This window comes from Stakelama sediminis (assembly GCF_014199335.1).
Classification (GTDB): domain Bacteria; phylum Pseudomonadota; class Alphaproteobacteria; order Sphingomonadales; family Sphingomonadaceae; genus Sphingomonas; species Sphingomonas sediminis.
Genome location: NZ_JACIJI010000007.1, coordinates 1 through 107834 on the forward strand (window position 1 = coordinate 1; position 107834 = coordinate 107834).

The 107834-nt window shown below is 61.3% G+C and carries 93 protein-coding genes, 1 tRNA gene and 3 pseudogenes; 54 read left to right on the forward strand and 43 right to left on the reverse strand.

Annotated elements, in window-relative coordinates; genetic code table 11:
- Positions 1-95 precede the first annotated feature (95 nt).
- The 6 genes from FHR23_RS14145 to FHR23_RS14170 all read left to right on the forward strand — a co-directional run bounded on the left by FHR23_RS14145 (position 96) and on the right by FHR23_RS14170 (position 4899).
- On the forward strand, positions 96-713 hold the full coding sequence (locus tag FHR23_RS14145) for an acyl-homoserine-lactone synthase (RefSeq protein ID WP_184005300.1): 618 nt from the start codon (positions 96-98) through the stop codon (positions 711-713).
- A gap of 11 nt (positions 714-724) precedes the next feature.
- Positions 725-1597 carry a phytanoyl-CoA dioxygenase family protein gene (locus tag FHR23_RS14150; protein WP_184005302.1) on the forward strand — a complete coding sequence of 291 codons (873 nt, stop codon included), beginning with the start codon at positions 725-727 and terminating at the stop codon, positions 1595-1597.
- Entirely contained in the window at positions 1594-2190 is a 597-nt protein-coding gene (locus FHR23_RS14155) for a GntR family transcriptional regulator (RefSeq protein ID WP_184005303.1), read from the forward strand. Before FHR23_RS14150 ends, FHR23_RS14155 begins: the two co-directional genes overlap by 4 nt.
- Positions 2191-2311: 121 nt before the next feature.
- A complete protein-coding gene (locus FHR23_RS14160; RefSeq protein WP_184005305.1) occupies positions 2312-2431 on the forward strand; it encodes a benenodin family lasso peptide in 120 nt (39 codons plus the stop codon).
- A gap of 42 nt (positions 2432-2473) precedes the next feature.
- Entirely contained in the window at positions 2474-3139 is a 666-nt protein-coding gene (locus tag FHR23_RS14165; protein WP_184005307.1) for a lasso peptide biosynthesis B2 protein, read from the forward strand.
- Positions 3140-3162: 23 nt separating this feature from the next.
- Positions 3163-4899: an asparagine synthase-related protein gene (locus tag FHR23_RS14170; RefSeq protein ID WP_184005309.1), complete on the forward strand. Its 1737-nt coding sequence runs from the start codon at positions 3163-3165 to the stop codon at positions 4897-4899.
- On the opposite strand, the gene FHR23_RS14175 is transcribed toward FHR23_RS14170, so the two are convergent.
- From FHR23_RS14175 to FHR23_RS14190, 4 genes are all read right to left on the reverse strand, one after another.
- Positions 4882-6945: an Atxe2 family lasso peptide isopeptidase gene (locus FHR23_RS14175; protein WP_184005311.1), complete on the reverse strand. Its 2064-nt coding sequence runs from the start codon at positions 6943-6945 to the stop codon at positions 4882-4884. The two genes, FHR23_RS14170 and FHR23_RS14175, sit on opposite strands and share 18 nt — an antisense overlap.
- Positions 6946-7019: 74 nt before the next feature.
- Positions 7020-9596, reverse strand: coding sequence for a TonB-dependent receptor (locus FHR23_RS14180; RefSeq protein ID WP_184005313.1), 2577 nt, complete (start codon positions 9594-9596; stop codon positions 7020-7022).
- 98 nt (positions 9597-9694) lie between these two features.
- Positions 9695-10708 (reverse strand): FecR family protein, encoded by a 1014-nt coding sequence (locus FHR23_RS14185; RefSeq protein ID WP_184005315.1) that lies wholly within the window; start codon positions 10706-10708, stop codon positions 9695-9697.
- Positions 10705-11292 (reverse strand): RNA polymerase sigma factor, encoded by a 588-nt coding sequence (locus FHR23_RS14190; RefSeq protein WP_184005317.1) that lies wholly within the window; start codon positions 11290-11292, stop codon positions 10705-10707. The genes FHR23_RS14185 and FHR23_RS14190 overlap by 4 nt, the downstream gene beginning before the upstream one ends.
- 594 nt (positions 11293-11886) lie before the next feature.
- On the opposite strand from FHR23_RS14190, the gene FHR23_RS14195 reads away from it, so the two are divergent.
- The 12 genes from FHR23_RS14195 to FHR23_RS14250 all read left to right on the forward strand — a co-directional run bounded on the left by FHR23_RS14195 (position 11887) and on the right by FHR23_RS14250 (position 22517).
- On the forward strand, positions 11887-12639 hold the full coding sequence (locus FHR23_RS14195; RefSeq protein WP_184005319.1) for an ImuA family protein: 753 nt from the start codon (positions 11887-11889) through the stop codon (positions 12637-12639).
- Positions 12545-14053, forward strand: coding sequence for a DUF6504 family protein (locus FHR23_RS14200; RefSeq protein WP_184005321.1), 1509 nt, complete (start codon positions 12545-12547; stop codon positions 14051-14053). Before FHR23_RS14195 ends, FHR23_RS14200 begins: the two co-directional genes overlap by 95 nt.
- A complete protein-coding gene (locus FHR23_RS14205; protein WP_184005324.1) occupies positions 14050-17265 on the forward strand; it encodes an error-prone DNA polymerase in 3216 nt (1071 codons plus the stop codon). Before FHR23_RS14200 ends, FHR23_RS14205 begins: the two co-directional genes overlap by 4 nt.
- Before the next feature lie 465 nt (positions 17266-17730).
- Positions 17731-18213: a hypothetical protein gene (locus FHR23_RS14210; RefSeq protein ID WP_246359914.1), complete on the forward strand. Its 483-nt coding sequence runs from the start codon at positions 17731-17733 to the stop codon at positions 18211-18213.
- 54 nt (positions 18214-18267) lie between these two features.
- A complete protein-coding gene (locus tag FHR23_RS14215) occupies positions 18268-18459 on the forward strand; it encodes a DUF6771 family protein (protein ID WP_184005326.1) in 192 nt (63 codons plus the stop codon).
- 957 nt (positions 18460-19416) lie between these two features.
- Positions 19417-19620 (forward strand): DUF6961 family protein, encoded by a 204-nt coding sequence (locus FHR23_RS14220; protein WP_184005328.1) that lies wholly within the window; start codon positions 19417-19419, stop codon positions 19618-19620.
- A gap of 42 nt (positions 19621-19662) precedes the next feature.
- Positions 19663-20175: a helix-turn-helix domain-containing protein gene (locus tag FHR23_RS14225; protein WP_221227554.1), complete on the forward strand. Its 513-nt coding sequence runs from the start codon at positions 19663-19665 to the stop codon at positions 20173-20175.
- Between the two features lie 62 nt (positions 20176-20237).
- Positions 20238-20612 (forward strand): hypothetical protein, encoded by a 375-nt coding sequence (locus tag FHR23_RS14230; protein WP_184005332.1) that lies wholly within the window; start codon positions 20238-20240, stop codon positions 20610-20612.
- A gap of 43 nt (positions 20613-20655) precedes the next feature.
- A complete protein-coding gene (locus FHR23_RS14235; RefSeq protein WP_184005334.1) occupies positions 20656-21111 on the forward strand; it encodes a hypothetical protein in 456 nt (151 codons plus the stop codon).
- 35 nt (positions 21112-21146) lie between these two features.
- Positions 21147-21668, forward strand: coding sequence for a JAB domain-containing protein (locus FHR23_RS14240; protein ID WP_184005336.1), 522 nt, complete (start codon positions 21147-21149; stop codon positions 21666-21668).
- Positions 21669-21704: 36 nt separating this feature from the next.
- Positions 21705-22115, forward strand: coding sequence for a hypothetical protein (locus FHR23_RS14245; protein ID WP_184005338.1), 411 nt, complete (start codon positions 21705-21707; stop codon positions 22113-22115).
- A 135-nt stretch (positions 22116-22250) separates the two neighbouring features.
- Positions 22251-22517: a hypothetical protein gene (locus tag FHR23_RS14250; protein ID WP_184005340.1), complete on the forward strand. Its 267-nt coding sequence runs from the start codon at positions 22251-22253 to the stop codon at positions 22515-22517.
- Positions 22518-22787: 270 nt separating this feature from the next.
- Here the strand turns inward: FHR23_RS14250 and FHR23_RS14255 are convergent, their stop codons facing one another.
- Complete coding sequence (locus FHR23_RS14255) at positions 22788-23513, reverse strand: RES domain-containing protein (protein WP_184005342.1); 726 nt, start codon at positions 23511-23513, stop codon at positions 22788-22790.
- Positions 23510-23923: an MbcA/ParS/Xre antitoxin family protein gene (locus FHR23_RS14260; RefSeq protein ID WP_184005344.1), complete on the reverse strand. Its 414-nt coding sequence runs from the start codon at positions 23921-23923 to the stop codon at positions 23510-23512. The genes FHR23_RS14255 and FHR23_RS14260 overlap by 4 nt, the downstream gene beginning before the upstream one ends.
- Before the next feature lie 297 nt (positions 23924-24220).
- Here FHR23_RS14260 and FHR23_RS14265 point away from each other — a divergent pair, with 297 nt between their 5' ends.
- From FHR23_RS14265 to FHR23_RS14280, 4 genes are read left to right on the forward strand one after another with little or no spacing between them, the layout of a single operon-like run.
- Positions 24221-24469 carry a hypothetical protein gene (locus FHR23_RS14265; protein WP_184005346.1) on the forward strand — a complete coding sequence of 83 codons (249 nt, stop codon included), beginning with the start codon at positions 24221-24223 and terminating at the stop codon, positions 24467-24469.
- On the forward strand, positions 24466-25878 hold the full coding sequence (gene hxsB / locus FHR23_RS14270; RefSeq protein WP_184005348.1) for a His-Xaa-Ser system radical SAM maturase HxsB: 1413 nt from the start codon (positions 24466-24468) through the stop codon (positions 25876-25878). Before FHR23_RS14265 ends, hxsB begins: the two co-directional genes overlap by 4 nt.
- Positions 25875-26954, forward strand: a complete 1080-nt coding sequence (gene hxsC / locus FHR23_RS14275; protein ID WP_184005350.1) for a His-Xaa-Ser system radical SAM maturase HxsC — start codon at positions 25875-25877, stop codon at positions 26952-26954. Before hxsB ends, hxsC begins: the two co-directional genes overlap by 4 nt.
- On the forward strand, positions 26951-27547 hold the full coding sequence (locus FHR23_RS14280; RefSeq protein ID WP_184005352.1) for a peptidoglycan-binding domain-containing protein: 597 nt from the start codon (positions 26951-26953) through the stop codon (positions 27545-27547). Before hxsC ends, FHR23_RS14280 begins: the two co-directional genes overlap by 4 nt.
- A gap of 361 nt (positions 27548-27908) precedes the next feature.
- Here the strand turns inward: FHR23_RS14280 and FHR23_RS14285 are convergent.
- Positions 27909-28796: pseudogene (locus FHR23_RS14285) on the reverse strand (IS3 family transposase); the annotation flags it as partial.
- Positions 28797-28866: 70 nt separating this feature from the next.
- On the opposite strand from FHR23_RS14285, the gene FHR23_RS14290 reads away from it, so the two are divergent.
- Positions 28867-29898 carry an IS110 family RNA-guided transposase gene (locus FHR23_RS14290; RefSeq protein ID WP_184005354.1) on the forward strand — a complete coding sequence of 344 codons (1032 nt, stop codon included), beginning with the start codon at positions 28867-28869 and terminating at the stop codon, positions 29896-29898.
- A 297-nt stretch (positions 29899-30195) separates the two neighbouring features.
- Here FHR23_RS14290 and FHR23_RS14295 read toward each other — a convergent pair.
- Positions 30196-30399 (reverse strand): annotated as a pseudogene (locus FHR23_RS14295) (transposase); the annotation flags it as partial.
- 65 nt (positions 30400-30464) lie between these two features.
- On the opposite strand from FHR23_RS14295, the gene FHR23_RS14300 reads away from it, so the two are divergent.
- From FHR23_RS14300 to FHR23_RS14325, 6 genes are all read left to right on the forward strand, one after another.
- Positions 30465-30773: a hypothetical protein gene (locus tag FHR23_RS14300; RefSeq protein WP_184005356.1), complete on the forward strand. Its 309-nt coding sequence runs from the start codon at positions 30465-30467 to the stop codon at positions 30771-30773.
- A 204-nt stretch (positions 30774-30977) separates the two neighbouring features.
- Positions 30978-32231 carry a hypothetical protein gene (locus FHR23_RS14305; protein ID WP_184005358.1) on the forward strand — a complete coding sequence of 418 codons (1254 nt, stop codon included), beginning with the start codon at positions 30978-30980 and terminating at the stop codon, positions 32229-32231.
- Positions 32232-32424: 193 nt separating this feature from the next.
- Positions 32425-33156: a PD-(D/E)XK nuclease family protein gene (locus tag FHR23_RS14310; RefSeq protein ID WP_184005360.1), complete on the forward strand. Its 732-nt coding sequence runs from the start codon at positions 32425-32427 to the stop codon at positions 33154-33156.
- Positions 33157-33168: 12 nt separating this feature from the next.
- Entirely contained in the window at positions 33169-33792 is a 624-nt protein-coding gene (locus FHR23_RS14315) for a hypothetical protein (protein ID WP_184005362.1), read from the forward strand.
- A gap of 71 nt (positions 33793-33863) precedes the next feature.
- Positions 33864-34613 (forward strand): hypothetical protein, encoded by a 750-nt coding sequence (locus FHR23_RS14320; RefSeq protein WP_184005364.1) that lies wholly within the window; start codon positions 33864-33866, stop codon positions 34611-34613.
- A 39-nt stretch (positions 34614-34652) separates the two neighbouring features.
- A complete protein-coding gene (locus tag FHR23_RS14325; RefSeq protein ID WP_184005366.1) occupies positions 34653-35705 on the forward strand; it encodes a hypothetical protein in 1053 nt (350 codons plus the stop codon).
- A gap of 98 nt (positions 35706-35803) precedes the next feature.
- Here the strand turns inward: FHR23_RS14325 and FHR23_RS14330 are convergent, their stop codons facing one another.
- Together FHR23_RS14330 and FHR23_RS14335 are read right to left on the reverse strand one after the other, a co-directional pair.
- Positions 35804-36919, reverse strand: a complete 1116-nt coding sequence (locus FHR23_RS14330) for a DUF3800 domain-containing protein (RefSeq protein WP_184005368.1) — start codon at positions 36917-36919, stop codon at positions 35804-35806.
- 484 nt (positions 36920-37403) lie between these two features.
- Positions 37404-37493 (reverse strand) — tRNA-Ser (locus FHR23_RS14335).
- Between the two features lie 150 nt (positions 37494-37643).
- Here FHR23_RS14335 and hspQ point away from each other — a divergent pair.
- From hspQ to FHR23_RS14355, 4 genes are all read left to right on the forward strand, one after another.
- Positions 37644-38024, forward strand: coding sequence for a heat shock protein HspQ (hspQ, locus tag FHR23_RS14340; RefSeq protein WP_246359915.1), 381 nt, complete (start codon positions 37644-37646; stop codon positions 38022-38024).
- 123 nt (positions 38025-38147) lie between these two features.
- The gene (rplU, locus tag FHR23_RS14345; protein WP_184005370.1) at positions 38148-38528 is read left to right on the forward strand and encodes a 50S ribosomal protein L21; all 381 of its coding nucleotides are present in this window, start codon (positions 38148-38150) and stop codon (positions 38526-38528) included.
- 26 nt (positions 38529-38554) lie between these two features.
- Entirely contained in the window at positions 38555-38824 is a 270-nt protein-coding gene (gene rpmA, locus FHR23_RS14350; protein ID WP_184005372.1) for a 50S ribosomal protein L27, read from the forward strand.
- Positions 38825-38997: 173 nt separating this feature from the next.
- Positions 38998-39540 carry a GNAT family N-acetyltransferase gene (locus FHR23_RS14355; RefSeq protein ID WP_246359916.1) on the forward strand — a complete coding sequence of 181 codons (543 nt, stop codon included), beginning with the start codon at positions 38998-39000 and terminating at the stop codon, positions 39538-39540.
- 52 nt (positions 39541-39592) lie between these two features.
- Here FHR23_RS14355 and gmk read toward each other — a convergent pair whose 3' ends face one another.
- From gmk to FHR23_RS14380, 5 genes are all read right to left on the reverse strand, one after another.
- Entirely contained in the window at positions 39593-40243 is a 651-nt protein-coding gene (gmk, locus tag FHR23_RS14360) for a guanylate kinase (protein ID WP_184005374.1), read from the reverse strand.
- Between the two features lie 89 nt (positions 40244-40332).
- Positions 40333-40551 carry a hypothetical protein gene (locus tag FHR23_RS14365; RefSeq protein ID WP_184005376.1) on the reverse strand — a complete coding sequence of 73 codons (219 nt, stop codon included), beginning with the start codon at positions 40549-40551 and terminating at the stop codon, positions 40333-40335.
- A 90-nt stretch (positions 40552-40641) separates the two neighbouring features.
- Positions 40642-42381, reverse strand: coding sequence for a glycosyl hydrolase (locus tag FHR23_RS14370; protein ID WP_184005378.1), 1740 nt, complete (start codon positions 42379-42381; stop codon positions 40642-40644).
- Between the two features lie 236 nt (positions 42382-42617).
- On the reverse strand, positions 42618-43298 hold the full coding sequence (locus tag FHR23_RS16790; RefSeq protein WP_184005380.1) for a LuxR C-terminal-related transcriptional regulator: 681 nt from the start codon (positions 43296-43298) through the stop codon (positions 42618-42620).
- 258 nt (positions 43299-43556) lie between these two features.
- Positions 43557-44096: a polysaccharide biosynthesis/export family protein gene (locus FHR23_RS14380; protein WP_184005471.1), complete on the reverse strand. Its 540-nt coding sequence runs from the start codon at positions 44094-44096 to the stop codon at positions 43557-43559.
- A gap of 444 nt (positions 44097-44540) precedes the next feature.
- Between FHR23_RS14380 and FHR23_RS14385 the strand changes: the two genes are divergently transcribed.
- The gene (locus tag FHR23_RS14385) at positions 44541-45233 is read left to right on the forward strand and encodes a sugar transferase (protein ID WP_184005382.1); all 693 of its coding nucleotides are present in this window, start codon (positions 44541-44543) and stop codon (positions 45231-45233) included.
- 106 nt (positions 45234-45339) lie between these two features.
- Here FHR23_RS14385 and FHR23_RS14390 read toward each other — a convergent pair whose 3' ends face one another.
- Positions 45340-45510 carry a hypothetical protein gene (locus FHR23_RS14390; protein ID WP_184005384.1) on the reverse strand — a complete coding sequence of 57 codons (171 nt, stop codon included), beginning with the start codon at positions 45508-45510 and terminating at the stop codon, positions 45340-45342.
- A 222-nt stretch (positions 45511-45732) separates the two neighbouring features.
- Between FHR23_RS14390 and FHR23_RS14395 the strand changes: the two genes are divergently transcribed.
- From FHR23_RS14395 to FHR23_RS14415, 5 genes are all read left to right on the forward strand, one after another.
- Complete coding sequence (locus FHR23_RS14395) at positions 45733-46959, forward strand: outer membrane beta-barrel protein (protein WP_184005386.1); 1227 nt, start codon at positions 45733-45735, stop codon at positions 46957-46959.
- A gap of 27 nt (positions 46960-46986) precedes the next feature.
- Positions 46987-49134: a GumC family protein gene (locus tag FHR23_RS14400; protein ID WP_184005388.1), complete on the forward strand. Its 2148-nt coding sequence runs from the start codon at positions 46987-46989 to the stop codon at positions 49132-49134.
- A 104-nt stretch (positions 49135-49238) separates the two neighbouring features.
- Positions 49239-50279 carry a glycosyltransferase gene (locus FHR23_RS14405; RefSeq protein WP_246359919.1) on the forward strand — a complete coding sequence of 347 codons (1041 nt, stop codon included), beginning with the start codon at positions 49239-49241 and terminating at the stop codon, positions 50277-50279.
- Positions 50276-51709 carry a glycoside hydrolase gene (locus FHR23_RS14410; protein ID WP_184005390.1) on the forward strand — a complete coding sequence of 478 codons (1434 nt, stop codon included), beginning with the start codon at positions 50276-50278 and terminating at the stop codon, positions 51707-51709. The genes FHR23_RS14405 and FHR23_RS14410 overlap by 4 nt, the downstream gene beginning before the upstream one ends.
- A 21-nt stretch (positions 51710-51730) precedes the next feature.
- On the forward strand, positions 51731-52708 hold the full coding sequence (locus tag FHR23_RS14415) for a phosphoribosyltransferase family protein (protein WP_184005392.1): 978 nt from the start codon (positions 51731-51733) through the stop codon (positions 52706-52708).
- A gap of 135 nt (positions 52709-52843) precedes the next feature.
- Here the strand turns inward: FHR23_RS14415 and FHR23_RS14420 are convergent, their stop codons facing one another.
- From FHR23_RS14420 to FHR23_RS14440, 5 genes are all read right to left on the reverse strand, one after another.
- Positions 52844-53731 carry a glycosyltransferase family 2 protein gene (locus FHR23_RS14420; protein ID WP_184005394.1) on the reverse strand — a complete coding sequence of 296 codons (888 nt, stop codon included), beginning with the start codon at positions 53729-53731 and terminating at the stop codon, positions 52844-52846.
- Between the two features lie 54 nt (positions 53732-53785).
- A complete protein-coding gene (locus FHR23_RS14425; protein ID WP_184005396.1) occupies positions 53786-54655 on the reverse strand; it encodes a glycosyltransferase family 2 protein in 870 nt (289 codons plus the stop codon).
- 111 nt (positions 54656-54766) lie between these two features.
- Positions 54767-56026 (reverse strand): glycosyltransferase family 4 protein, encoded by a 1260-nt coding sequence (locus FHR23_RS14430; RefSeq protein ID WP_184005398.1) that lies wholly within the window; start codon positions 56024-56026, stop codon positions 54767-54769.
- Positions 56023-57387, reverse strand: coding sequence for a polysaccharide pyruvyl transferase family protein (locus FHR23_RS14435; RefSeq protein WP_184005400.1), 1365 nt, complete (start codon positions 57385-57387; stop codon positions 56023-56025). Before FHR23_RS14435 ends, FHR23_RS14430 begins: the two co-directional genes overlap by 4 nt.
- Positions 57388-57524: 137 nt before the next feature.
- Positions 57525-57824, reverse strand: coding sequence for a hypothetical protein (locus FHR23_RS14440; RefSeq protein WP_184005402.1), 300 nt, complete (start codon positions 57822-57824; stop codon positions 57525-57527).
- A 357-nt stretch (positions 57825-58181) separates the two neighbouring features.
- On the opposite strand from FHR23_RS14440, the gene FHR23_RS14445 reads away from it, so the two are divergent.
- Positions 58182-58868 (forward strand): response regulator transcription factor, encoded by a 687-nt coding sequence (locus FHR23_RS14445; protein WP_184005404.1) that lies wholly within the window; start codon positions 58182-58184, stop codon positions 58866-58868.
- Positions 58869-59061: 193 nt separating this feature from the next.
- A complete protein-coding gene (locus tag FHR23_RS14450; protein ID WP_343043174.1) occupies positions 59062-59634 on the forward strand; it encodes a CC0125/CC1285 family lipoprotein in 573 nt (190 codons plus the stop codon).
- A 102-nt stretch (positions 59635-59736) separates the two neighbouring features.
- Here FHR23_RS14450 and secA read toward each other — a convergent pair whose 3' ends face one another.
- The 3 genes from secA to FHR23_RS14465 all read right to left on the reverse strand — a co-directional run bounded on the left by secA (position 59737) and on the right by FHR23_RS14465 (position 63703).
- A complete protein-coding gene (gene secA, locus FHR23_RS14455; RefSeq protein ID WP_184005408.1) occupies positions 59737-62475 on the reverse strand; it encodes a preprotein translocase subunit SecA in 2739 nt (912 codons plus the stop codon).
- Between the two features lie 129 nt (positions 62476-62604).
- Positions 62605-62877 carry a hypothetical protein gene (locus tag FHR23_RS14460; RefSeq protein WP_221227555.1) on the reverse strand — a complete coding sequence of 91 codons (273 nt, stop codon included), beginning with the start codon at positions 62875-62877 and terminating at the stop codon, positions 62605-62607.
- Between the two features lie 121 nt (positions 62878-62998).
- Positions 62999-63703: an energy transducer TonB gene (locus FHR23_RS14465; RefSeq protein ID WP_184005412.1), complete on the reverse strand. Its 705-nt coding sequence runs from the start codon at positions 63701-63703 to the stop codon at positions 62999-63001.
- 140 nt (positions 63704-63843) lie between these two features.
- On the opposite strand from FHR23_RS14465, the gene argJ reads away from it, so the two are divergent.
- On the forward strand, positions 63844-65073 hold the full coding sequence (argJ, locus tag FHR23_RS14470) for a bifunctional glutamate N-acetyltransferase/amino-acid acetyltransferase ArgJ (protein WP_184005414.1): 1230 nt from the start codon (positions 63844-63846) through the stop codon (positions 65071-65073).
- Between the two features lie 187 nt (positions 65074-65260).
- Here argJ and trxA read toward each other — a convergent pair whose 3' ends face one another.
- The 10 genes from trxA to FHR23_RS14520 all read right to left on the reverse strand — a co-directional run bounded on the left by trxA (position 65261) and on the right by FHR23_RS14520 (position 79013).
- Positions 65261-65581, reverse strand: coding sequence for a thioredoxin TrxA (trxA, locus tag FHR23_RS14475; protein WP_184005416.1), 321 nt, complete (start codon positions 65579-65581; stop codon positions 65261-65263).
- A 72-nt stretch (positions 65582-65653) separates the two neighbouring features.
- Positions 65654-69064, reverse strand: coding sequence for a double-strand break repair helicase AddA (addA, locus tag FHR23_RS14480; protein ID WP_184005475.1), 3411 nt, complete (start codon positions 69062-69064; stop codon positions 65654-65656).
- Positions 69045-72008, reverse strand: coding sequence for a double-strand break repair protein AddB (gene addB / locus FHR23_RS14485; protein ID WP_184005477.1), 2964 nt, complete (start codon positions 72006-72008; stop codon positions 69045-69047). The genes addA and addB overlap by 20 nt, the downstream gene beginning before the upstream one ends.
- Positions 72001-72762, reverse strand: coding sequence for a nucleotidyltransferase family protein (locus tag FHR23_RS14490; protein ID WP_184005418.1), 762 nt, complete (start codon positions 72760-72762; stop codon positions 72001-72003). The genes addB and FHR23_RS14490 overlap by 8 nt, the downstream gene beginning before the upstream one ends.
- Positions 72759-73736 (reverse strand): aminoglycoside phosphotransferase family protein, encoded by a 978-nt coding sequence (locus FHR23_RS14495; protein WP_184005479.1) that lies wholly within the window; start codon positions 73734-73736, stop codon positions 72759-72761. The genes FHR23_RS14490 and FHR23_RS14495 overlap by 4 nt, the downstream gene beginning before the upstream one ends.
- On the reverse strand, positions 73733-74176 hold the full coding sequence (gene tsaE, locus FHR23_RS14500; RefSeq protein ID WP_184005420.1) for a tRNA (adenosine(37)-N6)-threonylcarbamoyltransferase complex ATPase subunit type 1 TsaE: 444 nt from the start codon (positions 74174-74176) through the stop codon (positions 73733-73735). The genes FHR23_RS14495 and tsaE overlap by 4 nt, the downstream gene beginning before the upstream one ends.
- Positions 74173-76515, reverse strand: coding sequence for a sensor histidine kinase (locus FHR23_RS14505; RefSeq protein WP_184005422.1), 2343 nt, complete (start codon positions 76513-76515; stop codon positions 74173-74175). Before FHR23_RS14505 ends, tsaE begins: the two co-directional genes overlap by 4 nt.
- Before the next feature lie 141 nt (positions 76516-76656).
- The gene (gene fghA / locus FHR23_RS14510) at positions 76657-77496 is read right to left on the reverse strand and encodes an S-formylglutathione hydrolase (RefSeq protein WP_184005424.1); all 840 of its coding nucleotides are present in this window, start codon (positions 77494-77496) and stop codon (positions 76657-76659) included.
- A 12-nt stretch (positions 77497-77508) separates the two neighbouring features.
- Complete coding sequence (locus FHR23_RS14515) at positions 77509-77889, reverse strand: VOC family protein (RefSeq protein WP_184005426.1); 381 nt, start codon at positions 77887-77889, stop codon at positions 77509-77511.
- Positions 77890-77900: 11 nt separating this feature from the next.
- Positions 77901-79013: an S-(hydroxymethyl)glutathione dehydrogenase/class III alcohol dehydrogenase gene (locus FHR23_RS14520; RefSeq protein ID WP_184005429.1), complete on the reverse strand. Its 1113-nt coding sequence runs from the start codon at positions 79011-79013 to the stop codon at positions 77901-77903.
- A 204-nt stretch (positions 79014-79217) separates the two neighbouring features.
- Here FHR23_RS14520 and FHR23_RS14525 point away from each other — a divergent pair, with 204 nt between their 5' ends.
- Positions 79218-80684 carry a mannitol dehydrogenase family protein gene (locus FHR23_RS14525; protein WP_184005431.1) on the forward strand — a complete coding sequence of 489 codons (1467 nt, stop codon included), beginning with the start codon at positions 79218-79220 and terminating at the stop codon, positions 80682-80684.
- A 12-nt stretch (positions 80685-80696) separates the two neighbouring features.
- Here the strand turns inward: FHR23_RS14525 and FHR23_RS14530 are convergent, their stop codons facing one another.
- From FHR23_RS14530 to FHR23_RS14540, 3 genes are all read right to left on the reverse strand, one after another.
- Complete coding sequence (locus tag FHR23_RS14530; protein ID WP_184005433.1) at positions 80697-81632, reverse strand: PEP-CTERM sorting domain-containing protein; 936 nt, start codon at positions 81630-81632, stop codon at positions 80697-80699.
- A 119-nt stretch (positions 81633-81751) separates the two neighbouring features.
- Positions 81752-83761: a TonB-dependent receptor gene (locus tag FHR23_RS14535; protein WP_184005435.1), complete on the reverse strand. Its 2010-nt coding sequence runs from the start codon at positions 83759-83761 to the stop codon at positions 81752-81754.
- Between the two features lie 95 nt (positions 83762-83856).
- The gene (locus FHR23_RS14540; protein WP_184005437.1) at positions 83857-84246 is read right to left on the reverse strand and encodes a hypothetical protein; all 390 of its coding nucleotides are present in this window, start codon (positions 84244-84246) and stop codon (positions 83857-83859) included.
- A gap of 266 nt (positions 84247-84512) precedes the next feature.
- Here FHR23_RS14540 and FHR23_RS14545 point away from each other — a divergent pair, with 266 nt between their 5' ends.
- From FHR23_RS14545 to FHR23_RS14555, 3 genes are all read left to right on the forward strand, one after another.
- Entirely contained in the window at positions 84513-86099 is a 1587-nt protein-coding gene (locus tag FHR23_RS14545) for a tryptophan halogenase family protein (protein ID WP_184005439.1), read from the forward strand.
- 178 nt (positions 86100-86277) lie between these two features.
- Positions 86278-89355 (forward strand): outer membrane beta-barrel protein, encoded by a 3078-nt coding sequence (locus tag FHR23_RS14550; protein ID WP_184005441.1) that lies wholly within the window; start codon positions 86278-86280, stop codon positions 89353-89355.
- On the forward strand, positions 89312-90061 hold the full coding sequence (locus FHR23_RS14555; protein ID WP_281377251.1) for a DUF6445 family protein: 750 nt from the start codon (positions 89312-89314) through the stop codon (positions 90059-90061). Before FHR23_RS14550 ends, FHR23_RS14555 begins: the two co-directional genes overlap by 44 nt.
- Before the next feature lie 6 nt (positions 90062-90067).
- On the opposite strand, the gene FHR23_RS14560 is transcribed toward FHR23_RS14555, so the two are convergent.
- Together FHR23_RS14560 and FHR23_RS14565 are read right to left on the reverse strand one after the other, a co-directional pair.
- Positions 90068-91534, reverse strand: a complete 1467-nt coding sequence (locus tag FHR23_RS14560; RefSeq protein WP_184005445.1) for a glucoamylase family protein — start codon at positions 91532-91534, stop codon at positions 90068-90070.
- A gap of 39 nt (positions 91535-91573) precedes the next feature.
- Entirely contained in the window at positions 91574-92572 is a 999-nt protein-coding gene (locus FHR23_RS14565; RefSeq protein WP_343043175.1) for a LacI family DNA-binding transcriptional regulator, read from the reverse strand.
- Between the two features lie 158 nt (positions 92573-92730).
- On the opposite strand from FHR23_RS14565, the gene FHR23_RS14570 reads away from it, so the two are divergent.
- On the forward strand, positions 92731-95013 hold the full coding sequence (locus FHR23_RS14570) for a glycoside hydrolase family 3 N-terminal domain-containing protein (RefSeq protein WP_184005447.1): 2283 nt from the start codon (positions 92731-92733) through the stop codon (positions 95011-95013).
- On the opposite strand, the gene FHR23_RS14575 is transcribed toward FHR23_RS14570, so the two are convergent.
- Positions 94994-96415: an MFS transporter gene (locus FHR23_RS14575; protein ID WP_425506376.1), complete on the reverse strand. Its 1422-nt coding sequence runs from the start codon at positions 96413-96415 to the stop codon at positions 94994-94996. The two genes, FHR23_RS14570 and FHR23_RS14575, sit on opposite strands and share 20 nt — an antisense overlap.
- Positions 96416-96634: 219 nt before the next feature.
- On the opposite strand from FHR23_RS14575, the gene FHR23_RS14580 reads away from it, so the two are divergent.
- The 6 genes from FHR23_RS14580 to FHR23_RS14605 all read left to right on the forward strand — a co-directional run bounded on the left by FHR23_RS14580 (position 96635) and on the right by FHR23_RS14605 (position 102884).
- Positions 96635-96904, forward strand: a complete 270-nt coding sequence (locus tag FHR23_RS14580; RefSeq protein WP_184005451.1) for a hypothetical protein — start codon at positions 96635-96637, stop codon at positions 96902-96904.
- A gap of 119 nt (positions 96905-97023) precedes the next feature.
- Complete coding sequence (locus FHR23_RS14585; RefSeq protein WP_184005453.1) at positions 97024-97737, forward strand: response regulator transcription factor; 714 nt, start codon at positions 97024-97026, stop codon at positions 97735-97737.
- The gene (locus FHR23_RS14590) at positions 97734-99047 is read left to right on the forward strand and encodes an ATP-binding protein (protein WP_184005455.1); all 1314 of its coding nucleotides are present in this window, start codon (positions 97734-97736) and stop codon (positions 99045-99047) included. Before FHR23_RS14585 ends, FHR23_RS14590 begins: the two co-directional genes overlap by 4 nt.
- 132 nt (positions 99048-99179) lie before the next feature.
- Positions 99180-99887, forward strand: coding sequence for a carbonic anhydrase (locus FHR23_RS14595; RefSeq protein ID WP_184005457.1), 708 nt, complete (start codon positions 99180-99182; stop codon positions 99885-99887).
- Positions 99884-101425, forward strand: a complete 1542-nt coding sequence (locus FHR23_RS14600) for a SulP family inorganic anion transporter (RefSeq protein ID WP_425506375.1) — start codon at positions 99884-99886, stop codon at positions 101423-101425. Before FHR23_RS14595 ends, FHR23_RS14600 begins: the two co-directional genes overlap by 4 nt.
- A gap of 136 nt (positions 101426-101561) precedes the next feature.
- Positions 101562-102884: a M1 family metallopeptidase gene (locus FHR23_RS14605; protein WP_184005459.1), complete on the forward strand. Its 1323-nt coding sequence runs from the start codon at positions 101562-101564 to the stop codon at positions 102882-102884.
- A 30-nt stretch (positions 102885-102914) separates the two neighbouring features.
- On the opposite strand, the gene FHR23_RS14610 is transcribed toward FHR23_RS14605, so the two are convergent.
- Both FHR23_RS14610 and FHR23_RS14615 read right to left on the reverse strand, forming a co-directional pair.
- Entirely contained in the window at positions 102915-103199 is a 285-nt protein-coding gene (locus FHR23_RS14610) for a hypothetical protein (protein WP_184005461.1), read from the reverse strand.
- An 11-nt stretch (positions 103200-103210) separates the two neighbouring features.
- A complete protein-coding gene (locus FHR23_RS14615; protein WP_246359917.1) occupies positions 103211-105646 on the reverse strand; it encodes a ribonuclease R family protein in 2436 nt (811 codons plus the stop codon).
- Positions 105647-105872: 226 nt separating this feature from the next.
- On the opposite strand from FHR23_RS14615, the gene glpD reads away from it, so the two are divergent.
- Positions 105873-107327 carry a glycerol-3-phosphate dehydrogenase gene (glpD, locus tag FHR23_RS14620; protein ID WP_184005463.1) on the forward strand — a complete coding sequence of 485 codons (1455 nt, stop codon included), beginning with the start codon at positions 105873-105875 and terminating at the stop codon, positions 107325-107327.
- 301 nt (positions 107328-107628) lie between these two features.
- On the opposite strand, the pseudogene FHR23_RS14625 reads toward glpD, so the two are convergent.
- Positions 107629-107834, reverse strand: a pseudogene (locus FHR23_RS14625) (DNA-binding protein); the annotation flags it as partial.

Consider the following 107834-nt stretch of genomic DNA (forward strand, 5'->3'; position numbering starts at 1 on the left):
GGGGAGATTTTCGAGCGCCGCCATACCCCTTTTCCGGTATAGCGCTAAGAGCAAGCCACCGCCGATCCTGATCCTCCATAATCAGGGAGGTTCGCATGCTGCACGAGCTCCGGTTCGGCACCGAAACCATGCCCCAAGGGGCGCTTGCCGCAATGTTTGCCGCGCGCAAACGCGTTTTTGTCGATCTGCTCGGCTGGAATCTGCCGATCCGTGCCGGCCGGTTCGAAATCGATCAGTTTGATGGCGCGCTGGCGCGCTATCTGATTCTCACCGACCCGGACGGGAGCCATCTCGGCTCCGCACGCCTGCTCCCGACAACGCATGGGCATCTGCTCGATACGCTGTATCCCGATCTGTGCGATGCCCCTCCGCCGCGCGGACCGCAATGCTGGGAGATATCGCGCTTCTGCCTCGATCGCAGGCTTCGTGCCGGCCAGCGTCGTATCGTCCGCGATACGCTGGTCCTGTCGCTCGTCAACTATGCGCTGGCGCACGCCATCACCCGGTACACCGCACTCGCCGACCTGGGATGGTACCGCAAAATTGCCGACTTCGGGTGGCGATGCACGGCCCTTGGCGCGCCCTGCACTCGCGATGGCGTCCCGCTGGTCGCCTTCTCCATCCGGATCGACGCAGAGACGCCCGCATTGCTGGCACGCCGTGGCATCCGTCCGGGCCTGCCGCTGCGCGGTGCCGACAGCGCAGCGGCCTGAGAGGAACAAACATGCCGATACCACCCGTCACGCAGGGCACCTCGATGGATCATTTGCGCACCCATGGCTGGTGTCTCCTTGGCAACGCGCTGGCCGCCGACACGCTGGCAACGCTGGACGCCGATCTTGCCGATGCATTTGCGACCACACCCTTTTGCCGGGGCAATTTCTACGGCGAAACCACCAGACGGTTCGGCCGACTGCTGATGCGATCGCGTCATGTCGAGAAGCTCGTCCTGCATCCTGACATCCTTGCAATCGCTGAGAGAGTGCTGCTTCCTGCGTGCGATTCCATCCAGCTCAACACCACCCAGGCGATTGCGCTGCATCCCGGTGCGCCGGCGCAAATGCCGCATCGCGATCAGGATATGTGGCAAACAATCAAGGGCGAGCGCGAATATCTCGTCAATGTTATGTGGCCGCTGACCCCGTTTTGCAGGGCCAACGGCGCTACGATGATCTGGCCCGACAGCCATGGTCGTCAGGCGTTGCAGGACCACCCCGGTGGTGCTCCGGTTGCAATCGAAATGAAACCCGGTTCAGCGCTGATCTGGCTGGGTTCGACGCTCCATGGCGCTGGCGGCAATCGCAGCGATACGGTCCGGCGCGGTATCGTGATCGGCTATTCCCTGGGCTGGCTCAAGCCCTATGAAAATCCCTGGCTTGCCTATCCACCGGCTGTTGCCCGGCAATTTCCGCCGGCGCTGGCGGCACTGGCGGGATATCGCCAGCATCGTCCCAATCTCGGCAACTTCGAAGGCAATTGCCCATCAGTGCTGCTTGACGACAGCTCTCCCGACCGGCTCGGTGCAGTCGATGCGCTTCGCCCGGACCAGCAGCAGCTGGTCGATGCACATTGCAACGAACAACGCGGCAGACGATGAATGCCGGTGCCACCACCGAGCGCATCTATGGCGCGATCCGGGACCGGCTGATGTCAGGGCAGTATCGTCCCGGCGCGCGGATCGATCTGCCGGCACTCGCCGACGAGCTCATGAGCAGCGTGACTCCGGTTCGCGATGCACTGCATCTTATGGTGGGCGAACAATTACTCGAAAATCCCAGCGGCGAGGGATTTCATATTCCTGGCGTCAGTGTGCCTGCACTTAGCGACCTGTATAGCTGGAACTGCGACATTCTTATGCTCGCGCTGCGCAATCGAGCCCCCGCAGAAACCGATACCCCATCTGTCGCCGGAACGGATCGCGCCTGCGCGGACCGGACCGCACAATGTTTCAGCCGCATCGCCCGTCGCTCGGTCAATAGCGAACTGCATCGCGCCATTGCTTCCGTGAACGACCGGCTTCATTGCGTCCGCATGGTTGAACCCCGACAATTTCCGGGCTGGGAAAACGAACTGGCAGGAATAAACCAGGCGCTCGAGGATCAGGATCTCACCGCTGCACGCGGTCGCCTGCGCAGCTATCACCGTCGTCGCCTGACAGCGCTGCCCGCAATGGTGCGAATTCTTCGCTGACCGGAAAAGCCAGACACTTTTCCTAATATTCCCAATATATTCAATCTATAAGCTTCGTATATTGAAACACTACTCCTAGCATTTTCGTGCTGCAATTCCGCAGCGATCAAGGAGAGTATTCATGGAACATGAAGCCGAAACCATCGACCTTGGCGCGGCAAGTGTCGCGACCCAAGGCTCCGGCGTTCTGCCCGGTGACGAATTCATCGGCCTGAATCCGGCCGGTCTTTCCGACGAATGACCGCAGCGGCGTGCGCGCAGTAGCGCGCACGCCTTTCGTCTCATGGGCTACAGACTGGCACCCACCTTCTCCTTCTGCCGATGCGAAGGGCGGTTTTTCTTTCTCGATCTCGAGGGCGATCGCTATTTCTGCCTCGCACCCGCCATCGAAAGCGCTTTTGGCCGTCTGATCGCCGGGCGCGCACCTGCAAAGCCGGATGTGCCATTGCTTGACCGGTTGATACTGCGCGGCATCCTCATCCCGACTTCAGATCCGGTCCGTCCCGCGCCATGCGACACCGGCCTGCCGACATACCAGATCCGGCCCGATGCGCTGCAGAGCACCCGACGACGGGACATGGCCAGTGCGGTCGCGGAGCTGATGCGGGCGCGGTACAACCTCCGGCACCGTCGGCTGATCCGAATTCTTGCGGACCTCGAACGGCGCAAAGCTGCACTCGAATATCCGGCATCCCCGCAGCGCGAGGCGCTGGAAACTCTCGCCCACGGCTTTGCCCGCGCACTGCGGATGACAGGCTCGCTCAATCAGTGTCTTGCCCTGTCGATTGCGATGACCCGCAAGGCGCTCGCCAGCAACCTGCGCGTTGATCTGGTGATGGGGGTGCGCGCACGCCCCTTTCAGGCGCATGCATGGGTTCAGGCCGGTTCGTTCCTGGTCAGCGACACGCTCGACCGGGTGGGCATGTTCACGCCGATTTTTACGCTATGACCGGGCCGCGCTACGCGATTATTTTGCCCCGAAGCTCCCCCGTATCGGGAACTTCGCAGACGCGGATTGCCCGGATCGGATTGCAGGAGCCTTTTCTCGCCTGTCTCTTCCAGAACCCGGCCGCCCTCATTCTGGGCAATGTGCAGGCCATATCCATCGGCGACCCGCCGAAAGGCACGGTGCTGGGCAGATTGTTCCGAAAGGAAGAAGACAGGCCGTGTACTGCGCTACCGCCCGGCGAAGCTGCGGCAATCCTACGTTCGAAAGGGCAATGGCTGATCGATCGATATTGGGGCGATTATGTCGCGCTTTTGCCCGGCACGACGGGAGAAATGCTGATCCTTCGTGCGCCGATGGGATATTTGCCGGCCTATTGTCAGCAGACGGACGAGGTGTGTCTGGTCGCATCCGATATTGCCTTGCTCGAGCAGCTGAGCGGCCGGCGCGCAACGATCAACCGGGAGGCGCTCGCCGAGCATCTGGCTGCGCCCGAGCTGGGCACCGCGCGAACCTGCCTGAGCGGAATTCGCGAACTTGCAGGCGGGCAATGCGGACGCTGGGCTGCCAGTCACTGGCAGGAACATTCCCTCTGGTCGCCATGGACCCATGTGTCGTCAACATCGCGATCCGTGGTGCCGAAAGATGCTGCAGTGCGACTGCGCTCGACGGTCAACCGTACGATTGCCGCAAGAACCTCGGCGGGCGAACATGCGATCCTCCTGCTGTCGGGCGGGCTCGATTCCTCGATCGTCGCAGCCGGCCTTTCTGAAGCGGGGCGCCCCTTTACCGCGCTGACAATGGTGACGCGCGACCGCGGCGGGGATGAGCGCCGCTATGCCGCCATGGTCGCAGCGCGTCTCGGGATCGAACTCACCGATTGTCCCCGGCGGGTCGAGGATGTTGCATTTGACCGCTCCGACGCCGGGCGCCTGCCCCGCCCTGGCGAGCACGCCTTTCATCAGGCCACGCGCCGCGCAGCCGAAACTCTGGCGTACCGAAAGGGGGCAGGAATGATTGTCCATGGCGGCGGCGGCGATAACCTCTTCTGTTCGGTCCGGTCGGTAGCGCCGCTGCTCGACTATCTGCGCGTGCACGGCCTCGACAAGGGATTCCGCAACCTCGCCGACAGCATGGTACACCTCACCCAGGCAGGACTTCCGCTTCTTGTATGGCATATCGCAAAACGTGCGCTGTTCCGGCGCAGCCGGTATCGTCTGGCATCGAACTGTCATTTTCTCGCATCCAAGGTGCAGCAGGACCTCGGAGCCCGGATCGACCATCCCTGGTTTCGTTTTCCGCCCCGCGCGCTGGAGGGATCGGGCGCGCATATCGGCTCAATTGCCCTTGCCGAAAGCCTGATACAAAATCTGGACATCCTTCGCCCCATCCCGTCCTGGCCGCTTCTCCTGTCGCAACCGGTCGTCGAATGCTGTGTCGGGATCCCGAGCTGGCTCTGGTACGACCGCGGTCATGATCGGGCGCTGGTACGCCATGCCTTTGCCGACCGGTTACCCGAACCGGTCCTCTGGCGATCGACCAAGGGCGCGATGGACAGCTTTCTGGTCGAACTGTTCGAAGCCAGTCACGCACATCTTCGCACCATGCTGCTCGATGGTCTGCTTGCCGGACTTGACCTGCTTGACCGTGATGCACTGCACGCCGCTCTCGCCACCAACCAACCGATCGATGGTGCAACCTGCAACGACCTGTTGCGGCTGGCCGATGCCGAGGCCTGGGCCCGGTCATGGAGCATGCGGTGAAGGCGTGGACGAATCCGGGCGTTCCCGGCGCAACGCCCGCCAGCGTTCATATTGCTTCTTTTGCGTCGGATCCGGATCGATCCGGTTGCGCAGCCAGAAGTCGAACCAGTCGATATTGGTGCGGTAAATGGCGGCACGGTGAGCGGGCTGCCATTTGATATGATATTCGTCGGGGAATATCCGCATGGCCACCGGCTGATGATATTGGCGCAACGCCGTAAAGCTGGGCAGCGCATACAGGGCTTCGCGATCAGCGAGCTGCATCAGCAGCGGCGTATGGAGCCGGGAGGCGTTCAGCACGAAGGACAATGGTTGCCAGAAACGCCGGTTCACGGGATAGGCTGGCGGAAATCCGGAATGCTGTGAAAAAGCCGACCAGGCTGGCCCGGCAAGGACATCACTGCTTTCATCGACACAGCAACTGCTGAGCGCGGCGGCAGCGAACAGATGCGAATTGATGAGCGCATAGCGTACGGCCGTCGCACCGTCGCTCAGCCCGGTAATGCCGATTCGGGCCGGATCGGCGATCCCGCGCGCAATCACCAGCCGCACACCGCGCGCAATCGCTGACTGAATGCTGCGCCGGTCGGACCAGTTTTTGATATTGGCGGCATAGACCTGGTCAGGTGTTTTCAACCCGGCAACGCGCGACGCATAGAGCGGTGGACGCTCAATGCTGAGCACAGCATAGCCATGCCGGGCAAACAGATAGATCGGATATTCATTTCCCGTAGCGCCCCGCAGAAATCCCCTGGAATGATACAGCGTGACGATCATCGGCACCCGGTGCCTGGCCCTTTTCCCGGGCGGCAGCACCAGATCGCCATAGACGGGCAGACCAAAAGCATTGCTCCAGGTCAGTCGCTCGACATGCCCCAGGCGCAGATGCGCAAATCCCGCATTGGGATCAAACACGACCCGCAATCGCCCGGTGATACCGTCTATCGCGACCAGTTGCGGCGGTGTGGTGGCGGTTTCGCGGATACAGTACAGCGAGGTTCGGACACGGGTACAGCGCTCGATCAGCGCATCCCCGCCCATAAGCCGCACCGGTTTACCGTGGCCCGGCGTCCAGCGATAGAGCGCCGTAAAGCGGTTATCCCAGCCCTCACGCCTGAGGAAGAGCAGAAACCGGGCATGCACTCCGCCCCAGATACCGAGCATATCGCCGCTACATGTCTGCCAGGAACAGCGCGCCATCCCTTCGTCGGGCCTCTCCGACGCGATCCGGCGCGGCGCGAGGAGAGAGCCGTTTACGGGTGTGAGGCGCAGCTGCGCCGGTCCGAGCGAAGTGGAGGAAGGGATATCGGCAGTGTCGAAATGCGTTTTGAGCCAGACGCGTTCGCTAGCCGTTGCCGGACGCACCTGATCGCTGCCGAGATCGAGAATGCGATAATCAGGCCGCAGCGGCGCAGCGAGATGCGGTCGAAAGCCGGTATTGGGGGTGACCCGGTCGTCATATACCCATCCCGACCGCCCTTCCCGACGCATGGCCCGGTTGGCCGCCGGCAACCCGGCGTCCTCGGTAAAAGCGATCCGCTTGCCGTCGGGCATCCATGCCCAGTCGAGAATATCGACCGGTTCATGGGTGAGCTGCCGTGCGCCGACGTGCTTCGGATCGACCAGCCACAATTGGGTCGATCCGTGATCGCGCCGCAGATAGGCGATGCTGTTCCCCTCGGGCGACCATGCCGGCTCGGTCTGCATCGGATAGCCGTTGGCAATCATGATTCCGCGCATCGCGATGCGCGTAACCCGAAAGTCACCACCGCGATCGAGAATTTGCGGACGCGCAGCCCCGCGCAGATGCACGAGCACCAGCGCCTGGCAATACCGATTGGCCTTCACATCCGCGCGGCTGAGGATGAACGCCGCCTCGCGATGATCGGGCGACACCGCCAGCGGACTGGCGCCTCCGATCGGTTCAGCGTCGGCGCGACCGATGCCGGTGACCCCCAGCAGATCGTCCGGGCGGATCGGGCGAAAGCCTGTGGCGGACGGGTGCAGCGGCTGCCAGGCCGTGCAGCGCGCTTGAACGAGCGGCATATGCAAAACCGTCAGCGCCGCCAGCGACACCCATAACCCGCGGCTCCGACAGACCGCCGTCAGAACTGGCCGGCTCACCATTTTTTTGCAATCCCGATGCTGAGAACCCGTCCGAGCGGGGAATAATTCGTCGAATCATAGGGCGTGTCGCTGACTGTCGACACGCTGATCGGCGGCGGCGTGACGTTAAAGGCATTATCGAGTGCCAGGGTCAGATCGAGACCATCAAGCCAGCCCTTGCCGCGCGTTCCCAGCTGGTATCGCGCCACGAAATCGAAACGCATCTGGGCCGGTAGCGAGACGATAGGCGTAAACCGCGTATCCGCCAGTCGCCCGCTATAGCTGGCCACCGCGGTGAGGGTCAGCCCCTGATGCTTCCAGCTGACATGCCCTCTACCGCGCCAGTGCGGGGGATTGAACAGGATCCCGGCAAGCTGCAGGTCGGGCTGATCAGTGCTGATCTGGCGGTGGCTGGTGAGATAACTGACGTCGAGACCAAGCGCGATGCGGTCGCCACGCGTTCCGAGCGCACCGTCATAGGACAGCAGGACATCTATCCCATGCGCCCATTGGTGCCCCGCATTGACGTTGCTGTTGTCGATCACCGCGATCACGCTCGACGGGTCATAGGCCTCACCGGTACCGTTATAGAAGCTGGCTCCGCTGGCGATCAGTTGCTGCAGCAGCGCAGGGCTGGGCGACCGGATCACCGATGATGCGTAGATCGGATCCTGCAGGGACTGGCTGATAAAACCGATCGGATTGACGATCCGGTCGAAATAGCGAACGTTGAAATAACTGAGTTCGGCACGAAAGCCGGTCATGGACGGCGGATGCAGCGCGGCGGTGACCGACCAGTTGGTGGCGCGTTCCGGCGCAAGGTCCGGATTGCCGCCCATCACATACAGGGCTGTGGCACCCGCCGGCGGATTGACGGCACCAAAGGCCCGTGCATCGAGCAGTTCGATCAGCGGGGGCTGGTAGCGTTGCAACAGCGTGGCGGCCCGGAAGGAGCGTCCCCAGCTTGCCTTGAGATCAAGCGCGGCGATCGGCGCATAGACCAGCCCCAGCTTGGGAGTCGTCACCGAGCCGGTGTTCTCATAGTCCTCATAGCGTGCCGCCGCGCTCAGATTGAGCCGGTAGATGCCGGGAACGTGCAGGACTGGTGCCACGAGCGGCACATCCAGCTCGCCATAGGCATAGCGATCCCATTGCGACCGGCTGAAATTGAGCGGACTCCCTGCGCCCCGGTCGTTTTTGAGGCTGACCGTGCGATAGCCGATGCCCGTCGCGACCTTGACCATGCCGGCGGGCATGCGGAACAACGGGCCATCTCCGGAAAGCTCGAAGCCTTTGGCGTGATTACAATAACAGCCGGCCGCGAGCGGCACACGGGTCGTGCCGGCATAGCGGACAATGTCATAGCCCACCCGGTCCCCGGCAATACTGCCGGACAAGGCCAGCCGCCATCCCGATCCGAGCGCGAGTTGGAACGAGGGCGCCAGGGCATAGGCACGATCCTGGGTGACCTGATTCTGGCGTCCGAGCGTAAGGTCGCCGGCCGGATTAGTGGCATAGCCCGTCACGCTGCGCCGGGTGTTGAATAGGGCATCGACCCTGAATGAAAGGCTGGGGGACAGATCCTGATGCAGGCTGATCAGCGCATTATGCGCACGCATGGCGGGATATAGCGTAAGGCCGGGTGAGCGATTGGCAGCATAGCTACGCTGCGACGCCGAAATCGCGCTGTTGCTGCTATACTGATAGGCGGCGATAAATCCGCCGCCGGTCCACCGTTTGCCACCGGTCACAGCATAGAGCTGGCTGAAGTTTCCGCCATCGGTGGAACCGCCGATGCGCGCCCGCGTCTCGACCCCGTTCATGTCGCGTTTGAGCAGGATATTGGCGACACCGCCGACCGCATCCGATCCATAAAGTGCAGACGCTCCGTCGGGCACGATTTCGATCCGGTCGACCGCCCCCAGCGGGATCGTTGAGACATCGACGCTCTGGCGCGACCCGCTATAGGCGATCCGGTGGCCGTTGAGCAGCGTCAGGGTAGCATCGCTGCCCAGACCGCGCAGATTGATGGACGAACCGCCGCCGACATCGACGCCGTTGATCGCGGGAACGTTGAGACCGATCCCGGGATTCTGACCGCCGCCGAAGCTTTGCGGAATAGACCGGACGACCTCGCCCAGCGTGGCCTGACCTGCATCGCGCATTTGCTGCTGGTCAAGCCGGATGACCGGCGATGCCACCGGCGCACCGCGGATCCGGCTGCCGGTGACAAGGATATCTCGTGTCGCTGCTGTCTCCCCGGCACCGTTTGAGCGTTGAACGCGCTCGATGATCAGCGCCGTCCCGGCACGCCGTGCGCGCAGCCCCGACCCGGCGAGGAGAATGGCAATCGCCTGTTCAGCAGTATAGCGTCCGGAAAGCGCCGGCGCGCGTTTACCCGCGACGAGCCCGGCAGGAATGATCAGGTTCGTACCTGAAAGCAGCGCGACCTGTCGCAGCGAGCTTCCGAGCGGACCGGCTGCTATCGCATAGGTCCGTTGCGCCTGCTGACCTGCCGTCGCGCAGGATATACCCGCCAGCACGGTCACTGCCGCGCTCGTACCAAGCATCATCGCCTGTTGAATTCTCATCGCTCCCTCCCCCATGTGCGGGCAGCACGCACGGTTGCGTGCCGTTCAGGAGCGATTGACGCCGGGCGAGCAAAACCTGCCCCCCCCCAACGCTCAAATTATGTCGCAGGCGTCCCGGCCGAGGTGAGAAGCAGTTCTCCCCTATTCATTGTGACAAGGTGAAGATGGAAGGATGCAGCTACGGCTTCAGCAAAGCCGTTCAGGTCACCGGCACGATAGGCGCCGCTGACCTTGAGCCTTCCCAGTTCAGGATCGGCGAGACGCAGCCTATAGGTCGAATAACGATTGGCTTCGGCCACCGCCTCGGCAAGTGGGGTGTCGTCAAATCCGAGCATGCCGCTCGGCCATTGGGTCGCGAGCGGCTGTATCGGCCTGGGCGCGGGTAACGGCATGGAAGGACGGAATGCGAGTGTCTGAGCGGCGCGCAGGCGTTCGACCGACAACGGCTCAGCGTTTCCGGTTTCGTCGTTGCGGACATCGACAGCCCCGCGCAGTAGCGTCACCCGGACCTGATGCCGGATCAGCGCAACATCGAATATCGTTCCTCTGGCGGTGACCGAGGCACCGGCTGCCGTGACCGTAAAAGGTCGGTTGACATCATGGGTTACTGTAAACCGTGCCCGGCCGCGCACGAGCCGGACGCGCCGGCTATGAGGATCGAAAGCGACCTCGACCCGGCTGTTGGTATCGAGCGTTACCTGCGATCCGTCGGCGAGACGAATCTGCCGGATCTGACCGATTTTCGACGCATAGACCGGTTTCTGACCGGCTGGTTCCGGCGCACGAAAGGATATCAGGGTGACGCCAAGCACCGCGATCAGCAGCACCGCCGCCGCAGCCAGAACATAGGGTCGAAGCCGTTCACCACGCATCTGCCTGCGGTCCGGCAAGCCACGGGACTGACCGACGCGGGTTTGCGCCAGCAGGCCCGCCTGATTCCAGCCCGCTTCCATTCTAGCATAGATATCGGCGTGACGCGGATCGGCATCGCGCCATTGGTCAAAGGCGGCCGGATCGAAACCACCGTCCGGATCGTGCGCACGCGCCGCCCAGTCCGCAGCTTCGCGACGGATCGTCTCGTCAGATCGATGTCCGGCACCTGGGCGGGTCATGCATCGTCACTCATGGCACGGTCGATTTCGGCAATGGCACGCCCCATATGTTTGCGCACCGCGCGAACACTGATCCCGACGTGCTCTGCAACTTCCGCATAGCTATATCCGTCGAGCCGACATGCCATGAAGATCTCCCGGGTAGTTGGCCGAAGCCGCATCATAGCCGTTTCCAGACGCTGGACCATGTCTCTTGCCTCAAGCTGCCGAAAGGGATCGGCCCCGGCAAGCGGAACGTCATGTGCGGGAACATGCGCGTCCGCCGAACGGCGGTCTTCACGCCGCGCGCGATCCCGTACGAGATTGGTGGCGATACGGGTGAGATAAGCTTCGGGACAGTCGAGCGACCGCAGAAAGCCTTTGCCCTTGCGCGCAAGGCGTTCAAAGCTCTCATGGACGAGATCCTGTGCTTCGTCCGCGCCGGCTTGCTGAACAAAATAGCGGTGCAGCCGGGATGCCTGGGACTGATACAGCCTTTCCAGCTCGGGGTCGTCGCCCGTTGCCCCGCCGGCAGAGGGTAAGGGATCACCGACCCCTGCAGCAACTGCCCGCCCGCCGAGTCCGCGCAACAGTTTCAAGCGCATCGAACCGTGGCGCTGCAATGCGTCTCTGACTGTATCCCCTTGTGGATGTGCACCATATTCGGCCCCGCTCCTGCTCGCGAGGCCGCACCGGGCTAAGCCGGGTGTTGAGAACATGCTCAAGAACATGCGCCAGCGCTTTTAGTCGAAAACGACCTGGACAGATGCGATGGCCACCCGGCCGCGAAAGACGCGGCGGTGCTGATTTTCCCGAGCGAGGTTCTCAAGCCTCGGCGCCGCTCCTGCGACGCACCTTTCAGCGTGCGGCCGCCTCCGTAAAAATGCAAGGCCGACAGGACCTGCCTGTCAGATATATTCATATCCGATTGAATTTGGATTGTGATCGCGCTTGCGGATTTCCTAATAACGGCAGGTTCGGCGGTTTCGGATGGCCGACCTGCCGGGATGAACCTATCCGGCAGTTGTGGCGCACGTTCTCAAGCGTGTTTCTCAACATTTGAGATCGTCGAACACCGGAACATGTCGACGATCTTCCCCTTCCGGGCGCAGCGGTGAAACCGCTATCTCAGCTATTATGCGATCGCCGTTTCAAATGGCTTGCATAACGCAATCCGATGGGAACATAATGGGAACATAATGGTTGATTCGGCACCAATCCCGTCTGCACAAAGACTGGCATCACCCGCCCTTCAAGAAGCCAAGCTTCTGTTCGGGCTGCCTGTGATCGACCAATGGCTGAACGGTGGATTGCGGCGGGACGGAGTGCATGAATTTTTCACCGTAATGGATGCGGATAAAAGCGCGGCAACCGCCTTTGCCTTCTTACTTTCGGCTCGCGCCTGCCCGGATACGCCGCTGTTCTGGCAGCGTATCGCCGACAGCAAGCGCGAAGAAAGGGTGTCTGCTCCCGGCCTGATCGACCTTGGGTTGAACCCTGATCGCATTATCCTGATCGAACTCAATACTCTCGAAGCGCTGCTGAAAGCGGCGGTCGATAGTGTTCGACATGGTGGGCTGGGTGCTGCGATTCTGGAAATCGACGGACGCGCGCCAGGCTATGACCTGACCGCATCCCGGCGGCTGGCATTGGCGGCAGAGCGCAGCGGAACGATGGTGATGATCGTACGTAGTCGCGCGCGCCCCTCTTCCAGCGCCGCGCACAGCCGATGGCAGGTGGCAAGCGCACCGTCGGTGCCGCTTGCCGCCAACGCGCCGGGGCAGACGGCTTTCGACCTGACCTTGTTACGTCAGCGCGGCGGGCGCGAAGGATTGCATCTGCAACTGGAATGGGACCGTGAACATACTCGTTTCCGGACGCCGCTATCTGGCGGCATATCTACCGTTTCTGCCGGCCGAGCGGCGGATCGCAGCGCATCTCGCGCCGCCTGACACGCCCTTTGCCGTTACCGAGAAACTGCGTGGGGCGCTGCGGATTGCGGCACTGTCGCCGGTCGCGGCAGGGCTGGGCCTGACCCGTGGCATGGCGTTGGCGGATGCGCGGGCCCGCGTTCCTGGCCTGCCCGCCTTTGTTCACGCCCCTGAGGAAGACCAGGCCCTGCTCAACGGGCTGGCGGAAAGCTGCGAGCGCTATACGCCGATGGTCGCCCTTGCCGGAGACGCAGCACTGCTACTCGACCTTACCGGATGTTTCGATGCGCTCGGACTGACGGAAAGAGGCATTATGCAGGATCTGGAGAAACGCCTTGCCCGCAAGGGGTTTCAGGCAAGCCTGCGTCTGGCTGCCACCCCTGATGCAGCCCTGGCGTTGGCAAAGTTCGCCACCGCCTCTGTCGAAGCATTGCCGGTCGCCGCCCTCTGTCTGGACAAGGACGTTCATGATGCGCTGAACCGTGCGGGCCTGCGCACCATCGGCGACCTGACGGACCGGCCCCGCGCACCGTTGGCGGCACGCTTCGGCACAGCCCTGCCGGTGCAGCTGGCGCGCCTGCTTGAAGAAGATGCGCGGATCACCCCGCGTCGCGCTCCACCGCCGATATGGGTCGAACAACGCTTCGCCGAACCCATGGCCACCGTCGCGCCGGCACTCGATATGATCGAAAAACTGGCCGAACGTGCAGGCGCGATACTGGACGAGCGCGGCATGGGGGGACGCCGCTTCGATATCGCGCTGTTCCGAACCGATGGGCATGTCGCGCGACTGGGTGTAAACGCCGGCAAGCCATTACGCGCCCCGGAAGCGATCCGACGCCTGTTCGCCGAACGGCTGGACTCGCTTGCCGATCCGCTCGATCCCGGCTTCGGCTATGACATGATCCGTCTGTCGGTGCCTTTGATTGAATCGCTGGAGGCGAAACAACAAGCGCTCGATCAGGCGGAAGCAGCACGCGACCTGACCCCGCTCCTCGATCGGTTGATGGTTCGCTTCGGCACGCAAAGCGTACGACGCTTTCGCGCCATGGATGCGCATCTTCCCGAATATAGCGCAACGCTTGTCCCGCCTGATGCGCCACGGCAGCCATGGCCCTCGCCGGTGCCGGGTGAACCGCCGCTACGCCCGTTGTTTCTCTATGATCCGCCACAGCGTGTCAGCGTGATTGCCGAAGTCCCCGACGGCCCGCCGCGCCGTTTCGTCTGGCGTGGAAATCCCTATCGCGTTGTGCGCCATGAAGGACCGGAACGCATTGCCTATCCCTGGTGGAAACATCCCGAAGGCAGGGGCCGGACGCGTGATTATTATCGGGTAGAGGCGGAAAGCGGCCATCGTTTCTGGCTGTTTCGCCACGGCCTGTATGGGCGAGAAAAGGCCGATCCGGCCTGGTATCTTCACGGGCTGTTCGCATGATCGGCTATGCGGAACTGGCCGCGGCAACCAATTTTTCCTTCCTGCGTGGCGCAAGCCCGGCGGAGGATATGGTCGCGAGCGCGCTTGCACTGGGCCATTGCGGCATCGGCATTGCCGATCGCAACAGCGTAGCAGGCGTCGTGCGCGCACATGCCGTACTTCGCCATGTACGGGAGGAAGCCGCAGAGGCGGGAAAGGAAATCCCCGACTTCAAGCTGCTGGTCGGGGCGCGGCTTGTGTTTGCCGATGCAACACCGGACATCCTTGCCTATCCGATGACGCGTCATGGCTGGGGACGGCTGACGCGATTGCTGACGACCGGCAATCTGCGTGCTGAAAAGGGCAACTGCACGCTGTATCCCGATGACTTGCTGGCGTTCCGAGAAGACCTTCTCGTTATCGTCATCCCTCCCGTGACGAACGATCTGCTGATCCGGTTACGTGCGGCATTTTCCGACCGGTTATGGCTCGCGGCAAGCATGTTGCGACGCGGACGCGATGCCCGGATGCTGATGGCGCTGCGCGATCAGGCAAAAGTGACGGGGGTACCGCTGGTTGCGATCAACGATGCGTTGTACGCGACCCCCGGCGCCCGCCCGCTCCACGATATTATGACTGCGATCCGGAAAAAAACGACGGTGCAGGCGGCAGGGAAAAGGCTTGCAGTCAACGCCGAGCGACACCTCAAATCACCGCAGGAAATGGCCCGTCTGTTCGCTGCAGCGCCAGAGGCCATCGACGCGATTCAGGACGTGCTGGCACGCATTTCCTTCACGCTGAATGATCTGCGCTACGAATATCCGCATGAACCGGTGCCGCCCGGCTATACGCCGCAGGGCTGGCTGAGCGAACTCGTCTGGATGTGCGCGCATGAACGCTGGCCCGACGGCGTGCCGGCCAGGCTGGCAGTGCTACTGCAGGAAGAACTGACGATCATCGAGGCGGCAGAATATGCGCCCTATTTTCTGACTGTCCACGACATTGTCCGCTTCGCGCAACGTCAAGGCATCCTGTGTCAAGGGCGCGGGAGCGCGGCCAATTCCGCCGTCTGTTTCGTGCTGGGCATTACCGCGGTCGATCCGGCCGAGCATAATCTGCTCTTCTCCCGCTTCATCTCCCCCGAGCGCAAGGAGCCGCCCGATATCGACGTCGATTTCGAGCATGAGCGGCGCGAGGAGGTGATGCAATATGTCTATAAACGCTATGGTCGCCATCGCGCGGGAATTGCCGCCACCGTCATCCATTATCGCCCGCGCAGTGCAGTGCGCGAGGTCGGCAAGGCGCTGGGACTGAGCGAGGATGTAACCGCGCGGCTGGCCGGTACTGTATGGGGCAGTTATGCTTCCAGCCAGAATCGCGAACGCTGGGCGGAAAGCGGCCTCGACCCCGGCAATCCCGAAATCGCGCGTGTCCATCATTTCACGCAAGCGATCCTGAACTTTCCTCGCCATCTGTCGCAGCATGTCGGTGGATTCGTGCTGACGCAGGACCGGCTCGACGAAACCGTACCGATCCATAATGCCGCGATGGCGGATCGCACCTTCATCGAATGGGACAAGGATGACATCGACGAACTGGGGCTGATGAAGGTCGATATACTGGCACTCGGGATGCTGAGCTGTATCCGCAAGGCGTTTGCGCTGATCGCAACGCATATCGGCAGGCAATATACGCTCGACAACGTGCCCGGCGATGCCCCGGACGTGTTCGCCATGCTTCAGCGCGGCGACAGCATTGGAGTGTTTCAGGTCGAAAGCCGGGCGCAGATGAACATGCTGCCGCGCCTCAAACCCCGTACATTCTATGATCTGGTCATTCAGGTGGCGATCGTGCGCCCCGGCCCGATTCAGGGCGATATGGTCCATCCCTATCTGCGGCGTCGGCAGGGGATTGAGAAAGTAGACTATCCTTCCCCCAGGCCGCCTCACGACCCGGACGAACTGCGCGGGCTGCTCGGCAAAACCGAAGGCGTGCCGCTGTTTCAGGAACAGGCGATGAAACTCGCCATCGTCGCAGCAGACTTTTCACCCGCCCAAGCCAACAAACTGCGGCGTGCCATGGCGACATTCCGCAATGTCGGCACCATCGACCAGTTTCGCGACAAGATGGTCGAGGGCATGGCGGCGCGCGGCTATGACCGCACCTTTGCCGAACGCTGTTTCAAACAGATTGAAGGGTTTGGCAGCTACGGCTTTCCCGAAAGCCATGCGCTGGCCTTTGCAAGGCTGGTCTGGGTGTCGTCCTATATCAAATGCCGCTACCCCGCTGTGTTCGCCACGGCACTGCTCAATGCACAACCGATGGGGTTTTACGCGCCCGCCCAGATCGTCCGCGATGCTCGCGACCATGGCGTGGAGGTGCGTGCGATCGACATCAACCACAGCCATTGGGACAATCGGCTGGAAGCAGCGGGAAGCGATTTCGCGCTGCGTCTCGGGATGCGACAGATCAGCGGATTCCGCGAAGAATGGGCCCATCGCATCGTGGCGACCGTACCCCATACCGATATTGAGGATCTGGCCCGAAAAGCACATCTTCCGCAACGCGCACTCAACCTGCTCGCCGATTCCGATGCGTTGCGCTCGATCGCTCTCAACCGGCGAGAAGGATTGTGGGAAGCACGCCGGACACCGTCTGATGCATTGCCGCTGTTTGCAGCCGCGAACGCCCGCGAACTGGGCGAGGAGCCGGCGGCGATGCTGCCCGCCATGGCATTATCGGAAGAGGTCGCCGCCGACTATCAGACGATCCGCCTGTCGCTGAAGGCACATCCCATGCACTTCCTGCGCCCGCTCTTCGATACCGAAAGCATAATACCCTGTGTCTCCCTTGCCGACGCGAAAAACGGCGATCGGGTAAGAGTCGCAGGCGTTGTGCTGGTGCGTCAGCGGCCCGGCAACGGCAATGCCATCTTTGTAACGCTTGAGGATGAAGGCGGTATCGCCAATATCGTTGTGTGGGCACGATTGTTTGAACGCTATCGCCGCGAAGTGATGGCCGCACGCCTGATGCTGGTCGAGGGCACGGTACAGAAAAGCCCCGAAGGCGTCATTCACCTGATGGCCAGCCGCATCCTTGACCGCACTACGGAGCTATCACGCCTGTCCGAAGCGCATACCGGAAAAACGCCCCGTTCCCGCGCCGATGAATTCGCACACGCCCAGCACCCGCGTAATGTCCGCATTCTGCCGGGGTCGAGAGATTTTCACTGAGTGCGGGTGCTATGAAGACTCTATGTCGCGATTGGGTGATCTGGTATTTTTTGCCGCCTGTTCGCTTTGGGTCCGGCGGCAACCACGACGATTGCGCTGGGCTTCACGCTCCGAAATTGACCTTGAGTTTCGCGCCGGCGAAGCCAGGAATGGAGAGACGACCTTCGATCGACCAGCTGGTCGGGGTGCTGAGATTTTTGATGATTGGCCAGAGCCAGGATCCGATAGCCTGATCGCCTGAACGGCCCGCCGAAAAGCAGCGGGGAGCAGGGCCATCATCCCAAGCATGTCTGCGGCCACCGTCCGGGAGATTTGGTTGATCGCCGCGCTGCCGTCAGCTTCAGCTCAACAGCGTCAGCGCCGATCAAAAGAATATAGTCCAAAATGGATATAATAGGGCAGGAATCGCTCATTGCCTGCTGTCGTTTCCACCCTTAAGGGGGCGCCAGCGTGCAAGGGGGCAATATGAAACGCATGATCACGGCAGCGATGCTGCTGATGACCTGGGGCATTCCGACCGCATCAGCGCAGATTGTGGCAGAAGCCAATGGTGCGCGGGTCGAACACCAATGGGGCGGCGAGCTTGGTGTCGGATACCGAGTCGGCACCCATGGCTTCAGCATCACGCCAACGGTAGGCGCGTTTATCTATCATCGCGATAATGGCCGTTATTATATGGAAGATAATGGCGGAAATCCTGCTTGCCGGGACCAGGAAACCGGACAATATGCCGATAAAAGCCGGTGCACCAATCTGGCGGTACGCGCCTATGGCAGGGTTGAGGCGAGCTATCATATTCCGCGATCGCTGACGCTGGGCGGCGGCGTCCGGATCGGAGAGGAAATACGTCCCTATGGCATATTGGCCTTTCCGCTTGCTCCGAAACTCGATCTGAAAGCCAATGCCGGACCGCATTATTATGCTGCCGGGGTACGGTTCAATTTCTGACCGGCATCATTACGCGCCCTTGCTCCTTCGTGATGGCAGGTACACGATAAAAAGATGACCGATTCTCTGTCCCGGACCGTGACTGAGGCCATATCCAGAGCACCGGCATGGATCCGATCCGATCTGCAGGCGAAGGATATTCTGGTGCGGATTCGCGCCGAAGAGTCGCTGGCAGCGCGCATTGTCGATGCGATCCTTAAAGCCAGAGGCGCTGAAGCTACGATAGCGGATGATGACCAGAACTGACGCCCCGGGTCCGCTTTCTATTATCCCTGGTCGCTATGCAACTGCTTCGTCAGCCGCTTGTGTCTCGACAAAGCATGCTTTCCCTTGAACAGCGCACAAAGGGATCTGCCAGCAGAAATCGCTATTTTCCGCACTCACACGCTCAAGGCCGTAAACGCGCAAAGACAAGGTCCGGAAAAATCTGCACAGGGTGGCGGGCTGATTAAAAGAGCAGCAGTGGGCCGCGCCTTGCTCTGGTACGTCCGATAGTCAAGCCGGCACCGCTTGCACAGCCATCCGCGCTTGCACCATCATCGGCAAAAATCCGAATGTGAAGGCATTGCAACCTAATCCATGGCTGTACGAGGCATTTTTCTGTAACGACGAATCCGCTATGCGGCGATCTGCCCACGGTGCACGGCGTTTGTACATTGAGGGAAGATACACCACCGAATTCAAGAATATGCTGCCCACCCGTGGGGCTGGATACGGCTGCTGACTATCCGACCCGGGTTGCGCTTCACTTGGTATTGCGCTGCGAGTCTGATCGCACGACTATAGCGCACAGCGTCGCAAAAGGGGTGGCCGCACCGAAGGACAGACCGTCGATGAACTTGCTCAGAGCACTGCTCAGATACTTGGCAAGCGCCGAGGCAATTCTCCTCATCGCGCTGATTGCGGCGGGAATGATCCTGCAGTTTTATGCTTTGGTCATCCCTGTCTTCGGGCATACATGCGTGCCGGCCGTCTCCACTGCAACGCCCCTATCCGCTATGCCGGTCGTCCCGATCGATAGCACGACGAACAGGAGCAGCAATTCCAGTCCTGCCCTTCCCGAACAATCGGTCGCCGTCAGGCCAGCGAACGCCTCGGAACGCCCGAAATCCGGTGGACCTGGTGCTCAAAATATGCAGCCATGGTAGGGCGGAAAACGACAGCGGACGGACTGCGCGCGAGGCGCCCACAAAGGCACAAAGCATGAACCGCAAACCCAATAGTCAAGAACTCTGGAGCGCAGCCTCCATGGTGCAGCGCCGGCACGGAGCGGGAGCTCCGCTGTTTGTTGCTGAACGCATTGGCGCGCTTGCGCTGGCCGGCGACCAGGAGGGCGTCAATACCTGGCGCGCCATAGCGCGGTGCCTCGATCAGTTACGTGCAGATGGCAAAATATCGTATCAATAGACCGGCAACATCGTTGTGCCCTGTGGAACGATATGGTTAAGAATGGATATGTCTGCGCCGGACCTATCCGCCCTATCTCCCCGACAGCGGCAATGCCTGCGGCTCGTTGCCGGCTTGAAAAGTTCAAAGCAGATCGCGCACGAACTCAGCATCGCTCCCAGCACCGTCGACGGTTATATCGCCGAAGCCGTTTCGATCCTCGGCGCGACCGATCGCAAACAGGCTGCCCTGATGCTGGTTGAAGCTGAAACACTGCCCCCTGATGCATTGGGGGGGCAATCTTCCCGGGTTGAGGAAACCACACCCGATAGCCCAATTCCTTCATTGCAGCCGGGGGGCAAAGACAGTCATGTCCACGACAGTCATCAACCCACCTACCAGGTGGAACGGTCCGCGTTTCCCCGGTTGTTTCGAGCAAAGGGGACGGGAAATGATCTCAGCGTTACACAACGCCTTGTCTATATCGCAGGTGCCGCAATCTTCATTGTGGTCATTATAATCCTTGCGGTCACGCTGAGCGATACCCTGACCCATTTCGGTCGCGCCGGCGGCTGATCCGTCAACAACCGTTGGAAGGTACCGCGCGCGTCCAGGCACGTGCGCGTGGGGAGATTTATATGTCCGATATTCGTTATAATGCTGCGAAGACAGTCGCTGAGCAGATTCAGCTTGCCGAGCAGTCGATTGATCGTGCGCTTTCCGATATTTACACGCTGATGGCCCGGATGGCAGACGCCCGCGTGATGGCGAAACTTCCGGTCCGCGCCGGTATCGAAGTGCTTTCCGAGGTGCATGCGGCCAGTGCGAACGCCTATGAAATGCGTAACCGCATCGTTGCCGCCCATCGGCGTTTTGCGGTTTTGAAGGGACGGATCGGTCTGGGCGAGGTATCCTTTGGCGAGACGGGCGACACGCCGGCCTATGGCGAGATGTCGGATGATGCGGTCGTTGCTGCAGCGCGCATCGAAAAGATAGTACCCATCGCAGCGTGACCATCGTGTTGACCGGATCGCCTAACTGTGATCCGGTCACCCCATGCCTCTCGGTGTTCTCAGCTTTCTCGGATTCCTGATCCTATGTCTGGCCTACAGCTATTTGCGAGGCGGCACAGCGGAAAAGGCCGGTGCCACAATCGCCTGGGTGGCGACGGCGGCGACCTTTGCGGTGCAGTCGGGCGTGGCGACGCTGTACCTCCGGATAGAGTGGGGCGTCGTCACCGTCGACTTGTTGACGCTGCTCGCCTTTATCTGGCTCGCGCTCTCCACCGACCGGTACTGGACTATGTGGGTCGCCGCACTTCAGCTTCTGATCGTGGCATTTCATGCGGGACGAGTGGTCAAACCCGAAATGATGCCATGGGCGTATGCGATCCTGCTGTTCCTGTGGTCCTGGCTGGTTCTGGTTCTGATCCTTATCGGAACGTGGCGTCACCAGGCGAGAATACGAAAATGGGGTGCCGATCCGTCCTGGAACGACTCCTTGCACCAATAGCAGGTGAAGCGGCCGCCACGATTGCGCAGCGGCTATTGTCGGAAATCGGCAATCTGTCGGAAATACTCCATGCAGATCCGGCTATTTTGCAGCTCGTTACCGCGCGCGCCGATATTGCCAATCATCTTGCCACAGTTCGCGACACGCTGACACTGGCCCTGCAGCCTGCCAGAGCAAGCGTGCATGTCTTGAAACAATGGTCGGCTGTGGAGGTCTATCTGCAGTTTGTCATGGCGCGACATCGGATCGAGCAAGTGCGCGTCTTGTTCCTTAACTCGCGTAATATCCTGCTGCGTGATGAGGTCATGTCGCAAGGCGATGTTGAACAGTCTGCCATCTATGTCCGGGAGATCATGAAGCGCTCGATCGATATCGGCGCTTGCGCAATTATACTTGTCCACAACCACCCCTCGGGCGACCCCTCCCCCAGCGAAGCCGACCTTCGGATTACCCGCACGATCGCCGCCACCGGAAAAACGCTGGGCGTAAGGCTGCTCGATCATGTGATCGTGGCGCGCGACGGGATCGTGAGCCTGCGCTCGCTGGGTTATTTGTAAGCCTTGCGATCAGGATCAGGGCGAACATTCTCGCTAATGGGACGTACCCTTGCGCCCGGCCTGGCCATCGCGCTGCTCCTCCAGCCTGCCAAGCGCGCATTCGACGCACTCGCCGACGCGTGGCAGCTCTGCAAGCGCGGTCTGAAGAAGCGCCAGATCCAGCGTTTTCTTGAGGAGGGCGAGTATGTCGATCTCGGCATCAGCTTTTCTAGGCATGCGCGCCTATTGGCAATTTTGTACCGGAAAGCCAGCGCATATCGGACATATTTCGTGCTTTTTAGTCGGTTTCGGACTCGATTAAAAACCAGGAGCATGGCGCGTCCGATATCACGGCAGAACTGGCCGGAAACCGGTATTCAGGGCGGCATCCTGCCGCTTCAAGGGAACCCTGCCGCTATTCTTACCCTTACCAAGGACACGGACTATATTTCCTGCTCGGCTGATTGAAATCGAACGCACTCGGTTGTCGGGTCTTCCCCCGCAATCGGCACCGCAGGTTCCAACGGCATCCGGCGCGGCTTTGTCTCCATTTTCGAGGCAATGTCGCTGGCCAGACCGCGCGAAATCTGATCACCGTCCCGGATGACACAGCAGCCTTCTCCACGCACCGATCTGATCGGGTCCTTACGGCGCACCGGCGCGGGTGCAGATCTGCTGGCAACGCGGCATGCGGGTCTCGGGCGGATAGAACCGTTGACCAGTCGCAGTCGAAAGTGGCTCAAGGCCATATCGGCAGACGATGCGGGCTGGGACGGCGATGCACTGGTCGTCGAGCTTCGATATTTTCCTGCCATTGCGGACGCCGCCATCGCGAACGGTCTGACCTTTGAGAGCGCTGCACCGGTTTAGCATCGGGCCAGGATAAAGAAGATAGGAGGCATTGAACGCTATCCGAAGCGAGGCATTCCCCATCCGGTATCGGATGTACCGATACGCGCGTCTTCCATGCATCAATGCTCAGATGCAAGAAGGCTGTCCGTGAACGCACCATCGACAGAAATCCGGTGGACTGTTCAAAAGAGGATGGGTTCCGGCACTGGAACCGACTGCCGCAGCGCGCTCCGCGCCCTGCCGTCGGACGATGGTGCTCGGGGAAACTCAGCTTTCGGCTCACCGAATTCAACAGGTCAGATCCACCACCCGAAATACTGCCCCCGCACCAGTATCGCGCACGAGATCGACACGTTGCCCGTCCCAGTGATAATCGAGATGACGTCCCTGAACAGGTCTGGAAGCGCCGTCGGGATAAAATAGCCCCACGCATTCACCGCCGGGATGACGGATGCTTGGATAGACAAGGCCATCGGAGCGGTCAGCCCTGAGCGCAAGCGCAAGATCCTGGGAGGCTCTGTAGCTGTCGGGATCGAGAGCAGGATGCGCTTTGGTATTTTCGTCTCTGAGATCGTGAAGCCGGGCATCTACCGAAAAAATAATTTCGCGAAATTGTGCCGTCCATCCGGGTGCTTCCGCTGTTCTGGCCATGAATTGAGCATGGTGATGAATGGTTTCGAACAGGGCGGTTTCGAAACAGTTACCGATATAAAGAACGCCGTATCCGCCATTGGTAAAACGGCTCGGCCGGTCGGCACTGACATGCGTGAACGGTGCCATCAGATAGGACGCGCCGTTTCCAGCAACCCGCCGGTCGGTCGGTACAAGGTCCAGCTTCCCGACCGTCTCCATGATCCGTGGATTGGTTTTCTGTTCGGCCGAAATCAGCAGCGGCCAGTCAGCGGGATCGGCGATATCCTCGAACAGGTCGATGGGCGGAAAAACGCTGCGAATAATCCGGACAGCGCCGTGCCATGCAACTCGTCTGACCGGAAGAACCTCAGGACTGGTCACCAGACGCCGCGCTCTGAATCAAGATACCGGCGAACGCGCATGATGTCAGTGAGTTCACCGCCGAGCATAATGTCAAGCGCACTCACGTCTGCAAAGGCGGCGTTGTCCGCCTTGATCCAGGCATAGCCGCGCCTGGCTTCGGAAAAGAGAATCCGCAATGCCTTGTGAATCCCCATCAGATTGGAAAGCCGCGCAGCACCATCGCGCGAAATACGCCCCGGCCCTTCGGACTTCCAGCGCCGATAGGTACGCAGCGGCATGTCGAGCAGAGTGGCCGCCTGATCATCGGTCAGTTCCCACTTGCCGAACAGGTTTAGCACCGCGCGGAACATGGCGGCTGCCTCTTCCTGCGTAACCGGGTCGGGTCGAAACACCGGAGGAGTCGTATCAACAGGTTGTAAAGCTGGCATGGTAATTCTCCATATGGCCTTATATACTCAATAAAATGCCATATGGCAATATTTTAGGACTCGTTCTGAGTTCCCACCAGAGCAGCCGGCAGTGCGTCGGACACTGAGAGTAAGGGGCACTCCTATAGTCTCCGTTGAAAGGCCCCCATCTACCGGAACATCTGTTTTGGATGCCGCACCGGGTTGCTGGCGACGCGCTGGAACCGCATCAACCCACAAGCAGCACCAAAACGGTCAGGCTTCCACCTTGAGCAACGATGTTCCACGGATTAGGCCTGGCCAATAAACGGGGGCTCGATGATCTACCAATTCGAACAAAAGATTTCGGAATGCGACCGTGTGTTGGCCCGGAAGGCCGCTCATCGGGCTTCCGATTTCTATGATGGAGTCGAACTGAACCTTGAAGATGATTATCTTATTATTACCAGTGATCGCCATTCCCGGATGCAGCTTCAAACGATCTGGAAAAGCCTGCTAGTCAACGAGCGTTTGACTGTAAGTATGGCAGCCCATCGGACCGAAATATTGCACGAACTGCTCCAATGAGCCTCTACCCCCTACGTCTGCGTGCCTTGCCCAATGGAGAGGCGCTGGCAGTCAACGACAGCGGTTCGTTTTTCACTCTGTCACCGGCAGCGCTTGAGCGCTTTGAGCGCGATACACTCAATCCGCAGGACGAGGGCTATCTGACCCAGCACGGTCATAGCCTGGACGAGAACTCTTCCTTCGACCGGATGAGCCATGCCTATTGCGTTGCCGAAAGGCTGGATCAGGTTGGCACGCTCGATTATCTGATATTGGTGCCAACGCTGCGCTGCAATCTGCGTTGTAGCTATTGCCAGGTTTCTCGTGCCGATATCGATCAGCACAAATATGACTGGTCACCTGATACCCTGGCTGCAGTGCTCGATTGTATTGACGCAATCCAGGGCGATCATATCAAGATCGAATTCCAGGGAGGCGAACCGAGCCTGCGCCCCGATCTTATCCAGGCCGTCATCGAGCGATGCGAACGCTTCGCCCATCGGCAGTTTGTTGTCTGCACCAATTTGCAGTGCATTGATGACGGGATTCTTACCCTGTTCGACCGGCCGGATTGTTTCATCAGCACCTCGCTGGACGGAGATACGACACGCCACGCGATCCATCGTACACAGAGCGAAGGCAAGACCAGGCAGTTCTTCGACAATTTGCGCTATGTCGTCGAGCGCTACGGCCCGGGAAAGGTGTCGGCGCTGCCGACCATCGACGCCAGCGATCCACCGCCGCCTGAGAGCCTTATCGATGCCTATCGGGAATTCGGGCTCGACAGCATCTTTTTACGTCCGATCAACTATCAGGGCTTTGCGCGCAAACGCCACAAGCATTCGCGCGAGCAAAGCCACGCTTGGCGGCGCTACTATCGCCGGTTCGTGGAGACACTGATCGAACGAAACTGGTCGGATCGCGATCAGGTTCTCGAGGAGAGCTATCTGAGCATTTGCCTGCGTCGGATCTTCTGGCCCGGAAATGAGCGTCATGTCGATCTGCGCAATCCGAACCCGATGGGCATGGATTATATCGTGGTTGATCATGACGGAACGGTTTATCCAACCGACGAGGCGCGAATGCTCGCACGCTCCGGCATCATCGATCTTGCGATCGGCGACATTGTATCCGGCTGGGATAGCGAACGCAGAGAGACGCTCAACCGCCATGCAACCAATCAGTTCGACCCCACATGTCAGCATTGCGCCTATCAGCCCTTTTGCGGGCGCGATCTCATCGACGATCTTGCCCGCTACGGACGAATTGACGTCCCGCGAACCGAGACCGAATTCTGTCGCCGGCATTTGCATCTCTTCGATTTCATCTTCGAATTGATTTACAGCGACGATCCGGCGGTACGCTATTCGCTCACCCGCTGGCTGCGGTTACCGGAAACGCCGGTCAGCTTCGGAACCATGCTGGAATGATCCCCTTACGGCTATCCGCATTCGCCGAAGCGGACCGTCCCTTTGTTGTCCGGCTTGGCAGCCCTTCAGGGCAGCGCTGCGGCGACGCGGTGCTCGTCGAAGCAGAGGGAAACAGTGCGACTTATGCCAGCAAGGCAGGCCTCTTTACGATCGATGGAGTTGCCGCATCCGGGCTTGCAGGCGACGTCCTCCTGATTCAGCCGAGGGAGCAACGTGCGGAACGGCTGATACGAGCAACATCGCCGCACAACACCCTGCTGGTAACGGAACGCTGTGATCAGCTTTGCGTCATGTGTTCGCAACCGCCCAAAAAGACCCATGTCGACCGTTTCGCCCTGTTCGAAGAGGCATGCATGCTTGCGCCGGAAAACATGCTTATCGGCATTACCGGCGGGGAACCGACGCTGTACAGGCATCAGCTGTTCGATCTGATCGAACGGATCTATCGGACGCGTCCGGACCTGAGTTTTCACGTACTCACCAATGCGCAGCATTTCGAGAATGATGATATCGACCGTATGCTCGGCCCGGCCTATGCGCGCGTCAGCTGGGGCATTCCACTCTATGCTTCTCAAAGCGCACTGCACGACGAAATTGTAGGGAAACGAGGTGCCTTTTCCCAACTGCTTGAAAATTTCGCCATCCTTATGCGCGCTGGTGCAAGGATTGAACTGCGCACGGTATTATTGCGGGGAAATTATCCCGCACTACCCGAACTTGCGCATTTCGTTGCCAGCCGGCTGCGTTGCATTGAAGCCTGGTCAATCATGCAACTCGAGCATAGCGGGTTCGCACGGCGACGCTGGGCAAGCCTTGCGGTAAATCCTCGCCTGGATTTCGCACCGCTCAGAGAAGCAATGGACTGGAGCTTTTTGCATCAGATGCCGGTGCAGCTGTTCAACATTCCGCGATGCGCGCTACCGGAGGACTATCGTCGCTTTGCGGTAGCGTCGATTTCGGACTGGAAACAGAAATTCCTGTCGGCTTGCGATGGATGCCGCGAGCGGGATTTGTGTTGCGGTTTTTTCGAATGGCATCCCGATCAGGATGAATGCGCAAAGGTGACACCTCTATGACCGCCAGCAAATTCCTTATTGCCAGTCTAAGTGCGGCGGGGTTTGGCGTGACACATCCGCTGCAGACATTGCTCACCCAGTCCAGCGCTGCAAGCGACACTGATCCCGGAAAACGCAATCTGCTTCAACGCTTCACGCAGGATCACTTTGTTACGCTGGCGAGCCATGCAAGCCATTCAAGTCACTCCAGCCATGCCAGCCACCGGTCAAGCTATGGCGGCGGGCATGCGAGCCATACCAGCCACCGCTCCAGCACCGCAGGCTATGGCGGAAGCTCATCGTACGAACCATTGTATCAGACGCCCGCCCCCAGTCCGCCTCCCTCAACTTCTCCCAGATCGACCCGAAGCCCCAGGCCGCCTGCTGAAAATCGCTTGCGTCCGCTAAGCGGGCGATCACAGCGCTTTGCGGCAATCGTACGCAAGGTTGAAATCGCTTTACTCGGACGTGGTTTCTATAACGGAGCAATTGATGGCATGGTCGGCCCCAAACTGCGTGCGGCCCTGAGCGCATTTCAGAAAGAGCAGGGGCTGAGCATAACAGGGGCAATCACCCCTGAAACCCTTGATGCGCTGATGATCTCAACCAGGTAGCTGCTGCGGATTGGCCCGGTTGCTATTGCCGACCCTGTGAATCGCGAAACAAGTCCGTCAATACCACCTGCCATGTCAGTTTTGGCTATTCGTATTGAAAACTGGTAACATTAGAGTTTTCCGGACTGTCAGGACATCGGCCTCGGTGTTGCCGAAGTTCGAAAGTAAGCAGAAAACGCTGCTTATACAAAGGATTATCCTGATATGCCGGTGGGTGGGGTCTGCGTCCAGAGACTGCATCAGCCAGTCTGCTTCTCAGTTGCTATCCACCGACCGTCACATGTCACCAGCTTGAGGCCTTGATGTCCCCTCGGAGCGGTTTGGCCTGCTGCCGGTTTGATGGACACCGAGATAGGCTAAATCAGGCTACCCCAGCTTGGCGTTCGAAGTCGATAGGGCTGAGGTAACCCAGGGTCGAGTGGCGGCGGGTCGGGTTGTAGAAGCATTCGATGTAATCGAACACGTCAGCCCTGGCCTGCGCTCTCGAACGGTAGACCTTCTTCCCGATCCGCTCTGTCTTGAGCGATGAGAAGAAGCTTTCCATTGCAGCGTTGTCCCAGCAGTTGCCGGACCGGCTCATTGAGCAGGTGACGCCGTTATCCGCCATAAGGCGCTGGAACTGCTCGCTTGTGTATTGGCTGCCCTGATCCGAATGATGCAGCAGGGCATCCGGTTTGCCGCGCCGCCAGATCGCCATGATCAGCGCGTCGGTAACGAGCTGGGCGGTCATCGCGTCGCTCATCGACCAGCCAACCACCCGGCGCGAGAACAGGTCGATCACCGCGGCGACATAGAGCCATCCTTCAGCGGTCCAGATATAGGTGAAGTCGGCTACCCATTTCTGGTTCGGCCTGTCCGCCGTGAACTGGCGATCGAGCACGTTGCCGGCGATGACCGAACGTTCGCCTTGATCCTTCGGCAGCCCGCGACGGCGTGGCCGCGCTCGCAGACCCTGCTGACGCATCAGCCGTTCGACCCGATGCAGGCCGCAGGAAATGCCTTCGGCGAGCAGATCGTGCCAGACCCGGCGCGCGCCATATGTGCGGTAGCTGGTGATATGGCTGGTCTTCACCCTGGCGCCGATCACCTCGTCGTCGCGGGCACGCTGCGATGGTGCCCGGTTGAGCCAGGCATGAAAGCCGCTTCGCGAAACACCGAGCGCCCCGCACATCCACGCCACCGGCCAGACCCCTCGGTGCTTCGCGATGAAAATGAACCTCATATCGAGTCCTTCGCGAAGTAGGCGGCGGCTTTATGGGATGGCCCGCCCCTCAACGACCGGCGTTATCATGACGGCGGATTGGAAGAGGAGAAGACCAATGGCGAACCCGAAAATTGATGTACTGGGCGTAGACTTGGGCAAAAACAGTTGCAGCGTTGCTGGGCTCGATGATTCCGGCGCAGTCGTTTTGCGTCGACGGATGACGAGACAGGGTTTGATCAAGTTCGCATCGAAATTGCCGGGATGCGTGGTGGCGATGGAGGCTTGCTGCGGCGCGCATTTTCTGGCCCGGATATTCCAGTCTCATGGGCATTTGGTCAGGTTGATGTCACCGGAGTATGTTCAGCCCTACGTCAAGGCACAGAAGACCGATGATCGCGACGCCGAGGCCATCGCAGAAGCCGCGACCCGACCCACGATGCGTTTGGTGACACCGAAAAGCGAAGCGCAGCTCGATTTGCAAATCCTGCATCGCGCGCGTGCGAGGCTGGTCGCGGAACGAACGCGCCTAACCAACCAATTACGCGCGATGTTGCTGGAGCGGGGGATCATTCTGCCAAAGCGCCGCGGACCCCTGATCAAGCGGCTCGATAAAATCATGGCCGATAATCCGCCAATCAGCGCCAGGATGCTTTGCCTGCTTCACGATCTGCGTGAAGAATGGGCAGAACTTGATCGCAGGATCGGTGCATATGATGACGAGCTGGTTACGATGACACGCGAGGACGATCTGGCGCGGCGTCTGGTCACGGTTCCCGGCATAGGAGTGGTCAATGCCACGGCGCTGGTCGCCGCAGTGGGCGATGCCAGTGCTTTTGCCAAGGGGCGTGATCTGGCCGCATGGCTCGGCCTGACGCCGCGACAACACTCGACCGGCGGCAAAACCAAAATGCTGGGAATCAGCAAACGCGGCAATCGATATCTGCGAACCCAGCTCATTCATGGGGCACGGGCAGCGATGCGGCACTTTGCCGAGCAACGAACGGCGATGGGAAAATGGCTGCGCAATCTGCTGGCCCGTGCCCATCCCAATGTCGTGGTCGTTGCACTGGCAGCCAAACTGGCGCGGATTGCTTGGGCCGTTCTCCGGCGCGGTGATGTGTACCAATCGCAGGAAGCCACAATCTGACGAAATTGCGATCAGCAGTGGCTGGCCGCTCGAAATGTCTGTGGAGGTGAGATAGATGGCATAACGGTCGAACCGGCGGACGGGAAAGCCTGGTTAAAAATGTGGTGTTTGTCACCGATGGCTTTATGAGGCCCCCGCCGCGCGGAACCCATCTTGGCCAGGTCAGCAGACCTGAGACCGGATACGTTGATGCAGACCCACAACGCCATCCAATTTTATCCTTGCAGACGGGGCGGGCCATACGTTTTTTAAGATGTCTCGTTCTGCCTTCAGCTTCGCCACTTCGCGGCGTAATCAATCGATCTCCAACTGCTCCGGCCTCATCTGCCCGTGACCGGGAAAGGCATGTCCCGGATCGGCAGCAAACTCCTTCACCCACTTGCGCAGCACGTTCTCGTGTAAATCCAGGTCCCGGGCTGCCTGGGCGATCGTTACGCCGCGCTCCCGGACCAATCGCACCGCCTCAACCTTGAACTCGCGGGCGAACTTCCTTCTCTGCATCGATGCTCTCCGTTCAGTGAAAACACCTTATCTCGGTGTCCACCAAACCGGCAGCAGGCCAGGCGATGCAGCTTGAAGCTGAAATCCGCGTCGATCCCGCGCGTCGCGCTGATCGCTTCGTCGAGCGCTGGAACAAGCTCAGCGGTGTGGCGGATCGTGCCTACGTGACCGGCGATGTCATGGCCCGGAAATCAGCGCAGAATGAGATGGCCGGGATGGCGAAGAGCCTTGAGCGCGATCCGCAGATGGAATCGCTTCTCGCCGCGCGGAAAGTCGAACTGGGCATCTCCATCGACACTGGGCGCAGGCTTGGGGCGGAGCTTGCCTTCAACCATGGAATCGACTTCGGACGTGGCAGGGGTCTTGCGCGTTGAGGCAGGAGTGGTTCGCTTGCACCCCTCCACTCCGGCCGCTCGACCTACCCCGGCTGATCCTGATTACTGCCGTTACCCAAGCTGGTGTTGCCCCGCAAATTAGGGTGCAAACCGCATGTCCTTTGGAGCTTTGATCAGCGTAATTGCACACCCTGCTTATAAGGTGTGATAAGCTACAGCCGTCTTGGTGGAGTGCGTGTGCGGGTGGAAAAGACGGTATTCTGGTCGTGGCAGAGCGATCTCGACCCGCGTGTCACCAAGGATCTGGTTCGATACGCGCTCGACGAGGCGGTCAAGCAGTTGGCGGCCGATCTTGAGGAAGCCGATCGCACGAGCGTTACCTCCGATACGCAGGGCGTTGCCGGCACGCCTGACATTGTCGCGACCATCCTGCGCAAAATCGACGAAGCGGCAGTGTTTGTTGGGGACGTTACCCCGATCGCACTTTCGGAAAGCGGTAAGGCGTGCGCCAATCCGAACGTTCTTCTTGAAATGGGCTATGCCAACAAATCTCTAACCGAGACCCGCGTCATCCAGGTGTGGAATGCAGCATTTGAGGGTGCCACGGTCGATCGGCTACCGTTCGATATGCGTGGGCGGCGCGGTCCTTTGTCGTTCCACCTTCTCCCAGGCAGCGACACGGCAACGCTGCGCGCTGCCCGCGACCAGCTGACGAATGACCTTGTCGGCGCGCTCCGCCTTGCGCTGGACACGCTCCCAGCACCGCCGCCCGACGCGGTCCATTGGCAGCCGCATTTTCAGGGCGATCCCGATCTCTGGTTTGATCGGACTGTGCCCCAGACGGTCACGAGCCCAATGCACGGAAGCAGTCGCTTTCGGTGGATGCCTCATTGGCCGGGTTATGCGCGCATTATCCCCTCGAAATGGAGCGCCAAACCGGATGCGAAGCGCACGATCGCCGATCACGGGGGCCATCCAGCGCTTCTAGCGAACGCGAATGGGCTGAATTTCGGAGTCAGTCGCGGAGGCGCCGCAGTCTACTGGCCCCGCACTGCGGATGGTGAAAGGGTATATCCAACCCTCGCCGTCACACAATGGTTCGAGAAAACAGGCGAGTTCTGGGGTGTCGCGGGCGGGTTCCTGTTTGCTGGCAAGAATGAGCGTCTTACGCTGGCGACAGGATCTTTCTGGAAGCATTGGCTGCACTTTCTCGAACGCAATTGTGCGCTCGCACTTGCGCACGGAGGAGCGCTGCCGATCCACGTTCGTCTCGGCGTTAACGGCCTCGCTGGGAGCTACTGGCCGGGCGGCCCGCACCAGTTCGACGATGAAGGACATGAAGCTGTTGAAGATGCTTACGAATATGACGCCACCCTTACCTCGACGGCGCCGGAGGCGCTGAAAGCCGTCGTGGTTGAGGCGTTCAATGGGCTGGCGGCGGTGTACGGTGTCGAGGCGCATAGCTTCGAGCAAATTGAGGAACGGTCGAGATACTGAAGATGAGCCCTGCTGTTCTCGCCGTCCAAACACTGGTGCATACTGTCAAGGATCTGGCCGGAGGTGACGAACCTCCGATGCGAAACGCCGGTGACGATCGCCCTCGAGCTGATCGCCGGGCATGCCGCTTGCTTGCATTCGAACCCTTCCCGCAGAGGCCGGTGCGATTGACCGCTTTGGTTGGCAGAGTCGGATGACCGAGGCCAATGTCCCCCTTCCAGTCGTCCCGTCGCCCGGCCACCTCAACCCGGCAGCATTACTATCGGCTTTCTGCGCGCTACGAGGCGTCCTGCCGGATGTGGCGCCTCGAGCGCCAAAGCAGTTCTACGCGTTGGACGATCTTCAGACAGCATTCCGAGCCCTTCAGGGGCCGCTCGCCCGGACTAAGCAACGCGGCGGTCTGATCAACGTATGGGCACTTGCTAGCCTCCGTCGAGACGAGGTCCGCAATGCCGCTGCACTGGCCGGGCTCTGGATGCCTGAGTTCGGCGGTGAGACCTCCATGCGTTTCGCGGTATCGTACCTGGCCACGGCGATACCGGCGATCGACTGGTCCCAGGAACTCTGTGGCGGGTATCGGGTGGCCACCGAAATATGCCCGCTCGGCGACGGCGCGGATCGGGTCGATCTGGTTATCGAGACCGCCCGCCATCTCGTCGGCATTGAGATAAAGATCGGAGCGGTCCTGGGGCGCGAGCAGTTGCAGCGCTATTCCAAGGCCATAGCCCGGCGTGGAGCATTGCAGGGTCTCACGCCGTGGGTGGTCTTGCTCGCGCCTTTTCGTACCGAACTTCCGGCGATCGCCTCAAGCTCGTGGGCTGATGTCACTCGAGCGGCCCGCTCGGTCGCGGGCGACCGAGATGGGGATCGCTCCTTCGTAGCGCAGCTTATCGAGAGCTTCGGCGAGCACGTTCGTGAATTTTAGGAGACCATATCCTTGACCGATCCATCCATCGGCACCGTGATTGTGCGTCATATCGACGAGCTGGAAGAGGCGCTTCGATACGCAAACGGTACCATGCAACCCATGCTGGCAAAGGCCGTCGCCGTCGTGCTCGAGGAGCGGCGTATTGCTTTGGGATGGGCCGGTGAGGTCGTCGCGGATCTAGCCGAGACCCTTTGGCTGGCGCCCCCGGAGTGGAAAATCGGCGGGGATCCGGAGGACGATGACTTCTACCTGTCGTTTTCGCTCGACACGATGCCGTGTATCGACGGGCACGAACCAGAAACCTGGGTAGGGACCATTGCCGGCTTCGCTGGTGCGAGGATTAGATTCGTGTTTGGCACCGATGCGATTGGCCAACGCGATTGGAAAGCGCTGCTAAGGTCAGAGGGAGCCTTACTGGATGAGTTGGTCAACAAGGGTTTCCTCTGCGATCCGAAAACCGGGGATCTGGCGCTGACCATTCCGATAAACCGTGAGGACCTCGCCTCCGGATTCGAAGAGGAGGATCTCGAAACGGCGCTGGCGCCCTTGCGGACCAGCGTCGACCGGATTCGTGACGCTCGTCCAATCTTCGACCGTCTGGTTGAGGCGATCAGCAAGAAGGGGCGACCCTGATCTTGATGACAGGGGTCATCGTTTCGCTGTCAGCGGCGCCAGTCGTTGCGCGCTTCGCCGGTTGAGCGGTCATGCTGTTCGACTACGACCATCCGGCAGCTTGGCCGACCGATGTGGTGGCGCTGCTCGATGAGCACCGTCCCACGCTCGAAGATTGGGTCACGGAGCGACGCTTCGCCTCGCCCTACGAATATGACGAGATTATCGGAGAGCTGGGTGAAACGCTCCGGCCCCATGAGATCATGGCTTGGCACAACACGCGCCTTACCGCCCGGGAAGCCGCCGATATCCTCTCCGCCGGAATGCATTTGCCGAGCGTCGAGACACTGATCCGGCGGATCGACAGCGCACTAGCGGAGGGCGCAATCTCGCCTGCGGTCGCAGAGGGCTTCAAACGACGCCACCAGGCAGACTCACCGACCCGCGTCGGGAGAATCTGGTTCCTCTTCACGCGACCGCACAACGACGACGGCATCGAGGACTTCCTGCGGTTTTGGGGCGGAGAGGCCTTGTACGCGGCGATTGATCGCGATCCGGACCTCGGACCAGCGCTTCGATCGGTCGGCGTGCCTTCGGTGGTCGAAGCGGCGATCCCGATCCGCAACTTTACGGACAGCCTTGGTTTTGAATCTCACATCGCCAAGCAATTCTGCGCCTGGAGAGCGGGTCGGAGCTACAATGGTGTGCCGCACGACCGTCTGCTTGTGCCGCTTGGCCCGGCGCACGTTCGCAGGATCGTGACCTGCAACGACCCGTCATTCGTTGGCTTGACGGGATGTGATCGTTACTTTGAACCTTTGGGCTTAACTGAGGAACGCTAATGTCGACGTTCCTGAGCGGGACGTCTTAGGATAGCCGACATGGTATGCTTCAGGATCGACGAGAGTGGATATACCGGCTTTGACCTGCTCAATTCCGAGCAGCGTTTCCAGGGCGCGACCGCGATTGCGATCGAGGATGACGATGCCGCGGCGTTGATCAGGCACCACTTCCCACGCCTGCAGGCACCAGAACTCAAGTACAGCTCGGTCTCACGCAGACCATCCAATCACCGCCCGCTGTTGGCGTTGCTGCGGGATTTATTGAGCGAGTATAAGTCGGTGACTTATGTCTGCGACAAGCGCTTCCTACTCACGCTGATGTTTCTCGAATACGCTGCAGAGCCATATTACTACGAGCGCGGCACAAATTTTTATCAGCATGGCCAGAACTTCACGCTCGGCTCGATCCTCTTCCAAGCCGGGCCGCGTCTGCTGGGGGAGGGCAGGTTACAAAAACTCATGACGGCGTTTCAGCGCGCCATGAAGGAAAAAAGTCCCGCAGCCTTGCACGACCTCGTCGACGCGGCGCGCAGAACCAAATGGCGCGAGTTGCCGGAGGCGCTGGGACCGATAGCGAACGGTGCGCCTGAGTGCCTGGAAGCCATTGCGACGCCCGGCGTGACGACGGACGCGGCAATGGTGGTTCTCCAGGCTTTGATCAGTCGCATGGAAGTGATGTCCGGCGGTCCGTATCGCGTCGAGCACGACCAATCGAAGAACCTGGAGACCTATCACCACCTAATCGAGAAGCTCATCGCGCACGACGCTGAGGTTGAGTTTCGATCATCCGAAATTGCGACACTCAAATTTCCGCTAAAAATGACAGGCGTCGTGCAGGTAAACTCGGTGGCTAGCCCGGCGGTGCAGCTCGCGGACGTCCTCGTCGGAGCGACGCTCGAAACGGCGAATACCTTGGCGCGTTTGCGCAAAGGTGGGTTGGACCCGGAGCAGGTGATCCCGCTCTACGGGGAAGATCAGATCATCTATCTGGCGCCGTCGATGGACGTTGCCGAGCAACGCCGCTTCCGCGCCGGATCGCAAGGCGCGGAGATGATCGATTATTTCGCGGCCAATTTCGGGTCTACTACCTAACGCTGCCGTCAGGGAGAGGGTGACCCGGCCGGCCACTAGGCGGCGATCCCGACCAGAGCGCGACAGCGCTCGGCCCGGCCCAGAGGTGCTGGCAGGTTTTAGTAGTTGGGCTTCGGCGCGACGCCGAGGAAGCGAACCAGATTGTCTGGTGCCACGAAATTCACTCCTGTGCCGTGGCTTCGATCCCCTAGCGCCACGAGCCGGTCGAAGATCGCGACCTTGTCAGCATGCATGGCGGCGCCACTCCATATCGCGTCCTGGACGTAGCGCGCGATAAATCCGGCCAAGACGTCAGCGATCTGAATGCCGATCGAGTCATGCGAGCGAAGGAACTGGAGCTCGGCCGCTTGGGAAAAGTCAAAGTCGGCTGTCTGCATGGGCAGGCTCAGGTCGAGCTCTGCAAACTTTTCAGTCTGGGTCTTGGCGTATTGGAGAATGTCCCCAAACTGCAATTGCTCGTCATGGAACAGGGTCACACCGGATACCTGCTTGCGCGTGTACCGGTTAATCCGGGCATAGAGGTGCGTGAAGGAGGTCATGTTGGGAAGTACCCAAAGGAGCTTCCCACCGGGATTGACGTCGGGAACAGGTAGTGCCCGCTCAACCGCCTTGGCCTTGGGCAGTTTCCGAAAGTCTTTGAGGCTGTCCCGCGTGAAGCGGGAGATCCCTTCGGAAATCTCCGGCGATGCTTGATCTCCCTCTGCCCAAGCGATGATGCGTTTATAGAGATTGCGTATTTCGGTGTGATCCCTGCTCTGGCAGCAGCCGGCGAAGGCATGCGTGAGCTCAGGCGGCGCGTAGAGCGCCATATGATCCGCCATCACGCCCTTCATCCACAGTGCGTCAGGTCGGGTGTCGCATTTTCCCACATATGGGACCACCATCCGCTCGATGATGTTCACGACTACAAAATAGTGCTTGTCGACGATCTCGATGAAGATCGGGCAGCGGCCTGCTTCCAGCAGGTCGATCAGATCGAGGATGAACCGCGGCCTTTCATAGGCCTGCTTCGACTTCACTTCTGGCCCCTGTAGCCGGTGAACCGATTTGAGGTTGCTGAATTCCTCGGTGAATGCCTCGTCAAGCGAGCCGCCGAACGCGGCCAAAGCGAACATGCGCTGTTCCGTGAAATAAGCTTCCATTCTGACGGCGCTCAGGTCGCCCGTATTCCCGCTCTCGTCGATGTAATATTCAGAGGAAACTTGGCCCGCCATGGGTTTTCCAACGGAAGCTGAATGAATGTCTGGGTTAGGCGAGTGTTGATGGAGGTATGAACATCCGAAGGGGCCTTTGCGAGGTCCACGAGCCGACTGAGCGGAGCGCTGCCTCTCGATATCAGCTCAAAGGCTGCCAGTCGATTAGCGACCCATTTCCACTCCTCGTCGGAAACAGAAAATGGTGGTTTGACTGGATTGAATCGCACTCGGCTTCGATATCGTTGGCTTGAGCAGGGCGGCAATTTGAGCCGCGTGAAAATTTGTATCGGTCCGATCAACTGCGACTCACTGTGCTGTCGCCTCGTATCTTGGCAAAGCAGGCGTCATCGTCGGATATATAATCTGAAGCCGGGGAGCTGCGTCCTAGTAGATACTTGGACCAGCGACGGCGAAACATCGGATCGAGAAGTGGGACCGGCAATGGGACCAAGTCCGGCCACTACGAAACTTCATCGTAAATACAGTTTGTTAGGAGAAGACTTGGCGGAGAGGGTGGGATTCGAACCCACGGTACGGTTGCCCGTACACCGCATTTCGAGTGCGGCGCATTCGACCTCTCTGCCACCTCTCCGAAAATCGGGATTCGCACCGCTTTGAAGCCCGGTCAGGCCAGCGGTGCCGGTCGATAGGGGCGGGGCATTAGCTCAAACGATCCGCCCTTACAAGCACCTCTTGCCACAGTATGCTTGTGCGGCGCGGTAAATACATTAAATTGGCTGGCATGCCCAGTGTTCCCACGCCCAGCGGCCCTGTCGATCCCGGTGTTCCGATGCCGCCCGTCGCCCATGCCCGCTTCAATGTCGGCGACGTCGTCCGGCACCGCATGTTCGATTTTCGCGGCGTCATCTTCGACATCGATCCCGTCTTCGCCAATAGCGAGGAATGGTATGAATCGATTCCGAAAGATGCACGTCCCGCCAAGGATCAGCCTTTCTACCATATTCTCGCGGAAAATATGGAAACCAGCTATGTCGCCTATGTCAGCCAGCAAAATCTGGTAAGCGACGACAGTGATGAGCCGGTCGACCATCCCGCCATCACCGGCCTGTTCGAGGATTATGCAGGCGGCCGCTATCGTCTGCGCCGCGAACACCGGCATTAGTAAAAATCCGGCAAGACCTGCCGCTTTCCGGTTGACATCCCCGCCGTCGCAGCATAGTTCGCCCATTCTTTCCGCGCGGGGATGACTTCGCGCGGACACATGCATTTGGAAGTGATGAGGGCCATGTTCGCAGTCGTGCGCACGGGCGGCAAGCAGTATCGCGTTGCCGCAGGAGACAAGATCGTTGTCGAGAAGCTGGGCGGAGACGCCGGTGATTCGGTGACTCTGGATGATGTTCTGCTCGCCGGTGAAGGTAGCGAGCTGAAGTCCGTCGACGGCCTGACCGTCGCGGCCGAGATCGTCGCGCAGGCGAAGGCCGAAAAGGTCGTGGTGTTCAAGAAGCGCCGCCGTCACAATTATCGCCGCAAGAACGGTCATCGCCAGCAGCATACGATCCTGAAGATCACCGCGATCGGATCGGAAGAGAAAAAGGCGAAGAAGGCACCAGCCAAAAAGGCTGAAGCCAAGCCGACCGAAACCGAAACCCCGGCCGCCGAGGCCTGAGCGAGCTATTCGAGGAGTAGACCCAAATGGCACATAAGAAAGCAGGCGGCTCTTCCCGTAACGGCCGCGATTCAGCAGGCCGCCGTCTCGGCGTGAAGAAGTTCGGCGGCGAAGCCGTCGTCGCCGGCAACATCATCGTGCGTCAGCGCGGCACCAAATTCTATCCGGGCGAGAATGTCGGCATGGGCAAGGACCATACCCTGTTCGCGCTTACCGACGGTCGTGTGTCCTTCAAGCAAGGCAAGCTCGGCCGCAAATTCGCGTCGGTGGAAATTATGGCGGACGCCGCCGAATAACGGGCAACCGACCGGGTTGCCCACCAGGGTGACCCGGGTTCCACGACGGAACCAGCCAAACAAGGGAGACGGGTCGCCCCGGCTCCCTTTTTTCATGCTCCCTCCCCCCTCGCCCGTCTCCGCACTGTCATGGTGACAGTGCATGAGCGCGCGAAAAGACGAGGAGAGTCGGCATGTTCGTGCGTACGCAAAGACTGACCCTGCGGCCCGGCTGGATCGAGGACGCAACCGAGCTGGCCCGCGCCATCGGCCATTGGGAAGTGGTGCGCAATCTGGGCCGCGCACCCTGGCCCTATGCACTGGGCGACGCGGAGCAGTTTCTGGAAGCGATGCAATCGACTCCGCGAGCGGTCAGTTTCCTGATCTGCGCGCGCGACGGCGCCGATGCTCCGATCATCGGCGGTATCGGCTATGGCCCCTATGGCGAGCACCCCTATGAATTCGGCTACTGGCTGACCCCAGAGGCTTGGGGGCGCGGCTATGCCAGCGAGGCCGGACGCGCGGTGCTCGACATTGCACGAACGATGGGCGTGCCGCACCTGACCGCCGGGCACTATCTCGACAATCCGGCCTCCGGCAAGGTTCTGCGCAAGCTCGGCTTCCGCCATCATGGGCGAGCGACTCGCTATGCGCGTGGGCGGGGAGAAAAGGTCGAATGCGCCGAATATGCGCTGACGCTTCAGGAAGGCGACGACGCTCCGCGCATGGCGGCGTGACTGGGGCGAGCGGGAACGTACCGGACCGCAAGAGCGGCGGTGCGTTCCCCGCTTATTTCAGCAGGCCGCGGATAAAGCCGATCAGGCCGGTCTGGCGCGAACGCTTCAGGCGTTCGGCGGCCAGAATGGTGCGCACCGATTCGAAGCACTCCTCGACATCGTCGTTGACGAGGACATAGTCATAGCCGTCCCAGTGGCTGACTTCGCCCGCCGACCGCTCCATGCGCGCATTGATGACATCCATCGAATCGGTCGCGCGCCGCTCCAGCCGGTCGCGCAGTTCCTCCATCGATGGCGGCAGAATGAACACCCGCACAACATCTCCACCGGCAATCTGGAAAAGCTGCTGCGCACCCTGCCAGTCGATATCGAACAGGACATCCTGCCCCGATTCCAGCATGTCATAAACGGGCTTTTTCGGCGTACCGTACCGATGGCCGAACACATGCGCCCATTCCAGAAAGGCATGATCGGACACCATTTCACGAAACTGCTCGGTATCGACGAAATGGTAATCGCGCCCATCCTCTTCACCGGGGCGGATAGGCCGGGTGGTTGCCGATACCGACATGCCGAGTTTCGGTTCGGCGGCCAACAGCTTGCGGGCGATGGTCGATTTGCCTGCACCGGAAGGCGAGGACAAGACAAACAATACGCCGCGTCGTTTGAAACCGTGGGGATCGGGATCGCGCTCAAATGCCATGCCCGCTAGTGGCGCGGGCCGGGGGCCTGCGTCAAGCCGCTAACACGTCTTTCCGGGGTTAATTGCGCATGGTCTGCAGGACTGTCGACTCAGAGCGCGTCCTCCGCCGCTTCGCTCAGCCGGTCGATCCCCTCCGTAATCCCGCGCAATACCAGCCAGCCCACCGCATAGGTGAAAGCGACCGGCACCGCGACTTTCAGGACATTGGCCGTAACCGCGCCGATAACGGCACCGTCCGCCGCACTGTCGTCCCCGCTCATGCTGTCGATGGCGCCGCCGATCAGCGCGCCGATGGTGGTTGCACCCATGGTCAAACTCCCTTTCTTCGAGGGAACAACCCAGCCCCGCCCCGCTGGTTCCCAAAGGAAGATGCACCGCAACCAAATCCGGCGCGTCGATCAGTTGCTGCACGCTACCGTGCCGCCGCTCCCGCGTCGAAACAGCTTGATATGATAGTCGAATTTATCACCGCCAAAGGCCTGATTCTTGCCGACGGACAAGTCCAGATGGTCGCCTGCGGCCAGATCGACGCGAACACCCGAAAGCTTGTCCTGACCGGTCAGAACGCCTTTTTGCAACACCGATCCATTGTGTTCGATCCGCCAGTCGACTCCATCGCCCTTTGCCGGTTTGGACAGGCACATGCCAAGGTCGACCGCCATCGCGGCAGGCGCGGTATAGCGGATAACGACCCGTGCGCTGCCCGATGGCGCGGCATCGCCCAGCGTTACCCGCAAGGGCTTGGTCCAGCGCGATCCGAAATAGCTGCTATACTGATCGTCATAGAGCGACAGCACATGCTCACCGCCCGAATCCTCCGCCAGATAGCTCCACGGCGCGCCGCCATATTGCAGTTCGGAATCGGCGAGCACACTGCCCTGCCCCACCGAAAGGCCCGTCGCGCCGAATGCAATGATCGGCTCCTGCCCGACGAAAACGCCGGACGACGATAATGCCTGGCCCTGTGCATCGACGACCGAAGCCGAACCGTAAAAGCTGACCGTGCGCGGCGCGCCCCAGACGACATAGGCATCCTGTCCGTAGCGATAGGCGAACACCAGCGGATCGCCGACATCGACGCGCTGCGGCTTGCCCTTGGGAAGCAGTCGATCCTCGACCAGCCGGAACGCCTTACCTGTCGGCTTGATCGTGCTCCCTGAAAACAGGCCCATATTGGGGTAATATTTCTGATCTATCAGCGCATACCAGATGGCTTTGTACGTCCCCGCTGCGCGCAGCAACGTGACCATCTTGACCAGTTCGCCCGAAGACCCGGCAGCATCGCTCAGATCGTTGCTGAACTCGGTCGCCCAGATTGGTACGGGCGTGCCATATTGCGCCATGACGCTGTTGAGGTGCGCGATCTCCATGTCCACGCTCTGTGCATCGGAACGATAGGGATGCACAGCGACCCCGTCGATCAGTGGCAGCATTCCCGCCTTGAACAGGGTTTCCAGAAATCCCGTCGCGATCATGTTGCTCGACCCGCCAAGGATCGCAACATCGGGATGTTTTTTGCGGACATCCTGACTCACGGCACGCAACAGATCGACATAAAGTGTCGCACTATCCGATCCTGCGGGATAGTTCAGGCCGTTCGCGGTATTGATTTCATTGCCGATTTCGAACGCGACGATGCATTTACCGAACTTTCCGATCAGTGCGTTCAGATATGCCGCATATGCCGAGCGCCCGGCATCGGTATAGACCGTCGATCCGCCATCATAATTGGGGTTATCGGGAATGATGGTCAGGATGACCGGCATCTCGGCAGTACATGCGAGATTGATCCTGCTCGCCTCCTGTCCGCTGAAATCATAGCTTCCCCGTACCTTCTCCCCGGCACTCCAGGGCACGGAGTCGCGCAGTAAAGCGGCATCGACGGACTGCGCCTGATCGATCGAGGAAGCCGGCCAGCCCTGGCTGAAATGCGTTTGGACTCCCAGGAACGACGCCCCGTCGGAAGCGGTGCCCGCTCCGCTTGCGGGAGTGGGACTAGGTGTCGGAGTCGGCGATGAAGCGGGTGCGGGCGTCGGTTCCGGCGTCGGAATCGCTACCGGACTGGCGGCCGACCCGCCATCACCGGAAGGTCCGCAAGCCGCCAGCAACATCGCAATGATCGCATTCAGAGGAAACATTGCCGCCCTCGTTCGCAATTCCATATCTTCCCCGGTCGAAATAGGCGGTTCGTCCGCCCGTTGTCAGGAGTGCCGCACCGACCATTATCGGTGAGGCCGGGCGGATTAGGCCCGCTACTCCTCAAGGAAGTATGAAATGCATAGAGCAACAAAGGGGTAGGCCTTTACGGCAGTGGCGGTGCCGTAAAGGCTTCAGCAAACGCGTTAGAACTGCCGCAAGGACGGCAGTGCGCAGTTTAGTTCGCCATGGCGCGGTTGCTGTAGTCCATCTGATCAAGCCCGCGTCCCGATGCCCAGATCGCTGCCTGTGTACGATTGGACACCCGTAATTTGCGCAGAATCGCCTTTACATGGACCTTCACCGTCGCCTCACTGATATTCAGGTGGCGGGAAATGATCTTGTTGGGATAGCCGACCATCAGGCACCGCAACACCTGCTGCTCCCGATCGGACAAGTTGGCCTGCTCCAGCGACTGTTCGCCATCCATCATCAGCGGCGTCAGTGACTGATCGGGCAGATAATCCGCCAGATGCGACGGCAATACCTTTTCCCCCTGCGCAATCAGGCGAAGCGAGGTGACCAGCGGCTTGCATCCGATCTCCTTGACCAGAAAACCGTGCGCGCCCCCCCGGAAGCAATTCACCATTGAATCGAATTCGAACGTTTCGGCCAGAACGGCAATCCGCGCGTCCGGATGGCGCTCATGCACCTGTTCCAGAACCTCGCACTTATCCCCCTTCACGCTCGCATCGAGCAGAATCAGAACATTGGTCTGATCCCGAACCGCCGAATCCAGTACCGGATCTTCGGGCCCGCTAACCTGAGCGACGATTTCAAATCCCTGTTCCCCCAGAATCCTTGCAAGCCCTTCGCGGGCAATTGTATTCGGGGCGACTAAAGCCAGACTTATTTGCACATGGACCTCCCGTATCGCGTCCCCCCTTCCGCTATCCGACGGCTAAAGCGACGATTATTGGTCAACCAGTGCGACCCAGATGGATAGTTTCCCTTTCTTTTCGAACACCCTCATAGCAATTGTGGGCCAATCCGAAAATATTGCAACTGCGTTAACCTGACCTTTTGGAGGTATAAAGATAGTGAATTTACGTCTTTCGGCTGAATTTGATACAGAATCTTAGGATAAAGCGGCTTTAAAATACGACGTGGAGTTACGTCAAAGAGCCGATTCCTGAATATAAATTGTGTCACCGGGAGCGATCAGCAGCGCATCCCCGGTTAGCCGCACCTCACGCGCCGCCGCCCAATCGGAGCGTCGAAGCACAACCCGATGCTGGTCGGCGCGCGGCGTAAAGCCCCCTGCCCGGGCCACCGCCTGAAATATCGTCAGGCGGTCTGCATAGGGATATTCGCCGGGCTTCGAGACTTCGCCGAGAATGTAATAAGGACGATAGTCTCTCACTTCCGCCGACACCTGCGGATCGAGCAGATATCCCCCATCGGCAAGACGCGTTCGTACCAGTGCCGCCAGTTCGGCCGCGGTTTTTCCTCCCGCCGGCACATCACCGATCAACGGCAATGCAAGCGATCCGTTGCCCGCCACTTCATATTCGCCGCTCATCTTGTCTTCGCCATAGACAGTGACCCTGACCGCATCGCCCGGTCCAAGCCGATATTTCCCGTCCACGCCATTATTGGCGCTTGCCAGACTGATCGGCTGATAGCTGGAACTGCACGCTGTCAGTCCGATTGTCATGAAAATGGCGAACAGGACTCCAGTCCAAAGGGATGGATGTTTCCACATAGCTGCCTCCATTCATCGCCGCATAAAGAACCGGCAGGCCATCTGCCCCGCCCCCCCGGCTATGGTTTCCAGCGTACAGACTATGTCCGGCTACCGATAAAGACGAAGGCGATTAAAGCTAGGCGGAGACCTCTGTCGGATGAGCCTACTCCCTATGGATACGGGAGTAGGTAAGCCCATTGCCTCAATTGCGAACCGATCCAAACCGCATCAGCATTTCCGCATTGCAATACGATTCGTTGCAACCACCGAACCGAATATCGGGACAACCGAACAACCGGAGGCTCTATGCTTCAAGGAGCAACGATCAATACTCGAATCAAGGCATCGGCGTCGTCCGGTTCCGTGAGGACGCAGCGTGTCGGCCAGACCATGCCCAGACGGCTAAGCCGGTCCATGTCGGTACAGTCCGTTGGCCTGTACACCGGTCCTACGCCGCCACGGCTGCCCGTAGAACCAAGCGCGCAGTCGAATTTCGGCAAGGGAGGCGTATTCCGGTTGATCGATATCGCGGTCGCCCTGGTTGCTCTCATCTTCTTCCTGCCCGTCATGGTGCTGATCGCGTTGGCGATTTATGCTCAGGATCGCGGACCGGTAGTGTTCGCGCACCAGCGGCTGGGTCAAAACGGCCGGCGTTTTCCGTGTCTCAAATTTCGGTCGATGGTGAACGATGCCGATCGTGTCCTGCGCGATGTGCTGAGCAGCAATCCGGCAATGCGGGCGGAATGGGACCGGGATCACAAGTTGCGCGACGATCCGCGGATCACGCCGCTCGGCAATTTCCTTCGTCGTACCAGTCTGGATGAATTGCCGCAGCTCATCAATATATTGCGCGGGGATATGAGCCTGGTCGGCCCGCGCCCGATCGTCGAAGGCGAAATCCCGCGCTACGGCCGGTATATCCGCAATTATTACTCGGTCCGGCCCGGCCTTACCGGCATCTGGCAAGTCTCCGGACGCAGCAACGTAACCTATCGGCGACGCGTTGCCATGGACGTCGTATATGCGCGTTGCGCCTCCTTGGGGCTGAATATCCGTATCCTGCTGGCGACGGTGCCTGCTGTATTGACCAGTCGGGGGTCGTGCTGACCGGTCACGAAGATTCCATATGCGGGGTTACTCCCTTACCCCCAGCCGGCCATTCGGGGTGCCCTCCCCCGGATGGCCGGTATCTTTCCCGGATCAACCGCAGCGGTCAGCGCACCAGCAACCAGACGACGGCACCCCAGAAAGTTACGGCAAACGGTGTCGCGATCAGCGCCCCGCGCGCGAAGCTTTTCGGCGGATTAGCGTGCTTCGCCGTAGGTCTGGCTTCGTGCCCGGAACCGCTCAAAATCGGTTTTGGCATATAATTGCTGGTGCTCATCTCTCTCGATGTACCCCTTATGGCCGCGTGCGATGCTTTCGCAAAGACCATAAGCTTTGTTGCGTCGCCAAATGATTAACGCAGCCATGAGGACTTCAGCGAAGTCGTACTCGAAAACCGCCGTACACCGGACAGGTTTCGAAAAGCGAACGAGGTTCCGGCCGTGCACGAAACGGGGTGGTGATGGCAACAGCGAAGACACAGGGAAAGGCCCGGAGGCTTTTGGTTAAATCGACCTGCACGGCAGCGGCGCTGACCGGCATGACCGACGCAGCACCCGCGCAGATACTGGAACCGTCTCCGGCACAGCGCGAAGTGCTGCGCGACGTTCAGGAACGCGATATCCGGTTCGGCTCCTTCGTCCTCAAACCGTCAATCACCGCCGGTTCGAGGTTCGACAGCAACGTTTATAACCGTTCTTCTCCGCGCCGGTCCGATGTGTCGGTGGAAATTCGTCCGCGCGTTGCGCTGGAAACTGATCTGGGGCGGCATTCGGCGCAGATCGTCGCGGATGCGACCATCGAACGGTTTGCGACACTGACGACGGAAAACACCGAACAGTTTGCCGTGCGCGGCGATACCCGACTGGATTTCGCCGACCAGTTCACCGCACGCACCAGCATCGGCTATGCCCGGCGGGTGGAGGCGCGCGGTACGTTCGGCGACGACCTGCTGACCAGCGAACCGGTCGCCTATAACGAACTGGCGGCGTCCGCATCGGCAAGCAAGAAATTCAACCGGCTGGCCGCGACCGTCGGCGGGTCGGTGGTCCGCGGGCGCTACCTCGATGCAGTGATCAACGGCGTACGCGTCGATCAGAGCTATCGCGATTTCAAGAAGCTGTCGCTTCAGGCGCGTGCCGACATCGCCCTGTCCGCCCGTTCCGCCCTGTTCGTACGCGGCACCTATGGCGACCTGTCCTATCGCTATCGCACCAGCACATCGCGCGATTCGAACAGCTATTCGGTCATTGCGGGGGCGTCCTTCTGGGCGACCGAACTGTTCGAGCTGGAAGCAGCGCTGGGCTATATTCGCCAGGATTTCGACAACCCGGCGCTGAAGGATTTCAGCGGCCTCGATTACTATGTGAAAGGATCCTGGTACCCCCGGCGGCGCATCGCCTTTACCGCGTCGGCCAGCCGCTCGATCGACCGCAGCCCGCTGCCCGACACGTCAAGCGTGCTGCATTCGGAGATCCGAGTGACAGGCAGCTATGCCGCGACCAGCAAGCTGCTGGTCGGCGGAGAGGTAGCCTATATCGACAATGATTATGCGGGGATCGATCGCAACGAGCATCGGATCAGCATCGCGGCCTCCGCACGCTATCTGCTGACCGACCGCCTTAGCGCTTTTGCCTCTGCGGGATACCGCCATCAGACATTCAGCGGTTCTTTCGGCCGCAAATATGAAGGTGCGAGCGCCCTTATCGGGCTTCGTCTGGCGCTATGAACCGCCTGATCAGACATGGGAACTGATATGAACCGTGCTCTTCCCCTAGCGCCTCCCGGCACCAGCATCGTACCGGCCTATGCGCCTTCTCCACCCGCCATTCCGGACCGGATCGATCTGCGTGGATCGCTGATGTTCTTTCAGCGCAGGCTTTGGCTGATGGCCGCGGTCATCGTGCTGGCGCTGATCGGCGGCGTGGTGCTGACGCTGATGCAGCCGAAAATGTACCGTGCGACGGCGTTGGTAAGCCTGAACGCTACGGAGGATCGCACCGCGACCGACAATGGTGACCCGGTGGAAGGTCCGCCGCCGTCCAGCGCCTATGTCGATACGCAGGTACAGATCATCACCTCACGCGCGATTGCCGAGGAGGTTGCGGTCAAGCTCGGCATGATTCCGGCGCAGGCAGGGTCTTCGCCGGAGCAACGACAGCAGCGACGTTCGACGCTCGACCGGCTCCAGCGCAACCTGAAGGCCCAGCGCATGGGCGAAACCTTTGCACTGGATATCAGCTATGAGGCACCTTCCGGCGAACAGGCGGCGAAGATCGTCAACGAATTTGCCCGCGCCTTTACGCAGTGGCAGTTGCATTCGCGGGTTGGACGCAACAAGGAAACGATTGCGCTGCTGCAAAAAAGGCTGGAGGAACTGCGCGGACAGGCGCACGCCGATACCGAAGCGCTGCAGAATTATCGCATCCGCAACAACCTGCTCAGCACCAGCGGGTCGAGCCTGACCGAACAGGAAATCTCCAGCTATAATCAGGCGGTGACACAGGCGCGTGCACAGGCGGCCGAGGATCAGGCGCGGCTGAACACCGCCCGCGCACAATTGCGGGGTGGTTCGGCAGGCGACGATGTCGGCGAAGCGCTCAATTCGGGTGTGATCGGTTCGCTGCGCGCGCGTGAGGCACAGGTCGGCGGCCAGGTCGCCAATCTGGAAGCCAATTACGGCCCGAACTATCCCGCGCTCAAACAAGCGAAGAATGAGCTTGCCGAAATCAACCGTCAGATCGAGGCGGAGATCAACCGCGTTATTTCCAATCTTCAGGCAAAGGTGCGGGTTTCGGGCCAGCGGCTTGCCTCGCTGAACGGCAGCCTGTCGCAGGCAAGGGGGAAGCTTGCCAGCAACAACGCAGCGATGGTCGGTCTGGATGAGCTGATCCGTAAAGCCGACGCATCGCAAGGTCTGTATGAAAGCTATCTCAACCGCTACAAGACGCTGGTAGCACAGGAAGGGTCGCAACGGCCCAATGCCCGCGTGCTGAGCTTTGCGGAGCCGCCGGTGCTGCCGTTCAAGCCGAACCTGATCCTCAATCTGGTACTGGCCTTCGCCATCGGCGTTGCGGCGGCGCTGGGTCTCGCATTCCTTGCCGAAACGCTGTTTTCGGGGATCACTACCGCAGCGGAGGTCGAGGAACGACTGGGCGTCCGCTATATCGGTTCGATTCCCCTGCTGAAATCGGTTGATCGCAAGGCGCGAAATCCGTTGAGCGCGCTGAGCGAAAATCCCAAATCCGCCTTTGCCGAAGCCTTCCGGGCGATTCGGACCTCCGTCGAGCAGGCCGTGCCCGGCAAGGTGGAGATCATCGCTATTACCTCCGCCCTGCCCAAGGAGGGCAAGACCACCATGTCGGCCTGTCTCGCCCGGTCGATGGCGATGCAGGGCAAGCATGTGCTGATGATCGATTGCGATCTGCGTCGCCGCGGGCTGGCGCGCTATATGGCCGCCAATCCGGATCATCCCGGCCTGCTGGAAGTGCTTCAGGGCGACACGAGCTGGGATGATGCCCTCATCCAGGTCGATAACAATTTCCATTTCATCACCACGCGCAATGCCGATGAAAGCGAAGCCGAGCTGCTGACCGGTGAACAGTTCGATCTGCTGCTTCAGCAACTGCGCAATCATTACGATTATATCGTCCTCGACCTGCCACCGATGCTGCCGGTCGCGGCAACGCGCATTATCGCCGGGAAAGCCGATGCAACGGTCATGGCCGTGCGCTGGCGAAAGACCCCTGACCATGCGGTCAAGGCGGCGCTGCATCAGTTGCCGCACGATCGGCATAGTCTGGCAGGTGTCGTGCTGACCCAGGTCGATATGCGCAAGCAAAGCCGCTTCGGCTATGGCGATGCGGGTTATTACTACCAAAGCTACAAGCAATATTATCTGTGATGCGGGCGGTTCTGGAACCAGCGGCATCCATCCCGACCCCGACGGTCACGCCGATTCGCGGGGACGGGCGACGCGTTGCCATCGTGCATTACTGGCTGCTGGCAATGCGTGGCGGCGAGCGCGTGGTCGAACGTCTGCTCCGCCTGTTTCCGCAGGCGGATCTGTTCACCCATGTCTATGTCCCCGACGCCATGTCGAGCACGATCCGGGCGCACAAGGTCACCACCAGCTTCATCGACCGGCTGCCCTGGTCGCGGCGTTTCTACCAATATTATCTACCGTTGATGCCGATGGCGCTGGAGGAGCTGGACCTGTCCTCCTACGACTTGGTGATCAGCAGCGAATCCGGGCCCGCCAAGGGGGTGATCCCTCGTCCGGACGCGATGCACGTCTGTTACTGCCACTCGCCGATGCGCTATCTGTGGGATCATTATCACCAGTATCGCGCGCAGGCCAATCCGATCGCCCGTGCAGCCATGCCCTGGCTCTATCATCGCCTGCGCCAATGGGACCAGAGTTCCAGTGCGCGGGTCGACCGGTTCGCCGCCAACAGCCATTTCATCCGCGACCGGATCGGCAAGGCATGGCGCCGCGATGCGACCGTCATTCATCCGCCGGTCGAAACCGGCCTGTTCCAGCCGACAGACCATATTGAGGACTTTTACCTCTGGGTCGGTCAGATGGTGCCCTATAAACGCCCCGACCTGGCCGTCGATGCGTTCACCCAACTGGGCCTGCCGCTGATGATGGTCGGGCAAGGTAGCATGCTGGCGCAGCTCAAGGCAAAGGCCGGGCCGAATATCCGTTTCGTCGAACGCATGTCCTTCGATGCACTGCGCAGCCATTATGCACGGTGCAGAGCGTTGCTGTTCACTGCCGAGGAGGATTTCGGCATTGTACCGGTCGAGGCCAATGCGTCGGGGCGACCCGTGCTTGCCTTTGGGCGCGGCGGCGTGCGGGACAGCATCCTGCCCGGCGAAACGGGTCTGTTCTTCGATCGACAGGAGGTGGAATCGCTCATCGCCGGGGTGGAGGCACTGGAGCGCTGGCTTCTCGAATTCGATCCTTCCACCGCGATCGCACAGGCGCAGCGCTTTGCCCCCGAACATTTCGACCGCAATATGCTGGAGCTGGTGACACCGTGACCCCGACGCTGATCGGCCTGATTCTGATGGTTATCGGGCTGTTCCTGCTGGTCCGGGGGTCGCTCGCGGCGATGCTGAGCTATACGATGCTGTGCGGATTGCTGAGCGGATCGTCCGCGATCAACCTGCCGGCACTGGGAGGGTCATCGATCCCGCCCAGCCAGTTTGCGCTGCTGTTCCTCTTTTTACGCGTCATCCTGCCCGGCCAGCGCTACCTTCCATTGCTGCTGGACGGCATCAAGCAGAACGCCCTGCTGATCATATTCGTACTATACGGCATCGCGGCCTCGATTGCCGCGCCGCGCATCTTCGCCAATACGATCAATGTCGCGCCGATGCGGTTCGTCGATCCGAAATCCTTGTTCGACACGGTGCCGCTGGTGCCTACGTCGCAGAACATCACGACATCGGTCTATATGGTCGGCACCATGGTCATTGCGGTGCTCGGCTCGGTCGCCTGTCGCGCGCCGGGGGGCGCGGTCGCGCTGGTGCGCACCAGCGTTGCCATTGCCTGGATTCATACCATTACCGGCGTGCTCGGCATCTTCACGCGCGGCACCCCCGCAGACGTGGTGTTCGAATTTCTGCGCAATGCATCCTATGCTCAGCTCGATCAGAGCTATCAGGGTTTTATCCGCATCAACGGGGTGTTCGCCGAAGCTTCTACCTATGCAAGTTTCGCACTCGCCTGGTTCTATCTGAATTTTGAATTGTGGTGGCGTGGCGTGATGCCGCGCAGCACCGGCCCTGCGTCCTTCATCCTTGCCGCGGTGCTGTTGTTCAGCACCTCCTCCACTGCCTATGTCGGACTTGCCAGCTATGCCGCGTTCGTCGGGATCAGGGTGTTGCTGATGCCCGTCTATGCACCGCTCGACCGGCTGGCCATCCTGTTCCTGTCCGGTATCGGCATGGCCGCGCTTGCCAGCATCGCCATGCTTGCCATGCCCGGCATGTTCGAAGCGATGGTCGAGATGATCCGGCACATGACCATCGACAAGAGCGACAGCCTGTCGGGCGCACAGCGGCTGTTCTGGGCGATGCAGGGCTGGGACGGCTTCATTCATTCGCACGGGCTGGGTCTGGGACCGGGTAGTTTCCGCTCGTCGAGCCTGTTCATGGCAATTCTGGGCTCGACCGGAGTGATCGGCATGACCACCTTCCTGCTCTATCTCTGGCGGGTACTGGCGCCGCTGCGCGCATCGACCTGGACACGGATGCAGGATCCGGTGGTTTCGATCGGCGCGGCCTCGGCCTGTGCGGCGATCGGCGTACTGGTTCCTGCCGCGATCAGCTCGCCTTCGCCCAATCCCGGCACGAATTTCGCCCTGTTCGCCGCAGCAGCACTGGCATTACGGCCCCGACACCCCTTCTTAAAGCCTGCACGACCGCTGATTCCCTATGGCGACCATCAGGCGGAGGTGCATGCGTAAAGCCGTATCGGGGAGACCCCTATGCACTTCCGCTCGGTCGAAGAGCTCAACCGTACCATTATCCGCAATCTGCACCGCCTGCCCGGCGATATCGACCTGATCGTCGGCATCCCGCGCAGCGGAATGCTTGCCGCGTCGCTGATTGCCCTGCACAAGAATCTGCCGCTGGCCGACCTTGAAGGCTTTACCGCCGGACGTACCTTCGCCTCCGGCAAGACGCGGGGACAACATGCACGCCGCGACAGAACAGAATATCGCCATGCCCTGATCGTCGATGACAGTATCCGCACGGGCACCGCGATGCGCGAAGCCATCACACTGGTCGAGCGCTCCGACATTCCGGCGCAATCCAGCTTCTGCGCCGCCTATGGTACGCAGGACAGCAAGGACGATCTGGCCGATCTGATCCTGGAGGCTGTTCCCGAACCCCGCCTGTTCGAATGGAATATCCTCCACCACCCCATCCTTGAAAGCGCCTGCGTGGATATTGACGGGGTATTATGCCTCGATCCCGACGACGCGGAGAATGACGACGGTCCGGCCTATCGCACCTTCCTTGCCAATGCACGCCCGCTGCACCGGCCGAGCCATCGCATCGGTACGCTGGTCACCAGCCGGCTGGAACGCTATCGTGCCGAAACCGAGGCCTGGCTCTATGCCAACGACATCCGCTATGACAGCCTGCGCATGCTCGACCTGCCCGATGCAGCAACCCGGCGCAGACTGGGCGCACATGGCAGTTTCAAGGCGTCGGTCTATCGCGAACTGGACTCGCCGATCTTCATCGAAAGCGAACTGGCACAGGCGCGCACCATAGCGGTGGCCAGCGGCAAGCCCGTGCTCAGTCTGGAAGGGCCCGAACTGTGCCAGCCAAGCCTTGCCTCCATGGCACTGAAACAGGGTATTGGATCAGGCAGGAACGCAAAGCGCCTGTTGCGCCGTATCGTTGGCCCGCAAGGCTATCACAAGCTGCGAACGGTGCTGCGGACCGGCGCCTAGGACGGATAGACATTCAGCCCTAGAGCCCATTGCAAACCCTCGTCACTGCGAGGAGCACGAGCGACGCGGCAGTCCAAAATCCGGATTGCTCCGCCCAGCGTTAGTCCGGGTCAGCACGACGCTTTTTATTGTGCTTCACGCTTTCTTCGCGCGCCGTCCGGTCCGCATCAGCCCTGCGGCGGAGGTCAGGGCAAGGTTCAGCCCCCAACGCGACGGGAATTCCATCAGCGAGCGGCAGGCCAGACCCAGCGCCTGTTTCCATTCCCGATGCCGCTTGAACGCGCTGGCCAGCACCAGCATATGCGCCGCCGTGATCCGGCGCCGCTGCATCGGCGCATCGACGCCGTGCTTCAGCCGCTCGAACACCCGGCGATGCCCCTCAATCACCTTGGCATTGTTGGTGGTGATCCGATCATGATCGCCTTCGTTGATGATAACGAGCGGCTTACGTACCACCGCGAACGGCCCCAGTTGCCGCAGGCGGAACCATAAGTCCCAGTCCTGACAACTGGGCAGCTCGGCATCGAACCCACCGGCACGCTCCAATATGTCGGCGCGGATCAATGCGGAGGAGGTGCTGCTCAGCACATTGGCGCAGCGCAGCGCCAGCAGAGAAGGATTGTCCGGCGGCAGGAAGATGCGTTCCGCGCCCGACCCGATCATACGGAAACCGCAGAAAGCCGCCACCGCTTCGGGCCTCGTCCGCAGCACGTCCCATTGCGCCGCCAGCCGGTCGGGTTCCCATGCATCGTCGGAGTCGAGAAAGGCCAGCCATTGCCCGCGGGCCTCGGCCGCACCCGCATTACGCGCCCGGTTGGCGCCACCATGCCGGCGTTGCAGCAAGCGGATACGCCGATCGTCCCGCGCCATCTGCTCCACCACCTCCACAGTGCCGTCGCCCGACCCGTCATCGACGATGATGATCTCCCCCACCGGCAGGCTCTGGTCCTGAATGCTGCGGATCGCCACCGGCAACAGATCGGCGCGATTATAGGTCGGAATGATCGCGCTGATACCGCTCATGCCACTCGCCGTCCGATGTCCGGCCAACCCACTGCGTTCAACCGATTGGGCAAATCACATGCTCTCGATGCGCCGCGTATCCAAACGGCCGCGCGCAAGGTCGAAACAGGCGAGCATATTGCCCATCAGGCGTCCCCGCCGGTCGATATGTCGTTCCGGCCGGATGCTGCGCGCGATGTTGGAAAGCACATTTTGCGCGATCAGCCGCTGGCCCAGACCGGGCCGCATCGTCCCCTTGCGCCAGAGATAGACGATATTGGCGATCTGCGAATAGCCCAGCCGCTTGCCCGGCAGGCGCCCGCCGCGCGATCCCAGATGGATTCCGGTCACGCTGCTGGTTGAGATCATCTCTCCGCGCCGCGAAAGCTGATAGGTCAGATCGACATCCTCCTGCCAGCCATAGAGCGGCAAGGCTTCATCGAACCGCAGATCGCCGAGTGCTGACACCCGCAAGGCCATATTGCAGCCATAGAGCGAATAGCAGCGACGGTAGCGGAAGTCGGGCCGCTCCTCCTCATCGTCCAGCCGCCGCTCCGCCTCGTCAAAGGCAATCGCATCGCCCCGGATGCCGTCATCGACCAGTTCGCCGGTAATCCCCACGACATTTTCATGCAGCTCGAACAGGCGTTCGACATTGGCGAGATAATCCTCGGCCGGGACGAAATCGTCGTCGAAGAACACGATGATGTCGCTCTTGTCGACTACCAGGTCGATCCCGCGATTGCGCTGTCGGCAAAGCCCTTTTTCGGTCAGCACAATCTGTACGGGAAGGTCGGGAGCGGAAAAATCGCCGACATCCTTTGGTGACGTACCGACGACAAGCATGCCGTCGGGCGGACGGCTTTGCGCGAACATGCGCCGCACATTGTCCTCGATCAGTTCCGGTCTGCCTATGGTTGGTACGATGACATGCAATCGTGCCATTTGCCCCACCTCGCTGCTGATTCTGTTCGCAAATGTTGAAAAACTATAGCTGCTGCATCGCGGCAGGCATGCGGCTCTTAGGGCTTAATCTCTTTTGAAGTACGCCTGTGGTTAGGCCGCCGATGCCATGTTCGTCGGGTTTTCCGGGCGTTTCCGGCTTATCAACAAGGCGCGATATACCTCCAGCAGCCGGTCGATCCAGCCGCCATAGGTCAGCGCAAGATGGCGTGTTCCCGACCATGCGTTTTCGCTGAGTCGGCGCGTATAACCGTCATCGTCGAAAACCCTCCGCAGACATTCGGCGAAGGAGTCGATGTTTCGCACATCAATGGCAAAACCGGCCCCGGCCCGTTCGATATCGGGTGCGATCAGCGAATCGGCCGAAACCAGCGCGGGCAGGCCGCTCCACAGTCCCTCCACCGCCGAAAGCCCATAGGGTTCGACATGGCGGCTGGGCATGACAATCAGGCGCGCATTGCGGGCATGACGGTGAATCTCCTTGCTCGCCATACGCCCGACAAACGATGCTTCGGGATGGCGTTCGCGCAGTTCCTCCAGCATCGCCCCGTCGCCGATCGCGCGAAACCGCACGCCTGCCCTGTTGCACGCCTCGGCAGCGAGGTCCGGCCCCTTGGTCGCTTCCATCCGCCCGACGAACAGCACCTCGTCATTATCCTCGGCATGGACCCGCTCGTTGAGAAACGGCTGCACCGGATTGGGCAGCACCTGCATCGCCGATTCCGGCACGCCCGACCGTGCCAGAAACGCCGCCATGCCTTCATGAATCAAAAGAATTTTCGGCGGTTGCTTCAGATCGAGCAGCCGGTTTTGTATGCCCTGGCGTGCGACCCTCCACATTTTTTGCGGATAGCTGCGGCGATCGCAATGAGCGCGGAGGCAACTGCGCGACATCGGCACATAGGGGCAAGGCCGCTCAGCACGATAATCGAAAAACGCACCATTGGGGCAGGTCAGGAAAAAGTCATGCGCGGTGATTGTAAGACGCGCCGAAACCGTCCGCAGAGCGCCAAAAATCGACGGCGACAAAATCTGCGACCAGCCATGCAGGTGATAGACGGTATCCGGCGTGTCGTGTCGCGCGATCCATTCTGCAACCATCGCGCGCGCCGCCCGGTTATACAGACCATGCACCATCGCGCGGGCGCGCCCTGCGGACAACAGGCGCGCGCTGCCCAGACTGACGATCTCCACCCCGGCATCGCGCAGTTCGTCATTGTCGCCATGGTCGCCCGACAGAAACGTTACCGGATGGCCCCGTGCGCGATACGCCAGTGCCGATTGCACCGCCAGCTTGCTCGCTCCGCCTTTGGGCGTCACCAGATCGTTGATCAGGACAATCCGCCCGATCATGCCGATGCCAGCGTTTCGGCAAGCGCCGTCACATCGGCCCTGCACCGGTTCAACAGCGTTGCGTGCTGCGCGCGATCGATCCCTTCGGCCAGCGCGTTTTCCATCAGCGCCGCAACCGTCTCCGGCGATTGCCTGCCGGGATGAACGACATAGTTCCCCCGCCCGCTCTGTTCGAAAAACGCCCCGACCTTCGCGTCCCAGGCCAGCCCGACCGACGGCACGCGATAGGAATAGGCGGCAATGCACGCGTGCAGGCGATGCGCCATCACGCCGTCCAGCGTACCGATGAAGCGCGCCAGTTCGATCGGATCGGCAAAGGCCGGGGCGACCTCTACATGCTCGCGCAACGGGCCGGTCAGGGTCTGTGCAAACCGGTTGCGATAGGCGACATCTTCCGGACTGCCATTGGTGAACAGCACGATGTCGCGCCCATCCACGGCAAGCTTTGCGATCATGGCGGTCAGCCAGTCGTCCTGTGTGATCCCCTGCTCCGCTTCACCATGCAGGCGCAGCACTTCCGGTGCGGTCAGACAGATACCGATACGCTGGACCGCCGCGGTTTCAGGACGCATGACCGGGAAATAGCGACTGGCCAGCAATCCCGGGTCGAACGAGAGGGCTGCATCAGGTAAATCCGCTTCTTTCGTCTGCGCCGCCCAGGCCGCCTGCGAACCATCATCGCGGACCGTTACGGACAGCAGCCGTACATGGCGCAAACCATTCTCGAATAGTTTCCGGCCCGCCCGCGACCAGTTACGCGCCACGCCGACATGCCCGACCGATACGGGAATGTTCCTTCGCGCGCATTCTTGCAGTGCTGCATGGATCTTCAGGGGAAAGTTCAGATCGGCGTCGGCGAACAGCGCACCACCGCCGATCACCGCTGCATCGCATCCGCGTAACGCCTCTTTCCAGCGCGGACGGTATCGTCGCGCGATCAGATAGCGCAGCATGGCCGGTACAGCCAGTTTCCGAACGGAGGCCGGCAGCGCCTCCAGTACCCGCAACAGGGTGCCGCGGCGCGCACCATGACGCGGATCATAGCCCTGCCGTCCTGCCAGATCGATCGATACCGCCGCGATACCGCAATCGGCATCCGCCAATGCGCGTTCAAGGCATTCGGCGATCAGGCCATCGCCCAGATTGGGGCTGTATTTGACATTGAAGATCGCAACGCGCCGCGCCTCGGCTTGCCGATCTGCATCGGCGGACCTGTTCTGCCGCTCCTGCGCCATTCGCTGTTCATTGCCGCTCGTATCGCCTTCCCAAACCGACAGAAAACTATCGACGTTGCGCCAGCGCACAGCTCTTACCGGCAGGTCAACCGTGCCTCTCTGTGGCCATTCCTCATTCGCCGCCACGTGCATTCTCCCGGGGGCAAATGCCGAACAACGTGACAGGACAGGAATTTTCGCGCTGCAGCATCATTGCTCAGACCATAATGGCTGCCACCAACATGGCGATGGCGCAACGGGCTGTTACCCGGGAGAGGTAGATATCAGTTCAGCAATCCTGCAAGCTGCTGAAGTTCGACATGCTGGGCAAAGCTGCGCAACACACTGGGCAAGACCGGCAGCATGTCCATCGCTTCATAGAGATTGTGGACGATGCCCAGCATCATCCGGGCGACGCCGGCTTCATTGATGCCGATTTGCGTAAGACCGAAATAGGCCTGCATCAGATTGTCGATCGCGCCTGCAGTCAGCGGATCGTTCAGAATTTCCGGGCTCACGACAATATCCGTCGTCGGATACAGATCCATCAGATCCGCCATTTCCTGTTGTACGAGATCAAACAAGGAGCAACCCCTCACACTATAAATTTGATTACCCTGTGTATATCGCAAAACGCCGCCCTTCGATAGACGGTTCCATTTATAAGATGTGACGTATTGGTATTACCCCTATACGCGGTTCACCTTACTCCAAAATAGTTAGTCTTTTAGACTTTATCCAATAAAAACATTATTATGAAGTAATGGGTCGGTTTATCGAATATTGAGCATCTTTTGGCTGTAACCCCTATGAACGTGCCGCTGCAGTGCCCGATTCTACTATCAGGGCCGGATGAAGAGGTGCCTGCCAATCCTTCACAACCGACGCGAGGCAATCGGCTTTAATCGGCTGAAATCCGCTTTTCTCGCGGTTTTTTCGATATGACGACGGCGCAGCCCCGTCTCGACATGCTGCATGTCCGCGTGGTCGGGCGGACGGCACTCAATCGCTATTGCGTGCTGGCCGGGCTGGAATCGGATGCAACGCTGGACGTCGATGCCGCTGAAACGATCGACGACCTTAAAGACAAACCCGGTTCTGTCATCCTGCTGGTGCACGGCACCACCAAGGAAGACATGCAGTGGCTTGACCAGCAGTTGCAGTCGATTGCGCTCGATGCTTCTGCTGCCCCCTGCGTTCTGATGCTTGATCAGGCCGGGGACCTGATAGGGCGCGAGGGCGTGCTGCCGGTGGCGGGTTGCCTGCTCAGTTCCGTCGAATTCGATGCGTTGACCAGCGCCATTCGCTCGGTTGCCGTGGGCCTACGCGTTTATTCGCCCGAGGTAATGGCGGATTTTCGGCCACGCGCTTCCGGCACTGCCGAAGGACAATCCGTGAGAAATCAACGCATTCTCAGCTCGCAGGGGCGATGGCTGACCCCACGCCAGAGTCAGGTCGCCGACCTGTTGATGCAGGGGTTTTCGAACCGGGATATCGCCGAAGCCCTGGGCCTCAGCGAAAGCACGGTGAAAGTGCATATCCGTACACTGATGTCCGAATTTCAGGTATCGAACCGTACCCAGATTGTCAGCCGCCTGCTTCAGGTCAATCCGTCCGCGTCGCACTGACATTCTGATGCGATCGGGGGAAAATTGACCGATATCCCGTTCAGTAACGGTCAATCCATGATATGGCACTGTTCGTCGCAATCGACGGCGGACCTTTTGGTGTGCTTCCGTGTTGAGTGAGTAAAAGCCGGTTTCCTTCGGTGCGTGAAGGTCGCCACCGGCTCTGGAGAATGAGATGAAGATACGCATTCCAGTGAAATTGCGCCCCCTTCTGGCGGGAACCGCGCTTGCCGCCACGCTGCTGACGGGTGCCTGTTCGACCCCGACGCCCTATCGCCCCGCCATGGGCACCGGCAATTATCAGACAGGCTATAGCGATCAGCGGATCGAGGATAATCGCTATAGCGTCACCTTCTCCGGCAACAGCCTGACCTCGCGGGAGACGGTGGAACGCTATCTGCTGTTCCGCGCCGCACAACTGACGCTGGAACAGGGATATGATTATTTCATCCTGACCGATCGCAATACCGAAAAGAAGTCCAACAGCTATATCGACCCAGATCCGCTGATGGGCCCCTATGGCTATTGGAGTCCCTACTGGCGCTATTACAGCCCGGCATGGGGCTGGCGTAGCTGGGATCCGTTCTGGGGTGGCCCCGCATGGGGCGGAGGCGGTGCAGATATCCGCACGGTTACTCGCTATCAGGCGATGGCGGAAATCGTCATGGGCAAGGGGCCGAAGCCTGCCGATAATGTCCGTGCCTTCGACGCACGCGCGGTCATCGCCAATCTGGGGCCGACGATCATGATGCCCAAACGCAACTGATCCCGATCACCCCGCGAAAAGAAAAGCCCTTCTCCACAAAGTGATGGAGAAGGGCTTTTTTTTCATGGGTGCCCCCCGAGAGGGAGAGGGCGGAAAGCAATATTAAAGCGCGCCGTGGCAATGCTTGTATTTGCGCCCTGAGCCACAGGGGCAGGGCGAATTGCGGCCGACCTTGCCTTCCCAGTCGGCCGGGTCTTCGCCCAGTTCCTCACCGGCAGGTTGCGGAATCTGGAACGGCGGCATTTGCGGGTCCGGCTGACCAAAGCCGGCATCGATATCGAACGTATCATCCTCCCCTGTCAGGGGATCGAAGTGCGAGGTGATAAAGTCCGGCACTTCCGGCAGCGGCGGCGGTGCTGCAAGCTGGAACTGTGCCATGGCGAGCGTCTTGGTCACATCCTCACGGATATTTTCCAGCATCCGCTCGAACAGCGCAAAGGCTTCCTGCTTATATTCGTTGATCGGCGTTTTCTGCGCATAGGCGCGCAGGTGGATGATCGACCGCAGCGAATCGAGCATGGCCAGATGCTCTTTCCAGTGATGGTCTAGATTCTGGAGCAGAATCGACTTTTCAACCTGGCTCCAGGTCAATGCGTCGAGTTCCGCCGCCTTCTTTTCCAGCATCGCATCCGCCTGTTCGCGGATACGGTCCTCGATCATTTCCGGCTCGATCCCATCTTCCTGCTCGATCCACTGATCGACCGGCAGTTCGAGATTGAGGATTTCGGCAACCCGTTCTTTCAGCCCGTCGACATCCCATTGTTCGGGATAGCTTCCCGGCGGGCACGCCTCGCCGACAATCGCATTGATCGTCTCATGCCGCATATCGACAACGACGTCCCCCACCGTTTCAGCGTCCATGATGTCGGAGCGCTGTTCATAGACGACCTTGCGCTGGTCGTTCATCACGTCATCATATTCGACGACCTGTTTGCGGATGTCATAGTTGCGCGCCTCGACCTTTTTCTGCGCAGTCTCGATCGCCTTGGTCAGCCATTTCGATCCGATCGCCTCTCCGTCGCCGATGTTCGAACGCATCATCTTCGCAAACAGCGTGTCGGGACCGAAAATCCGCAACAGATCGTCATCGAGGCTGAGGTAGAAGCGCGACAGGCCGGGATCGCCCTGACGGCCCGAACGCCCGCGCAACTGGTTGTCGATCCGGCGGCTTTCATGGCGTTCGGTGGCGAGCACGAACAGCCCGCCCGCTTCCAGCACCTTCTGTTTCTCGACCTCGATCTCGGCGCGGATTTTCTCCGCCCTGGCCTCATATTCGGGCGTGCCCTCTTCCAGATCGGGATATTCGTCAAGCATCCGGAATTCCAGATTGCCGCCAAGCTGAATATCCGTACCGCGACCCGCCATGTTGGTGGCGATGGTGACGGCGCCCAGTCGTCCGGCCTGCGCGACGATGTGCGCTTCCATTTCGTGATAGCGCGCGTTCAGCACCTTGTGCGGCACCTTTTCCTTGATCAGGAATTCGGCGAGCAGTTCGGACTTTTCAATCGACACCGTGCCGACCAGCACCGGCTGGCCGCGTTCGGAATGTTCCTTGATCGCGCGTGCGATGGCGATGAACTTGTCATTCAGCGTCTTATAGAATTCGTCATCCTCGTCGATCCGCGCAATCGGCAGGTTGGTCGGGATGGTGACGACATTCATCTTATAAATGTCGTAAAATTCCGCCGCCTCGGTCGCGGCCGTACCCGTCATGCCCGCAAGCTTCGGATACATGCGGAAATAGTTCTGGAAGGTGATGGAAGCGAGCGTCTGGTTCTCCGGCTCGATCTTCACGCCTTCCTTCGCCTCGACCGCCTGATGCAGCCCTTCCGACCAGCGGCGGCCGTCCATCATGCGGCCGGTAAACTCGTCGATGATGACGACCTTGTCGTCCTTGACGATGTAATCGATGTCGCGCTGGAACATTTTGTTGGCGCGCAGCGACTGGTTCAGGTGATGCACCACCTGCGTATTTTCGAAGTCGTACAGGTTGGACCCTTCGAGCAGGCCCGCAGCTTCCAGCAGGCGCTCTGCCCTTTCGGTGCCGTCCTCGGTCAGAACGATCGACTTCTGCTTCTCATCCTTCTCATAATCGTCTTCGCCGAGTTGCTTCACGATCGCATCGACGCCGATATAGAGTTCGGACTTGTCGTCGGTAGGACCGGAAATGATCAGCGGAGTACGCGCCTCGTCGATCAGCACCGAATCGACTTCGTCTATCAGCGCCATATTGAACGGCCGCTGGACCATCGATTCGCGCTCATATTTCATATTGTCGCGCAGATAATCGAAGCCAAATTCGTTGTTCGTGCCGTAGGTAATGTCGGAATGATAGGCGTCGCGACGCTCTTCATCGGTCAGGTCGGGAATGATCACGCCAACCGTCATGCCGAGGAAGCGATAGACCTGCCCCATCCATTCGGAGTCACGCTTGGCGAGATAGTCGTTGACGGTGATAACGTGCACGCCCTTGCCCGGCAGCGCGTTCAGATATACGCCCAGCGTCGCCACCAGCGTCTTTCCTTCACCTGTGCGCATCTCGGCAATTTCACCGCGGTGGAGCACGATGCCGCCGATCATCTGCACGTCGAAATGGCGCATCCCCAGCACCCGCACCGACGCTTCGCGCACCGTGGCAAAGGCTTCGGGCATCAGGTCGTCGAGCGTCTCGCCCGCTTCCAGCCGTTCGCGGAACCGTGCGGTCTGGCCCGACAGTTCCTCGTCGCTCATCGCCTGCATCCGGGGTTCCAGATCGTTGATCTTCCCGACGATGGAGCGCAGCGATTTAACATAGCGGTCGTTGGACGAACCGAAGAGAGATTTGGCTAGCGAGCCGAACATGAACGAACTTCCTGTATCTGGATAATGCGTAGCGCTCCACAAAAGGGGCGGTCGCATCGTATAGGGTCTTCGCCGCCAAAAGGACGGCACGGGCAAAGGAAAGGAGAGCCGGACAAACCGGCGGAACGGCTATTCCCGACGGCGGGCGTCGATGCCTGTGGGCAGCGCGATCAGCGCGGGCGGAACGAATGCCGAAAAGCGCTCGATGCGCGGGAGCCGGAACCCGCCCAGCCGGTCTAGCAGGGCGCGATGCGCCGCCGGAAGTGCACGGACCTGCCGCAACAGGACGGGCACACTTGCCTCGCTCAGCCGCTCGATCTGTCCGCGATCGACCGCGCGCTCCCCGACGATCACGCCGGTAAGACCGCTCAGCAGCGCAGACAGGAACAGCAAAAGCTGCAAGGACACTTCCCGAACCGTTGAAACTGTCGAAGCACGCCAAGGGCGTGCTCCGGATGTCGACATAGTAAGCCCGACCGGCTTCGTCTAACGAAACTTTGCGTTTCTGTGCGGCTTCAGCGGGTCATGGCTGTTTTTCAGCATCAGGGACAAAGGTCGTCCTGCTATCGACGATCATGTGATAGCGGACGGGCTTACCGTCCCTGGTCGCCGGTTCCGCGACCTGCTTGCCTGCCGGAAAATTCTGACAAGCCTCCGGCTGCGATTCCAGCGCATCGCCAATCTCACCCGTCTTTGCCGTACAATACAAAACCCGGCCTTGTTCATCGATCAGCACATCGAGCTTGAACTGCTTTCCTGTCTCCTGCTTACTGAAATCGGGCGCCGACATCAGGGTTTCGCCCTCAAGGCCCCAAGTCACCCCCTGAACCCTGTGTTCGACAACCGGCTTTCCCGCTTTGTCCCGCGCTGGCTTATAGCGAAAACGCTGCGTCACCAGAGCACAGGTTGTTGAATCGAGAGTCTGCGATCCGGAGGATTTGACGATCGTGCAATCCACCGGCGTACCATGCGTATCGACGGTATAACCGACGACGGCGCGCCCCTGCTCCCCGGCCTTTCGTGCGGCAGCGGGATAATCGTCATCGCTTATTCCACCTGATACCAATTTTGCCGGATGCGCGGGCTTCGGTCCCACAATACCGCTCAGGATCACGCCGGAATCCGAGTCTTTTGCTTGTGCCGGCACATCCTTTTGCACCGCTTGCGCGCCATCGCCCGACCCGGCCTGTGCAGCGACCGCCAGCCCCAGCATCCACAATCCGATCATTTTGCCCCCTATGCGTCCCTGAATCTATCTTTACTGCAACGGCATACGCAAAAATCCGTCGAAGTGCCAAGCACCGCCCTTTCCCTCGACCCGGCACGGATGTAGCAAGCGGGCGCACCGTTTCTTTCAGGATATTCGCCTTGGACACTGCCCGTTCGCCGCTCGCCCCCGCCGGCTTTCCCGACCTGCCGCCGATCGCCGGGGTGACTCCGCATGTCGCGCGTGCTCGCTACAAGAACTGGGACCGGTGCGACCTGACCTTCGTGACGCTCGATCCCGGCACGGCAGTCGGGGGCGTGTTCACGCAGAGCAAATGCCCCTCGCCCGAAGTCGAATGGTGCCGCAAGGCGCTGATACTGGGTCAGGCGCGTGCGCTGGTCGTCAATGCGGGCAATTCGAACGCCTTTACCGGAAATCGCGGGCGTGAGGCGGTGGAGGCGATTGCCGCGCGGGCGGCCAAGCATATCGGCTGCGAACCGTCGGACATCTTCGTTTCCTCAACCGGCGTGATCGGGGTGCCGCTGCCCATCGACAAGGCGGAGACCGGGCTGGACGCCGCCTTCACCGCCGCGCCCTGTGGTTGGGAAGACGCGGCGGCAACGATCATGACCACCGACACTTTCCCCAAAGCAGCGATGACGACCGCAATGATCGGCGGGCAAAAGGTGACGCTGGTCGGCATCATCAAGGGGTCGGGCATGATCGCCCCCGATATGGCGACGATGCTGGGCTTCATCTTCACCGATGCCGCCGCGACGCCCGACTTTCTGCAACATGCGCTGGGCCACGCCAATCGCAGCAGCTTTTCGTGCATTACCGTCGACAGCGACACCTCGACCAGCGACACGGTGCTTGCCTTCGCCACCGGCAAGGCGGGGAATGCGGTGCTGGAAGATAGCGACAGCGCAGGCGCCGACGCCTTCCGCGCGGCGCTGTCCGACCTGTGCCTGCGACTGGCGCATCTGGTGGTGCGCGACGGCGAAGGCGCATCGAAGTTCATCCGCATCGACGTGGAAGGTGCCGAAAGCGACGCCAGCGCGCGTCGTATCGCGCTCAGCATCGCCAACTCTCCGCTGGTAAAGACTGCAATCGCTGGCGAGGACGCAAACTGGGGCCGCGTGGTGATGGCGGTCGGCAAGGCGGGCGAACCGGCCGATCGCGACAAGCTTTCCATCCGCTTCGGCGCAACACAGGTGGCGAAAGACGGCCTCGCGGTCGAAGGCTATGACGAAGCCCCGGTCGCGGCGCATCTGAAGGGCCATGAAATCGACATCGGTGTCGATCTGGGTCTGGGCGACGGCAAGGCCACCGTTTGGACCTGCGACCTGACCCACGGCTATATCAGCATCAACGCCGATTACCGGAGTTGAACAGATTTGGAGCTAATCGATGCCGCCATCCTGACGAAAGTCAGAATCCATCATCCGAAGCGATGGCGGCTCTGAGTGCTGAGTCAAGTTCAGCATGACGATCTTTAAGAGGTCCGCCCTTGCGGCCTGCAACCGTCGCGAGGAAATGTGCGAATATCGCCGTCACAGCAATATTCGCACATAAAAATCACAATTCGCCTTCAAGCCATGCCTTGAGCCGGCCCTTGGGTTCGGCACCGACCTTGGTCGCGGAAATCTGGCCGTTCTTGAACAGGATCATCGTCGGAATGCCGCGCACGCCATATTTGCCGGGTGCTTCGGGATTCTCGTCGATATTGATCTTGGTGATCGTCACCTTGTCGCCCAGTTCGTCGGCAATTTCCTCCAGCGCCGGGCCGATCATCTTACACGGCCCACACCATTCGGCCCAGAAATCCACCAGCACCGGCTTGTCGGCGCCCAGCACATCGGTTTCGAAACTATCGTCGGTAACGGCAACTGTACCCATGATCGCAATCTCCTTGGTTGACCCATAATGTATGGAGAGGTGCGCACCGGCTCAAGCGGCTGCATCCAAGCTTTATTTTTCCGCCGCCAAGCCGGGCTTGTGCTGCGCCAGTAATTCGGGCGACAGCGCGAACAGCCTCGGCGCACCGGTATAGAGCAGCGCCGCCTCAACCGGCCGGTCGGGAAAAATCACGCTGAGTGCTGCGGCATAAGCCCCCATCTGCGCGAGATGATAGGGCGGAATTGCCTCAAGCGATGCGGGCGTGCGGCGTCCGGTCTTGAAATCGATCACGCGCACCCGGTCCTCCGTCACGACCAGCCGGTCGACGGTTCCGGCAATCACCTCGCCATCGACGACCGCTGCAATCGGTGCTTCGGCCAGCGCATTGGCAGTGAAGATGTCGGCAAATTGCGGGTCGTCGAGAACGGTCAGCACCGCATCGGCGATTTCCGCACGCGCCTGCGCCTCGACAACCCCGCCAGTACTCTCCAGCCAGACAAGCGCCGCATCGCGCCTGCGGTCGGGCGGCAGGTCGGGCAAGCGCTGGAACAATGCGTGGAGCAGTCGCCCGCGCTCGGCGGCCGCACGCATCGCCGGATCGGGGGGCGGGTCGGCCACGGCGTCCACCCCGATTGCCGAGGGCGCGAGCGGGCGCGGCGGGCGCGCTTCTTCCGGTGCATCGCGATGCAGCCAGTCGGGCAGCGCGGGCGGCTCGGCCTTCGCGACCTGCTCGCGTACCTTCGCGGCAACCGGTGCAAGCGGCGGATCGCCTGCGAACGTGCGCGGCGCGTCCTCCTCCGCCTCGGCCACCTCCAGCACATCCATCGCGCCCGCAGCGGCTGCGTACCAGCTCAGTTCGGGCGGCACGCCTTTGGCACGCGGTCCCAGCGAGCCGGCAATCCACAATTGCTCCTCGGCACGCGTCGCGGCGACATAGAATAGCCGCCAATGCTCCTCCAGTTCCTTGCGCTCGGCTTCGGCCAGTGCCTCACCCAGCGGCCCGCCGCGTTCATCGGCGCGCGGGCGAAAGATCGGCAGGCGTGGCCCCTCCCCCTCCTCCGGCCGCCAGTTCAGAATGTCGCGCCGGTTCTGCGTCGGATCGACAGTGGCGTCGGCCAGAATCACCAGCGGCGCCTGCAACCCCTTTGCCCCGTGCGCGGTCATCACCCGCACCGCATCGCGCGGCTGGGATGGGTCGCGGACAATCTCCACCTCGCCCCGGTCGAACCAGTCGAGAAAACGTTGCAACGACGGGGTCGATACGCTTTCGAATTGCAACGCGGCGTTGAGCAGTTCGGCAATCGGATCGCGCGCCTCCTCGCCCAGCCGCCGCAACAGCCTGCGCCGCCCGTCGAGCGGTCCCGACAGGATTTCCTCCAGAAAACGATAGGGCGTGGCAATGTCCGCGCGCGCCAGCATCGCGGTGAGCGGGGCCAGCCGTTCGGCGGGCTGCGTACCGCGTAAATGTCGCCACAGACTACCGCGTTCGCGCTTCGCCGCCGCCATCAGCTCGTCCTGCGTCCAGCCGATCAGCGGCGATACCAGCAGGCTGGCAAGGCTCAGATCATCCTCCGGCTGGAGCACGAAGCGAACGGCGGCGAGCAAATCCTGTACCGCCAGCGGCGCGTTGAGGCGCAGCCGGTCGACGCCCGCCACCGGCACCCCTTCGGCATAAAGCCGCGCGACGAGCAGCGAAGCCAGTTCACCGCGCCGCTTGACCAGAATCATCACATCTTCGGGCCGCAGCGCCCGGCCCTTGCTGGCGAGCATATGGCCGCCGTCCAGCCATTGCTTCACCTGCGCCGCGATGCGTTTCGCCACCTCGCGCACGGCATCGTCGATCCAGCCCTCTTCATCCTCGTCGCTGCCGCCCTCGATCACCGGCGGCAACAGCGTGACGCTGCCCGGTCCCGGCACTTCGCTGGCATGGGCTTCCAGCATCTCCATCCCCATGCCGGGCGCAGGGATGGCGGCAATCGCGGCATCGACGAATTGCAGCACCGGTCGCGTCGAGCGGAAGCTGTGGGTCAGCGACAGCGTTTCCAGCGGTCGTGCCTCCACCTCCGGCGGCGGATTGCCTGCCAGCACTTCGAAATGGCGGTGCGCCAGTTCGAAATAATAGGGATCGGTGCCCTGAAACCCGAAAATCGCCTGTTTATAGTCGCCGACCGTGAACAGCGTGCGGAAACTGCCTGCCGGAGCACCCTCGCCCGCGAAAAATTCGTCCGCAATCGCACGGACGATAGTCCATTGATCCCAGTTGGTATCCTGCGCCTCGTCGATCAGCACATGCTCGGTCGCCTGATCCAGCTTGTAGCGCACCCAGTCGCCCATGCCCGGTTGCCGCAGCAGCGCCAGCGTCATGCGGATCAGGTCGTCGAAATCGACCGCACCGGCCCGCCGCTTGGCACGCGCATAGATATCGGCATAGGCGCGGCCCGCCTCCACTCCCTGTGCGAGCAGGTCGGCATAGGCGGCGCGCGCGCGCATTCCGATCAGTTCGGCACAGCGGGCACCCAGCCGAACCGCCATGTCTTCATAAGCCGGTTCGGCATCCACCAGCTTGGCCGAATATTTGCGCGGCTCGCCCTTGGCGGTGTGGAAGACGCCGACCAGCGCGTCCAGCATAGCGGCCCGCGCACCCGCGTCGGCCGCAAGCCAGTTTTCCACCAGATCGGCGTGTTTGTTGCCGGTGGCGCTGTTCCAAGTCCGGTTGGCGAGCGCGATTGCACGCAGCGCGGCAATATCGAACGCCGCATCGTCACACGCCTGGGCCAGTTCCGCCTCGATATCGCCCGACGGCAGGTCGAGCGCGCGGCGCAGATACGGCTGTATCCCGCTTGGCAGTGCCGCCATCGTGTCGGGCGCGTGCGCACAGGCGAGCAGGAACGCTTCCGCCTGCCCCTCTCCCATCCGCAGGGACAGCGCGCCCACCGCATCGGCCAGCCGCGTGCCGCTGTTGCGATCCTCTTCCTCCAGCATCGCGGCAAGCGCATCGCGCGCCATCGCCGCTTCCTCGCGCGCCTCCAGCGGGCGGAACCCCGGTGTCAGCCCCGCCTCGACCGGAAAAGCGGAAAGCAGCGTCTGGCAGAAGCTATGGATCGTCTGGATGCGAATGCCGCCCCCCGGTGCATCGAGCACGCGCGCGAAAAGGGTACGGGCATGCGCGCGCTGTTCCGGCCCGCCTTCCTCGCCCAATGCTTCCAGATCCTGAAACAATGCGCGGTCGTCGGCACGCACCCAGCTTGCCAGCCGCGCGCTGATCCGGCTTGCCATTTCCGCCGCCCCCGCCTTGGTAAAGGTCAGGCACAGGATCGCGCCGGGATCGACACCGTGCAGCAACAGGCGAAACACCCGCGCGGTCAGAACCTGCGTCTTGCCGGTGCCCGCCGATGCCGACAGCCAGACATGCCGGGCGGGATCGCTGGCGATACGCTGCGCACCCTTGAGCGGCGGAAGCGGATTAGCCACGGTCGCGCCCATACCATTCATCGCGCCGCATCAACTGGTCATAATCGGCATAGGGCGCATATTCGGGCACCAGCTTGGCGGTGAACGGTACATCGCCGGTCAGCCATGCCCCGGCTGCCTCGGTGAAGTTTTCCGCTGCCATCGCAACGAAATCCTCCGCTGCGATAGGATCGCGCTTCTTGGGGTCGACCGGCGAGTCCACCCGCCCGAAACCGCCCGCACGATTGCGTGCCAGCGACCAGTATTCGAATGCCTCCGCCACGCCCTGCACATCCTTGAACCCGTCGCGCTCGGCAATCAGGCCCAGCAGGCCGAGTTGCAGGCTGTATCCGGCCTTGATCGCGCGGTTCGACGGCGGCTGACCGGTCTTATAATCGACAATCGCCAGCCCCCCGGACGCCAGCCGGTCGATCCGGTCGTAGGTGCCGCGCAACCGCACGCCGGCAATATCGATCGACCCGGATTGTTCGACATCGATCACCGCGCGCCCGTCGCGCTGCTGCTGGCGAAGCTGCTCGGCGATCCAGTCGATCGCTTCCATCAGGCGCGGTTGCCACAGCGCGCGCATCATCGGATGGGCATCGGCCAGCATGGCCAGCGCGCGCGGCCCCAGTCGTTCGGGATTGCAATCATCCTCCCGCGCCCAATATTCGAGCACGCGATGCACCTCCGTTCCGCGCCATGCCGCACCCGGATCGGCATCGACCGGATCGAGCGGCGCAAGTTGCAGCATCCGCTTCGCATAAAAGGCATAGGGGTCGGCCTTCAGCCGGTCCACTTCCGTCACCGAAATACGTTTCGGCCGCTCGGCAGCGGGGGGACAGGGTTCGGGCCGCTCGCTGGGTTCGAATGCGCCGGGATCGTCCAGCGCCTGCGCCCATGCCGACAGTGCACTGGCCTTTTCCAGCCCGCCCGACAGCGCCTCCAGCCGCAACCAGAAACGCGAAGCGATGGTCGGTGCGCTGGCATCGCGACGCGCGCGTGTCAGCAGTACTTCCGGCGCGCCCAGTGCACCCGCCAGATCATGCGCCGATAGGCCGATCCGCCGCTCCAGCCCCGGCAGGCCCAGCTCGCTGCGAATGCGCGGTGCCAGCCATGGATCGGGCGCGGGCAGCCCCGGCCACACTCCTTCGTTCAGTCCGCCGAGAATCATCAGGTCTGCGGTCTGCAACCGCGCCTCCAGCAAGCCGTAAATCGCCAGCCGCGGATGCCCGCCCTGTGGCGGACGCACCGCAGTTTCGTCCATCAGCGTGCGCAGCAGCGCGGTCAGCGATTCCGGCTCGGCTTCACGCGGACCATGCGCAGCTTCGCGTTCCAGCCCGTCGAGCAGTTCCGCCGCCGCACGCCCCTCCGGTCGCGACCAGACGGCATCGCCGCACAGGAGCGATGCCGCTTCGCGCATCGCGGCGATCAGGTCGGATAGCGGCTGTCTGCCCTGCGAAAATTGTGCAGCAATCGGGTGCAGCATTTCAACGATGCGCGGCCAGCCCTCTTCCGCCGCAGCACGGACGGACGCATCCCGCCCGCTGCGATCCGACAAATGCGCTTCGATACCCGACAGCCCCGATGCCGGACGCGGCCCACGCAGCGCCAGATCGAGCTTGCGCACCCCCTCCAGCCAGGCGGGACGCCCCTCGCCCGCACATACCAGCGGATGTTTGAGCAGCACCAGCAGCGGCACCGGCGCAAAGCCCTGCGCCGCCGCATCGGCCAGCGCCAGCAGGAACGTCCCCGGCGGCAACATCGACAGCGGCTGCCCCGCCGTATCGTCGACCGTCAGGTTCCAGCGCGCGCAATGCGCCGCGACCCGGCGGGCAAGTGCACGGTCGGGCGTCACCAGTGCCGCCGTCCGCCCCGGTGTCTCCGCCACCTCGCGCAGAGCAATGGCAATCGCCTGTGCTTCATCGGCTGGCGTTGCGACGTCCAGCGTGCGGACTCCGGCAAAACGGCGCTGGGCGGCGGGAAGATCGGTCCATTCGCGCGTAAACTGTGCGGGCGCCAGCGCGTTGGCAATGGCGCGGCCGCGCGGGGGCGGTGCATCATGCTCGCTGCCGCCGCGCCACACCGACACTTCGGCGCGGTTCACGCTCATCCGGTCGAGCAGCAGCTTGAGGTGATATTGCGGATGCGTCTCGACCGAACGCGGCCGCCTGCCCGTCACCGGATCGGGATCGTGCGGGCCAAGCGCATCCCAGACGCGCTCCTCCATTCCCACGGCAAGGTCCGGCAACACCACCAGCCCGTTCGGTAGTTCGGAAATGCTGCGCAGCAATCGCGCGACCGCAGGAGCCGAGGTGGTTACGCCCGCCGCGCACACAAAGCCTTTTGCCGGATTGGTTTTCCAGTGCTTCGCCGCCCGATCGAGCAGGTGCCGTCGCCGTTCCGCCAGATCGATCCGGCCCAGTTCGCGCAACACCGCGGGCCACTGATCGAGGATGATTTCGAACAGCCGTAACGAGCGTTCCCAATGTTCGGTCAGCCCGTCGCCGACATCGATATCGCGCAAGACGTGCGGCGATACTTCCTCGACCAGCAACTGGTCCAGCGTTCGTGCCAGATCGCCGGCCAGCCGCACCGCCTCCGCCGCATCGACTGGCGCGCCTGCCCGTGCCTGCGCTTCCTGCACCAGCCGCGCAAGGATCATCCGTCGCTGCAAGGGCTCAATGGCGGGGGGCAGCGGTTCGGCATCGACCGGATCGAGAAACGGCCCCGCCGCTTCATCGAGTTCGGGATCGCCGATCGCCACCAGTCGAGGAAGCAGCAACCCGCCCTCGCTTGCGCGCACGAACGCATCGCTGACCGCCCGGATCGCGCGGTTGTTGGGCAACAGCACAACCCCGCGCGCGAATGCCATGCGGTCCTTGCCGAACCGCTTCAGCAACCCGATGGCAAGTGCGTCGGCAAAGGCGCGATGCGCCGGGATCGTATAGAGATGCGGTCCCCGGCGCTCAGCCATCGGCCAGCAGGGCTTCGGTGCGGGCAATCGCGCCGGGCGTGCCGACATCGAACCACAGCCCCTCATGCACCTGTGCAAAGGCGCGCTCTGCCTCAATCGCACGCTGCCAGAACAGGTTGGTGGAAAACGGTCCTTCCGGCCAATCGGCAATGATCCGGGGCGACAGAATCTGCACGCCGGTAAATACGAACGGTGCCATACGCCCCGGCGCGCGCCGCTTGGTAATCTTGCCGAACGCGTCGATATGAAAATCACCGCGACCGGGATGGTTGTTGGCATTGGCTAGCGGCACCAGCAGCAGCAGCGCGTCCATGCGCGCATCGTCCCATTCCGCCGCCAGCGAACGGATCGCATCCACCGGCCCGTCAACCCACAGATTGTCGCTGTTGACGCACAGAAACGGCTTGTCGCCCAGCATGTCGCGCGCCTGTACCAGCCCGCCGCCGGTTTCCATCAGTTGCGGACGCTCATCGGAGATCAGTACCTCCATCTCTTCGCGCCGACGGATCAGATGCGCCTCCAGCGCATCGGCGAGATAATGGACGTTGACCACCGCACGTTTTACACCCGCGGCCTGCAACCGGTCGAAAACATGGTCGATCAGCGGCTTGCCCGCCACCTCGATCAGCGGCTTGGGGCGCATCGCGGTCAGCGGGCGCATCCGCTTGCCCAGCCCGGCGGCCATCACCATCGCGGTTTCCGGGGCTGCAACCGGCGGCGTAGGCCGTAGCGCAAGCGTCTGACGTGTGCTCATGCTTCCCCCGACAGTTTCAACGGATCGCCGCGCTTGTCCATTGGCACATTGGCCGCAAACCATGCCGCCACCGGCGCCAGCGCGGGATGGGCAAGGTCACGCTCCAGATAAGTCCAGACACGCGGGCACAGCGCTGGATAACGCCGCTTGCCGTCACGTTTCCAAAGCCGCGCAAAAATGCCGATGATTTTCGCATTCCGCTGCGCGCCAAGGACATGATAGGCGGTGCGAAACGCCTCCCCCGCCCCGGTCGTACGACAATAGCGGTCGAGCATTGCCGCCTCCAGTTCCGCCGGGACGTCGCGCCGCGCATCCTGCAACAGCGACACCAGATCATAGGAACGATGCCCGGCAAGCGCGTCCTGAAAATCCAGCAGGCCCAGCGTCTCCGCGCTATCGCCGATCAGCATGATATTCTCGGCATGATAATCGCGCAGCACGGTGACGGGATCGTCACGGTCGACCTGTTTCAGCACCGCATCCCATGCGGCGCGATAGCCGTCTCCATCGACCTCAATCCCCACCGCCGGGCAGTACCATTCGGGGAACAACCCGGCTTCTCGCTGATATTCCGCATCATTATAGGGGCGCACCGGCGCGGCCGGATAGTCATGCAGGCGAACCAGCAGATCGACCGCCGCCGCATAGAGCCGCAATTCGCTTTCGCGTGCGGCATCGACGGTTTCGCGCATCCGCGCATCGCCGAAATCCTGTAGCAGCACCAGCCCTTCGCCCAGATCGTCGGCCAGAATTTCTGGCGCCGCAAAACCCCGCTCGGTCAGCCAGCGGGCAATCGCGATGAACGGGCGCGGGTCTTCCTGCGGCGGCGGTGCATCCATCAAAATCGCGCTGCGTCCCGGCGCGACGGCACGGAAATAGCGTCGGAAGGAAGCATCACCCGCAAGCGGCAGGATTTCGGCGTCGCCCCAGCCCGCACGGGCCAGAAAAGACGACGCGGCGGCGGGAGGATTCATGTCAGCGGCCATCGCCCCCTCCATGCCTCAGGCACTCGCGCTGTCAAGCCGCGCGTGCCGTCCGGTTGCATCCTCAGGGTCAGCCACAGGGCGTCATGCCACCAGCGATCGTCCAGCCGCTCCGGCCATTCGACGATCAGCAGCGAATCCGTCCGCGCCTCGTCCAGCCCCAGTTCGTCCGCCTCCGACGGGTCTTCAATCCGATAGAGATCGACATGCAATACCGGAAACCGCACTTCCGGCGGATCATAGGGTTGTACGATCGCAAAGCTGGGCGACGGCGCTTCGCCTGCCAGCCCCAGCGCCGCCAGCAGCCCGCGCGCGATGCTGGTCTTGCCCGCGCCCAACGGCCCCGACAGCGCAATGACATCGCCGGGACGCGCCACTGCCGCCAGCCGTCCGCCCAGCGCCAGACTTTCGGCTTCGCCGTTCAGGATCATCCGCGCGGCAGTTCGATGGTGATCAACGTGCCCTCGCCCGGTTCGGTGATCAGGTCGATGCTGCCGCCATGCGCTTCCACGAACCGCTTGGCGAGCGGCAGGTCGAGGCCCAGCGCGGAATCGCCGCCCCCCGGCCCGGTGGCAAACCGGTCAAAGGCGCGCTTTGCCCTGTCGCGGGTCATGCCGGGACCGTCATCCGAAACCACGATCCGCGCGCTGGCTTTTTCGCCATCGACATGCAGCAGCACCCGCTTGCCCTTCGCCAGATTGCCGACCGAATAGCGCAGCAGATGCTCGATTGCCTGACGGATACGCCGCTGGTCGCCGGCAACGCTCCCTGCCGATCCCAGCACCTCGACCGCCAGATCGACACCGCGTTCGCGCGCCGGTCCGGCCACCGCCTCGGCTGCGGCATGGGCAGTGAGTTCCAGATCGACCGGCTTTTTCGCAACCTTGGCATCGTCGCCCTCGGTCAGGTCGAGCACATCGTCGATCAGGCCCGACAGACGCGCCACCGATTCCAGAATTGCCTCCGAATATTCGACGCCGCTGTCGCTCAGTTCGCCCGCATAGCCACCGTGCAGCATCTCCGCGAACCCCTTGATAGAAGTCAGCGGGGTGCGCAGTTCATAGCTCATATTGGCGACGAAGGCGGTCTTTACCCGATCGGCGGCCTCCAGCGCTTCATTGCGGTCGCGCAGCGCCTGTTCGATGCGACGGCTGTCGGAAATGTCGAGCATGGTGAACAGCGCATTGCCGTCGGGCAAGGGCACCGCGGTAAATTCGAAATGACGGCCATCGGCGAAAGCGACACGTCCGCCGCGCTGCTGCCGCTCTACTGTTGCAGAGCGTACCAGCGCTCCGATCAGCGAGGCCCGGTCGGGATTGGCCAGCTTCTTGGCGCCCGCCTGCGCCAGCGCATCGACACGCGGATGGCTGGCCAGCAATTCCTCGTCAAATCCCCAGACCAGCCGGAACTTGTTGTTCCACAACTGCAACCGGCCATCGGCGGCGAACACGCCCAGCGCCTCGAACAGATTGTCGAAGGTCGCAGTCCGGACGCGCAACAACGTGTCGCGCGCGCTCGCCAGTTGCACCTGTTCGGTCCGATCCTCGAAAATCAGCAGCAGTCCGCCTTCGGGCAGCGGCTGCGCGACGACGCGCAGATGCGTACCGCCCGGCAGGTGCCAGTTCTCCTCAATCTCCGCATCGGCGACCTGAAACCATTCCCGCCGCTCCGCCTTCCAGCCGGGAAAGTCGCGCACTTCGGGCAGACGGTTGGCTTCACGCATCCGTTCGAGGATGCGGTCGAATTCGGGCCGGTCGGACAGCCATTCGGGGCGCATCGCGAACATCCGCCGGAACGCCTCATTACAGAAACGCAGGCCCCGGTCGGTGCCGAACTGCGCCACGCCCGCCGACAGACGGTCGAGCAGGGCGCGCTGGGCATCGGCGAAACGCCGGATACCGGCGCGCGCCTGTTCCAGCTCCTCGACATCAATAGCGAAGCCTGCCGCGCCGCCATCGGGAAGCGGAATGTCATGCACTTTCAGCATGCGCCGCGCGCCGCCGATGGTCGCGGGCACCGCCGACATTTGCGGCTGGCCGCTGTCGCGCGCAATCGCGGCATTGGCGAGCGGGCCGCCCATTCCCGAATCCTCGACCAGTTCGATCTGCCGCCCGATCACCTGAGCCGCATCCTCGGCCTCGACCGCGCGGACATAGGCGGTATTGACCATGGCGAGCTTCAGATTTTCGTCGCGATACCACATCGGCAACGGCGCCGCCTCGATCAGCCCGCGCAGTGCATCGAATGCGGCACCCAGCCCGCTGACTTCTTCGCGCAGGGTGAACAGTTCCTCCTGCATCTCGGATGCATCGAAGAACCAGACCAGCACCCCGCCCGGCGCATTGAGGTTCGCCGGTGCGCGCATCCCGACCGCCAGCAGGCTGCGTTGCGATTCCTTTGCCTTCACCCCCACCCGGAACGGGCGCGCTGCCCGCTGCGCCCCGCGCACGGCATCGTTCAGCGCCTGCGCCGATCCGCTATCCAGTCCATGCTCGCCTTCGGACAGGTCGCGCAGGGTGGCAGGCGGCATCGCCAGTCCCAGCCAGTCCTCAAGCTGTTGCGGGCATTCGACCCGGCCATCGGCACGCACGATCATCGGCGCGGCGGGTGACGTGGCCTGCAACACCTCCAGCCGCGCGGCGACAGCCCGGTCGTGGGTCGCATCGCGCCGCATTCGCAGTCCGATATAGAGCGCGATCAGCCCGGCCGCGAGCACCAGCGCAACCACCGCACCCAGTATGACGCTACCCGCTGCCGACAGGGTCAGCATGACGGTTGCTCGGCAATTGCGGAGACGGGACGAAACGGCATTCAGCCCTCATAGAAGCGCTGCGCGGAAAACTGAACCAGCTACCGCCATCACCGACCAACTTTTACGACGCCAGAACGGCACCGTTCATCGGATACGGCCTTAGCCGCGCTTCAGCCTCTCGGCATGCCAGCCGACATGCCCGGCCAGGAAGGTCGCAATGAAATAATAGCTGTGATCGTATCCCGGCTGCATCCGCAGCGTCAGGTCGATGCCTGCGTGAGCGCACGCGGTTTGCAGCAATTCGGGCTTGAGCTGTTCGGTCAGGAAATTGTCGGCATCCCCCTGATCAACCAGCAATTCCGGAACCCGCGCGCCATCGTCGATCAGCGCACAGGCATCATAGGCTCGCCAGGTCGCCCGATCATCGCCCAGATACCCGCCCAGCGCCTTTTCGCCCCAGGGACAATGGAGCGGCGAAGCGATCGGCGCAAAGGCGGAAATGCTGCGAAACCGATCGGGGTTGCGCAGCCCGATGGTCAACGCACCGTGTCCGCCCATGGAATGGCCGGTAATGCCCTGACGCGCCATATCAGCCATCGGAAATTCAGCCGCGATCAGCGCGGGCAGCTCATCCTCGATATAGCTGCGCATGCGGTAATGGGTGGCCCAGGGCTGCTCGGTCGCATCGACATAGAACCCTGCGCCCTTACCGAAATCATAGCCTTCATCATCGGGAACATCGTCACCGCGCGGAGAGGTGTCGGGCGCAATGAAAATTATGCCATGTTCAGCGCAGGCGGCACGATATTCGCCTTTCTCGGTGACATTGGCATGGGTGCAGGTCAGCCCCGACAGATACCAGAGCACCGGCAGCTTTGCGCCGGCGTCATGCGGCGGCACAAAGATCGAAAACGTCATGTCGGTGCCGGTGCTGGTCGATGCATGGCGGTACACACCCTGCACCCCGCCATGCGCCTTGTTGGTCGATAGGGTCTCCATACCTGCCTCCGGTCAGTCAGGCCGGTACAGCGCGCAAACCTTGTTTCCCGCCGGATCGCGCAGATAGGCCAGATACAGTTTGCCGAACGCATTTTCGCGATAGCCCGGCGGGTCTTCGACCGCCGTGCCGCCATGGGCGACGCCTGCCGCATGCCATTTGTCCACCGCATCCGAATTCGATGCGCCGAAGCCGATTGTTCCGCCATTGGCGCAGCTCGCGGGTTTTCCGTCAATCGGTCTGGTCAGCAGAAACAGGCCGCCGGGATGCATATAGATGACCCGGCCCTTGGGATCGACCTTTCCCGGTCCGATGCCCAGTTCGCCCAGTACCGCATCGTAAAATTCCTTGGATGCGTCAATATCGTCAGTTCCCAGCATGACATGGCTGAACATTGGCATTCTCCTTAATAGACCACGACGCTGCGGATGCTTTCGCCCGCGTGCATCAGGTCGAACCCCTTGTTGATCTCTTCGAGGCTGAGAACGTGCGTGATCATCGGGTCGATGGCGATCTTGCCGTCCATATACCAGTCGACGATCTTCGGCACATCGGTCCGCCCGCGCGCACCACCGAACGCGGTACCTTTCCACACCCGTCCGGTGACAAGCTGGAACGGGCGGGTGCTGATTTCCTTGCCCGCTTCCGCGACGCCGATGACGATCGATTCGCCCCAGCCGCGATGCGCGCATTCCAGTGCGGTGCGCATCACCTCGGTATTGCCGGTCGCGTCGAAGCTGTAGTCCGCGCCGCCGTCGGTCAGCTCGTTGAGTTTCGCAATGGTTTCCTCGCGGCTCATACCTTTGCTGTTGAGGAAATGAGTCATGCCGAACCTGCGGCCCCATTCCTCGCGGTCAGGGTTGATGTCGACACCGATAATGCGGTTGGCACCGACCATCTTCGCGCCCTGAATGACGTTCAGGCCGATGCCACCCAGCCCGAACACCACGACATTGCTGCCCGGCTCCACCTTCGCGGTGTTGACCACCGCGCCGACGCCGGTGGTGACGCCGCAACCGATATAGCAACTCGTCTGAAACGGCGCGTCCTCACGGATTTTCGCCACCGCGATTTCGGGCAGGACGGTGAAGTTGGAGAAGGTCGAGCAGCCCATATAATGATAGATCGGCTGTCCCTTGTACGAAAACCGGCTGGTTCCGTCGGGCATCAGCCCCTTGCCCTGCGTGCCGCGGATTGCGGTGCAAAGATTGGTCTTCTGACTCAGGCAGGATTTACATTGGCGACATTCCGGCGTGTAGAGCGGAATGACGTGGTCGCCCGGCTTCACGCTTTCGACGCCCGCACCCACTTCCCGCACGATCCCGGCGCCTTCATGGCCCAGCACACTGGGAAACAGTCCCTCGCTGTCCAGCCCGTCCAGCGTATAGGCGTCGGTGTGGCAGATGCCGGTCGCCATGATTTCGACCAGCACCTCGCCCGCTTTCGGGCCTTCAAGGTCCAGTTCGACGATCTCCAGCGGCTTCTTCGCTTCAAATGCTACGGCGGCGCGGGTCTTCATGGCGGGCGTCCTTACGTGATTCATGGTCCGCCTCCCACATGGCGCAGGCGGGATATGAATGAAAGAGGCGCGCACCGTATCGACCGCAGATGGTGGACGTATCGGCTCAGGCACCATATGTCCGGTCGCGCCAATTCAACAGGCTTGCGGGCGACCTTCTCCACGCTGCCTTTTTTTCGAACCGTTCCGTAAAGGATCGCCGTCATGTCCGACCGCCTCTCCGAAAAATCGCTGCCATCGATTTCCGGTATCGCTACCACGCCTGCCTATGATCGTTCGTCGGTGTGCACCGGTGTGGTGCATCTGGGCATCGGCGCCTTTCATCGCGCGCATCAGGCGGCTTATTTCGATCGCGCATTGACGGACGGCGACCTGCGCTGGGGCATCACCGGCGTATCGCTGCGATCCGGCGGGGTCCGCGATCAGATGGCACCGCAGGATTGCCTCTACACGCTGCTCGTGCGCGACGGGGAGCAGCAGGACGCCCATATCGTCGGCGCGGTCCGGGATGTGCTGGTGGCGCCAGAAAATCCGGCTGCGGTAGTCGAAGCACTCGCGGCGCCGGACGTGCATCTCGTCACGCTGACCGTTACCGAAAAAGGCTATAAGCTTGACCCGTCCACCGGCGCCCTGATGACCGAAGATGCCGATGTTGCCGCCGACCTTTCGAACCTCGACGCGCCGCGTACTGCTCCCGGTTTTCTGGTCGCAGGGCTGGCGAAGCGTCGCGCAGCGGGTCTGCCGCCCTTTACTGCGATCAGTTGCGACAATCTTCCCCATAACGGTCGCAGACTGGAACGGGCTGTACTGGCAATTGCGCGCGCCCATGATGCCGATCTTGCCCGGTGGATAGAAAGCGAAGGCGCGTTTCCGCAAACCATGGTGGACCGCATCGTTCCCGCCACCACGCCCGATGACATCGCCGCACTGTCGGAGATGCTGGGTGCCGAAGACCGTGCGATGGTGAAAACCGAACCCTTCACCCAATGGGTCATCGAAGACAGGTTTGCCGGCGATCGGCCAGACTTTGCAGCGCTTGGCGTACAGCTCACTGCATCGGTACCGCCCTGGGAAGACGCAAAACTGAGAATGTTGAACGGCTCGCATTCGGGAATCGCCTATCTGGGCAGTCTTGCGACCATCGACTTTGTGCACCAGTTCGTCGAGCGCCCGGAAGGCAAGCATTTCGTCGAGACGCTATGGGACGAAGCGGAGCAGACACTGTCGCCGCCGCCCGAACTCAACATCGCAGCCTATCGCCGCGACCTGATGCAGCGTTTCACCAACAGCGCGTTGCAGCACCGCACCCGCCAGATCGCGATGGACGGTTCGCAAAAACTGCCGCAGCGCCTGCTTGCCCCCATTGCCGATCGCACGACAAAGGGACTTGAGTCCCCCGCGCTGACGCTGGCGGTGGCGGCATGGATGCGCTGGCAGGGCGGCGTCGATGACGCAGGCAAAGGCTTTACCGTCGACGATCCGATGGCGAACCGCACCGCTGCAGCGCTCGTCGGGTGCGCCACGGCGAAAGAACGGATGGAGGCACTGCTGGCGCTCGACGCAATCTTCCCGGCGTCGCTGGCTGCAAACGATGCGTTCCGCAATGCACTGGCCGACTGGCTGGAAATTCTTGAAAAGGAAGGCGCAACCGGCGCATTGCGTCGGGTATAGCCGCGCCGTGCTTCAGGAAGCAGGCATCCCGGACAACACCGTCTTGCAATCCTGCCCATGGGTTTCGGCCCAGGCGATATATTGCAGCCGAACCGCATCGTCGGGGGATATGCCCAGTTCGTCGGCCGCCGTTTCGGTCTTGCCGAACCGGCGCGGATCATAGCCGGTGATGCCGATAAAGTCGGTCAGCGCTTCCAGATAATAGCCGAACCGGCTGGCATGATAATGGTCCCATGCCCACAGATCGACCTTGCCATAGGATATCCCGTCATAGGGATCGGGGTCGGCCACGCCTGCCGCCATGGCGCAATTGAATGCCTGTCCTACCGGGTTCACCCGGTCGATATCCGGCGACGCCTGCGCCGCCAGATCATAGCCGTGCCGGACATCCAGCGCCATTTGGGTGATCGGCTTTCCATACCAGGCACCGCCCGGCACATAGGTCTGATCAGGCCGCGACCATGTTGCGGTCAGGCTGACGTCCACTTTGGGGTTCTTTGCCCTGAACATTTTGGCGAACCATCCGGAATAGGTGATGGTCTTTTGCGGATTGCCGGGATGCTGCGGGTCCAGCGTGCTGTAATCCTGCATGACGACATGGTCCCACGGACGATCGACCAGCGAACGCTTATTGTCCCAATGCCATTCGAGATTCTTGCCGCCGGAGGTTTCCAGACTGACCGTGTAGTGCAGTCCCGCTTCCTGCGTGAACAGTTTGAACAGGGCGGGCACGCCACCGACATGATCGTCGTTCAGATCGTCCACAGTCGTATCGCGATATTTCCATACCGGCGAATGCGCGCCATAGGTGAAGCTGTTGCCGATGAAGAGTACGGTTTGCGGGTCGTCGGAGGCTGCGTCCAGTTTCTGCGCACCCGCAGGCACCGCAGCCAGCAATCCCGCGGTCAGTGCCACCAATGCCATGCGCGATACCAACGGCCTGTCCATCCGACTTATCTCCCTGTCACCTCGAATCCGTCGCGATATGCGCTTTCGAACCGTGCAACGCCAACCAAAAAAGGCGGGGGAGGAAGCATTGCCTCCTCCCCGCCCATCTATCCGAAACGTCAGAATGCGAGCTTCATCTGCAACCGGATATTACGGCCCGGCGCAATCACCTCCGCCTTGTTGAGAGCGGCGGCGTTACGCTGCACATCGTTGGTCAGATTCTGTCCGATCACCGAGAAGGCTATGCCCGGCCGCTTCCGGAACGGCTTTATCGTCATATGCGCGCTCAGGTCGTTGAACGCCGGCGTCGGCGTATCGAACGCGCCATATTCATCCTGACGGCCATTGTGCAGGAACAGGAAACCGGCATCCAGCATCTTGCCCGTCCAGGTCATACCCCCGCCATAACGATAAGGCGGAATGCGCGGCACGTTGCTGCCGTCGTCCAGCGTGGCGCGAACATAATCCGCCAGCCCCTTTACGCGAAGACTGCCGCTTGTCCCGTTGACCAAATCAATGGACGCCTGCCCCTCCAGTCCGCGGAAATGCGCACCCTGCTGGCGATAGAAGAGTTCCTTCAACTCGCCGTCGGGACTGGTGGTGCAAACGCCCGCATCGTCGCAGGTCCGGCCGGTCAGGTCGCCATAGATATAGTTGTTGAACCACGAGCTGTAAGCGCTGCCTTCGAAACGGAACCTGCCGCTGTTGACGCGGATCGTCGCTTCCAGCGAGTTCGCCCGCTCGATCTTCAGGTTCGGATCGCCCGTCTCGAACGTATTCGGACCATCATGACCGCCGCGCGCGAACAACTCCGTAATTGCCGGAGCACGACCGGTGCTGGAAAAGGTCAGCCCCAGCTTCACCGTATGCGCCAGATCATAAAGTGCACCGATTGCGCCGCTGAGCGGAGTGAAGTCACGATCCGTGAAGATATTGGACGCAGGCGTACCTTCAACATGAACGTGTTCGACACGGCCCGCGACCTGCAACCGCAGATTGGCGGTGAGCGGCGTGTTGGAGAAGATGTACCCCGCCTCACTTTGGGTCACGGTCGGGAACAGGTAGGAACTGTCGGCACCTATCGCGGAGAAATTACGCCGCTGCACCTCGACCCCGACCGCGGTATTCTGGATCGGCCCGATCGGCTGCAACAGCAATTCTGCTCGCCCGTCATATTCCGTATTCTTGAACGTCGTATCGACGGTGCCGTCGGGTTCGGTCTCATTATGCGCATAATCGGCATAGCTGGCATCGATCTTCAATGACTTGAACGGGCCGGAAGCGAAGCCGATCGCGTTCTTCGTCATCACCTTGGTCTGGTGCATGTCGATAAAGGTCGTGTCGCTGGGGATGCCGTATTGTGCATCATAATGCGTCACCGCAACGCCGACATGGGTATCGTCATTGAAGAAATAGGACGCGCCCACCGCCTGACCATAACCATGGAAGAACGAATTCTGCTGGGTGCCCAGCGGCGTATCGTAATCGTCGGCATGACGATAATAGCCGTCGACATGCACCGCCAGATTGCCCGACCGGCCGTCGGCAAGAACGGAGCCTTGTCCAGTATCCGAAACGCTGTCGAAACCGCCGTCAATCTCTCCCGACAGATCCTTGTCGGGCAATGACGTCGGGACGCGGTTGTTGATCGCATTGACCACACCGCCGATGGCCTGACTGCCGTAGCGCAGGGCAGCCGCACCGCGCACCACCTCAATGCTGCGCGCGGACAGCGGGTCGATGGGAATACCGTGATCGGGACCGATGTCGGACACGTCCGAACTGCTCAGTCCGTCCTCCAATATGCGCACGCGGGTGGCATCCATGCCGCGAATAATCGGGCGGCTGGCCCCTGCGGCAAAGCCTGTCGCGGCAACGCCGGGAATATCCTTCAGCGAATCAGCAATGCTGGCACCGCCGCTGTCGAGAATCTGCTGGCGGTCGACCTTGGCCGAAATCGACGGGGTTTCGTCGGCACCCAGATCAAACGGGGTTGCCGTGACAATGATGTCCTTGGCACCCGATTGGGCCTGACTACTCGTACCGGGTTGCGGATCGGCCGGTTTAGCCGATGCCGCCAGCGGAAGGAGCGCGACCGTGGCCGCGCCGATCAACAAGGAAACTCGCATAAAAACTCCATTACTCCCTGAGGGCAGCCCAAAGCTGGACGCTGCCCCAAAGCGGCGCGAGAAAATCACGCCCCTGAATTGTTTAGAAACCGGATTCAGAGAAGGAGCGAAGGAGGCGCACGGCTTAGCCAGGCATGCGACCAGCGGGTTGCAACGGACCGCAGCACGGTGGCGGGAGCACCCCGATAGGATTGTCGCTCCGGCTGGAACACCACGACGGGAGAGGCTGCCAGATAGTGACCGGAGGTCTCGCTCGCCTGACAGATTGGGCAGACCGGCGAAGTGTCGAAGGGAGCCGGCCGGTCCACAAAATGCGCGGGCTGTCCGGATGGCCCGGCAACCACAGTACTGACCGGCGGCAGGCGGAAATGCAGATGCGTCTGGGTAAGGCAACTCTGCCACAGAAACGCGCCCAGCACGAACAGCAGCACGGCCAGAAACCAGCCGTTCAGCCGGTGCATCTGATGACGGAAAAATTCAATCATCCCATGCCTGCCGACACAACGCGAGCAGGGTAATCGCAAAGGTTCGCGATTTTCCCATATCCCCTCACGTCACATCGGCTCCCATGCTGCAATGCATCAAACGCACGGGCTATGTTACAACGTCACATTCTGTCAAGCCTTTCCGAACATAAAACTGCAACCGCACTCGCGCTGACGCAGCCTCGCCGCTATCGCGCGCTCTTTTCAGGCTCCGGACGGCAACGTACAACCGGCAGCCGACACCCCGCCGGGCGAAGAGGACAAAGATGGCAGACAACGACAAGGACTTTGAAATCACCATCGTCGGCGGCGGTACGGCGGGATGGATGACGGCAGCCCTGCTCTCCCGCCTGTTCACGCGCGGATACAAGATCCGCCTGATCGAGTCCGATCAGATCGGCACGATCAGCGTCGGCGAAGCCACGATTCCTGCGATCCGCATCTTCAATCAGATGGCGGGCATCGACGAAGCCGAAATGATCCGTGAGACGCAGGCCACGTTCAAGCTGGGCATCGAGTTCGACGGATGGCGGCGACCGGGGCACAGCTATATTCACGGGTTCGGCACCATCGGCCAGGATCTGTTGTGGCTTCACGCCCATCAGTTCTGGCTGGCGCAGCAACGGGCGGGCAAGGTCAAACCGCTCGACGCCTATGCGATCAACTGCGTTGCCGCACGCATGAACCGTTTTGCCCAGCCCGACATGCGCGACCCCGATTCCCCGCTTGCCGGGATCGACTATGCCTATCACTTCGATGCGCTGCGGTTCGCGGCCTTTCTGCGCAAACGCGCCGAAGCGCAGGGGGTCGAACGCATCGAAGGCAAAATTGACCATGTCGAACTGCGCGCAGCAGACGGGTTCGTCGAATCCGTGCGGCTGGAGGACGGACGCAGTTTCGGCGGCGACCTGTTCGTCGACTGCTCGGGTATGCGCGCGCTGCTGATCGGACAGGCGCTGGGTGTCGGGTTCGAGGACTGGAGCCGCTGGCTGCTGTGCGATCGCGCACTGGCGGTGCCGTGCGAAAATGCACCGATCCTCACCCCCTATACGCGCTCGACCGCGCATGCATGGGGATGGCAATGGCGCATCCCGCTCCAGCATCGGCTCGGCAACGGCATGGTCTATTCCAGCGCGCATGTCAGCGACGACGAAGCCGCATCGCGCCTGCTCGCCGGTCTCGACGGGACGCCGCTGAAAGACCCGCTGCCGGTGCGTTTCAAGCCCGGTCGCCGGGAACGCGCATGGGAAAAGAACGTCGTCGCTATCGGCCTGTCTTCAGGCTTTCTGGAACCGCTGGAATCGACCAGCATCCATTTGATCCAGACCGGTATCTTTCGCCTGATCGCGCTGTTTCCGGACCGCAATTTCATGACTTCCGACCGCGAAGAATATAACCGGCAGAGCGCGTTCGAATATGCCGATGTGCGCGACTTCCTGATCGCGCATTACAAGGTAACCCGTCGCGACGATTCCGATTTCTGGAACTATTTGCGTACCATGGATGTGCCTGAAAGCCTGTCGCAGCGGCTTGCCCTGTTCGCTGAAAGCGCGCGCTTCTTCCAGCATGGCAAGGCGGAGCTTTTCCGCGAGGAAAGCTGGGTGCAGGTCTTGCTGGGTCAGGGGCTGGATGCCAATCCGGACCCGATGGTCGACCTGATCCCGCCGGCCGAACGGCAGGCCTTTCTGAACGATATCGAAGAAGTCATTGCCGACTGCGCCAGCCGGATGCTGGGGCATGCCGATTTCATCGCACGCATTCGCAAACCGCCCGCCACCACCCGCGCACCCGGCATTATAAATACCGCAATAACAATGCCTTCAATTACATTCGGTCCAAAAGTGTCACGATAAAGACACGCTTGCGCAAAAAACTGAAAACGGTTTCACAGCCTATTGTAACCGGTTACATCTCTCGATAGGGAAGAATTCTTAGTCGGCGCGACTCGTGCGGACCGCGCGTCCATATGCGTCGTGAATAGAAATCAAACCATCCGGCGATGTCCGGAATCTGGGGTAAGGGAGAGGAACAGTGCGGTCACACGCATCCAAAATTCGTCGAATCACCAACGGCGTTTCTGTTTCAGGCGCGGCATTGGCGCTTGCACTGACAGCGGCGGTCCCTGCCTATGCGCAGACGGGCACTTCCTCCCTCGAAGGTCATGTGACCGGCCTTCCTGCCGGCACGAAAGTCGTCATCGTCGACAACAATACCGGTGAGAAGACGTCGGCAAAGGTTGATGCCAAGGGTAATTATCGCGTCATCGGCCTGCGCCCTTCGACCTACACGGTCATCGTCGCGAACCTTGAGCCGCAGCAGACGCAGCTTTTCATCGGCCAGACCGGCGTCGTCAATTTCGGCAAGAGCACGACCGGCGGCGACATCGTCGTCACCAGCACGCGTGGTCAGGTTGATGTTCGTTCCCCCACCGTTGCGACCAACGTCACCCCGGCGCAGATCGAAAACCTGCCGCAGAATACCCGCAACTTCCTGAGCTTCGCCAGCCTGGCACCGGGCGTAAACCTGTCGCGCGGCGCTACCCCGCAGTTGCAGGCGGGTGCCGTGGCATCATCCAACGTCAATGTGCTGATCGACGGCATGAGCCTGAAGAACCCCGTCAACCATGGCGGCATCTTCGGTCAGAATTACGGTCTGGGGAACCCGTTTCCGCAGATCGCGATTCAGGAATATAATGTCGAAACGCAGAATTTCGGAGCAGAGACCGGACAGGCCGGATCGGCGGTCATCACCGCGATCACTAAGACCGGCGGCAACCACTTCCATGGCTCGGCCTTCATCGATTTTCAGCCGAACAGCTTCATCACCCAGCCCTATTTCGACAAGAAAAACGGCGTCCCGAAACCTGCCTATAACCGCAAGCAATTCGGCGGCGAACTGGGCGGGCCGATCATCCCCGACAAGCTGACTTTCTATGTTGCCGGCGAAGGAACGATCGAAAACCTGCCCGGCACCCAGGGTATTGTTACCAATGTCCCGACCTCTGTATCCAATCTGGTGAACATTTCGCACAACAAGGATTTCAAGCAGGGGCTCTATTTCGGCAAGCTGACCTGGTTCGCGACCGATTCCGATACGGTCAATCTTGAAGCGTTCATCCGCCGTGAGAACAATCTGTCGGATATCGATTCCAATGCGGCTTCGACGCATGGCCGGACGATCCTGACGCATGAGGATCGGTTCCAGTTCAACTGGAAACACCATGCCGGTAATTTCGTCAACGAACTGAACATTGCTTATGACAAGCAGACGCAGGAAACGCCGCCGGTAGGAACCGGTCCGGAATATAATCTGGATAACAGCTATTATAGCGCGTCCGATTGTACTGCGGATGAGATCGCGAACACCAATTGTCAGGTTATGAATCCCGACTTTTCGGCACGCGCACAGCTTGGTGCTCACTATTTCTATCAGGGGGATGCCGTAAAATCCTTCACCTTGAAGAATGACAGCACGCTGATTTCGGGCAACCACACGATCAAGTTCGGTGGCCAGTTTGCGCTGCTGAACATGTCACGCACCGTCAATAACGCGTTTGATGGCCGGTATTTCTATTATAATCCAGGCGCAAGCGGGACGTTCGATCCGCTGACTGATCAGCCCTATGGTGCAAAAATCAACATTCAGTCTTCGCCCACCGTGTCGGCGAAGGACTATCAGATCGGTGCCTATGTTCAGGACGAATGGCGTCCGGACGACCACTGGACGCTGAACTACGGGTTGCGCTGGGATCTGGAAACCAACGCCAACAACAACGATTACGTGACTCCCACTGCTGTTGCCGATGCCTTGCGCAATTATCCGGGCTGGGCCGCCAACGGCATCGACCCCAACAACTACATCTCCACCGGCAGCAACCGTAAGCCGGAATGGGGCGCGATCCAGCCGCGTTTCGGTGTCTCCTACGACGTCCATGGCGATGGCAGCCTGGTGATCTTCGGCGGCGTAGGCCGCTATTTCGACCGCAGCCTGTTTATCGAAGGCGTGCTTGAAACGCTGACCAACTCCAGCAAGATCGCCAACGTCTATTTCTGCAACAATGGCGGCGCCAGTCAGGGCGCCGGAAACGGCCTCACACCGGCCGACTGTGCGCAATGGAACTCCGCTTATCTGAATCCGGCAAATCTACGGGCTCTGGCAAAAACCCAGGGTACGAATGGCGGCGATGTCTGGGTACTCAACAACAAAACCCGCCTGCCCTTCTCCGACCAGCTCGATTTCGGCATCCGCAAGCGGTTCGGGCAGATCCGTACGTCGATCACCTATTCGCACATCAGTTCGCACAACATCTTCCAGTATGTACGCGCAAACTATTTCACCAATGGCTGGTACACCCGCTATCTGCAGACGGACGCCGCCGGAAACGTCATCGGCTGCACTCCCGGCGGCGATGCGTGGATTCAGGACAATATCTCCGATGTGACCTATGCCGCATGCCCGGCGGGCGGCGGCCAGTTGCAGGGATATCAGGGCAAGCTCGATCGCGGCATGTCGGACGGTAAGGCGCAATATGACGCCTTCTACATCAAGGCCGAAAAACCCTTTACCGACAACAGCATCTGGGGCTTCACCACGACGCTCACGCTGCAGTTCGCAAAGAGCAATGTCGCACAGGCGCTCAGTAGCGACGAATTCTACAACGGCTCGCGGCAGGACGCCTATGGCTGGAACTATGTCGGCGGAGTCGAGAAATGGCACCTGGTCACCACCGGCATCTATCGCGCACCCCTGGGCCTCACCCTGTCGGGCACGCTCGACCTCTCTTCCGGCCCGTCCTTCGGCAACGTCGTGTTCGGCGACACGCCCGATAGCGCTTCCGCATATGGCAATTTCGGCGGCGTATTCTATCCCAAGCCGTTTATCGCCTATAAGCGGCTGGACCTGAAGATCGCCAAGACCTTCACCATGCCGTGGGGCGACGGCGATCATAAGCTGACTGCCGATTTCCAGGTGTTCAATGTGTTCAACTGGCTGAACCGGACCTATTCTGCCTGGGGTGCAGGCTCGGGCGATCCCGCGCCGCTCATTGAAAACGGGCAGGTCTATAATGACTCACGCAGGTTCCAGGCAGGAATCCGGTACAAATTCTAAGGCCAGCCCCCCGGGCCGATCCCGAAGCGATGCTATTCTCCCCAGGTTGCATCGCTTCGGGAAAAGCCGGGCACCGGTTTTGAGCGTCGACGGGCTAGGCCCGCCGCCAGCCGACATTGTCGCACTGGCAGCGAGCCTCGCTCCGTTTCCGCCCGCGACCAACCATTATCCCGGTGTACGGTGCATCATCCGGCATCAGGACCGTACCGTAACAGCCTATGTCGAGGCACTGCTGGAGCAAGCGGCACCCTATATCGGCGGTGCGTTCGACATCGACAGTTTCGACCTGAAAGAAGCCAGTTTCTCGCTGGTGACGACACCGGCAGAGGCGCTAACCGCTATCCAGCGTGCACCGCATTTCGACTCGATCGATCCCGACCTCTACGCCGTTCTCCATTATGTCCGACCGAATGCGGGTACCGCATTTTACCGGCAACAGGCGACTTCGATCGAACTGGTCGATCAGGCCAGCCTGAACCGCGTCGTGAACAGCGCCCGCACTACGCCCGCGCCGCACGGCTATATCAATGGGAATCGCGGCGGATATACCTGTATCGGCGCGGTAGAGGGGCTGGAGGGGCGACTGGTCGCCTATCCAGCCCGGCTGCTTCATTCCGGGCGGATACCCCCCGGCTTCATCGGCAGCGACGATCCGGCGCGCGGACGATTGACGACCAACATCTTCATCCGTGCGCATCGAAGCTGAACCGCATCAGGCAGGCGTGGCGGGTGCCTTGTCCAGCCAGCCGCCGCTAAAGCCCGCGCGCCGCAGGCCGCGAACGATGTTCGGGCTGCGCCGCATCACGCTCCAGACCAGATCGTCCTCATGGTTGGCGATGGCACCCAGAATCGGTCCCTGATCGATTCCCAGCCAGTCGTTCGCGACCCAGCCATGCTGTGCATCTACCGTACCGCTGCGCACATCGCGGTCGGTGGCACGGAAGCTGGGATTGAAGCTGTCGCGAAAGCCGTATTCGCCGAACAGCCGGTCGCCATGCTGTTTCAGCATCGCCAGTCCCGCCGGAACCGAAATTTCGGGCGCAAAAGCCAGCGAGCCCAGCGCAGCGGTCGGCGCGATCGTGCCGTCGTCGAACCCGTCAGGCTCATTAATGGGTCCACGTGCCGAATAGCCGCGATATTTGCGCGTCAGCTCATCATGCTCGATGGCGAAACCACCCGGCCCGTCACAGGCCGTCAGCCCCCAGATATCCTTGCTATAGCCACGCCATCCCAGCGGGTTTTGCGTGCAATAGGCACGGTTTGCATAGGTGTTACGGCGACTATTTTCGAAATAGTCGAATCCGGCGGCACGCATCGGTGCGTCATAGATGCCGCGAAAGTCGATCCACATCTCGCTATATTGCGATCCGAACAGCGGCGCGAAGGCCAGCCGCCTCTTATCGCCCTCCCCTTTCCAGAAACAGGGATAGGTTGCGGTCCATGCCTTCCAGCTACCGTCTGCGGCCGGATGGCGCTTCGACCCGAGCGCCAGCACATAGACCAGCTTACCCTCATTATATCCGGTCCAGCGCCGTTCGATGAAGCCGCTCTCGGGATGCCACCCCATCGAAATGCCCGGCCCGTCCTGTTGCCACCAGTTCCAGTCGGCGGCCTCGACCAGTTCGGTGCCCAGCCTGCGGATTTCGCGCTCGTCACGATGGTCGCCATCGAAAAAACCGGTGGCGAACAGGATACCCATCTGCATCAGACTGGTGTCGACGGTCGAAAGCTCCGTCTTTCCGGCACGCAGGCCGGTCTTCATGTCGAGGAAGTGGTAGAAGAACCCCTTATATCCCGCAACGCCCTGCGCAGCGCTTCCCATCGGCAGGCGCGACAGAAAGCGTAACGTGGTCAGCGTGCGTTGCCGTGCATCTGCCCGCTTGATCCAGCCGCGCTGTACGCCGATGCCATAAGCGGTCAGACCAAAACCGATCGCGGCGATGCTGCAATAGGATTTGGACGGATAGCGATCCGGGATCAGCCCATTTTCAGAGTTCGCGGTGTTCAGGAAATAGAGCAGCGTCCTGCGCTCGATTTCCCGGAATTCCGCGGGAAGAACCGATGAACCGGCTTTACCCTGCATCGCGCGCATGGCCTGAACGGGGCCGGAAACCGCACCGGCGGCAAATGCCGCACCGGCACCAGTGACAAGCGTTCTGCGGTTGAGCGAAAGGGTCATCGGCAATATCTCTCCTGGTTTGGGATGACCCGATACCGCTCAGTTCGACGCTTGCGTCGTACCGCGCGCCATCAGGCCGGGGGTCAAACGTTCAAATGCGGGGGCGTCTGCGCGCCCTTCCATTTCCTCGATCAGGCGCTCGGTGGCGCGTGCGCCAAGGCCGTCAATGTCAACGCGCATGGTGGAAAGCGACAGAAACCGGGCCAGCGGCACGTCGTCGAAACCGGCCACCGCGACCCGCCCGGGCACATCGATACCCGCCTCGCGCAATGCCTGCAGCGCGCCGAGCGCCATCATGTCGTTGGCCGCGAAGATCGCGTCGAAAGGCACGTCATCAGCAAGCAATTCCTGCACCAGCCGCCCGGCCGTCGCTTCCTGAAAGTCGCCTTGCAGGATGCGCGCGGGCTGATCCGGGGCGAGTTCCGCCATGACTTCGGAAAAGGCGTCGCGCCGTTCGCTGGCGTCCAGATTGTCCTCAATCCCGGCAATATGGACGATATTGCGACGGCCGCAGGCAAGCAGATGTTCAACCATCAGGCGCACCCCGGCGCGATTGTCGACGCGGAACGCGTGATGCCGATCTTCCCCCTGACAATTGACCAGCACGGTCGGCAACCCTGTCGGCAGAGCTGCCGCAAGGTCGGCAGCATCCAGTTGCGGTGCCATCACCAGCAATCCGTCCACCCGGCCGCGCATCGCCGCCATGGCCTGCCCGGCCAGCACGCCGTCGGCATGCATGCTCGACAGGAGCGGGAAATATCCATGCGCACTGGCCGCCCGGTCGATCCCGCGCATCAGTTCACTGAAAAACTCGCCATGCAGATCGGGGAGAACTACCCCCAGTGCGTGCGTGCGTGCAGTGCTCAGGCTGCGCGCTGCGGCATTGGGCGTATATCCCAGCGCCCTGACCGCCTCCAGCACCCGTTCGCGGGTATCGGGATGCACATTATCCTTGCCGTTCAGCACGCGTGAGACGGAAGCTACCGAAAGCTCCGCCGCGCGCGCGACATCCCGGATCGTCGCCGACGTCTTGGCCACGTCGCCTACTCCATTCCGTTGAAATAACGCGCTGTGATAATTCATTGCCAAGCCGATTGCCACCGAACGGGTTGGCGGGTATGTAACCGGTTACAGTCATCGGCACAAACAATTATCGCTGTCTTGTAAGCGTAAGCCAAAAGAGGGATGGGAGGGGTATGCTCAAAAAACCCGTAGCACGTCGCAGCATCATTCAGGCACTGGGCCTGATGACCGCATGGTCCGCAACTCCGGTGCGTGCCGCATTGAAGTCGATGGATGCGAAGCAGACCCCCGCCTTTATCGACAAGCTGATCCAGCGCATGACTCTGGAGGAAAAAGCCGGGCAGCTGACCATCATGGCGGCCGCATGGGGCGGCAGCCACGCCACCGCGCTCAACCCGCCGGGTGACGGCAAGGGATTTGACGACCAGCTCGCCGATGCGGCGGCGGGCAGGCTGACCGGCGTGTTCAACGGCGGCGGCGCCGAAATGGCGCTGCGTATGCAAAAGGCGGTGATGCAGAAATCGCGGATGAAAATTCCGCTGCTGTTCGCTGCCGACGTCATTCACGGCTTCCGCACCATCTTCCCCATCCCGCTTGCCGAAGCGTCCAGTTTCGACCCCGACCTTGCCATGCGCACCGCGCGCGCCGCCGCGTTCGAGGCGAGCGGTGCCGGGATCGACTGGACCTTTGCGCCAATGGTCGACATCGCCCGCGATCAACGCTGGGGCCGGGTCATGGAGGGTGCCGGTGAGGACGTGTATCTGGGCGATCTGTTCGCCGCGGCCCGTACCAGAGGGTTTCAGGGAGAAAGCCTGAACTCCGACGAATCATGTCTTGCCTGCCCAAAGCATTTTGCCGCCTATGGCGCGGTGGAGGCCGGCCTCGACTATAACCATGTCGACATGTCGATGCGCACGCTGCGCGAAGTCTACCTGCCGCCGTTCAAAAAGGCGTTTGAAGCGGGCGCAATGACCACCATGGCGTCGTTCAACGACATTAACGGCGTGCCCAGTACCGAAAATCACTGGCTGCTCACCGAGCTCCTGCGCGACGAGTGGGGTTTCACCGGCATGGTGGTTTCGGACTATACCGGGGATCAGGAACTGATCGCCCATGGCGTCGCCGCCGACGGCAAGGATGCAGCGCGCCTCGCCTTTCTGGCGGGCGTCGATATGAGCATGCAGAGCGACCTCTATTACAAACACCTGCCCGATCTGGTCCGCGGCGGCGCGATTCCCGAAGAAAAGGTGGACATGTCCGTGCGCCGTGTCCTGATGATCAAGGCGATGCTGGGTCTGTTCGACGACCCGTTCCTGCGGATCAAACCGGCGCGTGAAAAGTCGCGTGCCTTTCTGCCCGCAAACATTGCCCTCAGCCGCGAAGCCGCGCGCAAATCCATCGTGCTGCTGAAAAACGAAGGCGATCTGCTACCGCTTTCAACCAGCAAGAAGATCGCGGTGATCGGCCCCTTCGCCGACGGCAAGCACGACCTGATCGGCGGCTGGGTCGTCTATGGCACCGATCAGGATGCAGTCGACATGCCGACTGCGCTGCGTGCTGCCGGCGCCGATTTCACCGTGACGAAGGGCAGCGATGTCGAGAAACCGCTGGAGGGCGGCATCGATGCAGCGGTTGCCGCTGCGCAGGCCGCCGATGTGGTCGTCCTTGCCATCGGCGAAAGCCAGAACATGTCGGGCGAAGCGCAGTCGCGCGTGGATATTGTGGTCCCCGAGCCGCAACAGGCGGTGGCGGAAGCGGTGGCGAAAACCGGCAAGCCCATTGTCGTGCTCCTGAAAAACGGACGCGGCCTGGCGCTGAAGGGAGCAGTACGTGACGCAGCGGCAATCCTCGTCACCTGGCAACTGGGAACGCAGGGCAGCAACGCCATTGCCGACATCCTGTTCGGCGCGCACGGCCCATCCGGCCGCCTGCCGATCAGCCTGCCCTATGCCACCGGGCAGGAACCCTATTATTACGCGCACCGGTCGACCGGGCGTCCACAACCGGCCGACCAGCCGCGTGAACCGTACAAGGCGCAATATCGCACCGTTCCCAATGCGGCGCTCTATCCGTTCGGCCACGGCCTGACCTATGGCAATATTGCCTATTCCGATCTGACGATGAGCAGCGCCGACCTGCCCTGGGACGGCACAATCGAACTCGGCGCGACGATCACCAATTCAGGCAAGCGAGCCGCTGAGGAGACCGCGCAGCTCTACATCCATGATGTCGTGGCAAACGTTACCCGGCCGGTACGCCTGCTCACCGCCTTTCAGAAGGTGCAGCTTGCCCCCGGCGAGTCCAAAAAGGTCCGTTTCAGCATTACGCGACAGGATCTGCTTTACATCGGCCTCGACATGAAATGGGGCGTTGAACCGGGCGCGTTCGACGTCTGGATCGCGCCTTCTGCTCAGGCCGAGGGAGTGAAGGGCAGTTTCACGCTTCAGGGCGGCTGACGGCCGGTGCGTCGGCGGGGTGTCGATCATCCCGCCCGGCACCGCGCACCGGATAGGCGAGCATGATCAGGCCGGCCAGCAGGAAGAAGAACAAGGGCACCAGCGCGATCCCCAGTCGCAGCCCGGTTTCGCTGGCGATGGTATGGGCGAAACTGTTCTTCAGCCCCTCATGCCCCAGAATATAGCCCAGCATCAGCGTTCCCATGCCGATACCCAGACGCTGCAGCAACGCGACCAGCCCATAGGTAGCGGCATCCGCGCGCACGCCCAGATTGCGTTCGCCATGATCGATGGTGCGCGGCAACAATGCCCACAGCACGAAACTCTGTCCGACAATCGCCACCTGCATCACCACCAGAAAGATCTGTGCCGATGCGACGATGCTCATGTCGCCGAACACGAACAGGAGCAGATTGACCGCACCCAGCGCGGCGGCGGCAAACCATAAACGGCGCGCCCCGAACCGCCGCGTAAACAACAGACATAGCGGGATAGCCAGACCGCTTACCGCCATCATCAGCCCCAGCGCCAGATGGCCCGCCTGTTCATCCCCAAGCGCGTATTTGAAATAATAAAGGACCGATTTGTCGACCATCGTGACGGCGACAATCATCGCGCTCATCGCCCCTGCCAGCACCAGAAACGCACGGTTGCGCAGCACTGCCATGATCGTGACGAGCAGCGGCAGCGTGGCAGGGGCCTTATGCGCGTCCTCCATACCATCGCGATAGTTTAATCCGACGAAAATGAGCAAAACCGTCGCAACGATCGCGAACAGGACGGCCGCTCCGGAATAAGCCGCCGCCCCCTGCTCGCCCGTCAGCCATTGCCCCAACGGAACGGTACCGAGCGCGACGGTCATCGCGGCAAGCGTGCCGGACAGCATCCGCACACCCGCCACCAGCGCGCGATCGCCCTCATTGGTACTGATCCGCGCAGACATCGCGAGATAGGGTATGTTGACCAGCGCATAGAAACTGCGCAGCGCGATGTGCGTGCCCAGCACCCACCAAAGGATGCCGTTCCCGGTCAGAGGCACGGGCATATAGGCAAGCACAAAGCTCAGCCCCAGCGGAATCGTTCCGATCATGAAAGTGCGGCAATGGCGCCCGACAACAGGCACCCGGTCGACCCACAGCCCGATGGCAAGACTGATGACACCATCCCATACGGACGCGATGGCATATAACCATGCCGCCGTGGTGATCGGCAGGTGCAGTGCCTCGGTATAGTAAAAGAGCAGGTAGAGCATCATGCTCTGCCAGTAGAGGTTGAACCCGTAATCTCCGCTGGCGAAGAACAGCAGGCGTGCAAATCCCGGCCTGGACGGGCGCGCGCCCTTCTGCGTTTCCGTTCCTTCGCACCGAAACCGTCTGGAAATCCCGCTATGTCGCTCGGTCAGAACCCGGCTCCTTCATCGGCAAGGCTTCGCTGCGTTTTGCATGTCATTGCAGGCCCTACCCTCATCCGGCGAGCATTCGCCCTGCCCCCTTGGAAATCACCGCTTTCCATAAGAGCCGGAAGAAGCGCACGCCAGCAACACTTTGTTACAAAGCCGTGCGGATCAGGAAAACTGACAAGTCTAGTCAGGGTGCAACCGATCATTTTTCAAGAGGAAGCTATGTTCGCATCCCTAATACTCGCCGCCGGGCTGTCGGCGGTTACTCCGCAAGTCGGCGCGTCCGCGACCATGGCTGCCTGCCACCCCCATCCCGGCAAGACCATCGGCTGCGCCACCCGAAAGACACCCGTAGCCGCCACGCCCAGGACGGCTGCAGCCGCCTGTCACCCGCATCACGGCAAATCGCATGTGTGCCGTTCCGGACAACGTGTTGCGATGAACAGCGACGACCGGACCAACAGTTCGATGGGCCGTGGCGCCCCGCAATAACCGATCCATCCCCCTTGAGTGACGGAGCTGCCCTTGCTCCGTCACTCTCTTTTTGTCTGGACGCATCAGGGTCCGGCATTTATCCCGCCCGCCTGAAAGCCCCGGATTAAAATGAGTTTATGACAGCCGGTTCCATCGTACTGGTCGAAGATGACCCACCGCTGCGCATGCTGACCGCACGCGCGCTTCAGGAAAGCGGGTATGATGTCCGGACCGCCGCCACCGGTGCCGAAATGTGGGTCGCACTGGAGGGTGCTCCCGCCGATCTGATCATCCTCGACATCATGCTGCCGGGTACCAGCGGCCTCGACCTGTTCCGCAAGCTGCGCCGCGAAAGCGACGTCCCCATCATCTTCGTCAGCGCACGCGGCAACGAACAGGACCGGGTGCTCGGCCTCGAACTCGGTGCCGACGATTATCTCGCCAAGCCGTTCAGCACCCGCGAACTGATTGCCCGCGTCGGTGCGGTATTGCGACGCCATGGCGCACCGACCGATGCAGAGCGCGATGCCGTCCGCAACGAAGCGCGGTTCGACGGCTGGACCGTCTCGCTCAGCCGCCGCGAACTCCATTCGCCCGACGGCACCATGGTCGACCTGACCAGTGCGGAATTCGATCTGCTGACCACCTTCCTCAATCAACCGCAGCGCGTGATCAGTCGCGAACGTCTGATCGAATTGTCGCGCACGCGTATCGGCGACAGTTCCGATCGCAGCATCGATGTGCTGATCAGCCGGTTGCGACGAAAGATTTCCGCGGCCGGAGGCGACGCCCCGATCGTTACCGTGCGCGGCATCGGCTATATGCTGCGATCCGAGGTCGAGCGCGCGTGAAACATTTACGGCCGACCGGCCTGCTGGGGCGGCTGATTGCGATCCTGCTCTGCGTCGCAGCGATCGATTTCGCGGTAAACACGCTGCTTTTCGAACGCGCCAGCAACTTTGCCCTGCAAGAGGATGAAGCCGCCAATCTCGCCAGTCAGTTGACGCTCAGCAAGCGACTGCTCGAGCAATTACCGTCGACTGACCGGGCGGCGGCGGTTCAGGAGCTGAGCAGCAAGCGCTTCTCCCTGACCCTGCAGGCAAGCACCGTCGAACGCCCACGATCCAGCGTCGAACTGGCTGCCTTGCGCCAGCAGATGCTGGCTCTGCGTCCCAATCTGGCTAAGGCAGGATTGCAACTGCATCTGCTGCCGCTCAGCCGCGGCGGCGATATCGGAGGATCGGTGGTCTTGAACGACGGAACGGTCCTCAGTTTCGTCAGCCATGGCCGCCTGTCCTGGACGCTGACCGTCGGCCGTGTGGCCGGACTGCTGGCGCCGTCGCTGATCCTGCTCGCGCTTGCATGGATTGCGTTGCGGGCAATGCTGGCGCCTCTCAACCGGCTGGTCAGCGCGACCGCGCATGTCGGCGCGCGCGATCCCGAGCCGCTCGACCCTCAGGGGCCTGCGGAGGTGAAGCAGCTCATCCATGCCTTCAACGCCATGCAGACGCGAATCCACAACCTGCTGGCGAGCCGGGTACAGACGCTGCTCGCCATCGGACACGATCTGCGCACACCGCTTGCCCGACTAAGGCTACGGCTTGACTCGGCGGGTCTGGACGGCACCGCGCGCGCCGAAATGGAGCATGACATTCGCGAAATGGATGAACTGCTCCAGTCCCTGCAAAGCTATGTCGATCCCGCCGCTAACAGCAAGGTGCCGGAACGCGTCGATCTCGCGGCGATGGCGATGACGCTGGTCGATTCGGCCACCGATCACGGCGACAGCGCAACCTATGACGGGCCGGACAGTCTGGTCGCCACATTGCGTCCTGTCGCGGTCCGCCGGGCGCTGCGCAACCTGATCGACAATGCCCTGCACTATGCCGGATCGGCGACCGTTCGGCTGATCCGCGACGGTGAAACCGCCGTCATCACCGTCGAAGACGATGGCCCCGGCATTCCCGAGGACAAGCTTGAAGAAGTGCAGCACGCCTTTGTCCGTCTCGACGCGGCGCGCGCCCGCGACACACCGGGCATGGGGCTGGGCCTCGCCATCGTTCGCCGAGCCATCCGCAACGAAGGGGGACAGTTCGCGCTATCGAACCGAGCGGAAGGCGGATTATGCGCAACGGTTCGCCTGCCGCTGGCACCGGAATAACGCTTCACCGCACCTGCGAAACAAAACGTTACAAACCCGCACACTCCGGGAAAACCCCTCTCCGTACACCTCTCTCACCGGCGGCTCCTTAAACAGGGTCGTCGGCCCCAAGAAAGACAAGAGGTGATCGTCATGAGTGATGTAATCGGCCGGGTTGTAAACTTCGAAAAAAGCGTGTTTCCGGATAGTCGCGAACTCTATTCACGGCTGTCGGCGGAGGGACAGGCCCCCAAGGCGCTGATGATATCCTGCGCGGACTCGCGCATCGTTCCGGAAGAGATTGTGCAGGCGAAACCGGGTGACCTGTTCGTTTGCCGCAATGCGGGAAATATCGTGCCCCCCTTCGCCACGCAAAATGGCGGCGTTACCTCGACGGTCGAATATGCCGTGATGGTGCTGGGCGTGAGCGACATCATTGTCTGCGGCCATTCCGAATGCGGCGCGATGACGGCGCTGGCGGCCCCCGAACTGCCCGAAGGCATGCCCAATGTCGCCGCATGGCTGCGCCACGGCACCGCGGCAAAGCATGTCGTCGATTGCTGCTCGCCCGACCTGGACGGCACCGAACGTGTCCGCGCCCTGACACTGGAAAATGTCAGCGCCCAGCTTGCGCATCTGCGCACCCACCCTTCGGTTGCCGCCGCCATCGCGCGCGGCGACGTGACGCTGCATGGCTGGTTCGTCGATATCCGCGCCGGTCAGGTGCTTGGCCTGAATGGCGAGACCAACCGTTTCGAACCGATCCGCGAGGACAGCCCGCTGCCGGTGGCGCTGCCCGCCCGCAAGCGCGCTTCGGGTGAGATCGTTCTGCCCACCGCCGACAAGGCAGTCGCGGCATGAGCGAGGCCGCAACCATGGATATGACCGAAGGTAAAAAGGGAGCTTTCCCCTTTCTCGCCCGCGATTTCACCGCGTCTATCGTGGTGTTCCTGGTCGCGATGCCGCTGTGCATGGGTATTGCCATCGCGTCGGGCGTGCCGCCGGAAAAGGGCCTCGTTACCGGCATTATCGGCGGTATCGTCGTCGGCCTGTTCGCCGGTTCGCCGCTGCAGGTCAGCGGCCCGGCGGCCGGACTTGCCGTCATCGTTTTCGAATTCGTCCAAAGCCATGGGCTGAGCGCGCTCGGCCCGGTCCTGATCCTCGCCGGTGTGCTGCAACTCGTTGCGGGCGCATTGCGCATGGGTGGCCTGTTCCGTTCCATCTCCCCGGCGGTCGTGCACGGGATGCTGGCAGGCATCGGCGCGCTGATCGTCATTGGTCAGTTCCATACGCTGTTTGACGCCAAACCGATGTCGAGTTCGGCGCAGAACCTTGCCGCGATGCCCGCACGCGTCCTTGGCCTCAGCCCCTGGAACCTGCAGGGCGCCGAGCTGGCGCTGCTGATCGGTCTTGTCACCATCGGCGTGATGATCGGCTGGGAGAAGGTACGTCCGAAATCGATGGCACTGGTTCCCGGTGCACTTCTGGGCGTGGTGACAGCAACCCTGCTCGCATGGGGCATGGGGCTGAACATCGCGCGCATCACCGTGCCGGAATCGATCACGGCGGCGATTGTCCCGCCGGGTGACGGCTTTTTCGGCTTCCTGTCGAACCCTGCCATCCTGCTGTCGGCGGTCGTCATCGCCTTCATCGCCAGCGCCGAAACCCTGTTGTCGGCGGCCGCCGTCGACAAGATGCACGACGGTGTGCGCACCGATTATAACAAGGAATTGCGAGCACAGGGCATCGGCAACTTCCTGTGCGGTCTGGCCGGTGCGTTGCCGATGACCGGCGTCATCGTGCGCAGTTCCGCCAATGTGCAGGCGGGTGCGAAAACCCGGTTGTCGGCGATCCTGCACGGCATCTGGATTCTCGGCTTCGTCGCCCTGCTGCCCTGGCTGCTGCGCGAAGTACCGATGGCGGCGCTGGGTGGTGTGCTGGTCGTGGTCGGCTGGCGCCTGATCAGCCTGAAGCATGTCCACAGCCTGTTCCGGCGCCATGGCATGATGCCGGCGATGATCTGGGCCGTCACCTTCCTGCTGGTAGTGGGCGCCGACCTGCTCACCGGCGTGCTGGCAGGCCTTGCCCTCTCGCTGCTCGAACTGGTCCGCTATCGCCGCAACCTTCGCCTGAAGGTGGAGGAAGATCATGGCGACGAGGCGACCCGGCTTCAGCTTGAAGGTACGGCCAGTTTCCTCAGCCTCACCCGCCTGATCGGCAAGCTGGAATCGCTGCCGGGCGAACGCCGCGTACACCTCGACCTGTCGCGGCTCAGTGGCCTCGACCACACCTCTGCGGAAATGCTCTCCGAATGGCTGTCACGCCGTCACAAGGCAGGCAATACCGTGGAGGTCAGCGGTCCGGGGCACATCCTGAAGCCGCTCACCGTTCCCGCCTGACGGGATATCACCGGGCCATATGGCCACGGTCTTTTGGGGAAGGGCATCGGCAACTGGCTGCCGATGCCCTTTTTCGTGCGGTATCATCATGTTCTGAAAGGTTGTTCCGAAGTGTCTGGGAGAATAAGCAGGTGTCATGATCTCACGATACCTTCGGCCTGCCGCATTGCTGGCGCTCAGCCCGCTGATCATTGCCGATCATCCCGTTTCGCCAGATACAGGCTATGACATACTCTCCTATGCCGTCACCCTTGCTCCCGATGCAGCCGACAAGTCGGTTCACGGCAGGGAAACGATACACCTGCGGGTGGATAGCCCGAACCTGAAGAAACTGATCTTTTCTGCAAACGCGCTGCACATTCACCATTCCATGCTGAATAATAGCCCCGTCGAATTTTCATCGGATTCGAACGGCCTTTCCTTTTTGCCCCGGTCCCTGCTTCACAAAGGAGAGACGGTGCGCCTGTCCTTTGACTTCGATGGAACGCCCAAGCGCGGAATTCATGCGATTCCGGGCGGATTATATAGCAGCTATTTCGCCTGTGACTGGATGGTGTGCCTTCAAAATTCACCGGGGGACAAGGCCTTGCTGAGGCTCGACCTCGTCATTCCAGCCGGTCTGCAATCGCTGGGGCCAGGCAAACGCGTGGGACGTAAAACCCTGCCTGATGGCAGGGTCTCGGTTCGCTGGCAGACAAGGCGACCCTATTCGCCCTATCTGTACGGCTTCGCCTTTGGATCGTTCGTGCAGCAAAACGCATCCAAGGGAAATGGCAGAGAGGTGTATCTGGATGCCACCGGAGGCCATGCCGATCTGAAGAAATTGTTCGCACAAACCCCTGCGATCGTTTCGTTTCTGTCACGAAAAGCAGGGGTATCCCTCCCGGCTGGTAACTATAGCCAGTTACTGGTCCCCGGCTATGAAGCGCAGGAAGCAACGACCTATTCGCTGATCGGCGAAAAGGCTCTGGCGCGTGATCTGACGCACCCTGACGAACAGTGGATCATCGTTCACGAACTGTCCCATCAATGGTGGGGCAACCTGGTGACCTGCGCCACTTGGCGCGACCTTTGGCTCAATGAAGGTTTCGCCACTTTCATGACAGCCGCATGGAAGGAGCATCGCTATGGCAAGGCTGCGTATGAGGCGGAACTGGATGTAGCCCGTTCTCGTCTGGCAAAGGCGCGTGCCGCCGGTTTCGACAAACCCCTGTCATGGGGCGGAGCCTATCCGTCGATCGGCATCCGTCGAGCGGTGCAGTACAGCAAGGGAGCACTGTTCCTCGACCATTTACGACAGTTGATGGGGGACAACGCCTTTTGGCGGGGTATCCGGCACTATACGCGCGATCATGCGGGCGGAACGGTCACCAGCGCCGATTTTCAGAATGCCATGCAACACGCGACCAAACGCGATCTTTCGGTCGCATTCAACCAATGGGTCTATGGTCGCCCGTAAGTACGAAACCATCGAACGGCGCGGCGCGCCTTATCCCAGCAGCGCCGTCAGTGCCCCGGCGGCGATGGCGACCAGAATGCCGGTGCGCCGCCGCCGCTTCTTCCGGAACCGGCGATAGGCGGCCATGTCGATATAGAATCCGCCGCGATTATCCTGTTTCAGCACTTCCTGTTCGCGAAGCTGTTCGAACAACCGCTGATCGGTACGGGTTTCGGGATCGAACGGCACGGCATTTTCAGGACCATTGGCATCCTGACGCAGAAAATGGTCAAGGATTTCCTGCCGCCGTCTCGCGGTGATCTTGCTGTCGGACATGCGTGCCTTCCCTATTTCTTCTTGCGGCCCTGATGGCGAATATTGGCGGGACGTCCCCGGCGTTTGATAATGCGTTTTGGCTTGCCGCGATGTTTGAACCCGTCGGACGAACCGCCGGCCGATCCCTTGCCGTCCGGCAGTTCGAAGCGCAACGCACCCGATACCGGATTGGCCTCGACCAGCCGTAGCGGCAGGCGCTGGCCCAATGCAAATGCCTCACCGCTGTCTTCGCCGACCAGCCGCTGTCCCGCTTCGTCATAGCGGAAATATTCAGTGCCCAGATCGCGCGCGGGCACCAGCCCGTCGCCGCCCATCCCGTCCACGGTCGCGAAGAACCCGAAATTCTGCACGCCGGTAATTCGCGTTTCCATGACGCTGCCGACATGTTCGGACAGATAGGCCGCGACATAGCGATCGACCGTATCGCGTTCCGCCTCCATCGCCCGGCGTTCAAGGTTGCTGATCGTTTCGCCGATCCGCTCCATCTGCGCTGCATCTTCCGCCGTCAGCCCCCCCGGCCCCAACTTGTAACTTGCCACCAGCGCGCGATGGACGATCAGGTCGGCATAACGGCGGATGGGCGAGGTGAAATGCGCATAACTGCCCAGCGCCAGCCCGAAATGCCCATGATTGGCGGGTCCGTAATAGGCCTGGGTCTGGGTACGCAGCACCTGCTGCATCACCTCTTCGCGATAATCGGCGTCACCCACTCGCGCGATCACGTTGTTGAACGTGGCGGGTCGGATCACCTGCCCCAGCGCGAAGCTGATGTCGAAGGTATCGAGATAATCCTTAAGAGCGACCAGCTTCTCGCGACCCGGCGGTTCGTGGATGCGATAGAGAAAGCTCGCCTTCTTCGCCTCCAGCGCCTTGGCGGCGGCGACATTGGCGGCGATCATGTAATCCTCAATCAGGCGGTGCGCATCCAGCCTCTCACGCGGCGCGACGGACAGGATGCGACCCTTTTCATCCAGTTCGATCCGCCGTTCGGGCAAGTCGAGCGCCAGCGGCTCGCGCTTCGCCCGCGCCTTTGCCAGCGCCTCCCAGCAGCCCCAAAGCGGCTTCAGCGCGGTTTCCACCAACGCGTCATCCCAGCGAAAGCTGGGATCGCGTGCCTCTGCGGAATCATCCGTTGCCTGAGCCCCCGGCTTCCGCTGGGGTGACATGGTTTCATCCATCGCCGCCTGTGCGTCCTCATAAGCGATGTTCGCTGCGATGCGCACCACCGCGCGGGTGAAGCGCCGCGCCTTGATCGTGCCGTTCTTCGAGATCTGCATGTGGCAGGCAAGTGCGGCGCGATCCTCTCCCTGCTTCAGTGAACAGACCTCCGCCGACAGGATTTCGGGCAGCATCGGCACCACCCGGTCGGGAAAATAGACGCTGTTGCCGCGCCGCCGCGCCTCCCGGTCGAGCGCGGAACCGGGGCGCACGTAAAAACTGACATCGGCAATCGCAACGATCGCTTTCCATCCGCCCGCATTGTCGGGATCGTCATCCGGCGCCGCCCACACCGCATCGTCATGGTCGCGCGCATCCGCCGGGTCGATGGCGACGATCGGCAGATGGCGGAGGTCTTCACGTTCCTCCCCGCTACGGGGAGGGGGACCAGCCGCAGGCTGGTGGAGGGGGAGGTCGGCAGACAAACCGTTTGAAGGCTTGCCCCCTCCACCACCGCTCCTGGCGGCGGTCCCCCTCCCCGTGCCGGGGAGGATGGACTGTTTCGCGACCTCCGCCGCCTCCTCCAGAGTCTCCTCGCGAAAGATATGTGGAATGTCGTGTTTGTGGATCGCGATCAGGGAGAAGCTGCGCGCCTCGAACGGATCGCCCAGCCGCTCGGTCACTTTCGCGGTCATGCGCGGCGGCCGCCCCGCTTTTTCGGCCAGTACCAGATCACCCGGCTCGGCATCGCCCGCATCCGACACCGGAAAGTCGCGTCGCTCCTTTTTCTCGACGCCCTGCAGCCAGAGTTTGCCGCCCTCTTCATGCAGCACGCCGAGCATCAGCGCCTCACCACGCTGCAGTTTCTTCATCGGGTGCGCGATCCAGCCCTTGCCCGCTTCCTCGGTGCGCGCCAGCACCCGGTCGCCGACGCCCAGCGTCGCGCGTTTCGAGCGTTCGCGTACCCGCAGGCGCGGCGCGGGCTTGTCCTCCGCTTCCCAGCGCTCCGGCTCGGCCCAGACATTCCCGCCGTCATCGACATCGACGATGCGCAGCACCGTCACCTTGGGCAGCCCGCCCATCTTGTGAAAGGCACGCCCCGGTGCCGAGTCGATCAGCCCTTCATCGCCCATGTCGCGCAACAGTTTTTTCAGCGCGATCTTGTCTTGCCCCTTCAGGCCGAAAGCGCGCGCAATCTCGCGCTTGCCGGCGGGCTGGTCCGACTTGCCGATGAAATCGAGGATCTGCTGCCGCGTGGGCAATCCGGCGGGGGGTGTGTTCTTTGCCATCTGCTGCCCGATGTAGGCCAGCATGCCGCCACAACCAACAGATGCGTTGTGCATAAATCGCATCAGCGTGTGTTTAAGAGATCGGCCCCGGCCCGCTCCCCCTCCCGACCACCCATAGCAATACCCTGATTGGGTGGCCGGGAGGGGGAGCGGGCCGGGGCCGTACATGGAAATTCGTCTGAAATGCGAATTTCCAAAGAGACTCTCAGCGGATAGGAAGGCGTCCGTGACCTATGACCTGCTCATCATCGGCGGCGGCATCAACGGCTGCGCGATCGCCCGCGAAGCCGCGCTTAACGGCCTGTCGGTGCTGCTCGTGGAGAAGGACGATCTTGCCGCCCATACCTCGTCCGCCTCGACCAAGCTGATTCACGGCGGGCTGCGCTATCTGGAATATTATGAGTTCAAACTGGTGCGCGAAGCGCTGCATGAGCGCGAACGGCTGCTCAATGCCGCCCCGCACCTGATCCACCCGCTGCGCTTCATTCTGCCGCAGGAACATTCGCAACGCCCGGCATGGATGGTGCGCACCGGCCTGTTCCTCTACGACCTGCTGGCGGGACAGAGTTCGATGCCGCGCTCGCGCTCGCTCACCGCAAAGGATGAGCTGGCGCGCCTGCCGCTGCTGACGCCGGGCAAGGGCTATAGCTATTGGGACGCGCGCGTCGACGATGCGCGCCTGACGCTCGCCAATGCGCTCGACGCCCATGCCGAGGGTGCGGAGATCGCCCCGCGCACCGCTCTCCTCTCCGCCAGCCGAACGGCGGACGGATGGGAGGCGAAACTCTCCGACGGGCGCAGCGTGCAGGCGCGCGCGCTGGTCAACGCCGCCGGTCCCTGGGTCGCGGAAATGCTCAAGACGCTGGGCGTACGCACGCAAAGTGGCGTGCGGCTGGTCAAAGGCAGCCATATCGTCGTCCGGCGCATGTATCAGGGCGACCACGCCTATATCCTGCAACAGCCCGATGGCCGCATCGTCTTCGCGATCAACTGGCTGGGCGATTACACGATGATCGGCACCACCGACATCCCGGTCGACACCCCCGACGATCCGGTCTGTTCGGCGGAAGAGGCCGAATATCTGCGCGAGGCGGTGAACCGCTATTTCAAATGGCCGATTGCCGAGCATCATGTGCTGCATAGCTGGTCGGGCGTGCGCCCGCTCTATGACGACGGCGCCAAAAGCGCGAGCGCGGTGACGCGCGAATATGTGCTGGAACTCGATAGTGAGGCCGCGCCCGTGCTGTCGGTGTTCGGCGGCAAGATCACCACCGGCCGCGCGCTGGCGGAGGATGCGCTGGCAAAACTCGGCCCGGCGCTGGGTTTCACCCCTGCCCCCGTCACCCGCGCGCGCATCTTTCCCGGCGGCGGGATCGACGATTTCGACCATTTCGTCGAACAGGTGCGCGTCCACTGGCCGTTTCTGGGCGACTCCCGCTCGCTGCGCCTAGCCCGCGCCTATGGCACGCAGGTCAGCGAGTTGCTCGACGGGGTCAAAAGCGAGGCCGATATGGGTCGCGATTTCGGCTTCGGCTTTACCGAGCTGGAGGCGCGCTGGATGCAGACCCGCGAATGGGCGCGCACCGCCGACGACATGCTGCTGCGCCGAAGCCACCTCGCCCTGCACATGACGGAGGACGAACGCACCGCGTTTGCAACATGGCTGGCGAAACGGGGGTGACTAAGAGATACCGCGTACATTCATTATCGAAGATGAGCGTCGCGCCGACCACATCGCCGAATTCACCTCCAGAACCAACAGGATGCGCTAAAGCGGCCAGCTGATCTTCCTTGGGATCAGAAACCCAATGGGTGTCCCTGCACGAGCTGGCGAATTTGCGGACATCGCCACCATATCGTTGAATATAATACCTTTTGAACACCATGGAGGCAGACTAGAAACGACACGCTTTTGAATATTTCGGCAAAAGGTGCCGTCTTGCTCTTTAACAGGTCCGCACCATGTGTCCTACGGACGGCTGCTATAAATCTGCCTCGCGTTTGAGTTCTCTGAGACGTTCGAGGCACAGCGTCTCGACGGTATCGCGCAGCTGCGCAATCGCAGCGGCGAGCGCGTCGAGATCGTCGCGGGTAATGGCGTACTGTGCCGAGTAGCGCGCCTCGACATAGGCGCGCTTCAGCAACTCGAACCGGCGCCGGTCGGTACGCTGCTCGCGCGGCCAGCTTG

Coding starts and splice junctions, on each gene's coding strand:
- FHR23_RS14280 (WP_184005352.1), top strand. CDS start 26,951: ATGACCGCCAGCAAATTCCTTATTGCCAGTCTAAGTGCGGCGGGGTTT.
- FHR23_RS14320 (WP_184005364.1), top strand. CDS start 33,864: ATGCTGTTCGACTACGACCATCCGGCAGCTTGGCCGACCGATGTGGTG.
- FHR23_RS14385 (WP_184005382.1), top strand. CDS start 44,541: ATGTCGGTACAGTCCGTTGGCCTGTACACCGGTCCTACGCCGCCACGG.
- FHR23_RS14195 (WP_184005319.1), top strand. CDS start 11,887: ATGGTTGATTCGGCACCAATCCCGTCTGCACAAAGACTGGCATCACCC.
- hspQ (WP_246359915.1), top strand. CDS start 37,644: ATGCCCAGTGTTCCCACGCCCAGCGGCCCTGTCGATCCCGGTGTTCCG.
- FHR23_RS14405 (WP_246359919.1), top strand. CDS start 49,239: ATGCGTGGCGGCGAGCGCGTGGTCGAACGTCTGCTCCGCCTGTTTCCG.
- FHR23_RS14505 (WP_184005422.1), bottom strand. CDS start 76,515: ATGCTGACCCTGTCGGCAGCGGGTAGCGTCATACTGGGTGCGGTGGTT.
- FHR23_RS14260 (WP_184005344.1), bottom strand. CDS start 23,923: ATGCCAGCTTTACAACCTGTTGATACGACTCCTCCGGTGTTTCGACCC.
- FHR23_RS14230 (WP_184005332.1), top strand. CDS start 20,238: ATGTCCGATATTCGTTATAATGCTGCGAAGACAGTCGCTGAGCAGATT.
- FHR23_RS14155 (WP_184005303.1), top strand. CDS start 1,594: ATGAATGCCGGTGCCACCACCGAGCGCATCTATGGCGCGATCCGGGAC.
- FHR23_RS14525 (WP_184005431.1), top strand. CDS start 79,218: ATGTCCGACCGCCTCTCCGAAAAATCGCTGCCATCGATTTCCGGTATC.
- FHR23_RS14235 (WP_184005334.1), top strand. CDS start 20,656: ATGCCTCTCGGTGTTCTCAGCTTTCTCGGATTCCTGATCCTATGTCTG.
- FHR23_RS14400 (WP_184005388.1), top strand. CDS start 46,987: ATGAACCGTGCTCTTCCCCTAGCGCCTCCCGGCACCAGCATCGTACCG.
- FHR23_RS14185 (WP_184005315.1), bottom strand. CDS start 10,708: ATGACCCGCCCAGGTGCCGGACATCGATCTGACGAGACGATCCGTCGC.
- FHR23_RS14355 (WP_246359916.1), top strand. CDS start 38,998: ATGTTCGTGCGTACGCAAAGACTGACCCTGCGGCCCGGCTGGATCGAG.
- fghA (WP_184005424.1), bottom strand. CDS start 77,496: ATGGAGACCCTATCGACCAACAAGGCGCATGGCGGGGTGCAGGGTGTG.
- rpmA (WP_184005372.1), top strand. CDS start 38,555: ATGGCACATAAGAAAGCAGGCGGCTCTTCCCGTAACGGCCGCGATTCA.
- FHR23_RS14430 (WP_184005398.1), bottom strand. CDS start 56,026: ATGATCGGGCGGATTGTCCTGATCAACGATCTGGTGACGCCCAAAGGC.
- FHR23_RS14545 (WP_184005439.1), top strand. CDS start 84,513: ATGGCAGACAACGACAAGGACTTTGAAATCACCATCGTCGGCGGCGGT.
- FHR23_RS14600 (WP_425506375.1), top strand. CDS start 99,884: ATGAGCGAGGCCGCAACCATGGATATGACCGAAGGTAAAAAGGGAGCT.
- FHR23_RS14245 (WP_184005338.1), top strand. CDS start 21,705: ATGGGACGTACCCTTGCGCCCGGCCTGGCCATCGCGCTGCTCCTCCAG.
- FHR23_RS14300 (WP_184005356.1), top strand. CDS start 30,465: ATGCAGCTTGAAGCTGAAATCCGCGTCGATCCCGCGCGTCGCGCTGAT.
- rplU (WP_184005370.1), top strand. CDS start 38,148: ATGTTCGCAGTCGTGCGCACGGGCGGCAAGCAGTATCGCGTTGCCGCA.
- FHR23_RS14390 (WP_184005384.1), bottom strand. CDS start 45,510: ATGAGCACCAGCAATTATATGCCAAAACCGATTTTGAGCGGTTCCGGG.
- FHR23_RS14515 (WP_184005426.1), bottom strand. CDS start 77,889: ATGTTCAGCCATGTCATGCTGGGAACTGACGATATTGACGCATCCAAG.
- FHR23_RS14520 (WP_184005429.1), bottom strand. CDS start 79,013: ATGAAGACCCGCGCCGCCGTAGCATTTGAAGCGAAGAAGCCGCTGGAG.
- FHR23_RS14610 (WP_184005461.1), bottom strand. CDS start 103,199: ATGTCCGACAGCAAGATCACCGCGAGACGGCGGCAGGAAATCCTTGAC.
- FHR23_RS14215 (WP_184005326.1), top strand. CDS start 18,268: ATGACCGATTCTCTGTCCCGGACCGTGACTGAGGCCATATCCAGAGCA.
- FHR23_RS14465 (WP_184005412.1), bottom strand. CDS start 63,703: ATGATCGGATTGTGGATGCTGGGGCTGGCGGTCGCTGCACAGGCCGGG.
- FHR23_RS14290 (WP_184005354.1), top strand. CDS start 28,867: ATGGCGAACCCGAAAATTGATGTACTGGGCGTAGACTTGGGCAAAAAC.
- trxA (WP_184005416.1), bottom strand. CDS start 65,581: ATGGGTACAGTTGCCGTTACCGACGATAGTTTCGAAACCGATGTGCTG.
- FHR23_RS14160 (WP_184005305.1), top strand. CDS start 2,312: ATGGAACATGAAGCCGAAACCATCGACCTTGGCGCGGCAAGTGTCGCG.
- FHR23_RS14225 (WP_221227554.1), top strand. CDS start 19,663: ATGGATATGTCTGCGCCGGACCTATCCGCCCTATCTCCCCGACAGCGG.
- FHR23_RS14560 (WP_184005445.1), bottom strand. CDS start 91,534: ATGACCCTTTCGCTCAACCGCAGAACGCTTGTCACTGGTGCCGGTGCG.
- hxsC (WP_184005350.1), top strand. CDS start 25,875: ATGATCCCCTTACGGCTATCCGCATTCGCCGAAGCGGACCGTCCCTTT.
- FHR23_RS14165 (WP_184005307.1), top strand. CDS start 2,474: ATGGGCTACAGACTGGCACCCACCTTCTCCTTCTGCCGATGCGAAGGG.
- FHR23_RS14220 (WP_184005328.1), top strand. CDS start 19,417: ATGAACCGCAAACCCAATAGTCAAGAACTCTGGAGCGCAGCCTCCATG.
- FHR23_RS14265 (WP_184005346.1), top strand. CDS start 24,221: ATGATCTACCAATTCGAACAAAAGATTTCGGAATGCGACCGTGTGTTG.
- FHR23_RS14535 (WP_184005435.1), bottom strand. CDS start 83,761: ATGCGAGTTTCCTTGTTGATCGGCGCGGCCACGGTCGCGCTCCTTCCG.
- FHR23_RS14570 (WP_184005447.1), top strand. CDS start 92,731: ATGCTCAAAAAACCCGTAGCACGTCGCAGCATCATTCAGGCACTGGGC.
- FHR23_RS14150 (WP_184005302.1), top strand. CDS start 725: ATGCCGATACCACCCGTCACGCAGGGCACCTCGATGGATCATTTGCGC.
- FHR23_RS14380 (WP_184005471.1), bottom strand. CDS start 44,096: ATGACAATCGGACTGACAGCGTGCAGTTCCAGCTATCAGCCGATCAGT.
- addA (WP_184005475.1), bottom strand. CDS start 69,064: ATGGGCGCGACCGTGGCTAATCCGCTTCCGCCGCTCAAGGGTGCGCAG.
- secA (WP_184005408.1), bottom strand. CDS start 62,475: ATGTTCGGCTCGCTAGCCAAATCTCTCTTCGGTTCGTCCAACGACCGC.
- FHR23_RS14605 (WP_184005459.1), top strand. CDS start 101,562: ATGATCTCACGATACCTTCGGCCTGCCGCATTGCTGGCGCTCAGCCCG.
- FHR23_RS14585 (WP_184005453.1), top strand. CDS start 97,024: ATGACAGCCGGTTCCATCGTACTGGTCGAAGATGACCCACCGCTGCGC.
- FHR23_RS14595 (WP_184005457.1), top strand. CDS start 99,180: ATGAGTGATGTAATCGGCCGGGTTGTAAACTTCGAAAAAAGCGTGTTT.
- FHR23_RS14365 (WP_184005376.1), bottom strand. CDS start 40,551: ATGGGTGCAACCACCATCGGCGCGCTGATCGGCGGCGCCATCGACAGC.
- FHR23_RS14420 (WP_184005394.1), bottom strand. CDS start 53,731: ATGAGCGGTATCAGCGCGATCATTCCGACCTATAATCGCGCCGATCTG.
- gmk (WP_184005374.1), bottom strand. CDS start 40,243: ATGGCATTTGAGCGCGATCCCGATCCCCACGGTTTCAAACGACGCGGC.
- FHR23_RS14445 (WP_184005404.1), top strand. CDS start 58,182: ATGACGACGGCGCAGCCCCGTCTCGACATGCTGCATGTCCGCGTGGTC.
- FHR23_RS14175 (WP_184005311.1), bottom strand. CDS start 6,945: ATGCCGCTCGTTCAAGCGCGCTGCACGGCCTGGCAGCCGCTGCACCCG.
- FHR23_RS14415 (WP_184005392.1), top strand. CDS start 51,731: ATGCACTTCCGCTCGGTCGAAGAGCTCAACCGTACCATTATCCGCAAT.
- FHR23_RS14180 (WP_184005313.1), bottom strand. CDS start 9,596: ATGAGAATTCAACAGGCGATGATGCTTGGTACGAGCGCGGCAGTGACC.
- FHR23_RS14530 (WP_184005433.1), bottom strand. CDS start 81,632: ATGGACAGGCCGTTGGTATCGCGCATGGCATTGGTGGCACTGACCGCG.
- FHR23_RS14145 (WP_184005300.1), top strand. CDS start 96: ATGCTGCACGAGCTCCGGTTCGGCACCGAAACCATGCCCCAAGGGGCG.
- FHR23_RS14310 (WP_184005360.1), top strand. CDS start 32,425: ATGACCGAGGCCAATGTCCCCCTTCCAGTCGTCCCGTCGCCCGGCCAC.
- tsaE (WP_184005420.1), bottom strand. CDS start 74,176: ATGATCCTGAACGGCGAAGCCGAAAGTCTGGCGCTGGGCGGACGGCTG.
- FHR23_RS14580 (WP_184005451.1), top strand. CDS start 96,635: ATGTTCGCATCCCTAATACTCGCCGCCGGGCTGTCGGCGGTTACTCCG.
- FHR23_RS14210 (WP_246359914.1), top strand. CDS start 17,731: ATGAAACGCATGATCACGGCAGCGATGCTGCTGATGACCTGGGGCATT.
- FHR23_RS14325 (WP_184005366.1), top strand. CDS start 34,653: ATGGTATGCTTCAGGATCGACGAGAGTGGATATACCGGCTTTGACCTG.
- FHR23_RS14190 (WP_184005317.1), bottom strand. CDS start 11,292: ATGCGCTTGAAACTGTTGCGCGGACTCGGCGGGCGGGCAGTTGCTGCA.
- FHR23_RS14330 (WP_184005368.1), bottom strand. CDS start 36,919: ATGGCGGGCCAAGTTTCCTCTGAATATTACATCGACGAGAGCGGGAAT.
- FHR23_RS14540 (WP_184005437.1), bottom strand. CDS start 84,246: ATGATTGAATTTTTCCGTCATCAGATGCACCGGCTGAACGGCTGGTTT.
- addB (WP_184005477.1), bottom strand. CDS start 72,008: ATGGCTGAGCGCCGGGGACCGCATCTCTATACGATCCCGGCGCATCGC.
- hxsB (WP_184005348.1), top strand. CDS start 24,466: ATGAGCCTCTACCCCCTACGTCTGCGTGCCTTGCCCAATGGAGAGGCG.
- FHR23_RS14370 (WP_184005378.1), bottom strand. CDS start 42,381: ATGTTTCCTCTGAATGCGATCATTGCGATGTTGCTGGCGGCTTGCGGA.
- FHR23_RS14495 (WP_184005479.1), bottom strand. CDS start 73,736: ATGAATCCTCCCGCCGCCGCGTCGTCTTTTCTGGCCCGTGCGGGCTGG.
- FHR23_RS14615 (WP_246359917.1), bottom strand. CDS start 105,646: ATGGCAAAGAACACACCCCCCGCCGGATTGCCCACGCGGCAGCAGATC.
- FHR23_RS14555 (WP_281377251.1), top strand. CDS start 89,312: ATGACTCACGCAGGTTCCAGGCAGGAATCCGGTACAAATTCTAAGGCC.
- FHR23_RS14205 (WP_184005324.1), top strand. CDS start 14,050: ATGATCGGCTATGCGGAACTGGCCGCGGCAACCAATTTTTCCTTCCTG.
- FHR23_RS14250 (WP_184005340.1), top strand. CDS start 22,251: ATGACACAGCAGCCTTCTCCACGCACCGATCTGATCGGGTCCTTACGG.
- FHR23_RS14490 (WP_184005418.1), bottom strand. CDS start 72,762: ATGAGCACACGTCAGACGCTTGCGCTACGGCCTACGCCGCCGGTTGCA.
- FHR23_RS14425 (WP_184005396.1), bottom strand. CDS start 54,655: ATGGCACGATTGCATGTCATCGTACCAACCATAGGCAGACCGGAACTG.